The 115,343-nt window shown below is 50.9% G+C and carries 98 protein-coding genes, 1 tRNA gene and 1 other RNA gene (2 of these 100 only partly in view); 52 read left to right on the forward strand and 48 right to left on the reverse strand.

From position 1 onward, the window contains the following. From ACYVH9_RS07465 to ACYVH9_RS07480, 4 genes are all read left to right on the forward strand, one after another. On the forward strand, positions 1 to 307 hold the 3' portion of the coding sequence (locus ACYVH9_RS07465) for a hypothetical protein (RefSeq protein ID WP_460635673.1). 269 nt of this gene lie to the left of the window's left edge; 307 of the gene's 576 nt are visible here — the last part of the coding sequence; its start codon lies beyond the left edge, outside the window; the stop codon is at positions 305 to 307. A gap of 7 nt (positions 308 to 314) precedes the next feature. Beyond that, positions 315 to 2,438, forward strand: a complete 2,124-nt coding sequence (locus ACYVH9_RS07470) for a cation:proton antiporter domain-containing protein (protein ID WP_460635674.1) — start codon at positions 315 to 317, stop codon at positions 2,436 to 2,438. A 94-nt stretch (positions 2,439 to 2,532) separates the two neighbouring features. Then, positions 2,533 to 2,916 (forward strand): putative quinol monooxygenase, encoded by a 384-nt coding sequence (locus ACYVH9_RS07475; RefSeq protein ID WP_460635675.1) that lies wholly within the window; start codon positions 2,533 to 2,535, stop codon positions 2,914 to 2,916. Positions 2,917 to 3,096: 180 nt separating this feature from the next. Continuing rightward, a complete protein-coding gene (locus ACYVH9_RS07480; RefSeq protein ID WP_460635676.1) occupies positions 3,097 to 4,206 on the forward strand; it encodes an acyltransferase family protein in 1,110 nt (369 codons plus the stop codon). Between the two features lie 256 nt (positions 4,207 to 4,462). Here ACYVH9_RS07480 and ACYVH9_RS07485 read toward each other — a convergent pair. After that, positions 4,463 to 4,536, reverse strand: a tRNA-Asp gene (locus ACYVH9_RS07485). 97 nt (positions 4,537 to 4,633) lie between these two features. Here ACYVH9_RS07485 and ACYVH9_RS07490 point away from each other — a divergent pair. The 4 genes from ACYVH9_RS07490 (at position 4,634) to ACYVH9_RS07505 (ending at position 8,601) form a co-directional block, all read left to right on the forward strand. Next, positions 4,634 to 5,155: a DinB family protein gene (locus ACYVH9_RS07490; RefSeq protein WP_460635677.1), complete on the forward strand. Its 522-nt coding sequence runs from the start codon at positions 4,634 to 4,636 to the stop codon at positions 5,153 to 5,155. Continuing rightward, positions 5,152 to 6,249, forward strand: a complete 1,098-nt coding sequence (locus tag ACYVH9_RS07495; protein ID WP_460635678.1) for a Nif3-like dinuclear metal center hexameric protein — start codon at positions 5,152 to 5,154, stop codon at positions 6,247 to 6,249. Before ACYVH9_RS07490 ends, ACYVH9_RS07495 begins: the two co-directional genes overlap by 4 nt. Before the next feature lie 18 nt (positions 6,250 to 6,267). Next, positions 6,268 to 7,017: a zinc ribbon domain-containing protein gene (locus ACYVH9_RS07500; protein ID WP_460635679.1), complete on the forward strand. Its 750-nt coding sequence runs from the start codon at positions 6,268 to 6,270 to the stop codon at positions 7,015 to 7,017. 96 nt (positions 7,018 to 7,113) lie between these two features. After that, the gene (locus tag ACYVH9_RS07505) at positions 7,114 to 8,601 is read left to right on the forward strand and encodes a tetratricopeptide repeat protein (protein WP_460635680.1); all 1,488 of its coding nucleotides are present in this window, start codon (positions 7,114 to 7,116) and stop codon (positions 8,599 to 8,601) included. Here the strand turns inward: ACYVH9_RS07505 and ACYVH9_RS07510 are convergent. The 3 genes from ACYVH9_RS07510 to ACYVH9_RS07520 all read right to left on the reverse strand — a co-directional run bounded on the left by ACYVH9_RS07510 (position 8,579) and on the right by ACYVH9_RS07520 (position 11,276). Continuing rightward, positions 8,579 to 9,310 carry a LytR/AlgR family response regulator transcription factor gene (locus ACYVH9_RS07510; protein ID WP_460635681.1) on the reverse strand — a complete coding sequence of 244 codons (732 nt, stop codon included), beginning with the start codon at positions 9,308 to 9,310 and terminating at the stop codon, positions 8,579 to 8,581. The two genes, ACYVH9_RS07505 and ACYVH9_RS07510, sit on opposite strands and share 23 nt — an antisense overlap. A 90-nt stretch (positions 9,311 to 9,400) precedes the next feature. Beyond that, on the reverse strand, positions 9,401 to 10,468 hold the full coding sequence (locus ACYVH9_RS07515; RefSeq protein ID WP_460635682.1) for a sensor histidine kinase: 1,068 nt from the start codon (positions 10,466 to 10,468) through the stop codon (positions 9,401 to 9,403). Positions 10,469 to 10,637: 169 nt separating this feature from the next. Then, positions 10,638 to 11,276 (reverse strand): histidine phosphatase family protein, encoded by a 639-nt coding sequence (locus ACYVH9_RS07520; RefSeq protein ID WP_460635683.1) that lies wholly within the window; start codon positions 11,274 to 11,276, stop codon positions 10,638 to 10,640. A 149-nt stretch (positions 11,277 to 11,425) separates the two neighbouring features. Between ACYVH9_RS07520 and ACYVH9_RS07525 the strand changes: the two genes are divergently transcribed. Beyond that, positions 11,426 to 11,851 carry a hotdog fold thioesterase gene (locus tag ACYVH9_RS07525; RefSeq protein ID WP_460635684.1) on the forward strand — a complete coding sequence of 142 codons (426 nt, stop codon included), beginning with the start codon at positions 11,426 to 11,428 and terminating at the stop codon, positions 11,849 to 11,851. 242 nt (positions 11,852 to 12,093) lie between these two features. Further along, the gene (locus tag ACYVH9_RS07530) at positions 12,094 to 12,501 is read left to right on the forward strand and encodes a response regulator (RefSeq protein ID WP_460635685.1); all 408 of its coding nucleotides are present in this window, start codon (positions 12,094 to 12,096) and stop codon (positions 12,499 to 12,501) included. 34 nt (positions 12,502 to 12,535) lie between these two features. On the opposite strand, the gene ACYVH9_RS07535 is transcribed toward ACYVH9_RS07530, so the two are convergent. Together ACYVH9_RS07535 and ACYVH9_RS07540 are read right to left on the reverse strand one after the other, a co-directional pair. Then, positions 12,536 to 13,579 carry a sensor histidine kinase gene (locus ACYVH9_RS07535; RefSeq protein ID WP_460635686.1) on the reverse strand — a complete coding sequence of 348 codons (1,044 nt, stop codon included), beginning with the start codon at positions 13,577 to 13,579 and terminating at the stop codon, positions 12,536 to 12,538. Between the two features lies 1 nt (position 13,580). After that, positions 13,581 to 14,348 (reverse strand): LytR/AlgR family response regulator transcription factor, encoded by a 768-nt coding sequence (locus ACYVH9_RS07540; RefSeq protein WP_460635687.1) that lies wholly within the window; start codon positions 14,346 to 14,348, stop codon positions 13,581 to 13,583. Positions 14,349 to 14,596: 248 nt separating this feature from the next. Here ACYVH9_RS07540 and ACYVH9_RS07545 point away from each other — a divergent pair, with 248 nt between their 5' ends. Next, positions 14,597 to 15,811 carry an isochorismate synthase gene (locus ACYVH9_RS07545; protein ID WP_460635688.1) on the forward strand — a complete coding sequence of 405 codons (1,215 nt, stop codon included), beginning with the start codon at positions 14,597 to 14,599 and terminating at the stop codon, positions 15,809 to 15,811. A 78-nt stretch (positions 15,812 to 15,889) separates the two neighbouring features. On the opposite strand, the gene ACYVH9_RS07550 is transcribed toward ACYVH9_RS07545, so the two are convergent. The 4 genes from ACYVH9_RS07550 to ACYVH9_RS07565 form a co-directional block, all read right to left on the reverse strand. After that, positions 15,890 to 16,036 carry a hypothetical protein gene (locus ACYVH9_RS07550; protein WP_460635689.1) on the reverse strand — a complete coding sequence of 49 codons (147 nt, stop codon included), beginning with the start codon at positions 16,034 to 16,036 and terminating at the stop codon, positions 15,890 to 15,892. Positions 16,037 to 16,098: 62 nt separating this feature from the next. Then, complete coding sequence (locus tag ACYVH9_RS07555) at positions 16,099 to 16,419, reverse strand: hypothetical protein (protein ID WP_460635690.1); 321 nt, start codon at positions 16,417 to 16,419, stop codon at positions 16,099 to 16,101. A gap of 269 nt (positions 16,420 to 16,688) precedes the next feature. Beyond that, a complete protein-coding gene (locus tag ACYVH9_RS07560) occupies positions 16,689 to 18,086 on the reverse strand; it encodes an efflux transporter outer membrane subunit (protein ID WP_460635691.1) in 1,398 nt (465 codons plus the stop codon). A 230-nt stretch (positions 18,087 to 18,316) separates the two neighbouring features. Next, complete coding sequence (locus tag ACYVH9_RS07565; protein ID WP_460635692.1) at positions 18,317 to 22,966, reverse strand: translocation/assembly module TamB domain-containing protein; 4,650 nt, start codon at positions 22,964 to 22,966, stop codon at positions 18,317 to 18,319. 136 nt (positions 22,967 to 23,102) lie between these two features. Between ACYVH9_RS07565 and tsaD the strand changes: the two genes are divergently transcribed. From tsaD to ACYVH9_RS07595, 6 genes are all read left to right on the forward strand, one after another. Further along, positions 23,103 to 24,098 (forward strand): tRNA (adenosine(37)-N6)-threonylcarbamoyltransferase complex transferase subunit TsaD, encoded by a 996-nt coding sequence (gene tsaD / locus ACYVH9_RS07570; RefSeq protein ID WP_460635693.1) that lies wholly within the window; start codon positions 23,103 to 23,105, stop codon positions 24,096 to 24,098. A gap of 44 nt (positions 24,099 to 24,142) precedes the next feature. After that, positions 24,143 to 24,979, forward strand: a complete 837-nt coding sequence (locus ACYVH9_RS07575) for an MOSC domain-containing protein (protein WP_460635694.1) — start codon at positions 24,143 to 24,145, stop codon at positions 24,977 to 24,979. 46 nt (positions 24,980 to 25,025) lie between these two features. Continuing rightward, positions 25,026 to 25,880, forward strand: a complete 855-nt coding sequence (locus ACYVH9_RS07580) for a hypothetical protein (protein ID WP_460635695.1) — start codon at positions 25,026 to 25,028, stop codon at positions 25,878 to 25,880. 102 nt (positions 25,881 to 25,982) lie between these two features. After that, positions 25,983 to 27,755, forward strand: coding sequence for a phospho-sugar mutase (locus tag ACYVH9_RS07585; RefSeq protein WP_460635696.1), 1,773 nt, complete (start codon positions 25,983 to 25,985; stop codon positions 27,753 to 27,755). A gap of 206 nt (positions 27,756 to 27,961) precedes the next feature. Continuing rightward, entirely contained in the window at positions 27,962 to 31,195 is a 3,234-nt protein-coding gene (locus ACYVH9_RS07590) for a SusC/RagA family TonB-linked outer membrane protein (RefSeq protein ID WP_460635697.1), read from the forward strand. 65 nt (positions 31,196 to 31,260) lie between these two features. Continuing rightward, positions 31,261 to 32,985, forward strand: a complete 1,725-nt coding sequence (locus tag ACYVH9_RS07595) for a RagB/SusD family nutrient uptake outer membrane protein (protein WP_460635698.1) — start codon at positions 31,261 to 31,263, stop codon at positions 32,983 to 32,985. Between the two features lie 79 nt (positions 32,986 to 33,064). Here ACYVH9_RS07595 and ACYVH9_RS07600 read toward each other — a convergent pair whose 3' ends face one another. After that, on the reverse strand, positions 33,065 to 34,099 hold the full coding sequence (locus ACYVH9_RS07600; RefSeq protein WP_460635699.1) for an oxidoreductase: 1,035 nt from the start codon (positions 34,097 to 34,099) through the stop codon (positions 33,065 to 33,067). A gap of 125 nt (positions 34,100 to 34,224) precedes the next feature. Here ACYVH9_RS07600 and tsaE point away from each other — a divergent pair, with 125 nt between their 5' ends. The 3 genes from tsaE to ACYVH9_RS07615 all read left to right on the forward strand — a co-directional run bounded on the left by tsaE (position 34,225) and on the right by ACYVH9_RS07615 (position 36,467). After that, positions 34,225 to 34,635: a tRNA (adenosine(37)-N6)-threonylcarbamoyltransferase complex ATPase subunit type 1 TsaE gene (gene tsaE / locus ACYVH9_RS07605; protein WP_460635700.1), complete on the forward strand. Its 411-nt coding sequence runs from the start codon at positions 34,225 to 34,227 to the stop codon at positions 34,633 to 34,635. Between the two features lie 112 nt (positions 34,636 to 34,747). After that, positions 34,748 to 35,959, forward strand: a complete 1,212-nt coding sequence (locus tag ACYVH9_RS07610; protein ID WP_460635701.1) for an alanine dehydrogenase — start codon at positions 34,748 to 34,750, stop codon at positions 35,957 to 35,959. A 100-nt stretch (positions 35,960 to 36,059) separates the two neighbouring features. Then, complete coding sequence (locus tag ACYVH9_RS07615; protein ID WP_460635702.1) at positions 36,060 to 36,467, forward strand: hypothetical protein; 408 nt, start codon at positions 36,060 to 36,062, stop codon at positions 36,465 to 36,467. Positions 36,468 to 36,523: 56 nt separating this feature from the next. Here ACYVH9_RS07615 and ACYVH9_RS07620 read toward each other — a convergent pair whose 3' ends face one another. The 3 genes from ACYVH9_RS07620 to thrA form a co-directional block, all read right to left on the reverse strand. Next, positions 36,524 to 38,038, reverse strand: coding sequence for a capsule assembly Wzi family protein (locus tag ACYVH9_RS07620; RefSeq protein ID WP_460635703.1), 1,515 nt, complete (start codon positions 38,036 to 38,038; stop codon positions 36,524 to 36,526). A gap of 114 nt (positions 38,039 to 38,152) precedes the next feature. Beyond that, positions 38,153 to 39,082 carry a homoserine kinase gene (locus ACYVH9_RS07625; RefSeq protein ID WP_460635704.1) on the reverse strand — a complete coding sequence of 310 codons (930 nt, stop codon included), beginning with the start codon at positions 39,080 to 39,082 and terminating at the stop codon, positions 38,153 to 38,155. 46 nt (positions 39,083 to 39,128) lie between these two features. Further along, positions 39,129 to 41,591 (reverse strand): bifunctional aspartate kinase/homoserine dehydrogenase I, encoded by a 2,463-nt coding sequence (gene thrA / locus ACYVH9_RS07630; protein WP_460635705.1) that lies wholly within the window; start codon positions 41,589 to 41,591, stop codon positions 39,129 to 39,131. Positions 41,592 to 41,993: 402 nt separating this feature from the next. Between thrA and ACYVH9_RS07635 the strand changes: the two genes are divergently transcribed. From ACYVH9_RS07635 to ACYVH9_RS07645, 3 genes are all read left to right on the forward strand, one after another. Beyond that, entirely contained in the window at positions 41,994 to 43,097 is a 1,104-nt protein-coding gene (locus ACYVH9_RS07635; RefSeq protein ID WP_460635706.1) for a vWA domain-containing protein, read from the forward strand. An 85-nt stretch (positions 43,098 to 43,182) separates the two neighbouring features. Then, a complete protein-coding gene (locus ACYVH9_RS07640) occupies positions 43,183 to 44,715 on the forward strand; it encodes a magnesium chelatase (protein WP_460635707.1) in 1,533 nt (510 codons plus the stop codon). Positions 44,716 to 44,973: 258 nt separating this feature from the next. Continuing rightward, positions 44,974 to 46,050, forward strand: coding sequence for a porin family protein (locus ACYVH9_RS07645; protein WP_460635708.1), 1,077 nt, complete (start codon positions 44,974 to 44,976; stop codon positions 46,048 to 46,050). A gap of 53 nt (positions 46,051 to 46,103) precedes the next feature. On the opposite strand, the gene ACYVH9_RS07650 is transcribed toward ACYVH9_RS07645, so the two are convergent. Next, complete coding sequence (locus ACYVH9_RS07650) at positions 46,104 to 46,424, reverse strand: heavy metal-binding domain-containing protein (RefSeq protein ID WP_460635709.1); 321 nt, start codon at positions 46,422 to 46,424, stop codon at positions 46,104 to 46,106. A gap of 369 nt (positions 46,425 to 46,793) precedes the next feature. On the opposite strand from ACYVH9_RS07650, the gene ACYVH9_RS07655 reads away from it, so the two are divergent. After that, positions 46,794 to 47,342, forward strand: a complete 549-nt coding sequence (locus ACYVH9_RS07655) for a lipocalin-like domain-containing protein (protein WP_460635710.1) — start codon at positions 46,794 to 46,796, stop codon at positions 47,340 to 47,342. Between the two features lie 123 nt (positions 47,343 to 47,465). After that, on the forward strand, positions 47,466 to 48,350 hold the full coding sequence (locus ACYVH9_RS07660) for a hypothetical protein (RefSeq protein ID WP_460635711.1): 885 nt from the start codon (positions 47,466 to 47,468) through the stop codon (positions 48,348 to 48,350). A gap of 45 nt (positions 48,351 to 48,395) precedes the next feature. On the opposite strand, the gene ACYVH9_RS07665 is transcribed toward ACYVH9_RS07660, so the two are convergent. The 3 genes from ACYVH9_RS07665 to ACYVH9_RS07675 are packed head-to-tail and all read right to left on the reverse strand — an operon-like array spanning position 48,396 to position 50,834. After that, entirely contained in the window at positions 48,396 to 49,076 is a 681-nt protein-coding gene (locus ACYVH9_RS07665) for a uracil-DNA glycosylase family protein (RefSeq protein ID WP_460635712.1), read from the reverse strand. A 1-nt stretch (position 49,077) separates the two neighbouring features. Beyond that, positions 49,078 to 49,896: a serine hydrolase gene (locus tag ACYVH9_RS07670; RefSeq protein WP_460635713.1), complete on the reverse strand. Its 819-nt coding sequence runs from the start codon at positions 49,894 to 49,896 to the stop codon at positions 49,078 to 49,080. After that, on the reverse strand, positions 49,893 to 50,834 hold the full coding sequence (locus tag ACYVH9_RS07675) for an NAD(P)-dependent oxidoreductase (protein WP_460635714.1): 942 nt from the start codon (positions 50,832 to 50,834) through the stop codon (positions 49,893 to 49,895). The genes ACYVH9_RS07670 and ACYVH9_RS07675 overlap by 4 nt, the downstream gene beginning before the upstream one ends. Positions 50,835 to 50,987: 153 nt before the next feature. Here ACYVH9_RS07675 and pdxA point away from each other — a divergent pair, with 153 nt between their 5' ends. Further along, on the forward strand, positions 50,988 to 52,127 hold the full coding sequence (gene pdxA / locus ACYVH9_RS07680) for a 4-hydroxythreonine-4-phosphate dehydrogenase PdxA (RefSeq protein WP_460635715.1): 1,140 nt from the start codon (positions 50,988 to 50,990) through the stop codon (positions 52,125 to 52,127). 5 nt (positions 52,128 to 52,132) lie between these two features. Then, complete coding sequence (locus ACYVH9_RS07685) at positions 52,133 to 53,023, forward strand: YicC/YloC family endoribonuclease (RefSeq protein WP_460635716.1); 891 nt, start codon at positions 52,133 to 52,135, stop codon at positions 53,021 to 53,023. A 10-nt stretch (positions 53,024 to 53,033) separates the two neighbouring features. Here ACYVH9_RS07685 and ACYVH9_RS07690 read toward each other — a convergent pair whose 3' ends face one another. Next, positions 53,034 to 54,089: a saccharopine dehydrogenase family protein gene (locus tag ACYVH9_RS07690; RefSeq protein WP_460635717.1), complete on the reverse strand. Its 1,056-nt coding sequence runs from the start codon at positions 54,087 to 54,089 to the stop codon at positions 53,034 to 53,036. 65 nt (positions 54,090 to 54,154) lie between these two features. On the opposite strand from ACYVH9_RS07690, the gene ACYVH9_RS07695 reads away from it, so the two are divergent. The 3 genes from ACYVH9_RS07695 (at position 54,155) to ACYVH9_RS07705 (ending at position 58,597) form a co-directional block, all read left to right on the forward strand. Further along, positions 54,155 to 54,748, forward strand: coding sequence for a DNA-3-methyladenine glycosylase (locus ACYVH9_RS07695; protein ID WP_460635718.1), 594 nt, complete (start codon positions 54,155 to 54,157; stop codon positions 54,746 to 54,748). A gap of 374 nt (positions 54,749 to 55,122) precedes the next feature. Beyond that, entirely contained in the window at positions 55,123 to 57,423 is a 2,301-nt protein-coding gene (locus tag ACYVH9_RS07700; protein WP_460635719.1) for a TonB-dependent siderophore receptor, read from the forward strand. Positions 57,424 to 57,433: 10 nt separating this feature from the next. Continuing rightward, positions 57,434 to 58,597, forward strand: a complete 1,164-nt coding sequence (locus ACYVH9_RS07705) for a PepSY-associated TM helix domain-containing protein (RefSeq protein WP_460635720.1) — start codon at positions 57,434 to 57,436, stop codon at positions 58,595 to 58,597. A 70-nt stretch (positions 58,598 to 58,667) separates the two neighbouring features. Here ACYVH9_RS07705 and ACYVH9_RS07710 read toward each other — a convergent pair whose 3' ends face one another. Together ACYVH9_RS07710 and ACYVH9_RS07715 are read right to left on the reverse strand one after the other, a co-directional pair. Further along, a complete protein-coding gene (locus tag ACYVH9_RS07710) occupies positions 58,668 to 60,290 on the reverse strand; it encodes a hypothetical protein (protein ID WP_460635721.1) in 1,623 nt (540 codons plus the stop codon). A 78-nt stretch (positions 60,291 to 60,368) separates the two neighbouring features. After that, the gene (locus tag ACYVH9_RS07715) at positions 60,369 to 61,070 is read right to left on the reverse strand and encodes a hypothetical protein (protein WP_460635722.1); all 702 of its coding nucleotides are present in this window, start codon (positions 61,068 to 61,070) and stop codon (positions 60,369 to 60,371) included. 245 nt (positions 61,071 to 61,315) lie between these two features. On the opposite strand from ACYVH9_RS07715, the gene amaB reads away from it, so the two are divergent. Beyond that, positions 61,316 to 62,821 carry an L-piperidine-6-carboxylate dehydrogenase gene (gene amaB / locus ACYVH9_RS07720; protein WP_460635723.1) on the forward strand — a complete coding sequence of 502 codons (1,506 nt, stop codon included), beginning with the start codon at positions 61,316 to 61,318 and terminating at the stop codon, positions 62,819 to 62,821. A gap of 45 nt (positions 62,822 to 62,866) precedes the next feature. On the opposite strand, the gene ACYVH9_RS07725 is transcribed toward amaB, so the two are convergent. Next, the gene (locus ACYVH9_RS07725; protein WP_460635724.1) at positions 62,867 to 63,832 is read right to left on the reverse strand and encodes an aldose epimerase family protein; all 966 of its coding nucleotides are present in this window, start codon (positions 63,830 to 63,832) and stop codon (positions 62,867 to 62,869) included. 325 nt (positions 63,833 to 64,157) lie between these two features. Between ACYVH9_RS07725 and ACYVH9_RS07730 the strand changes: the two genes are divergently transcribed. Together ACYVH9_RS07730 and ACYVH9_RS07735 are read left to right on the forward strand one after the other, a co-directional pair. Further along, positions 64,158 to 65,258: an acyloxyacyl hydrolase gene (locus ACYVH9_RS07730; RefSeq protein ID WP_460635725.1), complete on the forward strand. Its 1,101-nt coding sequence runs from the start codon at positions 64,158 to 64,160 to the stop codon at positions 65,256 to 65,258. A gap of 141 nt (positions 65,259 to 65,399) precedes the next feature. Further along, entirely contained in the window at positions 65,400 to 66,233 is an 834-nt protein-coding gene (locus tag ACYVH9_RS07735; RefSeq protein WP_460635726.1) for a hypothetical protein, read from the forward strand. Between the two features lie 10 nt (positions 66,234 to 66,243). Here ACYVH9_RS07735 and ACYVH9_RS07740 read toward each other — a convergent pair whose 3' ends face one another. The 4 genes from ACYVH9_RS07740 to ACYVH9_RS07755 all read right to left on the reverse strand — a co-directional run bounded on the left by ACYVH9_RS07740 (position 66,244) and on the right by ACYVH9_RS07755 (position 69,287). Further along, a complete protein-coding gene (locus ACYVH9_RS07740) occupies positions 66,244 to 67,011 on the reverse strand; it encodes a TIGR02757 family protein (protein ID WP_460635727.1) in 768 nt (255 codons plus the stop codon). A 60-nt stretch (positions 67,012 to 67,071) separates the two neighbouring features. Further along, on the reverse strand, positions 67,072 to 67,293 hold the full coding sequence (locus ACYVH9_RS07745) for a hypothetical protein (protein ID WP_460635728.1): 222 nt from the start codon (positions 67,291 to 67,293) through the stop codon (positions 67,072 to 67,074). A gap of 93 nt (positions 67,294 to 67,386) precedes the next feature. Next, complete coding sequence (locus ACYVH9_RS07750; RefSeq protein WP_460635729.1) at positions 67,387 to 68,436, reverse strand: septal ring lytic transglycosylase RlpA family protein; 1,050 nt, start codon at positions 68,434 to 68,436, stop codon at positions 67,387 to 67,389. Continuing rightward, entirely contained in the window at positions 68,433 to 69,287 is an 855-nt protein-coding gene (locus tag ACYVH9_RS07755) for a hypothetical protein (protein ID WP_460635730.1), read from the reverse strand. Before ACYVH9_RS07755 ends, ACYVH9_RS07750 begins: the two co-directional genes overlap by 4 nt. Positions 69,288 to 69,390: 103 nt before the next feature. Between ACYVH9_RS07755 and kdsB the strand changes: the two genes are divergently transcribed. Both kdsB and porX read left to right on the forward strand, forming a co-directional pair. Further along, entirely contained in the window at positions 69,391 to 70,122 is a 732-nt protein-coding gene (gene kdsB / locus ACYVH9_RS07760) for a 3-deoxy-manno-octulosonate cytidylyltransferase (RefSeq protein ID WP_460635731.1), read from the forward strand. A 132-nt stretch (positions 70,123 to 70,254) separates the two neighbouring features. Next, positions 70,255 to 71,811: a T9SS response regulator signal transducer PorX gene (porX, locus tag ACYVH9_RS07765; protein ID WP_460635732.1), complete on the forward strand. Its 1,557-nt coding sequence runs from the start codon at positions 70,255 to 70,257 to the stop codon at positions 71,809 to 71,811. Positions 71,812 to 71,876: 65 nt separating this feature from the next. Here porX and ACYVH9_RS07770 read toward each other — a convergent pair whose 3' ends face one another. Beyond that, the gene (locus ACYVH9_RS07770) at positions 71,877 to 72,557 is read right to left on the reverse strand and encodes a cell division ATP-binding protein FtsE (RefSeq protein ID WP_460635733.1); all 681 of its coding nucleotides are present in this window, start codon (positions 72,555 to 72,557) and stop codon (positions 71,877 to 71,879) included. A gap of 103 nt (positions 72,558 to 72,660) precedes the next feature. Next, on the reverse strand, positions 72,661 to 73,323 hold the full coding sequence (fsa, locus tag ACYVH9_RS07775; protein WP_460635734.1) for a fructose-6-phosphate aldolase: 663 nt from the start codon (positions 73,321 to 73,323) through the stop codon (positions 72,661 to 72,663). Positions 73,324 to 73,635: 312 nt separating this feature from the next. Here fsa and ACYVH9_RS07780 point away from each other — a divergent pair, with 312 nt between their 5' ends. Together ACYVH9_RS07780 and ACYVH9_RS07785 are read left to right on the forward strand one after the other, a co-directional pair. Then, entirely contained in the window at positions 73,636 to 74,400 is a 765-nt protein-coding gene (locus ACYVH9_RS07780; RefSeq protein ID WP_460635735.1) for a tetratricopeptide repeat protein, read from the forward strand. A gap of 110 nt (positions 74,401 to 74,510) precedes the next feature. Next, complete coding sequence (locus ACYVH9_RS07785; RefSeq protein ID WP_460635736.1) at positions 74,511 to 74,849, forward strand: transmembrane 220 family protein; 339 nt, start codon at positions 74,511 to 74,513, stop codon at positions 74,847 to 74,849. A 216-nt stretch (positions 74,850 to 75,065) separates the two neighbouring features. Here the strand turns inward: ACYVH9_RS07785 and ACYVH9_RS07790 are convergent, their stop codons facing one another. From ACYVH9_RS07790 to ACYVH9_RS07820, 7 genes are all read right to left on the reverse strand, one after another. Beyond that, positions 75,066 to 76,727 (reverse strand): FAD-dependent oxidoreductase, encoded by a 1,662-nt coding sequence (locus ACYVH9_RS07790; RefSeq protein WP_460635737.1) that lies wholly within the window; start codon positions 76,725 to 76,727, stop codon positions 75,066 to 75,068. Between the two features lie 71 nt (positions 76,728 to 76,798). Beyond that, positions 76,799 to 77,518: an SGNH/GDSL hydrolase family protein gene (locus tag ACYVH9_RS07795; RefSeq protein WP_460635738.1), complete on the reverse strand. Its 720-nt coding sequence runs from the start codon at positions 77,516 to 77,518 to the stop codon at positions 76,799 to 76,801. A gap of 80 nt (positions 77,519 to 77,598) precedes the next feature. Beyond that, positions 77,599 to 79,032, reverse strand: a complete 1,434-nt coding sequence (locus tag ACYVH9_RS07800; RefSeq protein ID WP_460635739.1) for a RagB/SusD family nutrient uptake outer membrane protein — start codon at positions 79,030 to 79,032, stop codon at positions 77,599 to 77,601. A gap of 19 nt (positions 79,033 to 79,051) precedes the next feature. After that, positions 79,052 to 82,504: a SusC/RagA family TonB-linked outer membrane protein gene (locus tag ACYVH9_RS07805; protein WP_460635740.1), complete on the reverse strand. Its 3,453-nt coding sequence runs from the start codon at positions 82,502 to 82,504 to the stop codon at positions 79,052 to 79,054. A gap of 27 nt (positions 82,505 to 82,531) precedes the next feature. Next, positions 82,532 to 83,539: a FecR family protein gene (locus ACYVH9_RS07810; protein WP_460635741.1), complete on the reverse strand. Its 1,008-nt coding sequence runs from the start codon at positions 83,537 to 83,539 to the stop codon at positions 82,532 to 82,534. After that, the gene (locus ACYVH9_RS07815) at positions 83,536 to 84,276 is read right to left on the reverse strand and encodes an RNA polymerase sigma-70 factor (protein ID WP_460635742.1); all 741 of its coding nucleotides are present in this window, start codon (positions 84,274 to 84,276) and stop codon (positions 83,536 to 83,538) included. The genes ACYVH9_RS07810 and ACYVH9_RS07815 overlap by 4 nt, the downstream gene beginning before the upstream one ends. A 298-nt stretch (positions 84,277 to 84,574) precedes the next feature. Continuing rightward, positions 84,575 to 87,931 carry a ThuA domain-containing protein gene (locus ACYVH9_RS07820; protein WP_460636457.1) on the reverse strand — a complete coding sequence of 1,119 codons (3,357 nt, stop codon included), beginning with the start codon at positions 87,929 to 87,931 and terminating at the stop codon, positions 84,575 to 84,577. Between the two features lie 196 nt (positions 87,932 to 88,127). On the opposite strand from ACYVH9_RS07820, the gene ACYVH9_RS07825 reads away from it, so the two are divergent. Next, positions 88,128 to 88,760, forward strand: coding sequence for a hypothetical protein (locus ACYVH9_RS07825; protein ID WP_460635743.1), 633 nt, complete (start codon positions 88,128 to 88,130; stop codon positions 88,758 to 88,760). Between the two features lie 39 nt (positions 88,761 to 88,799). Then, positions 88,800 to 89,171: a transfer-messenger RNA gene (gene ssrA / locus ACYVH9_RS07830) on the forward strand. A 173-nt stretch (positions 89,172 to 89,344) separates the two neighbouring features. On the opposite strand, the gene ACYVH9_RS07835 is transcribed toward ssrA, so the two are convergent. From ACYVH9_RS07835 to ACYVH9_RS07875, 9 genes are all read right to left on the reverse strand, one after another. Further along, complete coding sequence (locus tag ACYVH9_RS07835; RefSeq protein WP_460635744.1) at positions 89,345 to 89,953, reverse strand: 4'-phosphopantetheinyl transferase family protein; 609 nt, start codon at positions 89,951 to 89,953, stop codon at positions 89,345 to 89,347. Then, positions 89,940 to 90,206, reverse strand: coding sequence for an acyl carrier protein (locus ACYVH9_RS07840; protein ID WP_460635745.1), 267 nt, complete (start codon positions 90,204 to 90,206; stop codon positions 89,940 to 89,942). The genes ACYVH9_RS07835 and ACYVH9_RS07840 overlap by 14 nt, the downstream gene beginning before the upstream one ends. 12 nt (positions 90,207 to 90,218) lie before the next feature. Further along, positions 90,219 to 91,490, reverse strand: coding sequence for a beta-ketoacyl-[acyl-carrier-protein] synthase family protein (locus tag ACYVH9_RS07845; protein WP_460635746.1), 1,272 nt, complete (start codon positions 91,488 to 91,490; stop codon positions 90,219 to 90,221). Then, a complete protein-coding gene (locus ACYVH9_RS07850; RefSeq protein WP_460635747.1) occupies positions 91,483 to 91,929 on the reverse strand; it encodes a 3-hydroxyacyl-ACP dehydratase FabZ family protein in 447 nt (148 codons plus the stop codon). The genes ACYVH9_RS07845 and ACYVH9_RS07850 overlap by 8 nt, the downstream gene beginning before the upstream one ends. 14 nt (positions 91,930 to 91,943) lie before the next feature. After that, a complete protein-coding gene (locus tag ACYVH9_RS07855; RefSeq protein WP_460635748.1) occupies positions 91,944 to 92,741 on the reverse strand; it encodes an SDR family oxidoreductase in 798 nt (265 codons plus the stop codon). Continuing rightward, complete coding sequence (locus ACYVH9_RS07860) at positions 92,735 to 93,787, reverse strand: type III polyketide synthase (RefSeq protein ID WP_460635749.1); 1,053 nt, start codon at positions 93,785 to 93,787, stop codon at positions 92,735 to 92,737. The genes ACYVH9_RS07855 and ACYVH9_RS07860 overlap by 7 nt, the downstream gene beginning before the upstream one ends. Continuing rightward, complete coding sequence (locus ACYVH9_RS07865; RefSeq protein ID WP_460635750.1) at positions 93,778 to 94,494, reverse strand: methyltransferase domain-containing protein; 717 nt, start codon at positions 94,492 to 94,494, stop codon at positions 93,778 to 93,780. The genes ACYVH9_RS07860 and ACYVH9_RS07865 overlap by 10 nt, the downstream gene beginning before the upstream one ends. A 41-nt stretch (positions 94,495 to 94,535) precedes the next feature. Then, a complete protein-coding gene (locus ACYVH9_RS07870; RefSeq protein ID WP_460635751.1) occupies positions 94,536 to 95,666 on the reverse strand; it encodes an NAD(P)/FAD-dependent oxidoreductase in 1,131 nt (376 codons plus the stop codon). Positions 95,667 to 95,867: 201 nt separating this feature from the next. Then, positions 95,868 to 96,449: a DUF2911 domain-containing protein gene (locus tag ACYVH9_RS07875; RefSeq protein ID WP_460635752.1), complete on the reverse strand. Its 582-nt coding sequence runs from the start codon at positions 96,447 to 96,449 to the stop codon at positions 95,868 to 95,870. 291 nt (positions 96,450 to 96,740) lie between these two features. Between ACYVH9_RS07875 and ACYVH9_RS07880 the strand changes: the two genes are divergently transcribed. Then, on the forward strand, positions 96,741 to 97,625 hold the full coding sequence (locus tag ACYVH9_RS07880; protein WP_460635753.1) for an oxidoreductase: 885 nt from the start codon (positions 96,741 to 96,743) through the stop codon (positions 97,623 to 97,625). A 120-nt stretch (positions 97,626 to 97,745) separates the two neighbouring features. After that, positions 97,746 to 98,558, forward strand: a complete 813-nt coding sequence (locus tag ACYVH9_RS07885; protein ID WP_460635754.1) for a helix-turn-helix domain-containing protein — start codon at positions 97,746 to 97,748, stop codon at positions 98,556 to 98,558. Between the two features lie 9 nt (positions 98,559 to 98,567). On the opposite strand, the gene ACYVH9_RS07890 is transcribed toward ACYVH9_RS07885, so the two are convergent. Together ACYVH9_RS07890 and ACYVH9_RS07895 are read right to left on the reverse strand one after the other, a co-directional pair. Then, complete coding sequence (locus tag ACYVH9_RS07890; RefSeq protein ID WP_460635755.1) at positions 98,568 to 99,338, reverse strand: MBL fold metallo-hydrolase; 771 nt, start codon at positions 99,336 to 99,338, stop codon at positions 98,568 to 98,570. Positions 99,339 to 99,609: 271 nt separating this feature from the next. Beyond that, positions 99,610 to 100,014: a hypothetical protein gene (locus tag ACYVH9_RS07895; protein ID WP_460635756.1), complete on the reverse strand. Its 405-nt coding sequence runs from the start codon at positions 100,012 to 100,014 to the stop codon at positions 99,610 to 99,612. 288 nt (positions 100,015 to 100,302) lie between these two features. Here ACYVH9_RS07895 and ACYVH9_RS07900 point away from each other — a divergent pair, with 288 nt between their 5' ends. The 4 genes from ACYVH9_RS07900 (at position 100,303) to ACYVH9_RS07915 (ending at position 103,075) form a co-directional block, all read left to right on the forward strand. Continuing rightward, positions 100,303 to 100,929, forward strand: a complete 627-nt coding sequence (locus tag ACYVH9_RS07900; protein ID WP_460635757.1) for an AlbA family DNA-binding domain-containing protein — start codon at positions 100,303 to 100,305, stop codon at positions 100,927 to 100,929. Positions 100,930 to 101,041: 112 nt separating this feature from the next. Beyond that, entirely contained in the window at positions 101,042 to 101,941 is a 900-nt protein-coding gene (gene hemF, locus ACYVH9_RS07905) for an oxygen-dependent coproporphyrinogen oxidase (RefSeq protein ID WP_460635758.1), read from the forward strand. Positions 101,942 to 101,950: 9 nt separating this feature from the next. Further along, complete coding sequence (locus tag ACYVH9_RS07910; protein WP_460635759.1) at positions 101,951 to 102,535, forward strand: Crp/Fnr family transcriptional regulator; 585 nt, start codon at positions 101,951 to 101,953, stop codon at positions 102,533 to 102,535. Between the two features lie 69 nt (positions 102,536 to 102,604). Then, positions 102,605 to 103,075, forward strand: a complete 471-nt coding sequence (locus tag ACYVH9_RS07915; protein ID WP_460635760.1) for a DoxX family protein — start codon at positions 102,605 to 102,607, stop codon at positions 103,073 to 103,075. A gap of 8 nt (positions 103,076 to 103,083) precedes the next feature. Here ACYVH9_RS07915 and menC read toward each other — a convergent pair whose 3' ends face one another. After that, positions 103,084 to 104,220: an o-succinylbenzoate synthase gene (gene menC / locus ACYVH9_RS07920; protein ID WP_460635761.1), complete on the reverse strand. Its 1,137-nt coding sequence runs from the start codon at positions 104,218 to 104,220 to the stop codon at positions 103,084 to 103,086. A 105-nt stretch (positions 104,221 to 104,325) separates the two neighbouring features. Here menC and lpxK point away from each other — a divergent pair, with 105 nt between their 5' ends. The 5 genes from lpxK (at position 104,326) to ACYVH9_RS07945 (ending at position 112,049) form a co-directional block, all read left to right on the forward strand. After that, on the forward strand, positions 104,326 to 105,369 hold the full coding sequence (lpxK, locus tag ACYVH9_RS07925) for a tetraacyldisaccharide 4'-kinase (RefSeq protein ID WP_460635762.1): 1,044 nt from the start codon (positions 104,326 to 104,328) through the stop codon (positions 105,367 to 105,369). Between the two features lie 91 nt (positions 105,370 to 105,460). Beyond that, on the forward strand, positions 105,461 to 107,452 hold the full coding sequence (locus ACYVH9_RS07930; protein ID WP_460635763.1) for a putative porin: 1,992 nt from the start codon (positions 105,461 to 105,463) through the stop codon (positions 107,450 to 107,452). A 9-nt stretch (positions 107,453 to 107,461) separates the two neighbouring features. Further along, entirely contained in the window at positions 107,462 to 108,406 is a 945-nt protein-coding gene (locus tag ACYVH9_RS07935; RefSeq protein WP_460635764.1) for a DUF1835 domain-containing protein, read from the forward strand. Next, the gene (locus ACYVH9_RS07940; protein ID WP_460636458.1) at positions 108,406 to 108,993 is read left to right on the forward strand and encodes a MiaE family protein; all 588 of its coding nucleotides are present in this window, start codon (positions 108,406 to 108,408) and stop codon (positions 108,991 to 108,993) included. The genes ACYVH9_RS07935 and ACYVH9_RS07940 overlap by 1 nt, the downstream gene beginning before the upstream one ends. A gap of 104 nt (positions 108,994 to 109,097) precedes the next feature. Next, positions 109,098 to 112,049 (forward strand): PD-(D/E)XK nuclease family protein, encoded by a 2,952-nt coding sequence (locus tag ACYVH9_RS07945; RefSeq protein WP_460635765.1) that lies wholly within the window; start codon positions 109,098 to 109,100, stop codon positions 112,047 to 112,049. A 19-nt stretch (positions 112,050 to 112,068) separates the two neighbouring features. Here ACYVH9_RS07945 and ACYVH9_RS07950 read toward each other — a convergent pair whose 3' ends face one another. After that, a complete protein-coding gene (locus tag ACYVH9_RS07950; protein ID WP_460635766.1) occupies positions 112,069 to 112,455 on the reverse strand; it encodes a DUF1801 domain-containing protein in 387 nt (128 codons plus the stop codon). Positions 112,456 to 112,592: 137 nt separating this feature from the next. Between ACYVH9_RS07950 and ACYVH9_RS07955 the strand changes: the two genes are divergently transcribed. After that, entirely contained in the window at positions 112,593 to 113,744 is a 1,152-nt protein-coding gene (locus ACYVH9_RS07955; protein ID WP_460635767.1) for an efflux RND transporter periplasmic adaptor subunit, read from the forward strand. A 12-nt stretch (positions 113,745 to 113,756) separates the two neighbouring features. Next, on the forward strand, positions 113,757 to 115,343 hold the 5' portion of the coding sequence (locus ACYVH9_RS07960; RefSeq protein ID WP_460635768.1) for an efflux RND transporter permease subunit. 1,569 nt of this gene lie beyond the right edge of the window; 1,587 of the gene's 3,156 nt are visible here — the first part of the coding sequence; the start codon lies at positions 113,757 to 113,759; its stop codon lies off the right edge, out of view.

Consider the following 115,343-nt stretch of genomic DNA (forward strand, 5'->3'; position numbering starts at 1 on the left):
CTGTTCAGATTATGTCGTGGGCGATCAGCGCTCGGATGTCTGGGAGTTTAGCAGTGATTCTACGCAAATGGTTACCAAGGTTATTAACAACAACACCCTGGTGCGGGTTTACGCGGCCCGGTATGCCAATAATGAGATTACGCTGAGTTTCAAAACCGACTCTACCGCCAGTAAGAAGGTAGAAATGAGCGTGGTACTGAACGAAATCAGTCCAAACAAGTTGAAAGGTGTACGCACATTGACGATTGACGATAAATGCAACGCCAGATTTACGGTAGACCTAACTCGCATCCCAAATAAAGAGTAACCCCACCATGATTTTACTGAGTCTCCAAAACCTGTCACTACCCATTGAAGATCCTGTATTGAAGTTTCTGGTTGTGCTGGTCATTATTTTGGGTGCCCCAATCCTGCTAAACAAAATAAAAGTACCCCATTTATTAGGACTCATCATTGCCGGAGCGATCGTTGGTCCCAATGGCCTGAATGTGCTGGCCCGCGATAGCAGTATCGTGGTCATTGGAACTACAGGACTGCTGTACATTATGTTTCTGGCGGGGCTGGAGATTGACATGGGCGATTTCAAAAGAAACAAATGGAAAAGCCTAACCTTTGGCCTGTATACGTTTACAATTCCTCTGGTATTGGGGTACTTAGGAGGATATTACCTGCTTGGTTTTTCGCCGTTGACATCCATTCTATTTGCCAGCTTGTTTTCGTCGCACACGTTGATTGCCTATCCGCTGGTGAGCAAGATGGGAATTGCCAAGAATCTGGCCGTTAACATAACCGTAGGAGGGACGATGATCACGGACATTCTCGCCCTGTTGGTCCTGGCGGTTTCGGTGGGTATGGCCAAAGGTGAAGTAGGGAGTGAGTTCTGGATCCGATTATCGGTGTCCATTGTGGTGTTCGGTTTAGTTGTGTTATTGCTTTTTCCGATCATTGGCCGCTGGTTTTTCAAGAAAGTAAGCGATAAAATCTCCCAGTACATTTTTGTGCTGGTCATGATTTACCTGGCTGCGCTTTTGGCTGAATTGGCCGGCGTAGAAGCCATTATTGGTGGTTTTCTTGCCGGGTTGGCCCTGAACCGGCTGATACCGCATACATCTTCGCTCATGAACCGGGTAGAATTTGTGGGAAATGCGCTGTTTATCCCCTTTTTTCTGATCAGTGTCGGAATGATCATTGACTTTACGGTTTTTTTCAAAAGTCTGGAAACCATCAAGGTAGCCGCTGTAATGACGGTTTTGGCAATTGGTACCAAGTATCTGGCCGCTGTTGCCACCCAGAAGACATTCCGTTTACGAAAAGAGGAGGGTGGGTTAATATTTGGTCTTAGCTCGGCCTCGGCTGCGGCCACGCTGGCGGCAGTGCTGGTCGGGTACAACATTATCATTTCGGAAAATGAAGCGGGCGAGCCCGTACGGCTTTTGAACGAACATATTCTGAACGGTAGCGTCCTGATGATTCTGGTGTCCTGTACGGTATCTTCGTTTGTGTCGATGGCAAATGCCAAAAAGATCGCCGATACCGATCACGAAGATACCGTAGCTGGTAAAAGCTGGGAAGAGGAAAATATCCTGCTGGCCGTCAATTACGCGGAAACCGTCGAAAGAATGGTTAACCTTTCGCTGATTATCAAGGCCAAAACCAATACCGATCGGCTTATTGCCTTGAATGTCATTAACGAGGAAAAAAAGGAGTCCTCGATGAAAAACGCCGAAAAGATTCTGCACAACGCCGTCCATACGGCATCAGCGGCCGATGTAACCCTGACTCCGCTGACCCGTTACGACAACGATGTGATTAACGGAATCAACAATGTGATTAAGGAAAAAAAAGTGACTGACTTGCTCATTGGGCTGGAGAGTAGCAAAGGCTTTTCGCCTTCGTTTGTTTATAATCTCTACAATGGTTATTTGCAGAATCAGAGCACAAATGTGTTGGTTTATCATGCGGTTCAGCCCATCTCAACCATCAAACGGCATATTGTGGTGCTGCCTCCTAAGTCCCACAACGAACCTGGTTTTTTCCACGCTCTGCTCCGGATATGGAATATTGCCCGCAATTCTGGAGCAACCCTGAGCTTTTTTGCCGAGCCAGCCACCATGGAGGTGCTACAAAAAATTATCCGAAAAGTAGCTATTGAAGCCGATTTTACGCCCATCAGGAAGTGGAGCGAAATGGAGCGGGCGACCAAATCACTGACCAAAGATGAGGGGCTGATTTTGCTCATGGCAAAACGCGATATGCTCTCTTATTTACCGGAAATGCGAATTTTACCGGATATGTTGAACACCCAGTTTTCGGATAAAAATTACCTGCTGGTCTTTCCGCACACCACTACCAATGAGGACTTTGCTGAAGAAAGATCCGTCAATAATCACGGCGATTTTGTGGAAATCGGGAACATTATCGGGAAAATATTTCGATAAATGATGGTTTCTGTGGGCTATAAATCCTATTAAAACCGATGAGGGTGCCCTTATATACATCACTTATTCGGGGTTCATTCAATCGAATAGACCAATGAGAACCAGTTTTTTTAGTTCAATTACAGCATTTCTGTTGTTTATTATTAGCCCTGCCCTTGCCCAGCAAAGCCAACAAATGGTGCGTTTGGCTAAACTCAAAATTGATTCCGCCCAGTTAGAAAAGTACAAAGCAGCACTGAAAGAAGAAATTGAAACGTCGATTCGGGTTGAACCGGGTGTGCTGACGTTGTACGCGGTTATTGAAAAAGAAAATCCGACCCACATTACTATTCTGGAGATTTATGCCGATTCGAGTGCATACAAAGCGCATTTACAAACCCCTCATTTCTTAAAATACAAGGCCACAACACAATCGATGGTCAAGTCCCTTGAATTGGTGGAAACTGTTCCGCTGCTGCCAGGAATGAAGATAAAATAAGGTGTTTGCATCCTTACTTGACGTCTGTACCGCTATAGCCCGCTTGTGCGCTTCTTCAACCGGCCTTGTCGTTCACCAAGAAGGAAACGGAAGAAAACGCCATGTCTCCTGGCAGAGAAGAAATACATTCAATTTATTCCCCGGCCAAGCCATCGTGTTGTACTAAATTACCTGCTGTTAATGAACAACAAATTGGGCACAAAGCCTCATTACAAAATATTAGATGGGCTTCGGGGAGTAGCAGCTATTATCGTGGTCTTCTTTCACCTGGCCGAACCGCTGGCCAGCAGCCGCTTTGACAATGTGGTAAATCACGGGTATTTGGCCGTTGATTTTTTCTTCCTCCTATCCGGCTTTGTCATTGGTTATGCCTACGATGACCGATGGAGCCAATTAACCATCAGCGGTTTTCTTCGGCGCCGGTTCGAGCGGCTGCAACCACTCATTGTGTGGGGCATGACGCTGGGTGCCATCGGCTTTTACTTTACCGACTCACCAATATGGCCCCTTATTCATACCGTTCCTGTATGGAAACTGCTGGTTGTTATGCTGATCGGTTACACGCTTCTACCCATCCCACTTTCGATGGATATACGCGGCTGGCAGGAAATGCACCCGCTCAATAGTGTGGCCTGGTCATTATTCTTCGAGTATGTAGCCAATATCCTTTACGCGCTGGGTCTAAGGAAATTGTCTAATAAAGCACTGGTTTGTTTTGCCGCATTGGCAGGTGCCGTGCTTTTGCATTTTGCGGTTACTAGCCCGAACGGAGACGTTACCGGTGGCTGGACACTCAATGCTGAACACATGCGCATCGGGATCACGCGCACGATATTTCCATTTTTTGCCGGTTTGCTTTTATCGCGGGTAGCACGGCCGACCTATATCAAAAATGCGTTCATATGGTGTAGCTTCCTGATTGCGGCCGTGCTGCTGATGCCAAGAATAGGTGGTGCAGAACACCTTTGGATGAATGGTTTGTACGAAGCTTTTTGCATTATCGTTGTCTTTCCGCTCATTGTCTATATCGGTGCCAGTGGGGTGGTGCATACGCCAATGGAAGGTAAAATTTGTCAGTTCCTCGGCGATCTTTCTTACCCTTTATACATGACCCATTATGTACTGGTTTATTTTTACGTGGCCTGGGTAAGCAACCACCGCGGTATCACTTTGTGGCAGGCCTGGCCCTATGCCCTGCTCACCTTTGCTGGGGCTATCGGGTTGGCTTATGCCAGTCTAAGATGGTATGATGAACCGGTAAGAGCCTGGTTGCGAAAAAAGCTGAAATAACGCAACGTCTATTATACTGAATCAGAAACCGTAGTCGTAGGGGCCAGAGTTACGCTATCCAATAACTCAAACGCTCGCTGAGCTGCGATAGCTGGAAAAACAGTAGTCTAATCAAGGAACGCTAATCAAAGGTGTCCAGCGCTTTCCGAGTCAAGGTGTCAAAAAAAGGACCAACTTGGAATAAATGAGGAAGAGAAAAGCCGGGAAAAGAAAAAAGCCCGTTATTTTCGGGCTTTAAATCTTTCATCAATGTTTGCGGTCTGGACGGGACTCGAACCCGCGACCCCCTGCGTGACAGGCAGGTATTCTAACCAACTGAACTACCAGACCGTTTTGTTTTCAGTTTGTTTCCCTGAAAACGTGGTGCAAAGGTAGACGGTTTTTGAAAGAACGCAATAGCTTTGCGAAAAAAAAACGATAAAAAATGATGAGAAAACCTTCGATAAGCGAGTTTCCGGCCGATAGTCCGTTCGCCAGATACATTGATCTGGTTGATTCCGAGAATGTTATTGTTGCCTTGCGGCAGCAGGCAGCTATCATCGAAAGTTTATATAAAAATTTAACCGTCGTGCAGCAGGACTATCGGTATGCCGAGGGAAAGTGGTCTCCCAAAGAAATGTTGGGCCACATGATCGATACCGAGCGTATCTTTGCGTACCGGGCATTGTGCATTGCACGGGGCGAACAGCAGCCGTTGCCGGGCTTTGACGAAAATGCATACGCCGATGCGGGTAATTTTGGTCTGCAATCGCGGCAGCAGTTGCTGAATCACTATAGCTTGGTTCGACAATCGACCCTGGCACTGGCCGAAAGCCTGCCTGAGCAGGCCCAGGAACGGCTCGGTACGGCTAATGGAAGCACGCTCTCGGCCCGGGCATTCTTTTCAATTTTAGCCGGCCACGAACGGCACCACCTGAACATATTGGCCGAACGATACGGAATAAAATGAAAATACGCGATCTGACGAATTACCTGGAAGCCTGGGCGCCGTTGGCATACCAGGAGAGTTACGACAATGCCGGATTGATTGTTGGCGATGCCGAAACCACCGTGACGGGCGTACTGATTACGCTCGACGTTACGGAGGATGTGGTTGATGAAGCGATCCGGAAAAACTGCAACCTGATTGTGGCTCACCACCCGATTGTGTTTCGGGGGCTGAAAAAACTGAACGGACGGAATTACGTAGAACGGGTCGTTATCAAGGCGATTAAGCAGGATGTTGCCCTGTACGCTGCCCACACGAATCTGGATAATATTGCCGGTGGTGTGAGCTTCCGGATTGCCGAACAACTGAAGCTGCAGTCTATAAACATCCTGGCTCCCAAGCATCAATTGTTGACCAAATTGGCGGTTTTTACACCGGATAAGGAGGTGAAAACCGTGTTGCAGGCCTTGTACGAAGCCGGAGCCGGGAAAATCGGTGCGTACGAGCATTGCTCTTTTCGGGTCGGTGGTACGGGGACCTTTAAACCGCTGGCTGGAGCGAACCCGACCGTTGGGCAGATTGGGGAGGAGGAAGAAGTACAGGAACAGCGGATTGAGGTCATTTTTCCGGCTTTTCTGGAAAAACGAATGGTGGCCGCCCTGAAAAAGGCGCACTCGTATGAAGTGCCCGCGTACGATTTGTACCCGCTGAATAATGAAAACCAGGAGGTGGGTTCCGGGGCGGTGGGCGAACTGCCAACGGCGCTTGATGAGCCGGATTTTTTGGCTTATTTAAAAACACAAATGAACCTGTCCATTGTTCGTCATACGGCTTTACGCGGGCAGCCGGTACGCCGGATTGCAGTGTGTGGAGGGGCGGGTGGCTTCCTGTTACCGGATGCAATTCGGGCCGGTGCCGATGTGTTTATAACTGCGGATTACAAGTATCACGAATTTTTTGATGCCGACGGACGCATCATTATCGCCGATATTGGGCATTATGAAAGCGAAGTCTTCACTAAAGACTTGATTCTGCAGTATTTGTTGAAAAAAAGGTTTACCTTTGCGGTAATTTTGTCCGAAATAGATACCAACCCGGTATCATATTATTTTTAGGCAGCAAAAACCGCACGAATGGAACTGACGATTGCGCAAAAACTTGAAGCACTTCTTAAACTTCAATCAATTGATTCCCAACTTGATGAATTAAAAAAGATACGCGGTGACCTACCTGAAGAGGTGCGCGATCTGGAAGACGATATCGCCGGTTTTGAAACCCGCATCGGAAAATTCAACGCCGACATCCAGGCACTAGAAGAGGAAATCGACCGAAACAAGGCCGTTAAGAAGGATGCTGAGCGGCTGATTACCCGCTACAAAGACCAGCAGATGAACGTTCGCAACAACCGCGAATTTGACGCCATCTCCAAAGAGGTTGAACTGCAGACGCTGGAAATTGAACTCGCTGACAAGAAAATCAACGAAGCTTCTTTCAAAATCCGTAACAAGCAGGAAGAAATTAAAGCGACGCAGGGGGCGCTGGAAGAGCGTAAGGAAGACCTGAAAGCGAAAATGCAGGAGCTCAACCAGATCACGTCGGAAAGCAGGGACGAAGAAAAAGCCTTGCTGGGAGATCGTGATGAGCAGATGACGCACATTGAAGATCGTCTCCTGAAATCGTACACCAAAATTCGGGAGAATGCGCTGAACGGCCTGGCCGTCGTGATCGTAAAACGGGGTGCCTGCGGTGGCTGCTTCAACGTGGTTCCTCCGCAGCGGCAAGCCGATATCCGGGATAAAAAGAAGATTATTGTTTGTGAGCATTGTGGCCGGATCTTCGCTGACGTTGAAGGGGTTCCTGAACCCGTTACATCGCGCCGGTAAGAAATTTCTTTTCCATTAAGAGGCTACCCCCGGGTGGCCTTTTTTTGGTTTCGGGAAGGTTTGATAACCTTAGGGACAAATGCGTAAATTCGCGCCATGTGGTTTCTACGGTTTTTGTTGATGTGGATGCTGGTCGGCCCTGTGTGGGCGGCTGACTTTGAATTTACCCCCAACCTGCAGCGGGCGTATGGGGAGGTTCTGAAACTGAAGGTGCCGGAAGGACGTCGGTTGCTGGCCAGTGAAGCCACCCGCGAAAATGGAATAGCCATTTACGTAAGTGATGTGACCGACATGGTCACGTTGCTGGTATCGGATGACCAGAAGCTCTTTGGGGAGTGGGCGAAGCGGGAAGATCAGCGCCTGGATCAGCTTCGGGATCTGGACGCCAATTCGCCCTGGCAGCGGTTTGCTCAGGCAGAAGTACGGCTGCACTGGGCGTTTGTCAAACTGAAATTCGGGAAAGAAGTCAGCGCTTGCTGGGATGTGATCCGGGCGTACAAAATGCTGGAGGAAAACCGTAAGAAATTTCCCGGCTTTCTGCCAACTTACAAGTCGCTTGGGCTGTTGCACGTGATGATTGGTGCCGTACCCGACAATTATACCTGGGTGACCCGAATGCTGGGCCTGCACGGTAATATTCGGCAAGGGTTGCAGGAAATACGGACGGTAGCCCGAAAAGATGCGATTTTTCAGGATGAAGCCGCCCTGATCGATTTGCTGATTCGGGCCTATGTGCTCAAATTTACGCCGGAGGACGTGGCCAGTCTGAAGAAAACCGTCCGGGAAAATCCGGATAATCTGCTGCTGCATTTTTTGGCAACCTCGGTTTTGATGAAAGAAGGTCAGAGTGAGCAAGCACTCAACTTGCTGACAACGCGCCCCACGGGTCCTGCTTATCTGCCCTTTCCGATTCTGGAAAACTTGAAAGCCGATATCCTGCTTCAAAAAGGTGATTACCCGCAGGCAGCGAGTACCTACCGCACCTTCCTGAGTCAGTACAAGGGATCAAACTTTGTGAAAGACACCTATTACAAGCAATTTTTGTGTTACTGGCTCAGTGGTGATGATGCAAAGGCTATTCCGCTACTCCGGCAGGTAACGCAGGTGGGGGCAACTGTGGTGGAATCGGACAAAGTGGCGCAGAAATTTGCGGAGCAGTATTTCAAAAAAGGCATTTCGCCCCGTCAGAAAATTCTGATGAAAGCCCGGCTGGCTACCGACGGCGGGTATTACGATACGGCTTTGCAAACATTGCGTCCTTATGGAGAGTCGGCTTTTCCGTTGGTGGATGAAAAAGCCGAATATAACTACCGCAAAGGCCGTATTTACCAGCGTCGGGGCGATGCCGATGAGGCCGTGCCGTACTTTGAAAAAGCAATTCGTTTAAGCGAAACGGATCAGCTTTCGTACGGTGCCACGGCCGCTTTGCAACTGGGCTATATTTACCAGTCACGTAATGTGCCTAAAGCTGAACAGTACTTTCAGAAAGCGCTGAGCTACAAAAAACACGAGTATAAAAACAGCATTGATAACAAAGCCCGCGCGGCCCTAAACGAGCTCTCTACAGGCTCATCAGCTCCTTAAAGCGGATGGCCTGGCGACGGCTGATTTCAATTTTGTCGCCCCCTTTCAGGGTCACCAGCAAACCACCGCTGAACCACGGCTCAATTTTATCGATCCAGGGCAGGTTGATGATGTGTTTGCGGTTGGCCCGAAAAAACGTATTGGGGTCCAGCCGATCTTCCAGGCTGTTCAGGGATTTCAGCACCAACGGTTTTTGGTCGTCAAAGTGCAGCCGGACGTAGTTGCCCATCGATTCAAACAGGCGAACTTTGCCTAGTTTGACAAACCAGCATTTCTCGCCATCCTTTACAAAGACCTGGTCGTTTTCGCCCAGAATTTTATTCGCATCCCGCCGTGGCGCTTCCGTTTCCGGATGAAGCGTATTTTCTTCGATGCGGTTAATGGCTTCCGACAGACGGTTTAATTCGATCGGTTTCAGCAGGTAATCCAGCGCATTGTATTCAAAAGCCGTGATGGCGTATTCGTCGTAGGCCGTCGTAAAAATAACCTCCGGGCTTTTGCCATCGATGGCAGAAAGTAATTCAAAACCGTTTTTGCCCGGCATCTGAATATCCAGAAACAACAGTTCAGGCTGGAGGTCGTCAATGAGTTTTAGAGCCTCGTCGGCGTTGGCGGCTTCACCAATCACTTCAATTTTGGGGAAATTGTCTAACAGCCGGCGGAGTTCATTACGGGCCAGTCGCTCATCGTCAACAATCAGTGTCTTCATTGCATCGTTTGCGGTTTACAGGTCATGGATTCCGGTTTAGGGTTCACGGTTTTAATGCGTCAGCCAGCCGTCAATCCTAAACCGGAATCTTTAAACTTTTTTCAATTCTTCGGTTCGTTTGAAGACCCCCATCGATTGCATGGGAATCATCACATCGGCACAAACCACGTCGGCGGTTTCCTGCTGGATCCTGAAGCTCGCTTCGGGGCCGTACAGCAATTCGAGCCGTTGGGCCGTATTCTTCAGGCCAAAACCACCGGAGGCTTCGGTATTGCCCAGAACGCCCGTATTGCGGATGCGGATAAACAATAGGCGATCTTCCAGCCAGGTGGTCAGTTCAACAAAACCCCCGTTGATGGCTTTCTGAACCCCGTGTTTGATGGCGTTTTCAACCAGGGTTTGGAGCATCATGGGCGGGACCTGCAAATACTGCGTTTTGGGGTCAATTTCCAGCCGGCAATTCAACCGGTCTTCGTAGCGAACTTTCTCGAGGGCGAGGTAATCTTCAACGGTTTTGATTTCTTCGCGAAGTTCGACGGTTTTTCGCCGATCGGCCAGCAGGGAGTTGCGGAGAATGTTGGAAAGCTGGGTGATGCTTTGCTGGGCTTTGGTCGGATTTTCGAGAACCAGCGCCCGAATGCTGTTCAGGGCGTTGAAAACAAAATGGGGGTTGAGTTGTGACCGGAGCACTTTGGCTTCGGATTCGCGAATGGATGTTTTCAACAGAATTTTTTCAATTTCGGCATCGCGCGACCGTTCGACGTAGTGGTAGGCGGTGTAGCTCAGCACCCAAGCCAGCATGCATTTCCCCCAATTGAGCAGATAGCCTAAAACGATAGAAGGTTCGTCGGCTAAGTACTGCGGCAGAACCTGTTTGTCGATGGGTAAATTGATGATCGTCATGATCACCGCCAAAACGAAAACCGATAAAACAACCCGCGGAACTAATTGAAAGAAAGGAAGTTGAACCCATCGCCATCGTTTGATCATCAGGCGGTAAAGGTGGGTTAATAGCACACAGAGAATAATGGTAGCGATTGCTTCGTAAAAGAAATCGGCTTTATATCCTTCCGCAAACGTAAAAATGGCGAACTCGGCCATGATGAGCATCGTCCACCCGGCAATCTGACAAAACCAATATATTCTATTCTTAGACATTGCTTACTCCAGGAATCAACTCCAAAGACGCGGTACATATAGAGCGAATATAACGGTTTGCTGACGAAGTGCGGTGTTTATTACAGGAGTGGTAATATAGAATTTTCAGTAGCCTGATTTGATATGTGTAGGCTAACGTGGTAGAGCGGCAATACAGAACAGGTACAGGTTAGTGGTGCATCACCAGCGCCAGCAGGTGCGTACTGTCATTAGAAACTTCGATTGTAAACTGCTTCGTGTCATAATCGTAGTTTAACTTATACAGGCACAGGTTGCTGTGTTCATACAGGTCCATGGTTGCCAGCGACTCGTTCATCATCCATGACAACAGAATACGTATAGCCCGACCGTGCATGCAGATCAGGATGGGGTTCTCGTCTGGACGGGAGAGAATGAGATCAATGACCGGTTTTTGACGCTGGGCCACCTGGTTGGGACTTTCGCCGTCTTCGGTCGGATAATCGGTATGCCCGGCAGCCCAGTTTTCAATCAGGGTGCGGTAATATTCGTTATCGAAATTATTGGGTGTTTTGCCTTCGCGGGCGCCCCAGCTAATTTCGTTAAGCCCCTCGTAGCTCTCGTGAGCAATACCGGCGTCAATGAAAAATTGCACCGATTGCATCGTCCGGCGGAGTTTCGAGGTATAAACCTTCGAGAAGGGAATATGCTGGTAGGCTTGGTAAAAAGCCAGCGCCTGAGCCTGGCCCATTGCATTTAAATCCGAATCAACTCCGCTTCCCTGGACAATGCCCTGCCGGTTATAATCTGTTTCGCCGTGGCGAATGAGATATATCGTTTTTTGTTTCAATCTCGCTTTTATAATATTGAGGTGAATAACGAACAGCGAATAAAAAACAAGCAGGTACTGTGCCGACTAGTTCGCTACTCCATTAATACTAATTTCATCAATAGGTTGCACTGAAAACGCCTGCAAAATTACGAAAAAATCTTCATACAATGAAGCCGGATTGGACTTTAGAATCATTGCAACAATTTCATGCTAATTCCATCGTGAACCACCTGGGCATTGAACTGACGGAGCTGGGCGACGGGTTTCTGGCAGCCCGGATGCCGGTTGATCACCGCACCCAACAACCGTTCGGAATTTTGCACGGCGGAGCATCGGTTGTGCTGGCCGAAACGCTAGGAAGTATTGCGTCGGTGATGCACCTGGATGACCCCACTAAGCAACGGGCTGTTGGTCTGGAAATTAACGCCAATCACGTTCGCTCCGTGAAGGCAGGGTGGGTGCATGGGAAGGTAACGCCCATTCATATCGGCCGGACCACCCATATCTGGGATATCAGGATTACAGATGAGTTGGGTAAGTTGGTATGTATTAGCCGGTTAACTGTTGCTGTTATAGCTAGCCAAGCGGGTTGATTACGTGAGAAGTGGGCCCGTCTGACCGGGTTTTAGGTCGCTGATTTACCCCATAGGTCCCGGTATGGAATTATTTTGTACCGGAAAATAACTAAGTATTTATTTGTTAAAAAAATGTCCGATAATTGCTTGCTCTATTGCTACTATAAGTAATTACATATAAGCGATTCAACGGAGACGTTATGGAAAATAAAATGTTGGGTAATTCTTTATCCACATCGGTGTATTCATTAATGGGAGAAATGAATCCCCTGCTCTATATTATAGAGGATAATGATGATAACCTTTTGTTGTATGAGTGGATCTTTACCCGGTACCTGCCCAGCTACACATTTCATCTTTTCTCCGACGGGCTTTTTCTGCAGCAAAAAATGGAGTCGGTCCGGTCAAAGCCGGATTTGATTCTATTGGATCTTAAGATGCCTTACATGGATGGGCTCGAACTGCTGATTCAACTAAAGGAAGACGATCAGTGGAAGGATATTCCGGTGGTTATTTTTACCCATTCAACGTCACCCAAAGAACGAGAAGCCTGCCTGAAGGCCGGGGCCAGCGGCTACATCATTAAAGATATTTCGGTCAATGGCATTAAGGAACAACTACAGGATATGTGTCGGCGCTGGCTGAAAAGCAACCGGCTGGCCATCTGAATACAGCGATTACGAAAACCGATCGTTTGAGCAATCACTTCATCAACACCTCCGCGGTCGGTGTCAGTAGCGGTACGCCCACCAGGAACATTTGTTCATCATTGTGGATCGTGACGGGTGAATTAGCGAGTAATTTGTACTTAGTTAGGATGTTTTGCAGTCCAATCTGGTTGGAAGGAACGGCCATCTTTTTCTTCTGAATGTTATTTTCCACAAATAGCCGATCGTTGCGTGTATACAGTCGGATTGTCAGAGGGCGGCTGACCGCAATGATGTTGTGTTTGATGGCGTTTTCGAGCAGAATCTGTAGTGTCAGGGGAGGAATGAGGTAGGTCAGGTAATCTGGTCCGATCTGGGTTTCCATAAAAATACCGTCGCCGTACCGGGTTTTGAGCAGGTGAAAATACGCTTTGATAAACTGGATTTCGTCGCTGAGCGGGCACAAATCGCGGTTATTTTGCTGAAGTAGGTAGCGGTAAACCGACGAAAGTTCGTCCACAAACAATTCGGCCTGTTCTGTATCGCTCGTGATGAGCGACGACAGCGAGTTGAGGTTGTTGAACAGAAAATGGGGATTGATCTGGGTTTTCAGCGAATCAAGCTGGCTTTGCAGGTTTACTTTCTTTAGTTCCTGCGCTTCTGTATAGGTTACTTTCCAGCGCTGATAGAGGTAAACGCCTTCGTAATAAGCCGCAATCTGCACGGTACCAACCACCGAGACGAGGGTGTTGAAAAAGTACGGTTTAAATTGCAGGTGATCGGCAACGGGCCAAAGACCAATGAGTTCGTAGAAGTACGTTTGTGTAATACGGATCAGGCTCGCAAAGAACATAAACCAACTGAGCTGATATAGAATGCGGTGCGAGGTTTGGGTGAGTTCCGGGTACTTACGGCGCGATAAAATGATGCCCCAGCGATTGCTTTCCCAAACGGCTATACTGCCCAGAATAAAGAAAAACGGAATTCGCCAGTCGTCCGGGTAGGGCACATTGGTATACCCGTACATCGCCCATTGACCCGTGAGCGCCAGGAGCGGGACGCCAATCAGACGCATCCATTTGTCATTCAATTTTTGCATTTTACCGGCCAATCCATGCTTTGAACTCCTTCGCGCGGTCGTGGCTGACAACAATGTCCTGTACCAAACCTCCCGATTTCAGATTCAACGTAAGTTGTCCATTAAGGTAAGCATGAATTTGCGAAACGGCTCGGTATTCCACAATAAACTGGTCGTTGATGCGAAAAAATCGATTCGGTTCGAGGAGATACTCCAGCGTATCGAGGGAATAGTCAACTACAAACCGTTTGTTGTCCCGGCTATACAAATAGGTCGTTTCGTCTTTAGTGTAAAAGAAACTGACTTCAGAGGCTTCGACCGATACCAACTGCTGTTGGATTTTGGCCAGAAACTGATTCCGAAATTCTGGTTTGCGGGATTGTCTCCGTAAATCATCGACCAACTCGCCGATACCAACTGGTGTAACCTTGGGAACGGTTTTTTCCTGGTGTTTGCGAAGAACCTGCTCCAGTTCTTCTTTCTTGATGGGTTTCAGGAGGTAATCGAAACGGTTAATCTGAAACGACTTTACGGCGGACTCATCGTAGGAAGTTGTGAAAACAACGGGGCATTCCACAGAGACGAGGTTAAATATTTCAAAGCTCTGCCCGTCGGACAGTTCAATATCCATCAGAATCAAATCAGGCAAGGAGTTCGCCGTCAGCCAATCGACGGTTGATTCGATGCCGTCTGTAACGCCAGCGATTTGGAGGTTGGAATCAATCTGGTTCAATAATTTAACGAGTTTCTGAACGGCCAGCGGCTCGTCCTCAACGATCAGCAAATTCATAGATTTCCGTACCGGTTAAAAAAACAGATTAAATACGGTGCAAATGAGAGGATTGCCAACCGGAGAAGAGATGAATTGGGCAAAAGATAGCGTGAATTGTGCATCTGATGACCTGAATTGTAGGGGCTGGACGGAAGATATTTTTCGATAACTAGCGAATGTCGCGCACAAAAAATAAGAACAAACTGTTACCTAAATAGAACTAAATTTGCAGCGACTCTATTTCGATAATGCAATTTTCAACGCACTTGTCATCAACTGTACAAACGAAGCAAACCAGCCGGGATCTCTGGCGGGCTGCTGTTCAGGCTGGCTACCCGGCGGCCCTCTGGCGGTTGCCGAATCAAACCGAACGAGAATTAATCATCGACACGTCCGGAACGGTTTCGTCCGTGGTGATGGATTTAGAGGAGCTGCCGATGGGCTTTGCCGTTGGCCCTTTTATGAATCCGGACACGGAAAATACCCTGTTCTTAAAGGCTGATTTTTACTGGCGTTTCGATGAAGAAGGCAATGTGCTGGACACACAGAACAAGCTTTCGATGGATAGTGTGGCCGCGCAGACGCTTTTGAAAGAGGCTGCGTCTGGTAAACCGCAGCAAACCGTTCCTAAGGTGACGGCCATTGAACCGGCGGGCAATCAGCAGAGCCGTTTTGAAGAAACCGTGGCCAGAGCGACGCGGCAGATCGAACGCGGGAAGTTTCGCAAGGTTGTCTTATCGCGGACCAAAACCGTCACGTTTGACGAACAGCCTGATATTCCGGCGTTGTTTAACCGCATGTGCCATGCCTACCCGAGTGCCTTTATCTCGGCGGTTTATTTGCCCGACCGGAATCAGGTCTGGATTGGTGCTACGCCCGAGCGGCTGGTAAGCGTTGATGCGCGCGGTATTTTCCAGACTGTTGCCCTGGCCGGTACACAGTCGGCGTTTGATTCTGAAGGCAAGCCCAAGCGGACGGCGGATGCTCCCTGGACGCAGAAAGAAATTGAAGAACAGGCCCTGGTTGGCCGGTATATTATTGGCTGTTTCAAAAAAATCCGGATTCGGGAATACCTGGAAGAAGGCCCACGAACGGTTGTGGCAGGCAACTTGATGCACCTGCGGTCGGATTATTCCGTGGATACCCAGGCCGTTAATTTTCCGCAACTGGGTACGGTGATGCTGCGCTTGCTACACCCAACCTCGGCGGTTTGTGGTATGCCCCGGGAAGAAGCGCTAGACTTTATTTTGCAACACGAAACGCACCCGCGTGAACTTTATAGCGGTTTTCTCGGTCCCGTCAATCTCTTTCGCAACGATGGACCCGAAACGCATTTGTTTGTCAACCTGCGTTGCATGAAACTGGAAGGGGTAACCGGTACGCTCTATGCCGGTGCCGGACTTACGGAAGATTCGGTGCCCGCCAAAGAATGGCGTGAAACGGAGTTGAAGTGTGATACGATGTTGTCTCTTTTGAAATGATGAGTTAAGGATGATGAACGATGAAGATTTGCGCTGCGTCAGCCCTTGATTGTTCATCATCCCTAATTCATCATTCAGTCAATTCCCTTCTGCCGGGTCGTTTGGCGCCCGATGTTCATCGGTTTCGCGATTTCCCTGCGCACTGCTGGCCGATGACTGTGTGTCGCTCTCGGGAGCAGTTTCTTCCGACTCCTGATCGGTTTTTTCGATTTCTTTCGGTTCCATTCGTTCGTTGATTATAGCGTTCGAGGGATGGTTTACTGATTCGTCAGGCAAGTTTTTTGCAATCAGAAACCATGTCCGTTCTGTTCCTCTTCGTCGATCAGGTCCTCTTCGTCATCTTCCTCTCCATCGACGATAGTTAGTTCCTCCTCATCGTATTCTTCCTCATCTTCCAGTTGGGCATCTTCATCTTCCGGGGCCGTTGGTATGCTATCCATGCCGCCGTAGCCGCTTGTCGCCATTTTACCGGGATAATGCGCTCCTCCCGTGTCCGGATCGTCCAGATCACGGGCAGTAGCCGTAGTGGACAAATCGAGGTCGGTTGCGGTAGTGCCCGTTGAATCTGTATCGGCGTTGCTTTGCATGATGTTGCTTTGAGATTCCATAGCGTTTATAATTAGTTGAGTGTTCTTGATAACTAAATACCTCTACAACCCGGCATATCTAAGAAGGTTTGAAAGAACCAGGGGGATTGATGGAATGGGATTACAAACAGAAAGCTCTACGAAATTCCATTGGTTTCGTAGAGCAGAACCTGGGTAGTTAGCCGCCTGATTATAAAGGAGCAATCCTGCCCAAGCGGGGCGGACTGTTTGATTTTTTGTCGAACCTACAGGTTGGAATGCGGTAGTTTTCGGGCTGCAACCGTACGCTTTTAGAAGCTACCGCCCAGTGCTTTCAGCAAGGCTACCGTGTACGACGCCTGCTGACCCTGCAAAATAACCAGCTGCCGTTCTGAGTCGAGCACGGTTCGCTGCGCATCCAGTACTTCCAGAAACGTTGTCAGGCCTTTTACAAACAGTTCGCGGTTCAGCCGTTCGGTGTAGCGGGCCGATTCGAGGGCGATGTTTTGTGCAGTGACCTGCTGACGGGTATTTTGCAGGTTATCCAGTGCCGTCTCGGCTTCGCGCTGGGCATTCAGAACCCGCTGCTGGTAGGAGGCATCAGCGGTACGGTATTGCTGTTGCGCCAGCCCAATATTCTGCTGGTTGCGTTTCCCTTCAAAAATCGGAACGCTGGCGTTGACGCCGAGCAGATAGGTCATGCTGGCCGGAAAGAATAAACCGCCGATCCGCCCGGTCAGGGTGCCGCCCGAGCCTTGCAGGTTGACGCGGGGATAGAGGTACGAACGGTTGACCTGAACCTGAACGTTGGCGACCTGCGTTTGCTGCTCCGCCTGGCGAATGTCGGGCCGACGGCGGAGTTGGTCGGAGCTGATAGAGGCAAACGGCAAGTCAGGAAAGCTGGTTGCCAGCCGCCCGGCCGACAGACTGAATAGGGCGGGATTTTGACCGCAAAGATTCGCTAAACCGTTTACCAGTTCCGTCCGGCTCCGCTCCAATCCCAGCAACAGAACCCGCACATTGGCAATATCCGTTTCGGCACGCTTGGCGTCAATTTCGTTGGTCAGTCCGGCCGTAAAACGCGCCCGGATAATGGAAATGGTGGAATCACGCAGGCTGATGTTGCGTCGGACGACGGTTTGCTCACTTTCATTGGCCCGAATGAGGTAGTACAGCCGGGCAATTTCCGATGCTACGACCAGTTGCGTTATCTGAACATCTGATTCCGAAACCTGCCGTTGCAGGTCGGTCATTCGAACCGTGTTGCGAATGCGCCGGAATAAGTCGACCTCGTAACTGGCATCGATGGGCAGAATCTGGAGCGTGTTGAGCTGAATCCGGGGCAGCTTTTCGCTCGTAACCGGAACGGCCACGGGGCGGTATTCCGATAAACTCTGGGTGTTGAAATTGATGCTGCTTCGAATGGAAGGAGACAGGTACGATTCGGCCACCCGAACCCGAATGCGAGCTTCTTCAACCCGGTTGATGGCCACCCGAATGTCGGGATTGTTGAGCAATCCAACGTCGATCAGGGAATCGAGGGTAGGATCGTGAAAAACCGCCCAGCCATCACGTACCGAGCCGGACTGAGCAGCCGCAGAAACTCCGGCCCCTCCCGATGACCCGCCCGAAGAGGCTGTGGTTTGCGCCAATAACGTAGTGGCACTGAGTAATAAAACGGTAAAACTGGCAAGAATTGACTTCCTCATACTTTTTATCTGGTGGCCGAAGCAGCCTTGCAATTTTATTCGAAAACCGTCTGCTTAAATCGGGAAAACGATCATTCAACAGAAGGAATAAAGACGAAAGGAGAGATGGTGTGAAAGGGCATTACACCCAGAACGTCTGCCGACTTTTAAAAGGTTTCGGTGCCCGGATAGATTTATGTAAGTTCTTCTAATTTTTCAACTAACCCGATCCTTAATCGGCCGCGGTTTGGTTAGAAATGACTCTCTTCCCGATCCTGCAAAGCCGATGTGGCAGCTGGCACAGGCGGTAGGGTATGGGAGGGCCGCTCGATGGGGGTTGGCCGGGGCCGGACACCGGGGCGGGGGGGCTCCGGTTGGGGGCCAAATAGCCGGTTGAACGAGCGGGTATACTGAATACTCATCCCCCCCCCGGTTGTGATTGTGCCGTATGTTGTGGCGTTGAACGCCCCCAGTTGGTTCTGGTTCCGGTTGTACATTTTCAGCCGAAGCTGCCCGTCGGGGGAGAGCCAGTATTCGAGCGTCCATTCGCCCAGCAAACTGGCCACGTTGGTCTGGTTTTGACCATACGTAAAGCCACCATCCCGGCTGATGCGGAAACGGTCGTTGAAACGGTAAGAAAGACGCACCTGGAGGTTATTCACCAGGTTTTGATCCAGACCATTTAGAGAAACCCCCACATCCAGGTTTTTGTCCAGCGTAGAGGCCAGTCGGCTGATTTGGTTGGAAAGCAACTCGCTCAAACTGTTGGTTAAGCCCGAACTCACCATCCCGTTGTTGGCGGATGCGGGATCGATCAGACCCATGCCTTCGCCGGGGGCGAGCTGGCTGAACAATAAAATACTGCTGACCTGACGACCCAATTCCTGGTCGTTGCTTTTCAACCGGGATTCGAAGGCAGCAACGGCTTGCCGGAAATCCGGTTGTTGCGGGTACTCCTTAACTTTCAGATCGTAGGAAATTTCCGGTTGCAGGAGCCGGCCGTTTAGGTTGATGAGCAGATCAACGGGATACCGGCGGTTTCGGTCGGGATTATTGGCTGAATTGGCCGAATAAAACTGCAAAATGGGGGATAACGATGCATACTGCGTATAGGCCGTTTTAACATCCACCATGGCTTCGTACGGATCGCCGGTCCAGGTAATGCGGCTGTTGGGTAGCATTTGAAACCGTTTGTTGATCACATTTTCGAAGGTGAACGTGTATTCGCCCTTCTCAATTTCGTACGAACCAGTCATCGTAAAATCGCCTTTCGTATCAACCCGCATGGCAAGTTGCCCGGTTCCGTACGCTTTAATGATGTCGCCGGTCTGGCGGTCAAGCTGAATTTCGCAATAGGCTTCCGGCGTGATCGACAGGTTGAAGTCCATCCGAATCCCCGACAGATCGACCTGGGGTTCATTGACCTTGTTAAGGCTGTCGCGGTGAGCCGGGCTGACGTTGATAAAGCGTATCACTTCTTCCTGCGAAACCGTGGCGGCCTGATCGAGCGGAATGAAAATACGGGTACCCCGGTTGCTGGTTACGTTGGCTCGGATCACCAGATTGTCGAAAGGGCCTTCGATACTGGCTCGTCCACTGGCGACGGCGGTGCCGTAAAAATCATCGTTATCTTTCAAGGTCGTATTCATGATCTTGAAATTCTTCATGTCTACGATGTTCAGATCCACGGTGAAATACTTGAAACCATCGTGAAAAATACCACCCCGTAAGGTGGCCCGACCACCGTTCAGATCCGTCAGCACCATATTGCGCGCGACGATTTCATTGGGGCCAAAGTAGATTTTATCGGAAAAGCCAACGTCGGCTTTCAGGTAATCGAGGGTTAGTCTGCCGTTTGTGATGTCAACGGTGCCGCCCAGAACCGGATTGCTGACTTGTCCTTTAACCGTTACAACGCCCGTGGCTGTTCCGCCCATATTGGTCGCCATTCCTTTCAGGAAAGGTTCCAGAATACGCAAATCTGTTCCTTCCATGACGGCCCGCAGATCCAGGGGTTCTTTGACCGATTTGCCGGAACTATAGACGCCTGTGATTGCCAGCACTTCACGGTCAAACCGGCGGATGCGTGTATCCAGTTTGATCCGGTTGGCCTGGTCAAGCATACTGCGATTTACGACCGTTCCAATCAGAAAATCGTTGTATTTGAGCGAATCAATCGTGATGTTTCCGTCGAGCAGCGGTAAACCGTATAGCCCCCGCACGGCCACTTTGCCGTTGGCAACTCCCGAAATATGAGTGTTGAATACCGGATTAAGTGTAGCCAGCAGGAAGTTTTTCGTCTCAATTTGCAGGGCTTCGAGTGAATCCTGCGATGCCTTGCCGCTGATCGAAATCAGTTGGTTCTGGTTGGAAACGGATAGATTCCGGATGCTTATTTCGGGACCCACGATCCGGACCAGGTTGTCGGGCGAAATAGTCCAGGTACTATCCAGCAAACGAAAGCGGGATTGTTTTAATTCGATATCAATGGCATCGCCTTTGAAGGTGAGCGCCCCGTTCAGATCGGCGCGATTGGTGCTTTTCTGCTGTTGCAGGCTGGTGGTGAAATCGATGTGATTAACGTCCCAGGAGGCTTCTGCCTGTAAATTCTCGGTGGCTGCCAACGAGCCGAATTGCTGCTGGGCCGAATTGATAATCAACGACGCCAATACATCCGGGGAAGTAACGTACTTGGAAGTATTGAGGTCAATCGTGCTTTTGTAAAAGTTGTATTCGTCAAATTTCAGGGTATCGATAACGCCATTGACGGTGAGCAGCGATGACTGATCAACGCCAAAGCGCCCTTCCAGCCGGGCGTTGGGCGACACATATAGCGACGGGTAAAGCAACGCCAGCAGCGGTTGTGAATTTTTCAGCAAGAAAGAATAGTCAATGTTGTACGGCGTAACCGGCACCGGTTTACGGAGCTTCTGCTGGTAGTAAGCGGCCATTCCGGCGGCATTTCCCGCAAAATTCAGGCGGTATTCTTTTGCAATACGGTTCAAATCATCGGCCACCTGAGTCAGCTGGAAGTTGCCTTTCAGATTGGCGTCCAGGTAATCCGAATTGACAGCAATTGACCGTTCATCGTTCTCGACCGACGAGGCTAGAAACAGCGTATCCAGCACCAGACTCCGCTTGCGGTAGGTCATCGACGTATTGAGCAGCCGGGCGTTGCCAACAATTTCGTTGAGGGTATTGCCCACCAGCTGGACATTGAGATCGCTCCGAATCGTCAGACTGTCGTCCAGAAGTTTGGTAGCCAGAAAATCGGCCTTTTGAACGGTTCCTCGAACATCGAACTGGTTTTTAGGGCCTCGAAGGTCAAACTCACCGTTCAGGCTGAAAGTCAGATTTGTATCCTGAACGCTGACCTGTCCGTTGAAGAAAGACTTTTGCAAATTGCCATTGATGGCCATGTTGCGGTAGTCGTACTGTTGAAAGCCAACGCGGCTGAATCGGGCATTCAGGTTCAGTGAGCCGTCTTTGATCGTTAGTCCCTTGCCCTCAAACTGCCCTTGTCCGTCGACTTTCTGAAGCAGCTGCGGCTGGTTGATCAGTGCTCCCACGTCCACGCTGGATAGTTTGAGATTCCCCCGGTACGTGGTAGCCCGGTCGCCGTTCAGGTGCAGGGCCAGATCGCCCGAAACCGTACCGATGGCGGTCTGAAACGTGCCAACGGTTTTGAAATCGATGAACCGTCCGGTGTAGGTAGCCGCAAAATCAACGGTGCCCAGCTTCCGGGCGATCTGATTGAACGCCGAATCGGAATAATAAGGCCGCAAATCCTGCATGTTTACCTGCGAGGGCTTGAATCGAAAATCTACTTCCGTGTTAACATCGGTATCTGGTAAGCCCTTGAAGGACAGGTTGCCGACGAGCCGGCTGCGGTAGTGTTGGCCAAACCGTATATCGGCATTGGAAACTTTAAAGTTCCGGATATACCCGACGTAATCGCCGGACGCCTGGGCAACATCAAAATTTCGGTCAAAATACGACGTAAAAGGAGCCAGGTCTTGCGCCCGCACCACGGCATTCCGCAGATTGGCGCGCATGATCACTTCGTCATTGAATTCATTGAAGGCGGAAAAGCTATCGTAGGAAAAGACCAGCCGGTTGCGTACCGTCGAGCCATTAATGCGCGCCAGGAGGTTATCCAGCCGCATTTCTTTGGCGCAGTAAAGAAATTTTGTGTCTAGCCGGTGAATACGCAGATCAGCTTGCTTCTCAAGGCCTTTCATGCGCTTAATGTCCACCGCAATGGTATCGCCGAGGAGCAGGAAGTCTTTTAAGCTGGCACTCAAGCCGTTGACGATGAAATGATTGTAGTCGAACCGCCGGCCGCTCATGGTTGGCTTTCGCTGGTCGTGGTACGTAAATTTGCCGTCGATCAGCGTAGCTTTGCCGATGGTAAACGGGATATTCTGGTTGGCAACCGACGGTTTGGTCGTGTCGCGGGTCATTTCGTTGATCCGTTCCAGAAAATCATCCATGTTCAGATTGCCGGTTTGGGCATCCTTCACCAGCACTACATCGGGTTTGTAGAGCAGCACTTCATCCAGATGAATGGCATTTTTGGAGTTGCTGATGAGGGTTTCGAGTTCGAGCGACACCTCCAGCCGTCCGACATTGATCATAGGTTGCTGGTCGCGGTTCCGAATCGAAACCTCCTCCAGCGTAACGGAATTGACCCAAACGTTCGGGAACGAAAAGTTGATGGCAATGCGTTGAATATCAACTGGAAATAGTAATTCCTGGGATACCCGTTTGGCTGCATAGCGCACCAGCTTTGTTTGCACCGCTGGTATTTGAAGACTAACCACCACAATCCCGACGACGAGCAGTACCACCAGAACGGTGTAAAGCAGGGTCTTGAGGAGTATGGTGAAAAAAGAACGCATCTAGTGTTTAGTGAGCCGTGAACAATGAAAGTTGAAAAATGGGTGTCTGATGGGAGGGCGACCAACCAACCCAGCGCAGAAATTCATTATTCATTGGTCATTATTCATTAATTTCGAGATTCATTACGGTTGAAAAATGATAATTCTGGCAATTGAATCTTCTTGCGACGAGACGTCGGCTGCTGTTTGTGTTAACGGAAAAATACAATCCAATGTTGTAGCCACACAGTTAATTCATGAACAATATGGTGGCGTTGTCCCTGAGCTGGCTTCGCGCGTTCATCAGCAACGAATTGTACCGGTTGTCGAACGCGCTTTACAAGAGGCAAATATACAAAAAAACGCGCTAAGTGCCGTTGCTTTTACCCGCGGTCCGGGCTTATTGGGCTCACTTTTAGTCGGAACCTCTTTTGCGAAAGCCCTGGCGCTGGCGCTGGGGATTCCGCTGATCGAAGTGCATCACATGCAGGCGCATGTTCTGGCGCATTTCATTGAGGAACACAAAACCCCCACGTTCCCGTTTTTGTGCCTGACCGTTAGCGGAGGCCATACCCAGATTGTACGGGTTCGGGATCACCTGGACATGGAAATTATTGGACAGACGCAGGATGATGCCGTCGGCGAAGCGTTTGACAAAACCGCTAAATTGCTGAACCTGCCGTATCCGGGCGGGCCGCTGATTGACCGCTACGCGACACAGGGAAATCCGACGGCGTTCCTGTTCCCGGAAGTTGAAATGCCGGGGCTGGATTATTCATTTAGCGGAATCAAAACGGCCTTTTTGTATTTCCTGCAAAAGCAAACCAAAGCAAATCCGGATTTCATTGCGGAGAATCTGCCGGACATTTGTGCCAGTATTCAACAGACGCTCATCAAGATTCTGCTCACCAAATTGCGGAAAGCGGCCCGGCAGACCGGCATTCGGGAAATCGCGCTGGCGGGTGGGGTGTCGGCCAATTCAGGATTACGGACAGCCCTGGCCGAGATGGGTCAGCAGGAAGGCTGGGACGTTTATATTCCTAAGTTTGAATACTGCACAGACAACGCGGCCATGATCGCAATGGCGGCTCACTTCAAGTATTTAAAAGGAGAATTTACATCACAGGAAGTCAGTCCACTGCCGCGCTGGTAAAATAGTTCGCTCTACCGTCGAAACCAATTGCGTACATTTGCGACATGAACGCACCGGTTTTAAAAGAAATCTGGATTTACCCCATCAAATCCCTGGGGGGCATTTCGCTGACTGAAGCGGTTGTTGAGCAGAAAGGCTTCCAGTACGACCGTCGGTGGATGCTGGTCAGGCCCGACGGCACCTTTCTGACCCAGCGCGAAAATCCCATTATGGCGCTGGTAAACGTGGCCCTGACGGACCAATCGTTACAGGTCTGTTACCGCCATCGCCCGGAGGAGGTACTCCAGATTCCGCTCGGGCAAACTGCTGGAGAAGCGATGACGGTGTACGTCTGGAATGATCAGGCAGTTGATGCGCGGGTGGTAGGGCCGGAGGCTGACGACTGGTTCAGCCGGTTGCTGGGTTTTGCGTGCCGGTTGGTCTACATGCCCGAAAGTTCGCTGCGTCCGGTCGATCCGCGCTACGCCCAGCCCGACGATGTTGTCAGTTTTGCCGATGGTTTTCCGTATTTGGTCATTAGCTGCGATTCGCTGGACGAACTCAACCGCCGGGTCGACCAACCACTGGAAATGATTCGGTTTCGGCCTAATCTGGTGATAGAAGGCGTCCGTCCGCACGATGAAGATACCTGGTACCGGTTTCAGATTGGCGATCTGACGTTCTCTGGCGTGAAGCCCTGCGCCCGGTGCGTACTGACGACGATTGACCCGGAAACGGCGCAGAAAGGAAAAGAGCCGCTCAAAACGCTGGCGACCTACCGGCGGCTGGATAAAAAGATTTTGTTTGGGCAAAATGTGCTGGCCGAGACTACGGGCGTTCTGCGCGTTGGCCAGGCGGTAACCATTCAGGAACGGCGTCCGGCCCAATTGCCATTTTCTTAACTACTCACTTTCTGTTTCGCTGGATGAGGGAGGCAGATGAAGTTGTATGACCTTTATTAAGTCGATTACGAAGTTTTTAAAAACCGCCCATTACCTCAGCCTGGATGTGGTCGTTGGTGCGGTGATTTCCCATATCCTGGTGGCCCGTTTGCCAGACGGACACCGCCCCGTTGACTGGGCTACGACGGTTTTGCTGGGTATTTGTGTTTTTGTTATTTACGCGGCTGACCGGCTCTACGATGCCCGCAAGAATTTGAATGCCCGCATGCAGCTAACGGCCCGGCACCGGTTTCACGCCGAAAACCGCCGGGTTCTGATTTTGACGCTCATGGGGCTGGTGGCGGTTTGTGCCATCCTGTTGTTTTGGCTGCCTAGAAGCGTGATCTGGTTTGGAACAGCGTTGGGACTGATTTCGGGAGTGTATGTTTGGGTGGTTTCACGGTTACCGGCATCCAACCGGAAGCTGATCTGGAAAGAACCGGCGGTGACTCTGGTGTACACCGTGGGGGTCTGGGGGAGTTCGTGGGCGCAAAAACCGACAATCGGGTGGTCCGAAATCGGGTTGGGTGTCTTGTTTCTGCTGATTGTCTTCCAGAATCTGCTGTTGTTTTCGGTCATGGAAGCTTATGAATTTCCAGACAGCTCATTCTCCCTGGCAACCACCTGGGGCTTTGATCGGAGTGATGTGGTGCTGCGCACCCTCACGATGGTGGTAACGGTTTTGTCGCTGGTCATTTTTTTTCTGGCCGACGACCGGTTTGCGCAACGAACCGCCGTCATTGAAGGAGCGATGAGCGCGGTTTTGTATGCCATTCAGCGCTATCCGAACCGGTTTTTAACCAACGAACGTTATCGTTGGATTGGCGATGGCGTGTTTTGGCTGCCCGGTTTGATTCTGTAAGTCATTTTCTAATCTATTTGCGGGTAGAAAAGCTTTTACCGAAAGGATTTGGTTCCTTGCGTTAGAACCGTAAATTGGCAGCCGATTCTAACACTCATTCCCATGACAACTGCAATTGATTCCGCAACCCAGGCTACCATCGACCAATGGCTAAACGGAAATTACGACGCTGAAACAAAAGCCGCCATCCAGAAATTACTGGACAACGGCGAAACCACAGAACTGACAGACTCCTTCTATAAAAGCTTAGAATTTGGCACGGGCGGACTGCGCGGAGTGATTGGGGTAGGCTCCAATCGCATGAACCGCTACACCGTTGGAGCGGCCACGCAAGGGCTGGCCAATTACCTGAATGCTGCTTTTCCGGACACCGACATTAAAGTGGCGATTGCGCACGACAGCCGCCGGATGAGCCCGGAATTTGCGCGGATAGTGGCTGATATTTTCTCCGCCAACGGGATTGAGGTGTATCTGTTCAGCGCGCTGCGCCCGACGCCCGAGTTGTCGTTTGCCATTCGGCAACTGGGTTGTCAGAGTGGAATTGTAGTGACGGCTTCGCACAACCCGCCGGAATACAACGGTTATAAAGCCTACTGGAGCGACGGCGGACAGGTTGTAGCCCCCCACGACAAAAATATCATTGCGGAAGTCAACAAAATCACGTCCATTGACGACGTAAAGTTTGAGGGTGTACCCGGCGATTCGTCGACCGGAAAGATTCACCTGATTGATGAGGAGATTGACCGTGTGTACGTGGAACGCATCAAGTCGAACTCCATCAATCCCGACGTCATTGCGCGGCAGAAAGACCTGAAAATTGTCTTTACGCCCATTCACGGCACCGGCATTACCCTGGTTCCGCGCGTGCTGGAAGCCCTCGGTTTTACCAACGTCAATATTGTGGAAGAACAAGCGCAGCCAGATGGTAATTTCCCGACCGTAAAATCGCCGAACCCCGAGGAGCGCGATGCCATGAAACTGGCCTTGGATAAAGCTGAAGCCCTCAACGCGGATTTAATCATGGCCACCGACCCCGATGCCGACCGGGTCGGATCGGGTGCCCGCAACCACCACGGAGAATTTGAGCTGCTGAATGGGAATCAGATGGCCAGTCTGATTATTTACTACCTGTTGCAGGCCTGGCAGGATGCCGGAAAATTGACGGGCAAAGAGTTTGTAGCCAAAACTATCGTAACAACCGACCTGATCGACAAAATGTGCGAACAGTACGGGGTGTCGTGCTACAACACGCTGACGGGTTTTAAATACATTGCCCAGATTATTCGCGAACTGGAAGGCCAACAGCAGTTTATCGGCGGGGGCGAGGAAAGTTACGGGTATTTGATTGGAGATTTTGTGCGGGATAAGGATGCCATTGCGTCCTGCGCCATGATTGCCGAGCTGACGGCCTACGCCAAAGACAACGGGTTGAGCCTGTTCGATCTGCTGATGGAAATGTATCAGAAGTTCGGGTTTTATTACGAGGGACTGATTTCGCTGACGAAAAAAGGAAAGACCGGAGCCGAAGAGATTCAGCAGATGATGGCCGATTTCCGGGCAAACCCGCCGAAAGAAATCGCTGGTTCGCCGGTTATTCGGGTGGACGATTACAAAGCGCTGGAGCGGACCGACCTGAAAACCGGGGAGAAAACCGCGATCGAATCCGGAAAAATGGGGATTGAAGCATCGAACGTGTTGCAATTCTTCACCGCCGATGGCAGCAAGGTCTCGGCCCGTCCGTCAGGTACCGAACCAAAGATCAAGTTTTACGTCAGTGTGAATGAGCCCTTGGCCAACAAAGCCGACTTTGACGCGGTATATGCGAAACTGAAGCAGAAAGTTCAATCGGTTATGACCGACTTGAACCTTTCTTAAAAGGGCTGGATTTCAGTACCAGAAAAAGCCGAAACGCAGTTTCGGCTTTTTTATTGCGCATTTCTTGGTGGGTGGAAAATATTTTTTTTGTGGAAAGGTTGTAAAATTTGATTTTTGCTAATAAAAAATTTTACTTTGAGACGCTTGCACCATATTAAGTACAAGCATATTGCCCTTTTATACAAACCATCTACCATCTCTATTTTATGAAAAATTATTACCTGAGACCGACTCCGTCGGTTGCAGCCCTGGCATTGCTATGCCTGTTGACGTTTACTGCCTGGGCGCAGGAACGGAAAGTCAGCGGTAGTGTCATCGACGGAACAGACAAAAGCCCACTACCCGGTGTCAATGTTCTCGTAAAAGGCACCACCATCGGAATGTCGACCGATGCCAACGGACGCTTCACACTCAATGTCCCAGCCAACAGCAATGTACTGACCATTTCGGCCATTGGCTACGAAGCGCAGGATGTTACGCTTGGCAACCGTTCTGACATTACGGTTTCGTTGCTGGCGGACACCAAAACCCTGACGGAAGTGGTTGTGACCGGCTACGGTTCGCAGCGCAAAAAAGACATTACGGGTGCCGTTACGGTTGTAAAAGGAACGGACCTGACGGCTGTTCCGGCCGCCAGCCTGACGCAACAGTTGCAGGGCCGGGCTGCCGGGGTAACGGTCGGGAACGACAACTCACCCGGCGGGGGAACCATGGTGCGGATTCGCGGTTTCGGAACCATCAACAATAACTCGCCCCTTTACATCGTCGACGGAGTACCGACGACCGGTTCGCTCAACAACATTAACCCCAACGACATCGAAAGTTTACAGGTCCTGAAAGATGCCTCGGCTGCATCAATCTACGGTGCCCGGGCGGCCAATGGCGTAGTGATTATTACCACCAAAAAAGGCAAAGCCGGTGAGCCGAAAATTACGTTTGACATGTATGCGGGGGTGCAGCGGAACGGGAAGCTGCTGGACCTGACCAACTCGCAGGAATTGGGGCAGTTGCTTTGGGAGCAGGCTAAAAATGTTGGCCAGACGCCCAGCCACGGCCAGTATGGCAACGGAGAGCAACCCCGGATTCCGGATTACATTTATCCGTCGGGCGCGATGGAAGGGGATCCGCGGCTGGCGCGTGATGCCAACGGTAATTACCTGAATTACACGTACGATTTAACCGATCCGGCGCTGGGAAGTACGAAATTCATGATTACCAAAGCGAATAAGGAAGGTACCAACTGGCAGGATGTCATCTTTAATCCGGCCCCGATTCAAAACTACCAGGTGGGCGCCAGCGGTGGAACCGAAAAAGGCTCTTATTCGATCTCGTTCAACCACTTCAACCAGAAAGGAATTCTGGAACACACCAACTACAAACGGTATTCGATCCGGGCCAACACGGAATTTAAGGTGAAAAACCGGCTCAAAATAGGGGAGAACCTGACGGTTTCGTACGATGAACGGGTCGGTTTTACGAACAACGACGAATCCAACCCGATTGCCTTCGCCGTCCGGTCGCACCCGTTGATTCCGGTGTACGATGTAGCGGGAAATTTTGCCGGTGCCAAAGGGCTGAACCTGGGAAATGCGCGAACTCCTTTGCAGGAATTGTACCGGGCTAAGGATAACAAAACCAAAGGAGTTCACCTGTTTGGGAACGCTTTTGGCGAACTCGACCTGTTCAAAGGACTAACGTTCCGGACCAGTTTCGGTGTGGAATATAACCTGTACAACTTCGACCAGTACACGCCCCGCGATCCGGAATCGCCCGAAGCCCGGAACGCCAACAGCTTCCGGTCAGAAAACCGGTATGATAACTCCTGGACGTGGTACAATACTTTAACGTATAACCGTACGTTTGGTCATCACGGTTTTAACATTCTGGCCGGAACCGAGTCGATTGCTACCTACGATTTTATCTTCGATGCGACCCGCAGCAATTACGCTTACGATGATCTGGATTACCGCTACCTCAACGCGGGTAGCCCGCTCGGCCTCCAGAACAGCGGTCGGGGAGCCAACCGCACGCGCCTGTTCTCGCTGTTTGGTAAGGTGAATTATTCGTACAAGGATTTCTTCCTGGCCGATTTTACGCTGCGTCGTGATGGTTCATCCCGGTTTAGTCCGGCCAATCGCTACGCCATTTTTCCAGCGGCCAGTGTGGGTTTTCGCCTTTCCGAGTTGAATTTCATGAAGAGTGTTGATCTGGTTTCCGACTTGAAACTGCGGGTGGGCTGGGGTAAAACCGGTAACCAAAACATCCCGAATATCTACAATGCCTTCACGCTGTACGAATCGCGGCCCGTCGAAAACCATTACGACATCAATGGTGCCAAAACGTCGATTGTGCCGGGTTTCGACCTGGTTCAGTTTGGTAATCCGAACGGAAAGTGGGAAACGACCACATCGACAAACATTGGATTGGATGCCAGTTTGCTGAACAACAAGATTGAAGTGGTCTTCGACTGGTACGTCAAGAAAACGACGGATATGTTGTCCCAGATTGACATTCCGTACACGCAGGGGATCGCCACAGTACCGTTTACCAACATTGGTGATATGCAGAACAAAGGGGTTGATTTGAGCATCAACTACAATGGCAAGGCAATGGGGGGCGCTCTGCGCTATTCGGTTGGCGGTAATTTCTCAACCTACCGGAACGAAGTGCTGAAAATCAACAATGACCCCAACTCGATCAAATTCGGGTTTGCTACCCGTCTGCCTGCCATGAGTGCCACGAAGGTAGGTTACCCGGTGGCATCATTCTACGGGTATTTCGTCGACGGGATTTTCCAGACCGCCGAAGCCGCCAAAAACGCTCCGCAATTTGGTACGTATAACCGGGCGGGTTCCTTTATGTTCCGGGATTTCAATGGCGATGGTGTCGTGACTACCGCCGATCGTGATATTATCGGGAATCCGCACCCGGATTTCACCTACGGATTAAACGTTAGCGTGGGATACAAGGCGTTTGATCTGACGGTATTTGGACAGGGCGTATATGGCAACGACATTTTCAATTACATGAAGTACTGGACGGACTTCAACACCTTCCAGGGAAACCGCAGCAAACGGATGCTGTACGACTCCTGGCGGCCGGGAAAAACGGATGCGATTCTGCCTGAACTCCGCTCGACGGATGCCACCAGTGCTCAGATTTCGACCTATTTCCTCGAAAAAGGCTCGTACCTCCGGATGAAAAACGTCCAGCTGTCGTATACCCTGCCAACGCGTCTGCAACAAAAACTCGGTCTGGGCGCTACGCAAATTTACGTTCAGGGCCAGAACCTGCTGACGTTTACCAAGTATTCGGGGCTGGACCCGGAGATCAACCTGCGCCGGTCGGGAGACAACAACCAGGACACGCACCTGGGTGTCGATGAGGGCGCCTATCCGGTGGCAAAAACAATGCTGGTGGGCTTAAGACTAGGTTTCTAACCGGAATCTGCCCCTGAATTTTAAGCTCATCCGAAACATTGAATCACTAATTCCGAACATTTCCAATGAAAAAGATATTTATGCTTACCTCGCTGCTCACGGCCGGACTGGTAACGTCGTGTAGCGAGTCCTTTCTGGATGTACGCCCACAGGGTGTAGCGTCGCTGCAACAGCTTTCCAATAAAAACGGCGTGAATGCGTTGCTGATCGGAGCGTATTCGCTGCTTGATGGCATTGGCTCCGGAACAACGGACTGGCACGCAGCGGTTTCAAACTGGGTATACGGTGGCGTGGCGTCTGATGATGCTTATAAAGGTACCGATGCCAGTGATCAGCCCGAAATTACGGGGATCGAGCGCTACGAAGTGCAGCCGGGGTTTGTGCACATGCGCGGAAAATGGCGTCATGTTTACGATGCCATTTCGCGTTGCAACGAGGTGATCCAGACCGTGGCGCTGGCCAATGACATGACCGATGCCGAAAAAACACTGGTGATTGCGCAGGCTCGGTTCCTGCGGGGCCATTATCACTTTGAGGCTAAGAAAATGTGGAACATGGTGCCGTATATCGACGACAAAATCTACAAGGCTACCGACCCCAACTCGACGAAAGTACCCAATGACAAAGACATCTGGCCGAATATTGAAGCTGATTTTAAGTTTGCCGTGGACAATTTGCCGGAAACCCAGTCGCAAAAAGGCCGGGCGACCAAATTTGCAGCTACGGCCTTTTTGGCCAAGTCGTATCTGTTTCAGCGGAAATACGCCGAAGCCAAACCGTTGCTGGAAAGTATTGTGAGCAGTGGCAAATACCGGCTGGTCGATTACCTGGATAATTTCCGGGCCGCAACCAACAACAACGCCGAATCCATTTTTGAGGTGCAATTTTCGGTGAATGACGGCACGAACGGTAACAACGGAAATGCCGGAGAAACATTGAACTGGCCGTATTTTTCGGGCGCGCCGGGTGGGGGCTGCTGCGGTTTTTACCAACCGTCGCTGAATCTGGTCAATGCCTACAAAACCGATGCAAACGGCCTTCCGCTGCTGGATTCCTTCAATGAAGCTGACCTGAAAAACGATCAGGGACTGAAAATTACCGATCCGTATACGCCGGATATGCAAACACCGCTCGATCCCCGGCTGGATCATACCGTCGGACGGCGGGGCATTCCGTTTCTGGATTGGGGCGCCATGCCGGGTGTGACCTGGGTGCGTGATCAGGTTTACGCTGGCCCGTATACGGGCAAAAAATGGATGTATTTCAAAGGAGAGGAGGGAACCAACACGCACTCAACGAACAAACGCCGGGTGGCCAACAACTACCGCATGATTCGGTATTCACACGTTCTGCTGTGGCTGGCCGAAATAGAAACGGAAGTTGGGAGCCTCGACAAGGCGCGTGAGTATGTGAACATGATCCGGAAGCGGGCTAAAAACAGCGTGCCGGTTTCGTCGGCAGACGGCAAACCCGCGGCCAATTACGTAGTCAACGAATACCCGGCGGGTTCTCCGGCTTTTGCCAGTAAAACTGAAGCCTGGAAAGCCGTGCGGCACGAGCAGCGGCTGGAGTTTGCGATGGAAGGGCACCGGTTTTTTGACCTGGTTCGCTGGGGCATTGCCGCCGAAACCCTCACCAAATACCTTTCCGTTGAATCGAAAAAACGAGCGTATCTGAATGGAGCCGCTTTTACCAAGGGCAAGCACGAATATTTTCCGCTGCCGGTTGACGAAATCAATAATAGTTACCTGGATGGCAAACCGACGCTAAAGCAGAATCCGGGCTATTGATGTAGCGATGTAAATGAAAAGACAAGAGAGGTGAGACTACCAACGGTTTTCTCATTTCTCTTGTCTTTTTCTTTCGGCGCTATTGAAACGCCAGTACTTTTTTCGACTGGCTGCTTTCGTTGGCCAGCTCGATGATTCGGATCACGGCAATGGCCTGTTCCGGTGTTACTTCCTGCGGAATTTCACCGATAATGGCGCGGTAGAGATTATCGTAAAAATAGTGGTAATTACCGGGTTGACTGGGGAAGGTAAAGTGGCCTTCGGGCGTGGTCAGCGTACCGTACTGGCTTTCGGGTTCGGCCCCCCAATCCAGCGTGTTGGGCAGAATATTTTTACGCTGGGTTTCTTCCTGAATGTCCAGACCGTGTTTGACAAACGAAGCTTTTGTGCCGTGAATGATGTAACGCAGGCTGTTGTCGATCGTCAGCATCGATGATTTCAGGATGACCCGTTTGTCCGCGTAGAATAACTTCACATCAAAGTAATCGTCGAGCACACCACCTTTGCGAATGATGCGAATGTCGCCCGAAACCGCTTCCGGCACCCCAAACAGCGTCACGGCCTGGTCGATCAGGTGAGAACCCAGGTTGAACAGGTTGCCGCCCCCTTCGGGGTCCTGCTCCTTCCAACTATTGACAATATCGGGGCGGTAACGATCATACCGGCATTCATACTCGACAACATCGCCCAGTTGATCTTCCCGCAGCAATTGCTGGATGGTCAGAAAATCGGCATCGTACCGACGGTTTTGGTACGGAATAACTACCAGGCCTTTCTGACGGGCCAGGTCGAACAGCTGGCGAGCCTGGTCTGACGTGTTGGCAAACGGTTTTTCGATCAGGACGTGTTTTCCGGCTTCGAGTGCCGCTTTGGCGTATGAAAAGTGGGTATCGTTGGGCGAGCTGACAATGACCAAATCAATGGCCGGATCGTTCAGAAGTGCTTCGTGGCTGCGGACCGTCTGGATGGACGAATCGAACGCTTCCGCTTCGTTGCGGTGCCGCTCGACTACTTTTGTAATGGTAAAATGCGGGTTGACCGTTAGGAATGGGGCGTGGAAATACCGACCCGATAGTCCGAAACCGATCAATCCAACCTGAATGACACGAGACATAGGAATAGGCAATGGAATGTTGAGGGCCGAAGATGGTTAATTTTGATCAGAAGGGCAACAATAAACCGTAACCTGTTGGAGACCAAGAAAAGTGTTATCTTTGGAATTGGAACTAGAATGACAGGATGACCATACGCTTTCGAAACCTTGATGAGCTGGATGCTGTTGCCGGACAAGTGATTGCTGCCGGGCATCCGTATTCGGTCTGGCGGTTTGAGGGCGCGATGGGAGCGGGCAAAACTACGTTGATTAAGGCGATTTGTCGTCGGCTGGGCGTTGTTACTACCGTTCAAAGTCCAACCTTTTCGATTGTAAATGAATATGTTACCGATTCCGGAGAGCCCGTCTATCACTTTGACTGCTACCGGCTTCGAAATGAAGCTGAAGCGTTGGATAGCGGGCTGGAAGAGTACATTGACTCGGGCGACCGCTGTTTGATCGAATGGCCGGAGCGGATTGCCGGACTATTGCCACCGGATGCCTGGACAATTTATCTCCGGGTTGAAGATGGCGAGCGTATCCTTGAAATCAATTGACATCATGGCGGATTACGAACGACGGATTATCGCAGGGCTTTTCAATAGGTTTTCGGATTCCTGCCAAAAAGATTCGTAATTCGCAGTTCGTAACTCATAAATCCCGTTTATAGTGACTGGGTTTGAACAACTAGCCAAACAATCGGCACTTTATCCGCAGGAATCTCCTGCTGCTGTTAAAAAGCTCAAAGGTAGTCTGATGATTGGACTGCCGAAAGAGGTTTCCTTGCAGGAAAACCGGATTGCGCTCACGCCCGAAGCTGTGGCCATTCTGGTGCGAAACGGCCACGAGGTGCTGGTCGAAACGGGCGCCGGTGCCGGTGCCAAGTTTTCGGATAACGACTACAGCGAAGCCGGAGCCCTGATTGCACCTTCACCAAAGGAAGTATATACCGCCGACCTGATTTTGAAGGTTGAGCCACTGGTTGAGCAGGAGTTTGAATACATCAAAACCGGAAGCACGCTGATTTCGGCGGTTAACCTGCCTAATCTGGAGAAAAAGTACTTCGAACGGCTGAACAGCAAGAAAATCACGGCACTCGGCTACGAATACATCGAGGATAAAGTGGGCGGAATGCCGGTGATCCGGGCCATGAGCGAAATTGCGGGAAGTACGGTGATGCTGATTGCCGGAGAGTACCTGAGCAGCGCGAACAATGGCCGGGGCGTTATTTTGGGCGGCATTACGGGCGTTCCGCCAACCAAGGTGGTAATTCTGGGAGCCGGAACCGTGGCCGAGTATGCCGCCCGGACGGCCTTGGGCCTGGGAGCCGACATCAAGATTTTTGACAAGCATATCTACAAACTCCAGCGGCTGAAATACGCTATCGGACAGCACGTTTATACCTCCATCATTGAAACCGATACCTTGTCGGAAGCTATCCAGCGGGCTGATGTGGTGATCGGGGCTATGCGGGCCGAAGACGGTTTGAGTCCAATTGTGGTGACGCAGGAGATGGTATCGAAAATGAAACTCGATGCCGTCATCATCGACGTGTCTATTGATCAGGGTGGGAATATTGCAACCTCCAGAATGACGACGCACAACGCGCCAGTTTATAAAGTCGAAAACGTCATTCATTACTGCGTTCCGAACATTGCTTCGCGGGTGGCACACACGGCCAGCCTGGCGCTGAGTAACATTTTCCTGCCTTTTCTTCTAAAAACAGGCACCATCGGCGGAATCGAAGAAATGATGTTTGCCAACCGTTGGTTTATGAAAGGCGTGTATAGTCACAACGGGTTGCTTACCAACGCTTATATCGCCAAAAAATTTAATATGCGATACAAAGATTTGAGCCTTTTGCTAGCCGCACGAATTTAGTTAGCCAGTTTATGGTTTACGGTTTATAGTTTTCAGTTTCGGTGAAGATCCGCACCGTAAACCATAGACTGAAAGCCGTAAACTGAAAACCGTAAACAACATGATCCATCATAGTAACGAGAACACCATTCTGGACGATGCCAATTCGCCGGAAATCAATCGGAAATTGATGAGCGCGGTTTCGTCGGATTTTATCAAAGTGGCCGATACATTGCGCGAAGCCTCGTACCAGATTCGAAAGCGTGGTTTTTCGGAGAATCCCGTCTTTGTCGCTTCCCGACGGGCGGTTGATATTGGCCAACTCCTGCTCGGTCCAAACGAACTGGCGGGAAATGCGTGGAGCTACCGGGCATCGTTGCTCGACGAGTTCGTCCAACGGAGGCTGGTGGGGGAGGAGTCGATTGAGTTATTTAAGGAAAATTATAAAAACCCCGACGAGTACTGCTGCCTGTTTGTTGTTGAAGGGGAATTTGCGGGGTTTATCTTCATTCCCTTTCCTGAGGATTAAATGCAGTTTATGGCGCCGATTTCCGCACCATAAACTGAAAACCGCAAACCGATCTCCTATTTCCCGATCCGGTACTTGTAATAGTCCCAGGTTTTCCGAATGCCCGCGTAGATGGCGCTGCTATTCGGAAACAGATCGCCCTGGTCGGCGGCTGCCGAAAACGTAACCAGCAATCCGCGCTGGTTCAACGGTAACTCCAACGCCATACTGGCCGAAAACTGCCGTGCGGTTTCGGAAAACGGCATTTCGTACGTTCCGTAATTTTCACTGTAGGAGAATTTGAACAGGAAGCCGCAGTTTTTGGAAAAAAGGCCCTGAATACCTGTATGGTAGGCCCGAACGCGGTTGTTGTTGAAAAAACCGTACTGAGCCAAATTCAGACGGGTATCTGTCACGGGCGTGATGAAGGGAGTGCCGATGGTCCGCCCGAAATACGACCAGCCGTCGCGGTACTGGGCGTGGTTGAAGTAATTGTCTCGCCCGCGAATGTTGCTATAGTCATCAAATACGCTGCCGCCCTGACTTTTGGTGTACAAGAATTCAGCAACTGCACCCGTAACGCGTAAGCCGGTGGGGGCGGGGTTTAGGTTTCGAAACCGTAAGCCGGTCAAACCGTCTTCGACATTGGCGAGGTAGTATAATGACCCGTCTTCGTAAACAAATTGATGATACAGCAGCAGCGATATTTCCCGATTGCTGTATTCAATGCCTACGTCAATGCTCCCCAGGTGATTCCCGATCCGGTTTTCGCGATCAAACCGGCTGTAGCGTACGGTATCGAGTTTGACCAGTCGGCTTAGGCTATTGCCCATTGTCACAAAAAGGTAATCCTGAAATTTGGCCGGCAGCTTCCCATCCTTGGCCAGCGATTCGGGGAGCTCGTCCGTTACTCCGCCCCACTGCACCTGGTGGTTGAATCCCGCGTAGAGCTTGACGGGCCAGCGGGGTTTTCCCAGCCTGCCGTATAAGGATTTCTGGTGGAGATACGAATGGTCGACTTTGCGATTATGGTTGCCAAACCAGCCGTGGGCGAAGTTTCCCCGTAGCGCAATCAATCCTTTTGTAAACCCAATGGGGGTGTAAGTGGGTAAGCTAATCTGGATTTTGGGCATCGGCAGCGCATTGCCCGACCAACTGTACGAGCCCGAACTGAGGGTTGAGTCGACCAGGCCCGTGATTTCACGTCGGCGACCAGCCTGAATCTCGAATGCGCCCACTCGCGCCTTTACATAGGCTTCTGGAACCAAAACGGCTATTTTTTGTTGTGCACCCAAATTTGAAGCTAATTCAAAACCGTACCCAATGCCAAAAAAATCCTGACGTTTAGAAGTGCTGATGTCGGAGAGTGGGTAATAGCAATAATCCTGATGAACACCGGCCCGAATGGTCGCGTACGGCAGCGTGTTGGGTACAATACCGTATTGATTCGTGCGCATCCAGAACGGTGTTTGTTTACCGGGAGCGTAAAAACTTCCTACTTCCGCAAAAAAACGAGTGGGTCTGGTTTCGATGATGGGTTGCCCAACTGTAAAAAGCGGAATAAATACCAGAAATAGGAGTACTCTCACCATTGCGCAAGGGTTCACGTTTCGTTAGAACACTTCAGGTGACAGTTTCCCGTTGTTGGAGGCTATTATTGACCTGGAATGTTTTTTTGTATGCACAAAAACTGTTCCAGTTCGCGATTACCCGATGACGCGCGGTCCTTCCTGGTTGATACCGGATACGTACACTTCACTGCCAATGCCAACGGTATTGAACGCAGCCTGCATGCTGGCACCAACGCGGTCAGCGGTTTCCTGATCGCGACTAAGGGCAAACATTGACGGCCCAGAGCCCGAAATGCTGCAACCAAGGGCACCGGCGTCCAGGGCAGCCTGTTTCACTTCGCTGAATTCAGGAATCAGAATGGCGCGGATCGGCTCGATAATGACATCGACCATGGAACGGCCAATCAACTCATAATCAGGTTTCATGAGGCCCGCAATCAGTCCGGCCACATTTCCCATCTGAATGATGGTGTTCTTCATCGAAACCTCATTTTTCAGAATATGGCGCGCGTCTTTGGTGTTCACCTCAATCTCGGGATGAACAATGGTTGCGTAGAGTTGTGCGGGGGTATTTACCGTGATGATATCCAGTGGGTTGTAGCTGCGAATGACCACAAAACCACCCATCAGCGAAGGGGCAACGTTGTCGGCGTGGGCCGAACCGCAAGCCAGTCGTTCGCCTTCCATCGCAAACGGCAGCAGGTCGATCTGCTTCAGTGGGCGGCCCAGCAATTCGTTGATGGCGAAAACGCCCGCAACGGCACTGGCCGCGCTGGAGCCCAGCCCGCTTCCGAGGGGCATTTTTTTGTGGAGAATGACCTCCACCCCCTGATCCGACCCAATATGCTTTAGGTAGGTTTGAATGGCAATGCCGGCGGTGTTGCGCTCGGCCTGCTTGGGCAGGCGACCTTCATCGCCTACGATGGCCTTAATCCGAACGCCCGGTTCGGCGCTTTTGCGGAGAATGACTTCATCACCCGGGCTGTCGACCGCAAAACCGAAGATATCAAAACCGCAGGCAACGTTTGCAACGGTGGCGGGGGCAAAAACTTTTATCGAATCCACTGCTTCATTCTTTTGTCAATGATACAAAATTGGCGCTTTGTTTAGTTCACGCCAGGTAACTTCCGATGCTCACCACATCCGCAAAAACGCCCGTAGCCGTTACCTCCGCGCCCGCGCCGGGTCCCTTGATGACCAGCGGCCGTTCTTTGTACCGCTCTGTTGTAAAGGAAATGATGTTGTCGGCACCCGATAGCGCATAAAAGGGATGCTCAAAGCCGACGGGCCGGAGTTCGATGGTCACTTTTCCGTTCTCGAAGGTGGCAATGTACCGCAATTTTTCATGACGGCTTTCAGCTTCCTGCAGGAGACTTTCGAAATAGGCATTTTGCCGATCCAGTTCTTCGAAAAACGCCGGAATGCTCGGGGCCGTAATGCAGCTTTCGGGCAGCAGGTTATTGATGGTTACGTCGGATGGTTCGAGTTCAAAACCAGCTTCGCGGGCCAGAATGAGGATTTTACGGGCCACATCCATGCCACTGAGGTCTTCGCGTGGATCGGGTTCGGTGAAACCTTTTTCTTTTGCTTCCCGCACAACGGACGCAAACGATACCCCCGGTTTGAACGTATTGAAAATGTACGACAACGTTCCCGACAGGATGGCTTCGATTTTCAAAAACCGGTCACCGGATGTCATCAGCCCCTGAACGGTATTGATAATGGGCAGCCCGGCTCCCACATTGGTCTCGTACAAAAACTTAACCCCGCGCCGAACCGTGGCCCGCTGCAGCCGTTTGTAGTCGGCGTAGGAACCCGAATTGGCCACCTTGTTCGGAGTGACAATCGAAACGTTAGCGTTCAGCAGCGGTTCGTAAAACAGCGGAATGTCCTTATCGGCGGTGCAGTCGATGAACACGCTGTTGGGCAGGTTGTAATCTTTTAATTTGTCGACAAAAGCCGGTAAGGACGTGGTTACGCCTTCGCTCGTCAGCCGATCCTGCCAGGTAGTGAGATCGATGCCTTTGGGATCGAGCAGCATTTTCCTGGTATTTGAGACACCCACCAGACAGATTCGCAGGGATTTTTCGTTGCGGAGGTATTCGTATTGTGCCTGAATCTGTTGCAGCAACGTGCGCCCAATCAGTCCGGCTCCCACTAGATACAGGTTCAGAATGCGGGCTTCGGACTGGAAAAAGACGTTGTGCATCGCATTGAGCGCTTTCGAAAGGTTATTTTTGTTGATAACCACCGAAATGTTGATCTCGGACGACCCCTGCGCAATGGCGATGATATTGACCCCGTTTTTGCCCAGTACCGAAAACAGTTTTCCGGCAATCCCCGAGCTTTTCTTCATTCCTTCGCCGACTGTGGCAATAATCGACAAATCCCGCTCGATACCAATGTGGTCGATGTGGCCGTGGGCAATTTCGGTTTCAAACTCAGCTTCCAGAATTTCGCGAACCCGTTCGGCGTTCCGGGGTTCGATGGCAAAACAGATGGAATGTTCCGACGAGGCCTGGGAAATCAGAATAACGCTGATTTTGTAGTTGGCCAGTGTACTGAACAGTTTGGCCGAAACCCCAGCCACCCCGATCATACCGCTGCCCTGGATATTAACCAGCACAATATCATCAATGGAAGAAATTCCCGTGATGGTAAAGTCGCGCCGATCGGCGGTCCGGCTGATGACCGTACCCTGGTGGTCGGCGTTGAACGTGTTCAGAATCCGGATCGGAATATTTTTGGCAAACGCGGGCTGCAATGTGGGTGGGTAGATCACTTTTGCACCAAAGTGACTCAGCTCCATTGCTTCGGCGTAGGTAATTGTCGGGATGTTGAACGCATTGGGAACCTTGCGCGGGTCGGCCGTCATCATGCCGTCTACATCCGTCCAGATGTCGATATAAGTAGCGTTCAGGGCCGCGCCCAGAATGGATGCCGTATAATCCGAACCACCCCGGCCCAGGGTTGTGGTATCGTTGTTGGCCGTGGAGCCGATAAAACCCGTCACAATCGGCAGGTCTGCGCCAATGGTCGAAAAGTAATCGCGAATGAGCTGGTTGGTAGCGGTTTCATCCACTTCGGCCATTGTAAACTGTGCATCGGTTTTGATCAGCTGGCGGGCGTCGCAAAACCGGGCCGGAACGCCCTGGCTTTTCAGGCACTCGCTGATGACCAGGCACGAAAGCCGCTCTCCGAAGCTCATGACCAGGTCCATCGTCCGGTCAGACAATTCCCGGATGAGCGACACACCCCGCAGCAGGTCTTCCAGCTCATTGACGGTTCCGCGTACCTTACCGAAAACCTTGCTTTGTTCTTTGATCGGAATTAAACCCTTAATGACATTGAAATGGCGGTCTTCGATTCCCCGGATCAATTCCAGGTAATCGGGGTTGTTGATCGCGGCCATGCGACCAATTTCAATCAACTGATTGGTAACACCACTCATGGCCGACAGCACGACAGCTCCCAGCGTATCGCCGTTCTGGCGGTGATTCAAAATGATGGCAATGACTTTCTTGATATTCTCAACTGACTTTACGGAGGTCCCGCCAAATTTCAATACGTTCATACAGTGGGGTATTATGGAATGATTGACTGCGCGATGAACTGGTATCGGCAATCCGGCTTTTGTGTTGGTGATGAAGGGAAAAGGAGCGCAAATATAGCTAAAAAGCGGCTTCTATATTGCAAAGTGTTTGAACGAAAAAGTAGGGAATAAGCCTGAAAAGGGCGTGAGTAAAAAATGCGGAGGGAAGCAGCCCAGCAGCATCAGCCGAAACGGTTTTCGGAAAGCAGGCGGCAGGATTCGGGCAACAATGCTGAACGGTTAAAATACGTTAGAGAACGGACGGCAGCCTGTTAACGCCGGAAAACCAGCATGGCGGGAAATTTCGTATTTTCACCAGGCGAACAAATCCGTTTGGCGTGATGTTCTTTCCTCAACGGCCCGGGCTGATTAACGACTTACTACATGAAAGGTTTTCAATTCTCCAATTATACACCGCCCGAAAAAAAGGAGGGCAGCAAATTCGATCAATTGCTCAATATTTTTCAGCAATTGCTGCTGATGACCTCGGGCAACGTCGAACAGGCGCTGGCCTATCTGAATGACCTCGACCGGCGCTACGGCCTGACCGATGATAAATACGGTATTGGCAATTTTGTCGAGGAGATGAAGGAGAAGGGGTATCTGACCGAGCAAAATGAAGAAGGAACGCTCGCGATGACCGCCAAGAGTGAACAAGCCATTCGGCGCTCGGCCCTGGAAGAAATTTTCGGCAAACTCAAACGCTCGAAATCCGGCGGCAATCATCATACGCCGTATTCTGGCGTGGGCGATGAACTAAGCAGCGATCTGCGTGATTTTCAGTTTGGCGATACGCTGGAGCAGATTTCCATGACCGAGTCAATCCGCAATGCCCAAATTAACAGCGGAGTGGAGGAGTTTCGGTTGATGGAACGTGATCTGGAAGTGGTGGAAAAAGAGCAGAAAACCCAGACCTCAACGGTGCTGATGATCGATGTGAGCCACTCCATGATTCTGTACGGTGAAGACCGCATCACGCCCGCCAAGAAGGTGGGTATGGCGCTGGTGGAACTCATCAAGCAGAAGTATCCGAAAGACACGCTGGACATCATCGTGTTTGGAAATGATGCCTGGCAGATTCAGGTGAAGGATTTGCCGTACCTGGAAGTGGGGCCGTATCACACCAATACCGTGGCCGGTCTCGAACTGGCGATGGATCTGCTGCGTCGTCGGAAAAACAAGAACAAGCAGATTTTTATGATTACCGACGGCAAGCCGACCTGCCTGAAAGAAGGCATCAAGTATTACAAAAACAGTTTCGGACTGGACCGTAAGATTGTTTCCAAAACCCTGACGCTGGCCGCTCAGTGCCGCCGGCTCGATATTCCGATCACTACATTTATGATTGCTTCGGACCCGTACCTGAAACAGTTTGTCCACGAGTTTACCAAAGTCAACAACGGTCGGGCGTATTACAGCAGTTTGCAGGGGCTAGGCAATATGATGTTTGAAGACTTCCAGCGAAACCGCCGGAAGAACATGAAATAACCGGGCGACAAGGTCGGAAAACTAATTCCGACCAATCCCCGTTATCCAACCATACCCCCATTTTTCGACGCTACACAACGATTTCATGAGCTATTCATCCCTGAAAAGTAAAGAGTTAATAAAAATTAAAACCCTCGGCGAGCTCAAAGCCGCCGGTTATAAACCAAAATCCATCAAACAGGAACTTCGTGATAACCTGATTGAGAAAATCCGGGCGAAGGAGGTGGTTTTTCCGGGCATCTGGGGCTACGAAGATACCGTGATTCCGGACGTGGAACGGGCCATCCTGTCAATGCACCACATCAACCTGCTGGGTCTGCGCGGACAGGCCAAAACCCGGATCGCCCGGTTAATGATCAACCTGCTCGACGAGTACATTCCGGTGCTCGAAGGCTCCGAACTGAACGATGATCCGATGCAGCCCCTATCACGGTTTGCCCACGACCTGATTGCGGAGAAAGGCGATGCCGCGCCCGTGGCCTGGCTCCACCGCAATGATCGGTATACCGAAAAACTGGCCACGCCGGATGTATCGGTGGCCGACCTGATCGGTGATGTTGATCCGATCAAAGCCGCAACCCTGAAATTGCCTTATTCCGATGAGCGAACAATTCACTTTGGGTTGATTCCGCGGTCGCACCGCTGCATCTTTGTTATCAACGAATTGCCGGATTTGCAGGCTCGGATTCAGGTTTCGCTGTTCAATATTTTGCAGGAGGGCGATATTCAGATTCGCGGTTTCAAACTGCGGTTACCGCTCGATCTTCAGTTCGTGTTCACGGCGAACCCGGAAGACTATACCAACCGGGGCAGCATTGTCACGCCCTTGAAAGACCGGATCGATAGCCAGATTGTGACGCACTATCCGAAATCGCTGGAGATTGGGAAGAAGATTACGCAGCAGGAAGCCATCGTTAAAACCGAGCAGAAAGGAATGGTCAAAACCAATGACCTGGTGGCCGACCTGATTGAGCAAATTGCCCTGGAAGCCCGCGAAAGCGAATATGTAGATGCCAAAAGTGGGGTGTCGGCCCGTTTGACCATTGCGGCTTACGAAAACCTGCTGTCGGCGGCCGAACGCCGGGCGCTGCTGAATGGTGAAAAAGAAACTTACATCCGGATTTCCGATTTGTACGGCGTGGTTCCAGCCATTTGCGGAAAGGTCGAGCTGGTTTACGAAGGTGAGGTAGAAGGCCCGGTGATCGTGGCCCAGAACCTAATCGGCAAAGCCATTCGAACTCAGTTTCTGAACTATTTCCCGAATCCGGAAAAGGCCAAAAAACAGAAAGGCGGCAACCCGTATAAAAAAATAACGGACTGGTTTGGCGATGGAAACGTTATGGACGTGCTGAACGACTTGCCCAACCGCGATTACGAAAACCGGTTGCGGACGATTGACGGGCTGGATGACGTAGTTGATTCGTTGCACGCGCGATTGAGCAAGCAGGAGAAGCTGTTCATGATGGAATTTGCGCTGCACGGTTTGGCCGAACACTCGCTGGTGGGCAAAAAAGCTTTGGACACCGGGCAACAGTTTAAAGACCTGCTCGGTAGTATGTTCAGCCCCGGCAATGCATTCGGCGACGATGACGACGATGACGAAGAAGACCGGTTTTAAATAATGATGAGTTAAGAAGTATGAATTAGCTGACGCGTTTATAGTCATGCGCCAGGCGGCCAACTCGTAACTTTTAATCCATCATTCATAATTCTAAAAAAGGCGACCTGGAGCACGGGTTGCCTTTTTTAGTGTCGTAAAATGCTACAGGGAAACTACGCAGTTATAAAATCGCGTAGTTCTTCTCTACCCAGCGGATGATTAACGATATACTTTTGTAGCATCAGTAACAACAAATACAAGACATTTAACACCCAAATGAAAACATCCCTGTTAACCGTTTGCCTGGTAGCAATCAGCCTGCTGGCCGAAGCCCAGACAACGAAGCCCAAAACAACGGCTCCGGCCAGGAAACCGACCGCTACTGCCCAAGCGAAACCGGGCACTTCGAGCCAACAAAAATCGGGTGCAACCGCCCCCAAAAAAACAACGACGGCTTATAAGCCGAAACCCGCGGCTAAAAAGCCGACTCCCAAACCCGTCGTGGCTTCTGTTCCCGCATCCGCTACAACGGCTTCCGTTTCAACGACGGCGGTGGCAGAAACCGAGCCGGTACTGGCCCAACAAACTGTGGTAGAAGCCAAACCGCAGGCTGAGATGGCTGAAAAGGAAACCGCCAAGCGATCGAAAAAAGAGAAAGCCGAAAAGCCGGAAAAACAAAAAGCCACCAAGGCCGAAAAAGTAGCGAAGGTGAAAGCAGAGCAGCCCGCTCGGGTAAAAGCGGGAAAAGAATACTCGGCCAAAGGCTTATCGGTGGGTATTCGCGGGGGAGCGAACCTGTGGATGAACGAATTTGCGCCGGATGAATTATCTGGTGCTGCTGGGGAACAGGCCATCGCGCCGGGCTTCACGGGTGGCGTTATCATTAACTACGGTATTGGAGAGGTATTTTCGATTCAGCCGGAGATTTTGTACACCCGCCGGTCGCTGAAAATAGCGGGTGAAGAAAGCGGGCAGAAGTACTCATTTCAGATATCAACTAATGCCGTTGAAGTCCCACTTCTTCTGAAACTGTCGTTCGGTCGGAAAACCCGGTTTTTTGTAAATGCCGGTCCATATGTTACTTATGGGCTGGATGCCAGCGCCAAGTTCGTTGTCGATGGTGAAACGCTAGTTGATGAGAAACAGAAACTAACCAACGACGACGACCGGCTTGAGTACGGCGTAACGGGCGGTCTGGGAGTTTCGATTCCGGCGGGGCCGGGCCGGTTGCTCGTCGAAGGGCGGTATCATTACAGCCTCGGAACGGATGCTAACCCGAAACCGACGGATTACGTGAGTATGCAGGTCGCTACGTTCTCGGTGGGTTATTTGTTCCCGCTGGGCAGGCGGTAAGAACGACGCCGGGCCGTTTAAAAGAGCGTACAAAACAGCCCGGCGCCTACCGGTTAGTCGACAACGACTGCCGTTCCGTTGGCGCTCACCATCAGCAGCCCACCGTTACTGCCGATGGTTTGATAATCCAGATCGACGCCAATGACGGCATTGGCACCCAGCCGCATGGCCTGCTCGATCATCTCTTTCATCGCAATGCTTTTGGCTTCGCGTAACGCCTGTTCGTAGGCGGCTGACCGCCCACCCGCAACATCGCGCACAGTAGCGAAGAAATCTTTGATAAGGTTGGAACCAATAATGGCTTCACCGTTGGCAAGGCCGAGGTATTGGATGATTCGTTTGCCTTCGATGTTTGACGTAGTTGTTACCAGCATAGAGTTTATCTGAATGGAGCCGCCTGACGGTTTCCGATGTTGAAGTGCACAATAAGGCAAAATTAAATATCGGAAGATTACGGTTTTACAGAGTTACACAGAAGATTATTTTTTAAGTATAGGCTATTTGTTTTGACTTACGGGCGGTAGCCAGTAGCCTTTCAACGGATGAGCGCGGCTCTGACTCTCGAAATCAGAGTTACATGAAATGAATGCTGATCCCAAACCGTATACACTTCAGCCCGCAGATATGACTGTTTAAACATAAAGATACGCATTTCACAAGAAAGCCATTGGGCATCCGCGTCGATTTGACCCATTTTTGAAGCACAATCTACTTTTTTCCAAACAAATCAATCCAAAACAACAATGAAAACGACAACAGTACTACTGAACCGCATTAATTTCCGTTATGGCTGGACGCTGATCATGTTACTGGCCTTGCCGCTATGGTTTGCCAGCTGTAGCAAAGACAAAGACGCCGATGGAAATCCGGATGTAAAGCCGAGTGCCGTTGAAGGAAGCTGGAAAATTTCGGGCATGAAGACGAATGTCGATATGGAACTTCCAGATGGCTCAAAAACAAAAGATTTTTTTGTCGTTCTAAAATTGGTTCCGGGTGGAGACGCCTTGATTGCCTGTTTGACCGACACCAAAATCACATTTAACGGTAATGGCTCCATCACCGGTACTGCGTCTCCAAACTGTCAGGCGGAAGGTTCTGATGACCTCAACCCAATCGAAGATAAATCAACGTGGAAAGTGGACGGGAATAAATTGACAATTACGAGTGGTGGTTCGGCTGAGGTTTATGACATGAATATCAGCGGTAACACGATGACATTGACAATGCCGGGTGAAGACATGAACGACGATGGGAAAGCCGATCTCATGATTCTTGAATTCAAGAAGGCGTAGTTGCTATTAATATACAATGCAGACAGCCCGCCGACTCATCGGTGGGCTTTTTTTATGGGAAAAGCACAAGTAAGTTGCTTGGATAGACAATAATAGATAAACTTGTATTCTATCATTTTCCTGATGAAAAATTCATTACAATTAAAAGTGCTCGTAGTTGGTCTATTCGCTATCATTATTGGTTGTGAACGGAATAAAAATAATGACATTTTACCGCACCCTTATGTAAAATGTCGGATTGTGAAAACTATTTATAAAACGCCTACAATTGGTAGAAAAAGAGAGTTGATAATAGAGCCTGAAATTATCACCTTATCCGATGGGTCAAAGGTTGAAGTTAGTTTAGTTAGTACTACAATATATACTTATGATACCGAAGGTCGTATAACAGAGGAGTATGAGAAATTACTTTCAAATAATTACACCCTTACAAAGTTTAAATATAATTCTAGAGAAGTTTATAGATATAAAGAATGGACATTCAATGATGACCAGAAAGTTAGTTCAAAGTCTGACACGATCTCGCTGAATGAACTAGGGTTAGTTACCAAATACTATAACAATAGCTATTCTGTTCGTTACGACACAGAGGGTTATCCAACTAATTGGGGAGCAAATACAACGCAAGGATATTATGTTTACAAAGATGAAAACGTAGTAAAATTAGTACAAGAGTCTTTTACGAAGCGAAACGGGGAATATGTAAAAACAGGAGAAGTTTATAATAAATACATAGAATACAATCTAAACCATTTGAACTTACCTGCAACGCAGTCCTTGATTGGAAAAGTTAGCTTTAACTTGCCAATCAGGGAAAAGGTAGAAGTTTTTGGATTTGGATATATTGAAGATGGGATAATTTATGAGAAAAACTATAACTATTTTTTTGATAACAAAAATCGAGTTAAACGACGAATTGCTCATGGAAAAGCTATAAATTCAAAATGGGGGTTGGAAGAGGATTTATATGGAATAGGAGTAACTAATTTTGAATATGAATGTAAATAGATGTTTTTAAGTATTTGTCAGTTAAGGTCTTATTTATTTTGCAAATTACAATGCCACACAATCCGCCAGCGTCGTGACATACTTGTCAACATACGATTCAATGTCCCGGCTGCGGTATTGCAAAATGTAGCGCGGGTGATCGAGGGTGACAATTCGCCCGAAAAATCCGTGCTCCTGGTTGAGTTTTTTCAAAAAAGCTTCGTTTTTACGGCCCAGACAAACCGCTACATTCCGGTTGCAGCCAAACGTGAGCTGCTGGTGAAGGGAGGCAACCATGTCCGGCCAGAGCGTAGCGGTAGTGGCTTTATCGTCGTAAAAGTTATAGTTTTTGCCCCCTTTCACCAGCGCCAGCGGGTAGAGCGAACTGAGAAAAAACCGTCCGTAAAAGTCCCTGGCTCCCCCAAATGCCTCGACAATCTGATAGATAAACCGGCTTGAGAGCTCCGGTGTGGGCGGCAGGTCGTTGTCGATGCCGCAATACTGTTTCAGGTTCTGGGGCGTTGTAAAGGAAATGCCCGTAACGCCCGCTCCGAAACGCCCCGGGTTAATGCCCAGCACATACACCCGCGGTTTCTCGTCGCTGAAAAAGGTGCCGTAAAACGCCCGGACGATCCGGGCCACGTCCGGCTGACGGTAGGGGTTCAGGGCGCCCACGCCGGTGGGCAACTGACTGGGTTCTGTCAGGTTGAGGTAATACGGAATGGCGCGGTCGGCAAAAGTGGCCATGTTATTGAAAGTGATTGTAACTCATGCGGGCAATCTCACCAATGATTTTTTCGGCTTCTTCGGTGGTGGTTCCCTGCACAAAAACCGATAACAGGAACGGTTTGTTGACGTAAAAGAAACCCACATCGCCCCGCACGTACGACAACTCGCCGGTTTTGTGAGCAATTACGGCTGATTGCGGTAAAAACCGTCGAAACGTGTTTTTGTCGCGGTTGGCTTTCAAAATCTCAATCATCTGATCGCAGAGCGCCGGAGTAGCCACTTCCTTCCGGTAAATTTTCTTTAGCAAGGCGTTCATTTCGCGGGCTGTCACCCGGTTTTCGCGTCCTTGTTTGGCCGCCAGCGTGTCCATCATAACGCGATTCAACTGGCTTTGGGGCAGGTTCAGCGAACGCATCCGCTGATTGATGTTGTCCATGCCCAGGGCACGAATCAGAATATTGGTAGCGGTATTGTCGCTGTGCGTCATCATCAGCGTCAGCACCTCAAGGTTGGTGAGCTGGCTTTGGTCGGGATAGCTTTTCAGAATACCCGAGCCCCCCGTTTTTTCGGACGCCTGAAGAACGTGCGTTTGCTCCAGGTCAAATTTTCCGACCTTCACCTGCTCCATCGTTTCGACCATAATGGGTACCTTGATTACGCTGGCTGCCGGTGCCAGTTCGTCGGCCTGGTGGTAAAACTGGGTGCTGCCCGCCAGTTCTTCCAGCGCTACGTTTACCCGGACGGTCGTGGGGAGTTTTTGCAGGTAAGTGGTCAATTGATCGGGCAGGGATTGGGCACTGACTATCAACGGTGCGAAAAGAATGAAGAGGAGTTTCATGCAAATTGGGTTAACTGACGGACTAAAACTTCGTTGATCCGGACGTAACTCTCGTGTGTCCAGCCGCCAACATGAGGGGTTAGCAGCACCTTATCCGAATTCCGAAGATAGTCAAAAGCGGTTTGTTGTTCGGGACTTAGTTGGGTGAGTTTTTCATTTTCCAGCACGTCCAGACAGGCTCCGCGCACTTTTCCGCTTTCCAGCCCCCGCACCAGTGCCGCCAATGACACAATTTCTCCGCGGGCGATGTTGACCAGATAAAACGGTTTTTCAAACCGTTCAATAAAAAGGTCCCCCACCATCGTCCGGGTTTCGGAGGTCAGCGGAATGTGCAGACTCAGCACATCGGCTTCCTGCATAATCTGCTCCAGTTCGGCCTCCTGCGCGTAGGCTCCCCCGTAGTGAGTCAGGTATTTGTCGTAGCACAACACCCGGCATCCAAAACCGCTCAGTCGCCGGGCCGTAGCGCGGCCGTTGTTACCAAATCCAATAATTCCGACGGTCATACTGCCCAGTTCGTAGCCCCGATTGCCTTCGCGATCCCAGATTCCCTGCCGTACTTCGCGGTCGCCTTTGGCGATATTGGCCAGCAAACCGAGCAACATACCGACGGTATGCTCGGCTACGGCATCGCGGTTGCCTTCGCCCGCGTGAAAAACCTGCACATTCCGTTGTTCGGCCACGGCCAGGTCGATCAGGTCCAGACCGGCCCCGGCTCGTCCGATAAACCGCAATTGTTGAGCCGCTGCCAGCATTTCGGCGTCAACTTTCGTTTTGCTGCGGATGATGAGTCCATGGTAGGAACCGATCTGTTCGAGCAGTTCCGAACGGGTTATGTTGGGTTCGTATTGATAATCAAAACCTGCCTGTTCGAGCATGTCAAACAGCGAAGAATGCATTTCGTCGGCAATCAGGATTATGGAGCGATTCTGGGACATCCGTACGGTTTTTGTAACTTGCAAAGAAAATGAAGAGTGAACAATGAATAATGAACCCTAAAAATGGTTTTTTCGCTTTTGGAGCCATCTTTGTTTCTCATTGTTCATTATTGATTAGTCATTCGAAACACAAAGGCGAAACTACTAACTTAAATGGAACCGCGCCAATCGGAGAAAAATAACGAACGTCAATCGGAACCCCAAGCCCGTCGTCCTGTCATTGGAATCACGCTCGGCGATTACAACGGGGTTGGGCCGGAAATTATCCTGAAAGCCTTGCAGCATAATCGGTTGCAGAAAATTTGCACGCCGGTTATTTATGGCTCGATGAAAGTACTGAATCGGTACCGAAATATGCTGCAACAAGGTGGTTTGTCGTTGAAAGACTGGAATTTAAACGGTATTCAGCACATCGGTCAGGCCAATCCGAAGTTTACCAATGTCATCACCTGCTGGAACGAACAAGGGCAGGGGCTGGATGTGCAGCCGGGAAAAGTAACGCCCGAAGCTGGCCAAGCGGCACTGGCCTGCCTGCAACGGGCTACCGAAGACCTGAAAGCCGGACAGTTGGATGCCATTGTAACGGCCCCGATCAACAAGTACAACATTCAGACCGAAACGTTCAAGTTTCCGGGCCATACCGAGTATTTTGCCGAAGCGTTTGAGGTCAAAGACAATCTGATGTTTCTGGTGAGCGATGTGTTGCGGGTGGGTGTTGTGACGGGGCACATTCCGCTGGGACGGGTTCGGTCCAGCATTACCAAAGAAAAAGTCCTGCAAAAGCTGAATCTCATGCACCAGTCGTTGCAGGGTGATTTCGGCATCCGGAAACCACGGATTGCGGTATTAGGGCTGAATCCGCACGCGGGTGAGGAAGGGCTGCTGGGCAACGAAGAACAGGAAGTGCTGAACCCGTTGATTCAGGAATTGCGCAACAAAGGGCAGCTGATTTATGGGCCGTTTGCGTCCGACGGTTTTTTCGGAACCCGGGCTTATCGCAAGTACGACGCTGTGCTGGCCATGTACCACGATCAGGGTTTGATTCCGTTCAAGACGATTGCGTTTGACGAAGGTGTTAATTTTACCGCCGGAATGCCGGTTGTGCGCACTTCACCCGATCATGGTACGGCGTACGATATTGCCGGAAAAAACCAGGCGGACGAAACGTCCATGCTTCAGGCTATCTACCTGGCTTGCGATGTTTCGCGGTACCGGAAAGAAATGGCAGAAATAGAGCAGAACGCCTTGAATAAAAAAACAATTAGTGGGAAAATAAGCGAGCAATCTGCTTAACAATTATGCTAAAATCGATGACGGGGTTTGGGAGTGCAACCCAGGAAGCCAACGGCCTGACGGTTACTGCCGAAGTAAAAACATTGAACTCCAAGTTTCTGGACATCTATTGCCGAATTCCGCGGGCGTTTTCTGATAAAGAAGTTGAACTACGGAACCTGCTAACCCAGCGGCTCGAACGCGGCAAGGTTGAATTGTCGCTGAATATCAGCCGTCTGGCGGATGTGCGGCCCGGTGTGACGATCAACCGTCCGCTGGTGGAAGCCTACCTCAACGACCTGCGGGCAACGTCGCAGGGATTGTTGCTGGATGTGGCCGATGGCGACCTGTTCAAGCTGGCGCTGCAACAACCCAATGCATTTAACTCCGAAGTGTCGACGGCTTCTGAAACGGGGGCGAGTGACTGGGAATTGATCCAGTTGACGGCTTTGGAAGCCATCCGCAAGTGCGACGAATTCCGGCAGCAGGAAGGCGACGGACTGGAAGGCAAGTTTCGCGAATACATCCAGGTCATTACGGACCGGCTGACGCTCGTTGAAGTACAGGATGTGAAGCGCATTCCGGCCGTTCGCGAACGGATTCGCGGCATGATAACCGAATTGCTGGGCAATGAAGAATTTGACCAGAACCGGTTTGAGCAGGAGCTGATTTATTACATCGAAAAATTCGACATTTCGGAGGAAAAAGTTCGGCTGAAAAACCACCTGAGCTACTTCCTGGAAGTGCTGGCGGCTGAAGAAGCCAACGGCAAAAAACTCAATTTTATCGCTCAGGAAATCGGGCGCGAAATCAATACTATTGGTTCGAAAGCCAACGATGCGTCCATTCAACGGCTGGTTGTACAGATGAAGGACGAACTCGAAAAAATCAAGGAGCAGACCCTGAATGTGATTTAAGACCACCGGGCTAGCCGCCAAAAAAAGCCCCATTCTGCGTTTGCAGCAGCAACGCAAACGGAATTTCTTCCTGCTTGATGAAGCCTTTTTGCGCAATCAAACCGTCGGCAACCAGTTCGACCACCGCGGCCACTGACCCCGCGGTGGTCCAGGAAATGGCCCGCCAGGATTGACCGTCGATTTCGCGCGGATGATAAGCCCGGAAAAACTCCTCTCGTTCAAGCAATGAGCCCTTCCACCCCTCGACCACGGCGTAAACGTACACAACGTCGTCCTGGACGGGCGGTTTGGCTTCCGTCAGAATCTGCTCCACCAGGACACGCTTGTCTTTCAGAATCAGCTCGTAGAGCAGAAACCGCATGAGTTTGGCGTGGCCGGGGTAGCGGATGGTTTTGTAGTTGAGGGTATCGACCTGCCCGGCGTAGGTTTCGCACATGGTTCCCAAACCGCCGGAGGTACTGAAGGCTTCAAATTCCTGTCCTTCAATGTTGATAACTTCGATGCCATCAAGCGCCGGAACGGTTTTGAAAACGCCGTTGGAAATGACTTCACAATCGTTCAGGTATTCGTTGATGACCCCCGCTGGCGACCAGGTAAAGGAATATCCCAGCAAACCGTTCGGGTAGCGCGGCAGCGCTCCTACGCGCAGTTCGATATCCCGGAGCTTCGTGAAGCGCTTGGCCAGATTGGCGCCGACAATTCCGATCAGGCCGGGGGCCAGACCACATTGCGGAGCCATAACGGCTTTGGCAGTTTCGGCCATTTGGCGGATGGCGGTGGTTGTCGGTACATCTTCGGTCAGATCAAAATAATGGAGGCCCAGCTCCCAGGCCGTTCGGGCGATGGGTAGGTTGAGGTTATACGGCAGGCACGAGACAACACCGTCGTAGTCAGCCAGTGTTTGGCGAAGCACGGCTTCGTCGGTTACATCGCCCAGTACGATGGAAAAAGGAAGATCATGGGCGGGTTGGTTTTTATCAAATCCCGTTACGGCGAAGCGTTTGTTGAGAAGGATTCCGACGAGCGAACCCACTTTTCCCATCCCAACTACTAGTATTTTATTCATAGATAGGTTGATGTGTTGTGTACTGAACGTTAGCAAGGTACTAAGTTTTTGCAGAAATTGGACCCATGAAACTTCCGATTGACTTTTATCAAGGATACGATACCATAACGATTGCGCAACAACTACTCGGCTGCGAACTGGTTCACGAAAGTCCGGAAGGCACTACGGCGGGCATTATTGTGGAAACCGAAGCGTATCTGACTGGCGACCCGGCCTGCCATGCATACCGGCGCAAAACCGCCCGTAATGCGGCCATGTTTGGCCCCGCCGGAACACTGTATGTGTATCTGATTTACGGTTTTTACTACTGCATAAACGTGGTTACGGGTCCGGAGGACGTGGGCGAAGCGGTGCTGATCCGGGCGGTAGAGCCAACCGAAGGCGTCGATCTGATGGGGGCGCGTCGTGGCCTGGACCCAGCTACCCGAACCGGTTTGCGTGGCCTGACCAGTGGGCCGGGCAAGCTTGTGATTGCAATGGGCATTTCGCGGCATCATAATTTTACGGAGCTGACAGCTCCGGTTTCACCCATTTACATCCGGTCTCGTCAATGGAACGATATTGACATGGTAACCACCACCCGCATCGGGATTACGCAGGGAGTTGATTTACCGTACCGGTTTTACGTTAAAGGGAATCCGTTCGTAAGCAAACCATAACGGGTCAATGGTTTTACGCTAGGTTTGCTACTCTTCTAAGCCTTACAAAAAGACAAACTTATTCAAACGCACTCTTCACTCTCCAGCAATGGACAGCTGGAGCGCAGCGCTCCGTTGGTCGTCTCTGCTAATTACTATTACTCGTGACTAATTGTAAGAAGGCATTGCGCAATAGGATTAAAGCAGGTTTTTGAAGCTCCGAATTAATTTTCCGGTAAAAAAGTTGGAAGGCAATTTTACCTGGCTATACCTTTGTAATTATAATTAGTCTAAATAATTGTTTTGTATAAACAAAAATGACCACTTCTACCCAAGCGCGCCGATTATTACGCAGTTTATTTTTTTGTTGGATAAGTTTGCTGAACCTATCAGCAATGGCCCAGACGACCGGAAGTGTGGCCGGGAAGATGGTTTCGTCGGATGCTACCCCGTTAACGGAGGTGAACGTCCGTGTGGCCGGAACACGATTGGGAACGATCACAAACGACGCCGGAGAATTTGTGCTCAACAATGTACCCGCTGGTCAGCACGTATTGGTTATTACGCGGGTTGGGCATCAGCGGATTCGGCACGCCATTACAGTGACCGCCGGACAGGTTACGCAGGTTTCGGATCTGACAATGATTGAAAATGCCGAGCAACTGGCCGAAGTAACGGTTGAAGGAAAAAATTCGTACAAGGCTGATGTGCCATCGGCTAGCCTGCGGTTGAAGACGCCCCTGATCGAAGTGCCACAGAATATTCAGGTGGTTAACCGGCAGTTGCTGGCCGACCAGCAAATCTTCGACATGTTGGAAGGTGTTTCACGAAACGTCAGCGGGGTAACCCGTCAGGAACACTGGGACAACTACGCCCGGCTAAACATGCGGGGGTCGCGGGTGGCGCCATTCCGCAACGGGATGAACATCCAATCGACCTGGGGTCCGGTTGCCGAAGATATGTCAATGGTGGAACGGATTGAATTTGTGAAAGGCCCTGCCGGATTTATGATGGCCAATGGCGAACCGAGCGGTTTTTACAATGTCGTTACCAAAAAACCAACCGGTGTTACGAAAGGAGAAGCCGCTTTTGCGGTCGGAAGCTTCGATACATACCGGGCTACGCTTGATCTGGATGGCAAACTGAGCAAAGACAATCGCTTGTTGTACCGTCTGAATGTGATGGGGCAAACCAAAGGTACCCACCGCGACTTTGAGTTTAACAACCGGTACTCCATTGCCCCGGTGTTGAAATACAAAATCAGCGAGCAAACGTCCGTAACCGCCGAATATACGTATCAGTACCAGCAAATGTCGGCGGTTGGGGCCGCTTATGTATTCGATGCCCGCGGTCTTGGCGTGCAGCCCGTTAATGCGACCATCGCATCTGCCAACCTTAACCCAACGAATATTCACGATCACAGCGCGTTTCTGATTCTGGAGCACCAGATCAGTGACAACTGGAAACTGACCGGCCAACTCGCGTATTTTAACTACAGCCAGGTCGGGAGCTCGCTCTGGGCCGATTCTGCCAAAGCCGACGGCCGGATTTACCGGAACGTAGGAATCTGGGATGCTGCCAACCAAAATACCTTCGGCCAGATTTTTGTCAATGGCGAAGTAACAACGGGGCCGGTTGTGCACCGGATTCTGGGGGGGCTTGACCTGGGGACGAAAAAGTACATGGCCGACTGGGGCCAGAGCTTCCCGATGTACGACAGCAGCTTTGTCTTCAACTCCAATTCGCCCAATTATTACTTGCCGGCGCATTTGCAGCCGCAGTTTGATCGGTCACGGAGTTTGCGCTACCGGGCGGGCGTCAACATCATGACCCAGTCGTTTACCGGATTGTATGTGCAGGACGAGCTGCGTTTTTGGCAGGATCGCATCCGGCTGACGCTGGCCGGTCGGTTGACCTCGGCGAAAGACAGCCAGTACGGAGCCGCTACCAACGAAACCGTATTCACACCGCGCGTGGGCATCAGCGGCTCGATTAACAAGCAAACGTCAGTGTACGCGCTTTATGATCAGGCATTTGTGCCGCAGTCGGGGCTTGATCGGCAGGGGCGTGCCTTTGAACCAATCCGGGGAAATAACCTCGAAGCTGGTCTGAAAAAAGACTGGGCCGAAGGGCGCTGGAACTCTACGGTTTCGGTGTATCAGATTACAAAGAACAACGTGCTGACGACCGATCCGACCAACCCGAATTACTCCATCCAGTTGGGTCAAACCAAAACGAGTGGGGTAGAGGTTGACGTGCGGGGCGAACTTCTGCCGGGCCTGAATCTGGTTGTCAACTACGCCTATACCGATGGCAAGATTACGGAAGATACCCAATCTGAAAACGTGGGCATGCCGATTCCTGGGTTTAGCAAGCATATTACCAACGCCTGGTTGTCGTATCGGCTGCGGAACGGCGCGTTGCAGGGGTTGGGTGTTTCGCTCGGTTATCAGTGGCAACTCGATCGCTACGGCTGGTTCTCGGATGCAACCAGCAAGGAACCGAACATGCCGAACACCTTCCGGACTGACGGGGCTATTTCCTGGCAGAACAATCGGGTAAGCATTGCCCTCAACGTCAATAATATTCTAAATGCCTATTTGTATTCAGGCGCTTATTATCCGTGGAGCCAGGCCTACTATTGGCAAACCGAACCTCCCCGGAATTTCCGCCTGAGCATGGCGTACCGATTTTAACAACAAGTAAATGACAGCAAAAAAACTGGTTGGAAAAATCCACCTTTGGCTCGGACTAACGTCCGGGCTTTTGGTGTTTGTAGTGGCTATCACTGGCTGCATCCTGGCTTTTGAGCACGAAATCAAAAGCGTTATACGCCCGTTTCAGTACGTCGAGCCGGTGGCTACGGCTACGGTTTTGCCGCCTTCCCGGCTGAAAGCCATTGCCGAACAGCAGGTGCCCGGAAAACCCGCCAAAGGAGTCAACTACGGGGAGATCGGGCGGAGCGTTAACGTGCCGTTTTACGGAGCTGCCCCGGATTACTACTACCAGGTTTATCTGAATCCGTATACCGGAGAGGTACTAAAGGTGGTAGACGAGGAATCGGATTTCTTCCATTTTATTCTCCACGGGCATTATTACCTCTGGTTACCCGAAGAAATCGGACAGCCGGTAGTTGCCTACGGAACGCTGGTTTTTACGATGTTGCTGATTACCGGGATGGTGTTGTGGTGGCCGAAAAATCTGAAGAAAGCCAACCGCGATAAGAGCTTTAAAGTCAAGTGGAAGGCCCAGTGGCGCCGGGTCAATTACGACCTGCACAACGTTCCCGGCTTTTACGTCTTGTCGATTTCATTGATCCTGGCTATTACGGGCATGATTTTCGGCATTGAGTGGTTGTCTGACTCGATTTATTGGAGTACGTCGGGCGGCAAAACCCTGCCCGAATACCGGCAACCCCTGTCGGATACGACCGCGACCCGCCAGTTTTCGGACCCGATGGACCGGCTCTGGCAACGGTTTTATCCGCTGAAAACCGAAACGGCTAGCCTGTATATTTCCTCCCCTGAACTGGCTGCCGAGTCGTTTAGTGTGTCGATAAATCACCGTCCGGGCACGTATTACAAAACGGACTACTACAATTTTGACCAATACACGCTGAAGGAATTGTCGGGCGAAGGACCGTACTTTGGGGCTTACAACAAGGCCGCTTTTGGCGATAAACTCCGCCGGATGAACTACGACATTCATGTGGGTGCCATCTTGAGTTTACCGGGTAAAATTCTGGCGTTTGGGGCCAGCCTGATTTGTGCCAGTTTGCCCGTGACGGGGTTTGTTATCTGGTGGGGGCGCCGGAAGAAGAAGAAGTCGGCCAAACCGCAACGCCGTGTTGCCAAACCACAGGTAGTTTAGAAACAATGGCGATAAAAAACCGCTGGCAGTGCTGCCAGCGGTTTTTTTATGGACCAGGTTGAACGGCTCATCAATTGCAATACTGCTTGCTTTCTTCGGCCGTCAGCTTGATGGGCCAGGTAGTGCTTTTGACGGTATAATTCTTAATTTCAATATCCAGGCGATCAGGAATGGAACCGGCTCTCATCTCATACGCTTTGTTTAGCTCGATGAATACCTTGGTACTGAGGTCTGGCCAGCGCATCACCGGCAGATCCTTCCATTCGTCCTGGCTGCCAGCCGCCCGAAACTGCGAGTAGAGAACTTTAAACGGCAGTTTTTCCGGATTGATGCCCTTGTTGCCGCAATTAAATACGAGCGAGATTGTGACTTCCTTGCGGTTGTCGGGGGCCGATGGTGCAACGGGTTTATAAACCACGTCGTTGAGATTGAATGGCACTTCGGTGTTCGAACAGGCATCTACCTCGGGCGAAGTATAGGCTTTATTGGAATTGTATTGATCGTACAGCCGGAGCCGGATTTTGAGCCCTTTTCGGAGGTTCGTCACGCGAAGCGACGTGCCGCTGTTGATGGATCGCCAGAAGCTAAGGGCACCCGTGGCACGGCTGATGACGTTGCCATTCTGATCAATTACGTCACATTTATATTCCGGGCTTCGGTCGGGATACTTGCTGATAAATTTGAACGTTGGCCCGTCGGCGCAGACCTCCTCTGTGAAGGCGGCTACCCAAAGCGAAAGGTGCGGGATGTCCGCGACGTATTCGAGCGATCCATTGGCGTTGCGCTGAACCTTACCGGCTTTTTCCTGCGTCCAGTGGTTGGATACTTCATCGAAGCTAAACAACGGAATGGGGTCGCCCGACTGAACGGTTTTTCCGGTATTCGGATTGATTAGTTGCGGATTGATGGCGAAAGCGATCCGAATGGGTTGCGAGAAGGTTTTGGCTAACTGGTAGGCATCATTGTAAACCGTGATGTGCGCACCGCCCGCAACGGCCAGGATTTGCTGGTTGCCCAGGTAAGTGCCGGTGGGTGTCGATGCGTTGATAATACCGTTTCCGGGCAATTCGGAAGCCGCTTTACCGGTAGAGCTGTTGTTGATGGGATCGGCAGTGATGGTTAGGGTACCACCGACCGGGTGTCCGGCAACGTCTTTAACCTCGCTGCCCTGCGGAACCGTCAGGGTTGCCTGGGTGACGTTGGCCTGGGTCTTGGTCTGAACCGTAGCCGCTGCCTGAACCGTTCCATTATCGGAGCTTTTAAACGATTGATGGGCGGGTGCATTGTTGTCTTTGTTACTGTGTAGCGTAACATTCAGGTTGCGCGGATTCGTATTGACGAGTTGAATCGGCTGAAGATGATCCACCGATTGCTCCGAGATCGCTGCCACATTAAACCGGATTGGGTCGGAAGCTGTAGGAGTCACCTCAGGGTCCAGACAAAGAAATAATTTTCCGTCCGAGGTGAGTTTATACTTTTTGGTGTTGAGGGTCGTAACCACTTTATCGGCATCCGGGCCGCCAATCTTAATCGTTAGCTTATCGGGCGTCAAACCGGCGGGTAGGGCGTATTTGAGCTGCACGGCAACCGCCAACGGTTCCTTAAATTTTAATTCAACATTTTCAACCGGGTTCTGACAGGCATCAAGCAGTCCCACGATCAGTACACCGATGATTGAAAGCAAGCGTTTCATGTTAATTTCAGGTTATAATACAAGTAGAAGTAGCAATAGAATTCTAATAATAGCTGATTGGTACCTTTTTATGCGTATTTATTTTTTTCGGAACAGGCCGTACGTTACCAAGAATTGCAGGGAAGGTAAAAAACGATAGTTTCGGAGGTTGTTTTGAATAACCGGTATCTGCTCATCAATAGTAGTAGTTTCCAGAAAGCCGGTATACTGTAAATCGACGGTGGGCGTACCCAGATAATAACAACCCAACTCCACGGCAAAACCCAGGCGTCGGATGGGGGTGGAGCGACCATAGCCCAGGCCAGCATAACCCAGTGCACTGTTCCAGCGTAGTGCGGCATTGACAACGCCGACATTTTCTTCCGAAATTTGCAGCCCGCCAAACGTAACATTTCCTTCTGCTGTGACGTTGGCTTTAACATCGGGCCGCCACGTGTATCCGGCTCCGCCCGTCAGAAAAAATTGGTTCCGTTTAAAGGGATGCCATTTCACGGAAGCCAGGGCAATCCCCAATACCAGATCTGGTGTAATGTTGAGCTTGCCTTCGCCCGCTTTTACCCGGAAAACCCGGTCGTAGGCGAAATAACTGACACCAATCCGACCAACAAGCCGGGAATCGGCGTTTAGGCCCCGGGCCAGCTGAACACCAACACCGGTTGTGCCTAGTTGAAGGCCAACCGAATACGGAGCAGGGGTGGCTGGCGTGTCCTGAGCCGACACCGAGCTCCAGGCGGAACCGATCAAAAGAAAAAATAGAGTTGGTAGGACGTATATTCTCATATGATAAGAAGGTTAGTTAATAGATTAACAGGATAAATTTAATTAATTATCAGACGATTGGAGAGCGCCCACCCAATAAATGTTTGTAAGTGGCGAGCCAAAAACGGTAATTATAATGTTAGCGAGTTTATATATAATAATTTTGGAGTTAGGCGGAGCCGCAGGGAGTAGACAAGTACGAACGGATCGAATTTTGAAAAGTTAACGGTATGCAACAATTCCTTCAGAAATTAAAGACACAGCCTATGCTGTCTGGCACAAGCACCGGACAGGCATTCTGGCATTCGTCGGTCGAAGAAGGCCCCAGTGGATTATTGGAGTCGTATTCACCGGTTGATGGGCAGTTGATGGCCCGTGTGTATCCGACAACGCAAGACGATTATGACAATGTCGTTGAAACCGCCCAGGCCGCCTTTCTGAAATGGCGGTCGATTCCGGCCCCCAGGCGAGGGGAAATTATCCGACAGATGGGTGATCAGTTCCGATTGTATAAAAAAGAGTTAGGAACCCTCGTAAGCTACGAAATGGGCAAGTCGCTCCAGGAGGGGTTGGGCGAGGTTCAGGAAATTATCGATATCTGCGATTTTGCCGTTGGCCTGTCGCGGCAACTCTATGGCTTTACGATGCATAGCGAGCGGGCCGATCACCGAATGTATGAACAGTGGCATCCGTTGGGGGTTGTGGGTATTATTTCGGCTTTTAATTTTCCGGTAGCGGTCTGGTCCTGGAATGCCATGCTGGCCTGGGTGTGCGGCAATGTCTGCATCTGGAAGCCGTCGGAAAAAACGCCGTTAACCGCGCTGACGTGCCAGCAAATTATCCGGGAAGTGCTGGAGCGGAATGAGGTTCCGGAAGGCGTGTCTTGCCTGATCACTGGCGGACGGGAAGCGGGTGAATGGCTGGCCAAGGACCCGCGAATTGCGCTTTTATCGGCAACCGGCTCGACCCGGATGGGAAAGAGCGTTGCCCAAGCCGTAGCTGGGCGATTGGGTCGTTACCTCCTCGAACTGGGCGGAAACAATGCCATTATCGTTTCCCAGCACGCTGATCTGAACGTGGCTATTCCGGCCATTGTGTTTGGTGCCGTTGGCACGGCCGGGCAGCGTTGTACCTCAACGCGCCGGTTACTTATTCAGGAGTCGATTTATGACGATGTAAAAAACCGTCTGCTAAAAGCGTACGGCCAGCTTCGCATTGGAAATCCGCTGGACGAAAAAAATCATGTCGGACCGCTGATCGATCGGGAAGCCGTTGCCGGGTATCAGGCTGCGCTTTTTCAGATTAAGGAACAGGGAGGACGGTTGCTCGTTGATGGCGAAGTACTGGAAGGTCCCGGTTTTGAATCGGGCTGTTATGTCCGGCCGGCCATTGCCGAAATGCCCGCCCAAACCGACATTGTTCAGCATGAAACGTTTGCACCCATCTTGTATTTGTTGAAATACCAGCGTCTGGAAGAAGCCATTGCGTTGCAGAATGGGGTTCCGCAGGGATTGTCATCGGCGGTTTTTACCCTCAATCTGCGCGAAGCCGAACGGTTTCTGTCGGCTGCTGGCTCAGACTGCGGGATCGCGAATGTCAATATTGGTACGTCGGGGGCCGAGATTGGGGGGGCTTTTGGCGGAGAAAAAGAAACCGGGGGGGGGCGCGAATCCGGTTCGGATGCCTGGAAAGCCTACATGCGCCGTCAAACCAACACCATCAACTACGGAACCTCGCTACCGCTGGCGCAGGGAATCAAGTTTGAGTTATGAGTTAAGAGTTATGAATGAGGAGTTATGAACTAACTCCTCATTCAATTAACTGAGGCTGATCCGGATTGTGCCTTGGGTGACCTCCTGGGGGGGCAACGTAATCAGTCCCTCGCCGTTGTTCAGGGCGTTGACATTGCTGGTCAGCGGTTCAATGGCAATGTTGTCGCGGGCGACCGGAGTAAAAACGACCAGATACTTGAATTTGCCCGCACCGGTTTCCTGCCAGATATTCAGTTGCAGACCCTGCCGGGCCGATCGTAAAACGGTTGTGATGCCTTCCCCGTTGTTTTCGTTGACGATAAAAACCGCATCCAGCTTCTTCTCATGCAGGGCCAGTTCTCCTTTCTGAATAAAGAGCTCTTCGCCAACGGGCAAAAGTTTTTCGTCCAGCTGAACCTGTCTCACGGCCGGGATTTCGATGGTCAGCTGATCGACGGGTTCCTCGTTGAGGGTGAAGTACGGATGCCAGCCGAAACTGACCGGGGCCGATTGCGTTCCGGTATTTTTCGCTTCGTACGTGACCGCTAATCCCGATGCCGACAAAGTATAACGCACGCTGAATTCAAACGGAAAAGGATAGCCCGGATAGGAGCCATCATGTACGTACTGCAAGGTCAGCGATGCCTCCGTAGACGAAATATCCTGTCCCGTTAATTCGAAAGCCTGTTTTGCGACAAAACCGTGGATGGCGTTGTCCTGATTGGCTTCGTTCATAGGCAGGGTATACATGGTGCCCTCGTGGGCATAAATACCGTGGCGAATCCGACTCGGAAATGGAAACAGGAGTGCATTGGAGTAGGCTTCGTCGGCCAACAAGGCTTGCTGTGATTTAGGAGCCTTGATAAGCGACACGAGCTTTGAATCCTCGCCTGATCGGGCCGACCGCAGGACGAGCTGCCGCACAACAGCCCCGTATGCCGGCAAAACGCTTACATATTCGCCGGTTTCGGTGTTTTCAATGAAATATTCGGTCAGCGCATCAAAAGGATGATGTGAAATTGCAAATGACATTTTTACAGTAATTAAGGTGTTTACAAGGAGTTTCAGTCTACAAAGAACAACGTGCAGAATGAGGCAACTGTTTGCATTATGATGGAAAGTAAAGGTACTCTTCGGATGGATTGCAAGGAAATTAAAACTGACAAGCTGTTTTAACAACGGGTAGCAGCTGGAAAAACAACGGTTCTTTATTGGTGAAACTAGGATAAAAAAAATGAAAAACTGAACTTAATCGATACGTATTTATTTTTGTTACCAATTTGTAATAAACGGATGCAAATGATGCATAAAATTGTGAAAAACAGTTTGAAAGGTCTTATTTGTAAGACACGAAGCCATGCTGAAATTTTATGCATTCGCACTACTACTATGCTTTTTTCTCACCACGGCACGGGGTCAAAATCCGGTCGATACCTTGAAAGCACAGCACCAGTTTGGTGTGGCCTGGCAGCAGGGAATCTCAAAATCAAACCAGGTTGTACCTGCATCGAGGCAAACACCTTTGGGCGTTGAGGTAACCTATAGTCAGGTGAGCTTGCGCCGGAAGGCCTGGGAAAACTGCCAGTGTTTCGCACAGATTGGAGGTTACATCAACTATTTTACTTTCCGGAATCCGGTTGCATTGGGGCGTACGGCGGGTGCCGGTTTGTTTTTTGAGCCCCTTATTCGTCCGTACGGCAGATGGTATTTTTCCGTTCGTGCGTTGGCGGGCCTTACCTATTTAACCCGCGTTTATGACCCCATCACCAATCCCACCAATGATCACTTCAGCATGCCGCTTAGCGCATTGATCGGGGCGCGGTTTACAACGTACTACCGATTGACCCGCCACTGGAACCTGACACTTGGGGCGGTTTATAACCATATTTCCAACGCTGGAACGCGGTTGCCCAATCAGGGAATGAACATTCCAACCATTGCGTTGGGTGCGCAATACCTGTTGCAACCTACGGTTTTTCCGGATACGCGGCAATGGAAACCTAAACCATTGAACAAACGCTGGATGACTCGGGCGCTGTTGATGGGGTCAATACGGGTCTTGCCCGAAACCGACAAAAAGCCGGAAATGGCCCTGCCGGTGTATGGTCTCTATGTGGTAGGAGGTTACCGCCTTACGCGGACTCACGCTTTTTCAGCCGGGTTTGAGCTGGTTGATGACCAGTATTTTGAGGAGCAAGTCAAAACCTGGACGCGGGGCCGGGTAACCGATGCCCGGCAGGGAACGCTTTTGGCAGGGTATGAGTTCTGGCAGGGGCGTTTCATTTTTACCGCTCACCACGGATGGAATATCATTCGTCCTCAGTGGTATAAGCCCGCATCGTATCAACGCTACAACCTGCTTTATCAGTTTCGCAACGGAATTACCGCGGGAATGAGCGTGAAGGCATACGGGGAAAATACGAAAGGCTTCAGCGTGTTGGCGGGTTACACCTTATGATACCACCCAAAAGTGATTGGTGAGCGGTACGGTTTGAAATTGCATTTTGGTAATAAAATAGCTGGCAATAATGTGACTTCTGAACCCGTTCAACGTATACTATTTAATACTCATTGATTCTCACTAAAACTAACCTTCGCCGTGTTTGCATCACAGGAAATCCTATCACTTGATGAACTTTATAAAGCCTATAATGAACTTACCACGATCAAGCAAACGCTGGAGCGGGAAGCCCTTTTCGGAGAAGGGCATTTATCACAAGACAAGGTAGAGATTCGGGAACGGGCGCATAATTCGATTTATTACCAGCTTTCCAAAGCAGCTCCGATGATCAAGGTTTATGATTTTATCGGGAAACCACACTGGGTTTCTGCATCCCTTTTATCGGATCGGAAAATAACGCAGGAAGTAGATCGGCTGCTGCTGGTCATGGCCCAGCATGGTATCGAAATCAAAGTGTCGGAACCGCACGCCAATGCCGACGATCGGCAATTGTATACGTTCATTACCGAAGTGGTTTTTCCCAAGGAGATCAGGGACATTCGATTGCCTGGAATCTGTTACAGCATTGACTATAATTACTACAAGCCAGATCCGGTTTATACCTGCATTTTTATTACGGATATGCTGCTGGACGGGCTGTTTCGCGAGAATTACGACTACCTGGATGGCTGTTTGGCAGAACATTTTTTCATCAACAACGACCCGCGTGAAGAGCTATACAGCCGCGTTGTTGACAAATTGGATGCTTATCATCAATACCTGAATGGCTGCTTTCTGATTGACTGGAGTATCGAAGACATTGAGCTGGATGCCCATCAGTCCAAAGGCATCGTACATCTACTTCTTCACTACGGTTTGGAAAAACATCAGAAACCGTCCTTTACTGATCGGGGCCGCCTTGTCTGTTATAAAAACGACGAAAAGTGGTGGTTTATTTACCAAATTGACTTCCCCGGTTTGTGCCTGGACTAAGGGTGGATGCTTACATTTCACCTTCTACCCCAAGACCAAACAGGGCAAAATCATACTTCACCGGATCGGTGGGATCAAAGACTTTCAGTGCATCGGTTAGTTCAAGAGCCGCTTTCCAATCGGTTTGGGGGCGGTTCAACAATTCCAGTTTTCGGGCCACCCGATTGACGTGCACGTCAATCGGTATCACCAGCTGGGCGGGATTCAGGCGGGTCCAGATTCCAAAATCAACGCCCTGATGATCGCGTCGGACCATCCAGCGCAGAAACATATTCAGCCGTTTGCAGGACGAATTTCGGCTCGGGGTTGAAACGTGCTTTCGGGTACGCTCCGGAAAAAATGGATCGTCGCAAAACCGGGTATGAAACAGTTCCAGGTGCTTGCCGGTAGTCAGAGGGGTAGTTCCGCTGATGAACGCATCTTCGAGTGTTTCGTGCTGTTGGTAGTAAGAATGAAAAAAATGCAGAAAATAAAGCGTATCTGTCGCGTTGAACGTCCGGTGTTTGAAGTTTAAAAACCGTTTAAGGTCCGTTTCCTGATGATTGCGGATGAAATCATAGGGGGCGCCATCCATCAACTCCACCAATTCATTGGCTTTTTTGAGAATAACCGGACGTTGTCCCCAAGCGAGAACAGCCGCCCAAAAACCCATAATCTCAATATCCTGCCGCCGACTAAACCGGTGTGGAATACTGATGGGGTCTTTTTCGATGAAGGAACGCTGATTATACTGCTCAACTTTCTGGTCGAGCAATTCTTTTACAGAGTCAATGGACATTGGATTGGAATGCTACCGCTGCGGAATGGATTTGGGGTAGAAGTGGCTGTCAAACAGCTATTAATGGCTTTTTCCTCCGCTCAGTACCCAGACTACGCCTTGTGAAATCTTTGAGCAGATTGACACAAGAACCGAAAAAAGGGCGGTAAAGACGGCAATAAATGGGTAAGAAACCGTAAAAAGCACACTCCATACTTTATAACCCGTAGTGGCCTTCATTTTCTCGTCCCGCTCTTTGTGCCGACGGGCGATCCGTTCTGCTTTTTGTTCTGGAGTTAACATAGGTAATCGTACAATCGGATAGAAAAAATAGACGGTTTTAAGTGGCCAGTGTTTCCAATACCGTTCCGTTATCTACCTGATCAGGGTTCTTGTTTAGGGAGCTAAATAACTGACCTCAGCACGAAAACGTCGATCGGCGGGGGAAAGTTTCTCAAAAGCCCGGGCAGAAATTTTAACGATGACTTTGTCGTTGACGCTGGTTGCCGGCAGACGACCAATAATCTTAACCCAAATGGATTGCTGGTTTCGATCGTTCCGAACCAGAACGAGGGTTCCGATGGGTGCGGTACGGTGTAACCCAAGGTATTTATTCGAGTTGCCGGACTGGTCGATCACCTCGGCTAGCCCAACTTCTGAAATCCGGCGCGCATTGCCGCTGGGGTCAGGTAGAGGGCCGGAATCGCCCGGGCGGATGATGCGGGGCTCCGCCGGTGCGGAGCTAGTCGGCTCGGCGGCTGGTCGTTCGGTTTCGGTTGGTCGGGGCGCTTCGTCAGCCGGTGCGGGCAGGGCGCGTGGGGGAGCCGGACGCTCGGTTTTGGGCGAGTCATTGCGTGACGTACGTGAAACTTCGGTCGCCGAATCAGAACGGTGGGGAATGTCGGGCTTTGGCGCGGGTTCGCGCACCCGCCACGCTTTCTCGGAAACTATCAAAGCCTGACCACTCACAATATGGTCGGACGACAGGTTGTTCCATTTGCGGACCTCATCCATCGAAACACCGTAACGGGCCGCCAGACTATACAGGGTTTGCCCCGGTTCGACCTGGTGTATACCGCTGTTGGCTTCTTTTACCGTTTGCTCTTTAACTTCCCGTTCCTCGCGTTTTTGTTCCTTTTCCTCTTTTTTGAGGGCCTTGTTAACGGCTTTTTCCTCTTTTCTCGACAAGTTGCTGGCGGGAATGCGCACAACCTGATCGTAGCGCACGTTATCCGGTAGCCCCGGATTGGCGTCTTTGATGGATTGGATGGAAGCGTTGTATTTTCGGACGAGCGAATACAGGGTCTGTCCGGGTTCAACGCGGTGCAGTACGTACAATTTGCCGTCTTTCTTTTCCATACCGAGTGAATCCGGCAGGATAGGGGCGGCCTGGGTAGCGAAGCTGGTCAGCCAGCCAGCTAGTAACAGCGGCATCAGTCGCTTCATGGCATTGGTGTCAAATAAAAACTGGTAATACACGTTGGGCTTGATGGAAAAATGAGCTGGTTTTGCCAGACGCAGAAGGAGCCGTTTCCGAATAACGGCAGGGCGTTTGATTCGGAGGTAGCGCCAGTCGTTGCAATAGCCTGGTCGGTGTGCTGATGTAGCCAGATACCTTGTCGACGGTCAGTGATCAACAGAAAGGAGCGGATCTGATCGTTTGTTTCACGATAATAATACGAAAAAATAAGTTTATCACCAACTTCTAAATAATCGACCGAATCGATGGGCTGGTGATTGGTTGTTTTTTTTATGAATCGGTCAACGACCGGCCACCAGGGGCTCGACGTTGTGTAGGAAACGGGAAATTGCAGCGCCGGATTGTGAACAAAAGACGGTTTTTTCGCGGATTCGACGGGTTCGCCGTCGGCCAATTGGAAGGCAATCAAAGGCAGCAATGCCGTATCGGTCAGGGAAACCCGCTGAGCCCAAACGTGTTCCGAATCAGCTCCCTTGAAAACGTGTTGCGGCCATTCCCAGCGGGTTCGGCCGGTTTTCAGGTCCACACCGCCCAGGGCGGTAGGAACGGGCAGCCGGTTGTTATCGAAGCGGTGGTATAGGGCAAAACCGTTCCAAACTCCAATCAATGCGCAGTGAAAGGGCAGATCCGGCTGAATTTCAGCAATAAGGATTCCTTCCGGCAGGGTTGCTGTTGCCAGCGTCAGCGTCTGGGTTTGCCGGTTTCGTAATTCGGCAACCAACAATCCCGGAGCGGTCTCGATCTCCTCAAAAATCAGCCGCCAGATTGGTTCAGCAAACGTTCGTTGGAAGGCAATGGGCAGTTGATTTGGATTCACGGTCGCAATGCTGGATGGTCATCGTTGGAATAATCGAAGCTCCGGTGCAGCGGTGTAAACCGAGTTCGGAGTATCTTGCGCCAAAATTACCGAAAATCAACCAATGAATATCCTCGGAATTATCCCGGCCCGTTACGCATCCACCCGTTTCCCGGCCAAGGCGCTGGCCGAAATTGATGGCAAAACCATGATTCAGCGCGTGGTGGAGCAGTCCTGGAAGGCCGAATCGCTCAGTCGGGTGGTGGTAGCAACCGATCACGAAGCCATTGCCGGACACGTTCGCTCGTTTGGCGGGGAGGTAATGATGACTTCCGAAAATCACCAAAGTGGCACCGACCGCTGTTTTGAAGTGATGCAGGCCGTCGGTGGCGATGTCGATTATGTGATTAATATTCAGGGCGATGAACCGTTTATCAAACCGGAACAGATTAATCTGCTGGCTTCGGTGCTGGACGGGCAGACCGAATTGGCAACCTTGGTAAAGAAAATTGACGATCTGCACGTGTTGACCAATCCGAGTACGCCAAAAGTAGTGTTGAACAGCCGGAGTGAAGCCCTGTATTTTAGCCGTCAGACGCTGCCCTATCTGCGGGAACGAAAACCGGAAGAGTGGTTGCAGTTTCACACGTTTTACAAACACATTGGTATTTATGCCTACCGGGCGGATATTCTGGGGCAAATCACGCAGTTGCCACCATCATCGCTGGAAACAGCCGAAGCCCTCGAACAGCTGCGCTGGTTGGAAAACGGCTACCGGATTCGCTGCGTGGTAACAGAACTAGACAGTTACGGCATTGATACTCCTGACGATTTGGGGCGATTGTTGAGCCGATAAAGTCATTGTAACTTGCCAACGGTCATTTGTTAATAGATGTTAAAAGTGAACCGGTCAAACAGTTTCGGGCGTTACCAAGTTGAATAAAGACAAGCTATTCAGTCAAACCACACAGAATTTAACTCCCATATCATGCAAAACTATTCCATCCTCTGGGCTGATGACGAGATTGATTTATTGAAACCCCATATTCTTTTTCTGAACAATAAAGGGTATACCATCACACCCGTGAATAGCGGTGCGGATGCGCTTGAAAAAGTGGATCAGGAAAATTTTGATCTGGTTTTTCTGGACGAAATGATGCCCGGGATGACGGGTTTGGAAACGTTGCAGCAAATCAAACAGATGCGCCCCAACCTGCCGGTGGTGATGATCACCAAGAGCGAGGAAGAGCACATCATGGAAGGGGCCATCGGCGCTAAAATTGCGGATTATCTGATCAAACCATTGAATCCGAATCAGATCCTGCTGTCGGTTAAGAAGATTCTGGATAACAAACGGCTGGTGACCGAGCGAACCAACCAGAGTTATCAGCAGGACTTCCGGAATTTATCAATGCTTTACAACGACCGGATCGATTTTGACGATTGGGTGGATATTTACAAGAAATTGATTTTCTGGGAACTGGAGTTGGATGGTACGCAGGATCGCAGCATGGCGGAAGTGTTCAACATGCAGAAAAGCGAAGCTAATTCGACCTTCTGCAAATTCGTGATGGACAATTACGAAGACTGGCTGAACGAACCGAAAATGGATAAGCCGATCATGTCGCACCAACTGATGCGGAAGAAAGTATTTCCGCTGCTGGAGCAGAATAATCCGCTTTTCTTCGTGTTGATCGACAACCTGCGGTACGATCAGTGGAAAGTCATTGAGCCCATCATGGCCGAATACTTTACGGTGGAAGAAGAGTCTTCGTACTATTCAATCCTGCCAACCACAACGGCGTTTGCGCGTAATTCCATTTTCTCCGGAATGTTACCGAGTGAGATGGAAAAGAAACACCCCGATCTTTGGGTAAACGACGACAACGAAGAAGCGGGTTTGAACAACAATGAGGACCAGTTTCTAAAACGCCAGATCGACAGCAGCCGGCTGAACATCAAGTTTTCATACAACAAGATATTGAATATCAATCAGGGCAAATCGCTGGTCGATAACTTCAACAACCTGATGCAGAACGATCTGAATGTGATCGTTTACAATTTTGTGGATATGCTTTCGCATGCCCGGACCGACATGGCCATGATCAAGGAACTGGCTCCCGATGAAGCGGCCTACCGTTCGATTACCCGTTCCTGGTTTAATCACTCACCCTTGCTGGAATTAGTGCGGAAGATTTCGGAGAAGGGCGGTCGCTTGATCGTCACTACGGATCACGGAATGATTCGGGTTCAGAAACCCGCCAAAATTGTTGGTTATCGGGATACCAACACAAACTTGCGTTATAAACAGGGTAAAAATCTGGGCTTCGACGACAACCACCTTTTTGTGTGCCGCAAGCCTGAAAACTTCTTCCTGCCCCGGATTCACGTTTCTACGGCTTACGTTTTCACGCTGGAGGATTATTTCTTTGCGTATCCCAACAACTATAACTATTACGTCAATTATTACCGGGATACTTTCCAGCACGGGGGCGTCTCGCTGGAAGAAATGATTATACCATTTGCCTACCTAAAGGCAAAATGAGTATAGCGTGAAGAATGATGAGTTAAGGGTTTGACCCTCTTCAACTCATCATTCTTCACGCTATACTATAAGCCTTGTTCGATCACTTTCCCATCTTCAACACGCAGGATGCGGGCGGGGTATTTGCGAAGAAAATCGTAGTTGTGGGTAGCCATCAAAATAGCGGTGCCGGAATTATTGATGGTCTGGAAAACCTGCATGATTTGTTCGCCAACGGTCGGGTCCAGGTTTCCGGTCGGTTCATCTGCAATCAGAATTTTGGGTTCGTTCAGCATGGCGCGGGCTACCACAACGCGTTGTTGTTCGCCACCCGACAACTGGTGAGGCATCTTTTTATGCAATGTTCCCAGTCCAACCTGCATCAAAACCTCCGAAATACGGTTTTTCATCTTGGTCTGATCAGTCCAACCCGTCGCTTTCAGGACAAACCGCAAATTGTCTTCGACGTTGCGATCCATAAAAAGCTGGAAATCCTGGAAAACAATCCCGATTTTTCGGCGCAGATACGGCACGTCTTTCGGTTTCAACTTTTCCAGGGCAAAACCGGCCACTAGGCCCGAACCAGCCTGTAACCACAGGTCGGCATACAGCGTTTTGAGCAGTGAGCTTTTTCCACTACCCGTTCGGCCAATCAAAAACACAAAATCTCCTTTGTTGATGTCAAAGGTCACACCGGCCAGCACAATGCGCCCACCTTGGTAAATATCAGCCTGACTCAGCGACAGAACGGGTTCGGTAGAAAACATTTTATTCAGTGAAGAGTGATGAGTTAAGAGCTAAGAGTTAAAGCAGAACAATTACTTTTCGAATGCGTCAGCCAACTCTTCACTCTTCACTCTTAATTCATAACTATTTTTTTGTTCCTGCTTTCTGGTGATCGGCCAGGAATTTAGCGAGACCACTGTCGGTCAGCGGGTGGTTGAATAAGGCAGAAATAGCGCTCAGCGGCCCGGTCATTACGTCGGCTCCTACTTCAGCGCACTGGATGATGTGCATCGGATGACGGACGGAAGCGGCCAGAATTTGCGTCCCGTAGCTGTAATTCCGGTAGATCAGGGCAATTTGCTCGATCAGTGCAACCCCGTCAAACGAAATGTCGTCCAGCCGACCGATAAAAGGGGAAACGTACGTAGCCCCGGCTTTAGCAGCCAGCAAGGCTTGCCCGGCCGAAAATACGAGCGTACAGTTTGTTTTGATGCCTTTTTCGAAAAAGTAATTAATGGCCTTAATCCCGTCTTTAATCATCGGGACTTTCACCACAATTTTATCGTCAATCTCGGCAAGTTCTTCGCCTTCAGCAATAATTTCCTGAAATGTTGTGGCAATCACTTCGGCACTCACATCGCCATCCACAATGTCACAAATGGCTTTGTAATGTTGCATGACGCTATTTTTGCCGGTAATGCCCTCCTTCGCCATCAGGGAAGGGTTGGTCGTTACGCCGTCCAAAATACCCAAATCCTGTGCTTCGCGAATTTCGTGCAAATTGGCCGTATCAATGAAAAACTTCATGGTATTAAAACTGGGATAACAAGGTATGAAGGAATATGATCTGTTCGAATCGACCCAAAAGTAAGGATAATCCGGAGATTTTTGTTTACCGATTACCGGTTTGTGAACGACCGTGTAGAAGCAACTGAATTTCGGAAAACAAAAAAAGGCAAACCGACATCTCACCGCTACGACCGCCTACCCTTGCTTCTGTCAAGACCTGGGGGATTCAGCAGGAGCTGGTAGTGCCTGTTTGCCGGGTGCAAAATTAAGAAATTATGCAGGAAATAAAAGTGTACCCGCTAATTTTGTGAGATTTTTGAGCCTTACCATATGATAAATACTCTTTTTAAAACCGTTTCAACGCATCGAATTGGGCGCAAAAAAACCGGTCGGCACATTGGCTGGTGCGTTATAGTCTTCACGATTATTGGGTTACAGGCCTGTACGTCGTCGGAAGAAAAACTGGCAGAAGGCCGTAGCCTGATGCAGCAGGGCAAGTTTCGGGAGGCAATCCAGCCGTTGAATGCAGCCATTGACGCCGACACCAAAAATTACGAAGCGTTCAACAGCCGGGCGGTGGCCTATTTTGAGTTAAAAGACTACGAAAATGCGCTACTGGATTACGAGCAGGCTATTCAGCTGAACGCGGAGTTTTACAAACCGTATTATAACCGGGCGAAGCTGAAAACGGCGCGGGGCGAAACCGATGCGGCTTTGAAGGATTTCTCGGAAGCGATCCGCCGGGCTCCCGACCTTTCGGATATCTACCTGGATCGGGGGCAGTTGTTTGCCAATTCCGGAAACCTGACCTCTGCTTTGTCGGATTTCAACCAAGCCATTCAGCTTGAACCGAAAAATTCGCTGGCGTATTTCAACCGGGGCAATATCCGTTTTCAGCAGGATCAGTTCGCCGAAGCGCTGGAAGATTTCACCAAAACCGTCCAACTGGATGCTAAATTTGGGAAAGCCTTTAACGCATTGGGGGTTACCCAAGCCATGCTGAACCAGCGGGAAAAAGCCTGCCTGAGCCTGAAGCAGGCTCAACAACTTGGCTACACGGAAGCTCAGGCGTATATTACCGAATACTGTCAATGAATAGAAGCAAGAGGCAGGACTCATGAATGGGGAGTGCTCGCTGCCCTCAACCGTCTGGTGGGCCTTGTATTCAATGATTCTTACCGCTTGCTTCATAACTCTTACCTCTTATGCGCAAAGCGATCGCGATTGCCTTCGGGCTGCTTTTTCTACTTTTTGCGGTTTTTCAGTATAACGACCCAGATCCGCAAGTGTGGGTACCGATTTACGGTTGTGCTACAGTGGCCAGTTTCATGGCGTTGGGCAATACCATCCGTCCCTGGTTTTACGTTGTCGCTGGCCTGGCTTATCTGGTGGGAGCCATTTCCCAGTGGCCCTCGGCTTTCGAAGGGTTTTTGCTCGACGAAATGGGGATGAAAACCATCAACATTGAACTGGCCCGCGAATCCGGCGGTTTGGCAATCTGTGCCATTGCCATGTTCATTCTGGCGGCAATAACGCGCAAATAATCGTGAGGAAGCGGAGTTTGTTGCGCCGTTTTTGGTCAAAAAATAACTTCATGGTCCCGGCGGTCGATGCATTATTCCTATAAACGGAATCTTCGGCTATTGGGAGTGGATGCAACATACCGCTCCTTCTCCCGAAAACTTAAAAAAAGAAACCTGCCGGTTCGGGCGCAGAGCCTTCACCGACAGGTTCACGCTAAAAGAGTTAGAACACGCTGATTACAACGTCAGGCGCTGTTTATCTTTGAGCAGTACTTCCTTCAACTTTTGATACGGAAGCTGTTGCGGTGAAACCTTGTTGTTGATCGCGAGCACTGCTGCCGTAGCCGCCGACTGGCCAAGAATCATAAACACGGGTTCCATCCGAATCGACCCGTACGCAATGTGCGAACTCGACACGCAAACGGGCACCAACAGGTTGCGACATTCTTCCTCTTTAGGCAGAATCGATCCGTAGGCAATGGAGTACGGTTTGTCGGGGTGCACGCCAATATCGCCTTCATTCTGCACAAAACCGTCGGCTTTCACGTACCGCTGCGAGTTGTGCGCATCAAGCGCATACGACCCCATCCCGATTGGGTCAGGCACCACCGTTTTACCCAGCGCATCGGCTTCCTTCATCACGAAGACTCCTTTCATCCGCCGAGCTTCCCGGATGTAGAGCTGGTGGGGCCAGTTGCCATTATCCGTAAATTCATCCTTTGCCAAGCCCCATTCTTTCACCTGGTCCTGTACATCTTTGGGCATTCGCGCATCGTTGGCCATGAAATACAGCAGCCCCTTTTGGTAGCGTTCGTGGTCTTTGATGATCTGCTTCCGGCGCTCGTAGGTGGCTTCGGGATAGTCATAGTTTTTGCCGATGTAGTCCGAACTGAACGGGCCGTGGTTGTTGGTGTCGGTTTTGCGGTTGGGGATGGGGTCAAACTTCTGGAAAGTTTCGCGCCAACCTGCTTCGAACACTCGCGCCAGCAGCTCGTACCGGGCTGGATCGTAGCCTTCCGGTTTGGGGAAGGGCACACGGTTGTCGGGGTGGTTGCTCATGCACATCCGGAAGCAGTACGCCTGAATTTTGTGGTCGCCCGAACCTTTTTCGCCGGGTTTATCCGCCGAAATCTCGGGCAGCAGGCCACTGGCCGGATCGTTCGGTACTTTGTAGGGACTGACGTTAGTTTTGAAATGGTGGCCGTGTTGAAAAACTTCCGGCTGCACGCCGTTCCAGGTTTCGCCATAGACCTGATTAGCTTCCCGACCCACGTGGTAGCTGACGCCCGCAGCCGCCATTAGGTCGCCCTCGTAGGTGGCATCGATGAACATGGCTCCTTCGTAAACCGTACCGCTCAGGGTTCGGATGGACTGAATCTTGCCCCCTTTTTTGGTGATACCTTTGGCCGAACGGTCGAGCCATTCGTCGCGGTAAATAGGCAGCTTGTATTCTTTGACGAAATCCTCAAAAACCTGTTCGGCGGCATGAGGCTCAAAGATCCACATGGTGCGGTTGGAGCCATCCAGGGCGGGAGTTCCCTGACCTTTATTACCGTATTCATTCTGTTTCTGCCACTTCCAGGAGTCGGGTTTCTGGTAGTGCTGGTAGAGTCGGTGGTAGAACTCGCGGGAAAGCCCGCCGATGACTTCTTTATTGCCTGTATCAGTGAAGCCCAGGCCACCCGATGACAGTCCACCCAGGTGTTTATCGGGCGAGACAACAATGACGGTTTTTCCCATTTTTTTGACTTGCACGGCGGCCGTGACCGCAGCCGAGGTGCCGCCATAGACAATCACATCGGCTTTGCGAACGACCAGCGGTTGTTTCTCCAGTGCAGTGAAACTGGTTAAAAAGGCCGTCAACCCGCCCAATAAGGCTATCGCGTATCTTCTTTTCATGTTAAAATCAATAGTCTGTTTTATAAAGTAGGTAGCTCGTAAAAATTACCGAAAGGCGGTTTACTACCGGATTAGGTATTTATCAATTGTTGCAGGTAAGTCGGGTAATTTTTTCCTTGCCCATCCCCAATCGTGATGCTATCGCCGAAGCAGACGATGCGGTTACGCAATAGCTGATTCTGCGTCAGGAAGGTATAGATTGCCACCGCCATCGTGCGGTAACCATCCGGCGTTGGGTGAATACCGTCTGTTTTCTGGCTGTTGGATTCGTTTTTAATCAAACTACTGGCATCCAGTCCAATATTACCCACTTTCTCAAAAATGTGGTGCATGTCGAGCAGCGGCAGTTTGTGGTCAGCAGCAACTTTTCGGATGGTATCGTTCACCCGGGTTTTGCGAGCGGCATGGCCCTCGGGCTGGTAAAACGCCGGATCGTGGCGGGTCATCAGATACGGTTCATAAACCGGCAAAATGGTCATCAGCATCACCTGACTCCGGGACGCCAGCAAAGCCGAAACGAGCTGCCGAAGGTTCTTTTCGTATTCCGGCAGCGGAACGTGCTTTTTGCTGTTCATGTCGTTAGTCCCCGCCATCAGAATGGTGAGCTCGGGCTGGTGGACCAGGCAATCTTTCTGAATGCGGGCCAGCAAATCGACGGTATTGTTCCCACCGACACCCGCGTTGATAACCGTTATTGGCTCTTGCGGCTTGAAAGGCGCAGGAAGCGTATCCAGTTGGCCGACCAGCGGAGCAGCCACCAGGGCCTGTTGCAGAAAAGTCCGGCGTTGCATGTTGAGGATTGATTAGAAAACAAGCCGGAAGATGGGATTGCCCACGTCCGGCTTGTCGATAACTAGGTTTATGTCAAAAATCAATAGCCTGGATTCTGCGTGAGCAGCGGATTGACATCCCGCTCGGTCTGCGGAATCGGGAACAAATAGTGATACTCGTTCACCACAATGCTCGGATTCTGGGCTTTCATGGCGCTAATGAGTCGCTTGGTGCGGGCCAGATCATACCAGCGGTGTCCCTCGAAAGCCAGCTCCAGACGCCGTTCCAGCAGCAGGCTGTCGCGGAACTGCGCCTGGCTCAGGTTGGGCGTCAGGTTGGGCAGCCCCGCCCGGTTACGAATCCGGTTGATGGTCGAGTAGGCAGCCGCATTATTCGCTGTCTGTTCGTTGAGGGCTTCCGCGTACATCAGCAGCACATCGGGGTAGCGAATAATGGGATAATTGTTCCCGCCATCACTGTTACTGGTCGCCGTGGGGTCCAAGTATTTATAAACGTAACAGGGAAACAGCACGCTGGCCGGAGCCGCCGGGGTTCCCGTGGTGCTGTAGAGTCGCAACGTTACGTTTCGGCGCTTATCGTCCGGGCGATAGGTGCGGTACAGGTTTTCGGTCGGGGGATCATCACCAAAGCCAGCCACCCCATTCAGGCGGTCAAAATTGGGCCGCATGTAGCCCTGCATCCAGCTTCCTTCACCAAATCCGCCATTGAGTGCCTGGATTTCAAATACGGCCTCCTTGCCATTTTTGTTGGCGATCACAAAAGCGTCGGCAAAGTTGGCCCACAGGTCATAGACGCCGAGGTCAATCACTTCTTTGGCTTTGGCGGATGCCTTGGGCCAGTCTTGGCGGGTCAGATACACCTTCGCAAGAAATGCTTTAGCCGCTCCTTTGGTGGCCCGGCCTCGGTCGGCGGCCGTGTAAGAAACCGGCAATACGCTTTCGGCTTCGGTGAAATCCTGAATGATCTGGGCATAAACCTCATCGACGGACGCCCGCGCTACATTCAGGTTATTGAGAGAGGTGGTTTCCGTTATGACCAAAGGAACTCCGCCGAACAGTCGTACGAGTGTGAAATAATAGAAACCCCGCATAAATTTGGCTTCGGCCAAATAGCGGTTTTTCAACTCGTTATCCATGTCGATGGCCGGAACGCGAGCCAGTACGGTATTGGCCCGGTTGATAGCCGCATACGTGGTTGACCAGAGCGACTGAAACGTGACGGTGGCGGGGGTAAAAGTATACCGATCGAGGTCATTTTTAGGCTGATTGGCCGTTGATCGTCCGTTGCCCCATTCGGAGTCATCGGTGGCCTGGTCCTGCAAAATCCACATGACCTGACTGTATAAGTTCTGAGAACTCAAAGGGTCATAGACCGAACTGACGGCTGCTTTGGCGTCGTCCGCATTCTTATAAAAATTAGCCGGAGTAAAGCTGGCTTCGGGTCTTTGTTCCAGTACTTCACAGGCCGACAACAGCCCCAGAAGTAGCAGAAAAACAGGAATATTCTTTTTCATGACAGTGCGAAGTTAGGGGTTAAAAACCAACGTTTAGGCCGAACAGCAACGTCTTGGCCGCCGGATAACTGGCGTAGTCGAAGCCCTGGCTGCGGCTGTCCTGACCAAAGCGGTTGACCTCCGGATCATAGCCCGAATAGTTGGTCCAGGTCAGAAAGTTCTGGGCCGTTACATACGCCCGAACCGACTGGATTTTCAGGCTTTGAATCACCGAATTGGGCAGGTTGTAGGCTAGTTGCAGGTTCTTCAGACGGAGGTAGGATCCATCCTCAATCTGCCGGGTTGAGATCCGGTTGGCCGGGCGTGTTGTGGAAGCTCGTGGAATGTCCGTATTAGTATTGGTCGGCGTCCAGCGGTTGAGCATGTCCCGGGTCTGGTTGGTGGTTGCGTTCAGGTATTCAAGCTCAAACCGGTTGGCGTTCAGGATATCATTTCCGTAAACGCCCTGAAAAAAGGCGGTGAGTTCAAAACCTTTGTAAGAGAACGTGTTGCTAATACCGCCTATAAATTTGGGTTGCGCCCGGCCAATGATGGTGCGGTCGTTATCGTCGATCTTTCTGTCTCCGTTCAAATCCAGGTATTTGCGGTCACCCGGTTTTCGGGCCTGGGGATCGCTCAAAGCCGCCAGTTCGTCGGTGGTCTGGTACAGGCCGTCCGTAACGTAGCCGTAAAACGAACCCAGTGGTTCGCCCACGCGGATGATACCGGAGTTCAGGTTTTGGCCGATATTGGCTACCCCGCCGGCAAAAATCTGCGAAACCCCGCCAATGTCCAGCACTTTGTTGCGATTGAGCGCAAAGTTGACATCGGTATTCCAGCGAAAAGCCCCGTCGATGTTGCGCGATGACACGCTGATTTCCACCCCTTTGTTCTGAACTTTTCCGAGGTTCTTGATGGCGCTGGCATACCCCGACGTACTCGGAATGGTGATGTCCAGCAACAAATCCCGGGTACGCTTCAGGTAAGCGTCGGCGGTCAGGGTGATGCGGTTGTTCAGCAATCCAACATCGACGCCAATATCGGCCTGGGTGGTTGTTTCCCACGACAAGTCGGGGTTGGCAATCTGGTTCGGTCCCAAACCGGTCGAAACCGTCCCGCCAAATACGTAGTTCTGCGTTCCGAGCAGCGAATAAGCGGGGTAGTTACCAATGCCATCCTGATTCCCGGTCATCCCATAGGTGGCCCGCAATTTCAGATCGCTCAGGACTCGAACGTCTTTCATAAACGATTCTTCGGAAATCCGCCAGGCGAGGGCACCCGAGGGGAAATAACCGTAGCGATTGTTGGAACCGAAGCGCGAAGAACCATCCGCCCGGAACGATGCCGTTAAGAGGTATTTGTCTTTGTAGCCGTAATTGACACGGGCCAGATACGATTGCAGTCCCCAGGTGCCAATGCCCGATTCGGGCGTCAGCGGCACCGATCCTGAAGCCAGATTCCCCGAACCCAGGTTATCGTTGACAAAATTACGGGAGCTAGCGCGGCTGCTTTCAAACCGGCTGGCCTGTTGCGTAAAACCGAGCAGCGTCGTTACGTTATGAACTGATCCAAAGGTACGGGTGTAGGTCAGCAGGTTCTCGTTCAGCCAGGTCAGCGCCTGCGAGTTGTAGATGGAAGCGCTGCCGCCCTGCGCCAAACCGCTGGAAACGGAGCGGGGTAGGTACGAATCCTGTTTTTGCAGTACCCCGTCAATGCCGAGTGAAACGCGCAGGTCCAGTCCATCCATAATTTGATAATCGCCAAAAACGGTACCGAAAATCCGGTAGGCCGTATTGCGGTTTTTGCTGTCCAGGGCCAGCGCGACCGGATTATCCGCCGTAAAAGCAAAGGCTGGATCGGTGATCAGGTAAGCACCGCTGGCCGTGCGGACGGGCAGAATGGGCGGAAATTGCAGGGCAGCCATCGTCACCAGACCCGCGCTCCCCAGACTACCGTCCGTTCGCGACTGGTTGGTTAGGGTCCGGTTGACGGTCAGGCTATTGCCGATTTTAATCTTGCTGGTCAGCTTCCGGTCCAGGTTAACCCGCATGGAGTATCGATCAAAATCCGAGTTGGCTACGATACCATCCTGTTTGAAATAGCCCCCGCTGATGGCGTATTGGGTTTTTTCATCCCCACCGCTGATCGACAACTGATAATTTTGGATGGGTGCCTGCCGAAAGATTTCGTCCTGCCAGTCGGTTCCTTCGCCAAACGCATCGACCTGAGCCGGGGTATAAACCGCCGGTCGGCCTTCGTTGGTATTGGCTTCGTTAACCAGCTGGGCATACTCCCGCGCGTTCAGCACGGGATACTTCCGGCGAACGCTTTGCACACCGTAGTAGGTTTCCAGGCTGATGGTCGATTTGCCGGCTTTTCCGCGTTTGGTTGTAATGATTACGACGCCATTGGCTCCCCGCGACCCATAAATAGCCGTTGAAGAAGCATCTTTCAAGACCGAAATGGACTCGATGTCGCTGGGATTCAGGGTGCTCAACACGTTAAAGCTGGAACCGCTGCCCACTCCGTCATTTTTAAACGGAATGCCGTCAATCACGTAAAGGGGTTCGTTATCGCCCTGAATGGAGTTGCCGCCCCGGATGCGAATACTCGTGCTGCCGCCCGGGGCGCCGGAGTTCTGGGTAATCTGAACGCCCGCGGCCCGACCCTGCAACGCCTGATCAAGCGAGGTCACGGCTACTTTGCGAATTTCTTCTACGGGTACCGTGGAGACGGCACCGGTCAGGTCACTCTTTTTTACCTGACCATACCCAACCACCACCACTTCGCTTAGGGCCTTGGTATCGGGCACCAGTTGAACGTTGATTACCGAACGGCTTTTGACAATTTGCTCCTGGCTGACGTAGCCCACAAAACTGAAAATAAGCGTTGTTTCGTCGTTGGAGACATCGAGTCGGTAGCTTCCTTCTGCGTCGGTGGTGGTACCACGGGTGGTTCCCTGAATAACGACGCTAACCCCCGGTAAGCCCTCGCCCGTTTCGCTGGTCACCTTCCCCGTAATGGTTTTATCCAGGGATTGCTGGGCGAAGGTATTCGAACTCTGTATGGGAGTTGCAAAAGGAAGTTCCAGGCGGTTTTCACCCGTGGGATTGGGCGTGCCGTCGAAACCGTTTTTAGCATCACGTTTTGCCGGAAAAATAACGTAAGCATCCCGGTTGACTTTTTTAAACCGTAGCCCCACCGGTTGCAGAATCCGGGTCAGATTGCGTTCGAGGGAGTTTTTTGAATTCAGCTGGTCGGCGGGTACACTGAGGCCTTCCAGCAGTTTTTCCTCAAAAAGCAGATCAATATGGTGGTGGTGTTTAAGCTCCATCAAGGCGTCCCGCAAACTGATGGTCTTCGGCTGGCGTATTTCTTCGGTTCGCTGTGATAAGGGATGGTGGGCCAGCAATTGCGCCGACAAAGGACTGGGAATCGATAAACCCCAGGCGATTCCGGCCACCAGAACAGGTAACTGTAAGGGTCGAATCATAATAAATAGAATAAGGAAATAAGCGATTTAGTGGGAAGAAACGAGTTCGTAGGTGTCCGGCGGACCTTCCCGGTGTTTCACCTTCATGTTCAGCATATCGCACAGGATGGGCAGAATCTCGTCGGCGGAGCGGGCTTTGAACGTGCCCCCCAGGGTTCGTCGGGCCAGGGTGCTGTCCTGAATGACAAACCGAACGCCAAACCGTTCGGTGAGTTGGTCGGCAATTTCTGACATGGCGGTATTTTGGAAAATAAACCGGTGTTCTTTCCAGGCACTGTGCTGACTAACCAGTTGCCGGTGGTGCAGGGTGAGCTGCCCTTGTCGGGATAACTTGACGATATCCCCCGGTTTGATAATGAGCGGGGTCATAGCCTGGTCTTTTAAACGGACCTGTACTTTACCTTTGTTGAGAACCACCTTACTGCCCCGGCTGCGGCTGTAAACGATAAACTCCGTGCCCAATACCTGAACTTCCAGGTTGTCGGGGGTATGAACAACAAAGCGTCGATGATCTTTGGTGTGTTTTACCGCGAATTCGGCCTCGCCGGTTAACCAGGCTTGCCGATCTTTCTGGCCCAGGTTGAAGCGGGGAATTTTCAGGCTGGTATTCGCATTCAGGGTCACCCGGCTTTCATCCGGAAGCGTAAATGAGCGAATTTCACCGTAAGCGGTTTGGTAGTGGCGGTACAGCAGGTCGTCCTTGAAAAATAAGGCGCTTCCGGCGCTGGCCAGCAGCAGTACCGAAGCCGCCAGTCCCCAGAAAAACCGCCTGAATGGGGTGGAGTTCAGCGCCTGATCGGGCAGGGGTGAAGACGGTTCCGCAGAGACCTGACGTTGCTGCAATGACTTGCGGTAAGCCACATCGGCATCGGGCAAAAATTGTGGGTTTTCCCGTTCCCATTCTTCGAGCCATTGAAAATACAACTCCTGATTTTCGGGTGCTTCGAGCCATTCTTCAACCAGACTTTTCTGCAGCGGAGAGGCTTTCCCTTCGAATACATTCAGGATCGTCTGTTTGGATAAGGTAGGTTTCATACGTTGAAAAATGTAGCCATGAGAACGAGTTGAAAAAAGGGCTTTAACCCTTGCTCGGCCGCCCAAACACCAAGTCCTAACAGACCCGACAACAACCCATAATGACGCAAAGACTGCCGCAGAATGGTCAGTACTTTGGTAATGTGACCTTCAACGGTTTTAATGGATAGCTGTAGTTCCTGGGCAATAGCGCCATTCTTTTTCCCTTCAAACCGGCTCATGATGAATACTTTCTGGCTCTGGGGAGGTAAAGAGCGGATCGTTTCTTCAATCCGGATGGATAACTCGTTGTATTGCAAAAGATGCTGTGGCGTATTGACGGTATCCAGTTCGAGCCGGTCGTCGGTGATGAATTCGTGCCGAAGCTCGGACCGCAGGTGGGCAAAGGCCGCATGGCGGACGGAGGTGAACAAGTAAGCCCGGTACGAAGTGGTTACAGAACGATGCAACTGCTTTTGCCAGAACTGAGCGAAAACATCAACTACCAGATCTTCGGCCACTTCCTTGGAGTACACAAACCGAGCTGCATGGCTGCACAGTGGACCATAATACCGCTTGAAAAGAAGCTGGTAACCGCTTTCGGGATTCTCCTCAAAGGCTTTGCGGATGAATACTTCCGAATCCACCAACGCGGACCCGGATTGGCCCTCGCCCGGTTCCTCGCTGGCCGAATTGACCGGTACTCCTTTAGGGCTGGAAAATTGGAACGTATCTTCCGGGTTGGCCGAACGATTCATAAGCAGCTTCAGAACAGTCTTTTTGTATAAGAGTATTTTTCGCGGGAATACCCTTGGTCATTTCAATAAATTTTCACAATTCATTCTGGAAATAATACCGAAGGGCGGGTAAAAGCGGGTTTGGAGGGCAATGGGCCGGCCACCGCAACGCAGCGAATTAGATGGATGGGGTGGAGCAGCAATGGCGCAAACAAATTGGAAAGGTCAATAAGCACAAAGCGGTGTCAACGCGCGTTGACACCGCTTTAGGGACTTTTACAAACATCAAGATGGCCCCGGTTTAGGGCCCTTTCTCGGTTTACATGCTTGCGGCATTAAACTGGATACCATCCAGCGCAAATAGCGGCTTGCTGCCTGCGTTCGGATTAACAAACACAAAAAACAGTTTGTGCAAACCGCTAACCGGCGTTTTGATGGCGATATCAACGGCTTCCATCTTGTTACTTTTCACGTCGCCGGAACCCAGCAGCGTGCCCGTCGGAGAGTCGAGCCGGATTTCGAGCTTACCACCAGCCATGTATTGCGACGAAGCCGATCCCATCACGGTCAGGCCGCTGATCCCGGACAGATCAATGTCGTTGAAGGCAATATAACCGTTGTTGGCGGTTCCAAAAACGACTTCATTGCCGGTAGGCAGTTTGTATCTGGACGCATCTTTGCTATTGTCGAAAGAAGCCGCTTTCATTTTCGCACTACGGAGAGCCACGGTTGAGGTGCCCGTCAGCGGACCAATCACGTTGCTGCCTTTGTCGGTGTAGCTGGCCGAGAACAAATACGAACCGTCTTTTTCTTTGGCCGATGTGGTATACGAGCCTTTCAACGGTTTCCGATCGGCGGCTTTCTTGTCACCCAACGACATAATGTAGCTGACCATTTCTTTGGCTTCATCTTCTTTCACCTGCGGGTGGGCGCTCATGGCCTGCTCACCCCAGACACCGCCACCGCCTTCGATGACCTTCCGGGCGAGTTTATTGACGATCTCTGTCCGGCGTTCTTTCGCGTATTTCTTGGCTACATCCTGATAGGCAGGTCCAATCGATTTTTTTTCGATGCTGTGGCAGGCTTTACAGTCACTGAGTTCAATCAGGCGTTTGCCGGTTGCAAAACCGACGTTGGCCTGGTGGCCCTGCGCCAGCAGTGTTTTGTCGAAGCCTTCCAGGTAGTTTATCGTCATCGTCACATCTTCCGGACTGATCTTACCCGTTGCCAGGCTGCCGTCTTCCTTGTCGGCCACCTTTACTTCGTATTCAACGGGTTTGTTGTCAAAGTAGAATGTTTTGTTGCCCTTCACGGCAACTTCCACTTTTGGCGTTTCGTTACCGACCCGAACCTCGAGTTGCTTGATCGATACGTTTCCGGCTGCGTCGGTTACCTTCAGCGTCGGCTGGTAAACGCCCGGTTTGGCGTAAGTAAAGGTCGGATTGGGCTGGGTACTTTTCGGTAAACCTTTGCCAAACGTCCACTCGTATTTGATGGCGTCGCCGTCGTAATCCTGCGACCCTTTCGAGGAGAATCGTACGGCCAGCGGAGCAGCACCTACCAGTTGATTGGCACTGGCCAGGGCCACCGGTTTGCGGTTTCCGGCGTTGTAGGTAATGTGCGTCAACCGGGCGTCGTCGTTCTGGGCAAACCAGTTCTGGCCGTATTCCAGTACGTACAGCGAACCGTCTTTGTGGAATTGCATATCGATGGGGTGACTGAATTTCGTGTTGGGCATAAAAGTTTCCATCTTCACGAAATCGCCTTCTTTGGTCATCGTTACCGGGTGAATCCAGTCGCGAATCCAGTCGTAGGCAAAGAATTTACCGTCGTAATGGCGCGGAAACTTCACCGCGCTATTTTCGTAATCATCATAATAATACACCGGGCCACCCATCGCGTTCCGGCCGCCTTTGCCTACTATCGCACCAAATTCCGGTGAGTCGGCGTACGGGTAGTAAATAAACGCTTTCTGAGCGGGGGGCAATTCCCGCAGACCCTGAATCCGCTGCGAGGGGTTAATCGGTTTTGCCGGGTCGTACAACGGACCGGAGGTGCTGTCGGCAAAATTGAACTGGCGGTAGGGGCGGTTGTCGGCAACAAACAACGGCCAACCGTAATAACCGGCTTTGCGCGCTTGGTTTACTTCATCGTGACCCCGTGGTCCAAAGCGGTCGAGGTCGTTGGCGGCATCCGGGCCAACTTCGCCCCAATACAAATACCCCGTGCGCTGATCAACCGAGATGCGGTACGGGTTGCGGTTTCCCATTACGTAAATTTCGGGCCGGGTGTTGGGGGTTCCTTTCGGAAACAGGTTTCCTTCCGGAATGTCATACGTACCGTTATCGAGCGGTTTGATGCGCAGGATTTTTCCGCGCAAATCCATCGTATTGCTTGAGGTTGTCAGCGCGTTATACCCTTCACGGCCCGGGCGGTCGTCGGATGGGCTGAAGCCTTTGGACTCGAAGGGGTTGGTGTCGTCGCCCGTCGACAGATAGAGGTTCCCCGATTTGTCCCAGGCAATTGAACCGCCAGTGTGGCAGCATTTATCAGCCCGTTTCACCGGTACACGCAACAATACCTGCTCGGTTTCGGATTTCAGCTCATCTTTTTCGGCGTCAAATTTAAACCGGGATAAGTGCTGGGCCGTATCGGCTTTCCACTTGGCCGCGTCGGGCGAGTAATAAAGGTACAACCACTGGTTGTCTTTGAACTTCGGGTCGATGTTCATCCCCATCAAACCGTATTCCTGCTTGGTATATACCGGCAGGTTGGCAACAACCTTCACGGCTTTGGTTTTGGGATCATAGAGTTTCAGAGCACCTTTGCGTTCGGTAAACAACACTTTTCCGTTGTCGAGTACCACCAGTTCGGTCGGTTCGTCCAGTTTTTCGGCCAAGATTTCCCGGTTGAAGCGGTTTTCTTCCGGAAACGGCATCGTTTTAGCCTTGGCATAGTCCAGTTTCGTGGCCGCTACCGACTGAATGCCGCCGAGCAGGTGCTTCAGGTAAACGGGATTGGTAAACGTTTCGTCAGGGTGACCAAAATTGGTGTAAAACACCTTCCCACCGTCGTAATCGTGGTACCACGACATTGGGTGATTGTCACCCATCTTCCCTTCTTTGTACGTTTTCTCATCGATTTTGACGAGTACCTTTACGTCGGGATTGACGTTTTTGAAGTCGTAAAATTCGTCCTTGATTTTCCAGCGATCCGGAAAGCCGAACATCGACGCGTGTTCTTTGTTGGTCACATACGCTTCGCCTTCCTGTACGTTGGGATTGCCGGGGTGGCTGGCAAAATACCCGCCAACCAGCTTGCCATACCAGGGCCAATCGTATTCGGTATCGGCGGCTGCGTGAATCCCGACGTAGCCACCCCCCGCCTGGATGTAGCGTTCAAAAGCAGCCTGTTGCTGATCGTCCAGTACGTCACCGGTGGTGCTGAGGAAAATAATTGCACTGTAGCGTTTCAAATTGTCTTCGGTGAACTTCGCCGAATTTTCGGTGGTGTCGACCGCAAAACCGTTCTCTTTTCCCAGTTTCATGATGGCCACTTTACCGGCCGGAATGGAGCTGTGGCGGAACCCTTTGGTTTTGGAGAATACCAGCAATCGTTTCTGGGGCGTTTGAGCCACGGACCATACGGCCGACAGGGCCAGACAGCATACCAACATCCATGACCGGAATGCCCGCGACCGAAACGAAGATTGATGAAATGAAGAATACATAGAGGTTAGTTAAAAAGGAAAACCGCCTTATAAAAATTCGGATTTCAAATAGACTTTTACAAAGCTTCAAAAGTACAAAAAAAACGGTTCTGATAGCCAAGCTTGTGCTGTATCTTTGCGGGGCAATCATTTAAGTTTTCGAATGGAATTTACACACCTTTTGACTCAAGTCGTGGCCGACGATTCCCTGCACGCCCGTTGGCTGAATACCCTGTCGATGATGGAGAATACCGGCGCCCGGAAAATTTCGGCGGCCGAGCCCAAAACTATGGTCGATTTGCTGATGCTCAAACACGCAGCCGAGGAAGCCCGGCACGCTTATTACCTCAAAAAACAGATTCAGAAACTGTCGAAAAGCGACTGCCCGACCTACGAGTCCGTTTATTTGCTGGCACCAACCGACAGCCATGCGTACCTGAATCGGCTTGACGTACAGGTATGCCGGTATTTAAAATCTACCCTGGGTTTTTCAGGGGCTGAGCTGAAGTACGCGGCTTATCTGCTGGTAACCTACGCCATTGAGGTGCGGGCCGATGAATTGTATCCGGTTTATCAGGATGTGCTGACCGAAGCAGGTAGTAAGGTCAACGTGCGGTCGATCATTGTTGAGGAAGAGGGTCACCTGGCCGAAATGCTGCGGCAAATGGATACCTTTTTTGGCGACAACTGGCGAACGCATGCCGAGCAGGCCGTGGCGATTGAGACGGGGTTGTACAATGCCTGGTTGGTGAGCCTGACAAGGCTGAAAAAAAACGATGCGGTAAAGGAAAACTAATTTTCGTAAGTTTGTGTTTCAATCTTAGTACACGCATCTGGGGACGACCGGAATTGACAGCTTGATGAGGCTGCGTGTAAGCATGTCGGGAGTTGAGGGCATTTCCTGTATAACAAACCTTCGAACAATAACTGGCGAATATAACTACGCCATGGCTGCCTAATCCGGAGGATTAAGCAATAGCCATTGTCTCCCCAGCTTCTGTGCTGCTGGCTGGATCAGGAGGCATCGACTCGCGGCACTGGCTCGGTTTATGGTGTTAACGGCCGAGTGAGACACAAGCACCTACGGATGAGGTTTGGCCTGATGCGAGCCTGACCGATTCCCGACAATCCCAATCGCAGCTAAACATGTAGAAAGCACGACGGTTTCCTTGTCTGGACCAGGGTTCGACTCCCTGCGTCTCCACCAAATGCCCCTCTGAGACACTTTTAGAGGGGTATTCTATTTTTTGGGGTCAAGCTTGGGGCGAATAATTTGTATATGGCCCCGCAACCGTCAACAGTTGGTTGACAAAGGTATCGCTGTTGCGGGAACGGTTTACAAAAGGAGGGCCAGCTGGTTTTCTATAGGTATGTTGTCATTTACCGGTTGTCGGTAGCAATAGCAAATGCCCCAAAATAGCCGTGATGGCTTAGGCTGATCGGAAAGGTTGTTGTACTCCCGGTCGAGCTACAAAGCTGGACGGAAGGGACGCCAACCTCATCTTTCAATAACTGAAACGCGGAGTGATTTAGCGCAAAATGGCTTGTGCAAAATTGCTTTACAGCCTGCCGAAGATGTTCGTGCTGGTGAGAGTAAGCAGCACAATTAAACGGAATGATTTGGTGACTGAAAGCGGGAGGGTAATCAGCTGGTAATGCCACACTCGCAATGTAATGTGGTGTTCGTCGTGACCAGGTCAGGTACTCGTTTTGGTAAAAAACGCATCCCTCAATCGTCTCGTCCGAAACGCTAATTGAATGGCAGGCTAATTTCTGAGGGGCAAAAAAGGGTTGACCGGTCTGGCGAACGATTAGCTTATACGCACTTTCTTTCATGCTCCAAAGCGTCCAAACCATCTGCTCCGGGTGACTGGCCGAACGAATAAGACGCTGTTCGTCAGCCGTGAAGATTTTTTGTAGGAATCCCCGGCGTTTCCAGTTACTTTCCTGTTGCGCGCGTGCCAGATCGACAATATCATTCCCGACCATTTTCCGCTACTTTCTGCTGAATGATTTCGATCGCAGCGCCGACCGTTAGCATCCGCTCCATGGACTCGTTGTCAATTTCGATGCCGTATTTTTCTTCAACATCCAGCGCCACATCAATCAGGTTCGCCGAATTAATTTTCAAGTCATTAATAAAGTGGGTCTGTTCGGTCAACTGCTCAAAGGCCGACTCATCTTGAACATACGGTTTAATGATGGTTTTTAGAGCGGTAACTAATTCGTCATTCGTCTGCATAGAGGGATGGTGCTAAAACTGATATTTCTTTAAAATAACACATGCATTGACATCGCCGAACCCAAAATTGGCCTTCGCGATTATATTAACCGGTTTTTGAATGTACTGTTGCGGAATTTTATTCGAATCAATCAGGGCAGTGATGGTCGGATGCGGATCGTCGCAATTGATGGAAGGATAAATAAAACCCTCATGCAACTCCAGCACGGCTGCAACGCATTCAATGCTGCCGGCTGCGCTTAGACAATGCCCAACCATTGACTTCAACGAATTGATAAAGGGAAAGTTCGAACCACGACGCCCTAAAGCTGTTGCCCAGCCGTTTACTTCGTCAGGATCTTTGCTCGTAGCCGTCAGGTGACCATCGATCAGATCAATTGCTTCGGGTTGGATGCCGGCCTGTTGGAGCGCCTGCTGGATGCAGCGCTGGATGGCGTTTGCATTGGGGGCTGTCATTGATCCACCATTCCGTTGTCCGCCCGAATTGACATGTCCGCCCAAAACTTCGGCGTAAATGGTTGCCTGGCGTTCCAGCGCGCTTTCCAGCGATTCCAACACCAACGCCCCGGCTCCGCTTCCCGGAACAAAACCGCTGGCCGTCGCGCTCATGGGCCGGGAAGCGCGCTCGGGCGACGAATTGTATTGATACGGTAATACCCGCATCGCGTCAAATCCGCCCCAGATATAAGGGCCATGATCACTTCCACTGCCCGCCAGCATGCGTTTTGCCGCTCCGGATGCAATGCGTTCGTAAGCCATCAATAAGGCTTCGGTGCCGGTGGCACAGGCCGAAGAATTGGCCGTCAACTGATTTCCACATCCCAGCATTCCTCCCAGATACGCGCTGATTCCGCTCGCCATCGTCTGCACGACGGCGGTACTCCCCAGCCTCCGGACTTGCCCCTGATCAATTTTATAAACCGATTCGCGAATCTTATCGATGCCGAGCAATCCCGTTCCAAACACCATACCGCTGTCCCAATCCGGTTCGTCGGTGGCCACTGGCAGACCGGCATGCTGCCAGGCCTCCATGCCCGCGATCACCCCATAAACAATACCGCTGCTGTTGAGATGTTGAAGCTGTAACTCCGTGAAATATTGCCGCCTGATGGTTTCCGTCACCGCCGGAACTCCCCCAATCTGGCAGGAAAATTTCAAATCAGCTAAGGTTTGCTGAAAGGCAATCCCGCTTCGGCCCTGCTGGATGGCTTCCAGAAAGGCGGATATACCGACAGCATTTGGGGCTACAACGCCTAAACCCGTAACAACGACTCGATTACGCATTCGATTTCTTTTTCATCATACCCGAAATAGCACCCCGGCAAACCAACTCGCCCTGGCTGTTTTCCATGACCACCTTACATCTCAACTTATGAAACCGGAAGTAGTCCTTTTCAGACCGTACCGTGACGGTTTCGCCCGGAAAAACGGGGCGGAAAAAATCAATTTGGGTCGAGGTCATGGCAATTTCCAGGTCATTCGCCGGGGAATTGGCCAGGAGGAAAATGCCCAGACACACTACGCCGATCTGCGCCATCACTTCCGTCAGAATAACGCCGGGCGTGACGGGATTTCCGGCAAAATGGCCTTCGTAAAACGAAGAGTGAGGGGGAAATGTATACCTTCCGGTTACCCCGTTTTCATCCACGCTGACCAACGCATCGACAAACAAAAACGGGTGACGATACGGTAGTTTGGCAAGAATATCGGCGTAGTTCGGCATGGTTATAAACGGTTTTATTGCAGATGTTCTCCGCCATTGACGGGAATAACGGCGCCATTAATCCAGGCGGCTTCGTCTTTGCAAAGCAAATAAACCACATTCGCGATGTCGGCTGGTGTCGTCAGCCGGGCAAAGGGGTTACGCTGCAAACTATGGGCTACCAATTTCTCTGCTCCCGGAATGGCCCGCATCGAAGCCGTGTCGGTGACCCCGGCCATCAGGCAGTTGCTGCGAATACCAAATGGGGCAAATTCCAGCGCCATACTCCGGGAAATGGCTTCGAGCGCAGCTTTAGCCGCCGAAACAGCCGCGTAACTTTGCCAGGCTCTTGTGCTCCCTTCGCTGGTAAAACTGATGACCCGGGCATCTGGGGCAAACAAAGAACCGGCCAATAGCTCCTGTACCCAATCGTATAAGCTGATGGCCATCGCATCAATGGTAAGCTGAAAATCATCGTGCTTCAGGTGAGTAGGCGGGTGGATTCCCAACGGTTTCAAATTGCCCTTGGCCACACTATGAATCACGGCTCTGATTTTGCCGGACGGTTTTACGGTTTCCTGTAACGCGTGGATGACCAGCGCGCGTTTTTCGGCATTGGTGACATCAACGTTGTAATGTTGAAGCTGAACTCCTTCGCGTTGGATGTGCACAAAAGCCTGCTCAACGTCCGGGAGATCGGTTTTACGGGTTCGGTGGACGATGCAGAGGTTCATGCCGTGTTGCGCCAGCTTCCGGGCTGTGGCAAGTCCCAGCCCCCGGCTTCCGCCCAGGATGAGTGCCCAGTAGTTTTTGTCTTGAAATTCGGTTACCACTTTAGTAAAATACGTTGCGCTGAAAAACCGGGACCAAAGCTGAGCATGAGACCGTACGTGTCTTTTTCCGGTTGCCGGTCCATAAATCGTTCCAGAACGTAAAGCACCGTAGCGCTCGACATATTTCCGTATTGGCGCAGAATTTCTTTTGTGTCGTCGATGTTCTTTCCCAATTTACCAAAAAGCTCCTGAACAACCTCCACAATTTTTCGCCCCCCAGGATGGAAAATCAAGTGAGAGATGTCCTTGATAGCCAGACGGTTTTTTTCCAGAAAAGGATGGATGATTGCCGGGAAATGCGTGGCGATGGTCTCGGTTACGTCCTTGTCCAGTATCATCTGCAAACCGCTGTTTCTCAAGTCAAAACCCATCATGTGAATCGCGTCGTAAAAATGGTACATTTCTTCAGCCAGTACTTCCGGGCCTTCATCCTCTTCGTGTGACGACAGCAAAACGCAGGCGGCTCCATCGCCAAAAATAGCCGCGCTCACCACGTTTGCCATGGAATAATCGTCCAGCTGAAACGTCGCTGTGGGTGACTCAACGGCCAGTAAAGCCGCCCGTTTGCCGGGGTTCGCCTTTAGGAAATTTTTGGCGTAAATAATCCCCGAAATACCCGCAACACACCCCATTTCGGTCACGGGCAGCCGAACAATGTCCTGCTTCATCTGCATCCGATTGATTAGGTACGCATCCAGTGAAGGAATCATAATGCCCGTGCAACTGACCGTAATGAGGTAGTCCAGATCGGCGGGTAGCCAGCCAACTTTATTGAGTGCATTCGTCAAGGCGGTTTCGCCCAGCTTGATAGCTTCCCGGGCGTAAATAGCGTTTTTCTCTTCGAATGATGTTTGGGTAAACACTTCAAGGGGCGTCATGACCGAATAGCGCTTATCAACGGCCGCGTTTTCAAAAATCTTCCGCACTTTCCGCCGAAAGCGATCATCCTGATCCGCCAGCCAGGTATCCAGAAATGGAATAATGTCTTTGGTTTCACGCCAGTGAGCGGGCAACGCTTTCGCAACAGTCGCTATTTTTACACACATAGGTTTTGGATAATCCATTGATAACGAAAAGCCCAGCGCCAGTTGATCTGGTAAGAAGTCAACTGGAGTTGCCGGGAGAAGGCTTCCAGATCCTGTTTTTTAAAACCCCGAAGGATCGAAATCAAGCCATCTTCTTTCGAGAGCTTGTTCAGGCGAAAAACAAAACAAAGAAGTTCGAAGAGCCGGTACGCAAAAGCACTGCGGTGTAGGTCATTGATCACCACACCGAGTTTAGCCTGCCTGGTCAGCAACCCCATCAGGGCCAGTATCTGCTCATCCGTAAAGTGATGCAAGGTTAGGGTGCACAGGGCAATATCGTAATTCAGCCGGGCAAAATCCGCCCCAAACACATTCATAACAGCGTACGAAACGGTTGGATAAGCGGTCGATAATTTTCGGGCGTGCTGAATCGTGTACTCATTGGCGTCAATGCCCAGAACATGAACGGAAATGCCCCGTTGCCGACCAAAGTCGACGACGGCCCGGCACATATCGCCATTGCCGCAACCAATATCCACGATGGAGAGCGGTTTTTGGGCGGGAGCGTTTTTTAGCAGCTTTTCGATACCGTCCAGCGTAACCTGATTGCCCCCCAGCCAGCGATTAATAGCTGCGATTTTATCCAGCGCGTCGCGCAGCTCATCGCCCTCTAACGAAAAATCGTCCAAAAATTCTTCCTGCGATGATCGCTGTTTGGTGTTCAACATCATGGGTGTTTTTGGGTACATGGCCTCCTTGGTGCGCCGGTTCAGCGAATCACCAGCGGGCTTCCGTGCGTCTGTTTGATGATCAGCGGCAGGGCACCGGGAATTCGTCGTAAACTTTCCAGTAAAACTGAGGAAATCCGGGCATTCAACAGCATCGATTGGATGAGACGTCCAGTAGTCAACCGGGTTTTGAACGCATTGTTCCAGAATGTTAGATACTGCTTCTCCAGTTGCGCCCGGCTCGTTATCGTGCCCTGGAAGAATTGACTAACCACTTCGGATACCAGCTTGGCGCTATGAATAGCCATAGCCATGCCGTTGCCGCACAAGGGATAAATCATGCCCGCCGTATCGCCACACATCAGCATATGCCGTTCGACCGGTTTTTTTCGAGCGAAGGAAATCTGGCTGATGGTGAGCGGTTTTTCAAACAACGGCACTGCCTGCGAGAAAAAATCCTTTAGAAAAGGATTCTTTGCCAGTACCTCTTGCTGAAAAGCCGTAATGTTTTTGTGGTTTTTAAAACTATTGTAATTGACTAGATAACAGGCGTTCACTACGTTGTTTTCAACCTGACACAAGCCACAATACCCCCCTTCGAAGTTATGCAAAGCCACCAGGTCATCGGGAAAACGGGCCTGGTAATGCGCCTTAACACCAATCCAGGGTGAGTTTTTCTGGATAAAGTTTCGCTGAAGCTGCTTATCCAGGCTGGATCGTTTGCCGTAAGCTCCGACGGCTATTCTCGACGAATAGGTACGGCCCGCCGACGTAATTGCGTGAAAAGAATCATCCGTAAACCGGACGTCCATTACCTGATCCTGCTCAATCCGGACACCAGCGTCGAGTGCTTTTCGGTACAGGATGGAGTCAAAAGAATACCGGCTGAGGCCAAAACCACCCAAAGGAAGGGCGCTTTCGAGGGTCTTTCCAGAAACGGTACTAAGCAAAAACCGATGAATACGCGACGGTTTCACCTCGTCGAAAACCACTCCCAATTGCTGAAGGTAGGGAACGACCTCATTGGATACGTATTCCCCACAAACTTTGTGCTGGGGATAAGGCTGTTTTTCGATAAGGATAACGTGCAAACCGCTCTGGGCCAGATTGATACCGGCTGTCAATCCTGCCAGGCCACCACCAATAATCAGGACATCAGCATCATAAGTCATTGGTGGGGATCTTATAGGTCGTAACTAGCTCAAGGAAGATTGGTAGCAACACAACCACCATTTTCGTCAACATGTTCGAGCTGTAGTCAGGAAACGGGACTACGGTCCCGCTTGATGGAGCGGCAAGCAGCGCCCAAAATCAGTGCCCTCGCAATTAGAGATACGCTAATTGCGGTTGGGCACTGATCGGGTGCAAGAGCCTTAGAACGAAATCGGAAGTGCTACAATAGCCGTATCCCATCCCATATACAGGATAGCGGTTTTGGGGTCTTTCTTGGCAAACTGAATCGAAAAATTCTCAATGACACTGTCTGATTTCTGCACGGGGGCGGTCAAGCGGGCTACGTCGAGGGCCGGGTTGTAACTGTAGGCACCCCATTGGTCTACATCCGAACTGAGGATAATGGTCCACTCCGTTTCATTCGGGATCGCCAGCAGGGCGTACGTACCAGCCTTGACTTTTTTGCCGCCAATCGTAACATCCTGATAAAATTTGATTTCGGGAGCTTCGTTGGCACCTACCCGCCAGACTTTGCCGTAGGGGGCCAATTTCGTTCCGAAAATTTCCCGACCGTTTTTAGCCGGACGGCTGTACGTAATCCGGACCATCGCCTTGTCCGAGCCAATCTTAGCGGGCGCAAATTTGCGGTCGTGGGCGTAATCGTCGGGGTAGTAGGCCATGTCCATTGGGGATTTGTCAGTCCCACGGAAGGTAAACGATTGGGCCTGTGCGCCGAGCATAGAAAGAAATAGTAAGCCAAAGAGGAATGCGGTTTTTTGCATACAGAGTTGAGCGTTGAAGAGCGAAGAATGCCTGGGTTGGCCGGAGCAAGATACGAAAGAAGTCTATCATTCTTAAGGAAGGTGAAAACCGTTCGAGTTATGCGCACACGGTTTTTTCAAACGAATCCTTTCAATTGTCAAAACGCAGCACTGAAACCCTGCTTCTAGCTAAATGGAATGACAGACTCTCCCGGACAGCGGTGAGCGTTTTAACAAACCAATATTGAGCTTTTTAACAAAGTTGCCAGCCGGTTTCTGACCGAACTTTGTCAAAAATTAAAAGCAAATACCATGACAAAAGTTTGGTTTATTACCGGCAGCTCGCGTGGGTTGGGCCGGAGCCTGACAGAAGCCGTACTGGCACACGGCGACCAAGTGGCCGCAACGGCCCGTAACCTGGATCTACTGACTGATCTGGTGGAAAAATACCCTCATCAGCTGTATCCCATACAACTGGATGTTACGGACAGCGCACAGGTTCGATCCGCCGTTGACAACACCATCCAACGTTTCGGACGCATTGATGTGTTGGTAAACAACGCCGGGTTTGGAATTACCGGCGCTGCCGAGGCTTTCACCGACGAGCAGGTTCGCAGCCAGCTGGAAACCAACCTGTTCGCGCCCATTGACGTTACGCGGGCCGTTCTGCCGCACATGCGCAGGCAGCGTTCCGGTCGGATTTTGCAGGTCAGTTCCATCGGCGGACGGGTTGGCAATCCCGGCGTATCCATCTATCAGGCGGCAAAATTTGGTCTGAGCGGTTTTAGCGAAGCCCTGGCGAAAGAGGTTGCTCCGCTGGGCATTCTGGTCACGTCTGTTGAACCCGGCGGCTTTCGCACCGATTGGGCGGGTGCTTCCATGACGTATGCGCCCGCCGTGGAAGGCTATGCAACAACCGTGGATGTGCGGGCCAATTTTTTTAAAAGTGGTCAGTTTGTGCCGGTGGGCGATCCCGACAAAGCCGCGAAAGTGATGCTGGAACTGATAGCGCATCCCGAGCCGCCGGTGCACCTTGTCTTGGGAAGCGAAGCCATTGGTATTTTAAAAAGTGCCGATGCCGCCCGAACCGCTGAATTGGAAAAATGGCTGCCCGTCAGCGTGTCCACCGATCACAATGAAGCGGAGAGTTTTCTGGAAACGGAACAAGGGCAGTGGTACACGCGTCAGAAAAAGTAGAGGATCGTAGCATCTACCGTTAATTTCCGGGCTGATTCAAACGGTTTTGTTGATTCGTTGAAGGGAGAAGAACCGGAATTGTTTAGCACCAATTCCGGTTCTGTAGCCAGATACGGTTTTATGGATGAGCTTTTTGAATTGAAAAAACTGCCACAAATTCTGTATTCCTGTTATCTGTCGCGAAATCGGGAGGGGGAGCAGTTTGTGTCGGAGCACGTCTTTAGCTACCAGATTGCCGGTTCCATCGTCGTTAGCGATGGAACCCGGGAGCAGACGTTCAGGGCGGGCGATTTTCGGTTTCACAAGCGAAATCAGCTCATTAAATTCATCAAACAGCCGCCCGAAAACGGTGAATACAAAGCCCTGTCGATCTACCTGGATCAGGAAACCCTGCGCCGTTTTAGCCTGGAATACGGCTATCATTCCGAAAAGCCATCAGGCGATGAACCGGTTATAAAGCTGAAACCACATCCGTTGTACAAAAGCTACATGGAATCGCTGGCTCCTTACCGGCAACCCGACCCGCCCACCGACGAAAACCTGATTGCGCTGAAGTTGCGGGAAGCGATTCTGGTATTGTTGCAGGCCAATCCCGAACTGAAGGATGTACTATTTGATTTTAGCGAACCGGGTAAAATCGATCTGGAAGCGTTCATGAACAAAAACTTTCAGTTCAATGTAGAGCTGAAACGGTTTGCCTACCTGACCGGGCGTAGTCTGGCGACGTTTAAGCGGGATTTTGAAAAGAAATTCCACCTTTCACCCAGCCGCTGGCTGCAACAACGCCGGTTGCAGGAAGCCTATTACCGCATCACAGAAAAAGGGGAAGCTCCCTCGGAGATTTACCTGGACCTAGGTTTTGAAGACCTGTCGCATTTTTCGTTTGCCTTCAAGAAAAGGTATGGGGTGGCACCCTCCAAAATCGGTTCCTGAAAACCGTACTCAGTTGGCGTTAATCCGAAAAACGGGCGTCTCTTCGCTGCGGGACGTCACGATCAGCTCCGTGTTGTCGATGTAAGGTAAAAACAGATCCCGGGCCAGTTGCGGACAATTGTTGTCTTTCGACAGGTGCGACAGCAGCACGTGGCTCATAAAAGCCGGTTTGTGCGTCCGGAACAGCTCCAGCGCCTGTTGATTGGACAAATGGCCTTTACCACCCCGAATGCGCTGCTTGAGAAAATACGGATACCGTCCCCGGGTCAGCATCTCTTCGTCGTAATTCGCTTCCAGAAAAGCCGCGTGGCATTGACTAAAGTGGTGAATCAGTTGGTCACAGGCGATGCCGATGTCGGTGAATACACCCACTTTGGTGTCCTGATACGAAACCGTAAAACTGTGCGGATCGATCGCGTCGTGGTGTTTGGGAAAAGCCGTTACGCAAAGGTCGCCAATCCAGACCGGCTCGTTGCTGCGAAACGCCCGCACCGGAAAGCTCTGGGAAGTGACCCGTGATCGGGATAAGGTCTTGGTGGTGATAAAAACCGGTAATTTGTACTTCCCGGCCAGCTGAGACAAGCCGCTGATGTGGTCGGAGTGTTCGTGGGAAATGAAAATGGCTTTTATATTCTGGAGCGGTAAGCCCAGACGGCGAAGTCGCGTTTCGGCCTGGCGGCATGAAATACCGGCGTCGATCAGAACAGCTTCCTGCTCATTACCGACATAATAGCAATTTCCGTTGCTGCCCGAATTTAGAGAAGAGATAAACAGTGGCATACTGTTGGTAAAGTTATTAAATAATTCAGACTTCGTCCGGAAAAACAAATCCCGGCCAAAATGGCCGGGATGTTCCACTTACCAATCTCTATTAATATGAAAAGCTACAGGGTAACTCTCAGTATGTAAGAGGGACAGAATGACGATTTATCACCTTTTTTTTGAAATTAAATTTTTCTAATTTTTATAAATAGTGAACAATCAGTTAGTTATAACGTGCCTTTTGTGCCTGTTGTAGCCGGCTTTTACCGGTAATTTACTTAGTAGGCCATCAGTTTTCCGGAGCTGACTCATGGGCGACGGCATCAACAATAGTGACGGTTGCCGATTTGGTACCCGCCAGGGTGGGGCCATCCTGAATTTCGCCGACAGCTAGGGCGGCCCGGGGGCCGATGGCTTTGTCAAGGATTTGTTTGGAGGAGCTGATTTTATGGTATGTACTGTCGAAATAATCGAACCTTACTTCAATTTTCTCGTAGGAATAGGAGTCGGATGAATTCGTGAGGGTAAACCGGTGGACATTCAGCGGTTTTTCTGCGGAGTGGCTGGGTTCACTTTTTTTCCAGACCATCCGGTCAATGAGCAGGTCACGGTAGGCATCAGGCTTGCTGGTTGTAGTATTGGGGGATTGACAGCTGAGCGCTACCAGCAAAAGTAGACTGTACAGAAATTTCATGAAGTGGGCGAATTTTAGAGGAAATATGCACAAGTATGACCAAATTTCGGGGAAACTACAAAGCCCGGTTGCAGGGCAGCCGGGCTTTGCTTGATTTATCTATCGTACTAAATAAAAAAGAACTCATTTTTGCACATACTGAAAAAAGTAAAATAGTAATACGTTGATCAGTATATGACCAACAAATTTAATTAAATAGAGCGGATAAAGACAAATCTTGTTAAAATGGGGCATAATATCCTAAATAATTGGGGGGAACGAAACCGCCCATAGCGAGTTTAAGAAGGTATGCATTACAATCTTACAGAATTGATTGCTCAGGGCGAAGGAACGCGTCTGGAATTTAAGTCGACGGTTCACACGGCCTACCGGATTGCACGCACGTTGACTGCACTGTCCAACACGGCGGGGGGCTTGTTACTTATTGGGGTATCAGATGACGGGCGGGTGTCGGGCATTGAGTCGGAATTGCACGAAATGCAGAAAATCGAGAAAGCAACGGATTTCCTGATCGACCCCGTTATTTCAGTCAGCTATCAGGTGATCAATGAAAGAGGGCGGCAGGTAATTGTGGTGGAAGTGCCCGAGAGTGACGAAAAACCGCATTACGCCATTGACGAAAAGGGTAACCGGACCATCTATGTACGGGCCAAAGACAAATCCATTCCGACCAACAAACTGATTCTGCACGGGCCGTTGTCGCCCGATGGGCAGCTTTTGCAAACGTCCAACGTCCGGAATCTCATTCAGGCGCTGCGCAAGACGGATTTCGTTACGGCCAAGCAATATGCCCAGCTCATCAATATTTCAGAATATCGGGCCAGTAAATTACTTCGGCAACTGACCGAACAGGGCCTGCTGATTATGGTCGATAAACCCCGGCCGGCGCGGTTTGCGTTAAAAATTACGGAATAACCCTTCCACGAAGCGCAACGGGTAGATTGCCCCAACCGGTTTAATTTCCATGAGCGCGGAGTAGAAACGGCGGAGGTGCGTTATCTTTGCAGAAAACCGTTTTGAATTGCGAATGGCTGTCGATCAACAACACATCACTCACTTTTTTACCGATTTACAAGACCGCATTTGCCAGGCACTGGAAGAAACCGACGGCCAGGGTACGTTTCGGGAGGACCGCTGGGAGCGTGCCGAAGGGGGCGGAGGGCGAACCCGAATAATCCAGAACGGAGCTGTTATCGAAAAAGGGGGCGTGTTGTTTTCTGCGGTCCACGGTCAGGCATCGGAAGCGGTGTTGAGACAGATGAATACCACAGAACCGGCGCAGTTTTATGCAACCGGCGTGTCTATCGTTCTGCATCCGCATAATCCGATGGTGCCGATCATCCACATGAACGTACGATATTTTGAATTAAGCACGGGCGATTGCTGGTTTGGGGGAGGAATTGACCTGACTCCACATTACGTTGATCACGAGGATGCCCGCTGGTTTCATCAACACTTGAAAACCGCCTGTGACCGGCATGATGCGGATTATTACGCCCGCTACAAAGCCTGGGCCGACGACTATTTTTACATCCGGCACCGAAACGAAACCCGGGGAGTCGGCGGTATTTTTTTCGATTACCTGCGCCCGAAAAACGACGACCATAAGGCATCGCTCTGGGCCTTTGTGCAGGAGATTGGCAATGCTTTCGCGCCGATTTACACACACTTCATGCAGAAAAACCGCGATCTGCCGTTTGGCGAAACGGAGCAGCATTGGCAGATGCTGCGTCGGGGGCGGTATGTTGAGTTCAATCTGGTTTGGGATCGGGGAACCAAATTTGGCCTGGAAACCAACGGACGGACGGAATCGATTCTGATGAGTATGCCCCCGCAAGCCAACTGGGTGTATGATTACCAACCCGAGCCCGGCAGCCGGGAAGCCGAAACGCTGCAATTGCTAAAAAAAGGGGTGAACTGGGTATAGACTGCAGCAATGAAACCGATTCATTCCGAGCAGTTACGGGCTTATATGAACCGGACAATCGGTTCGAAAACCGATCAATGGCAGTCGTTCATTGACGCGTTTGAATACATTGAATACCCCAAAAAAGCGTTTCTATCCCAAGAAGGAACCGTCGAGAATTACCTTTATTTTCTGTTGACTGGCGCGACATCTTCTTTTTTGGTGACCGAAGGGCGCGAAAAATGCCTGGACTTGTGGTTTGGTGATCATTTCGTTTCGTCGTACGTTTCCTTTCTGACGCGCCAGCCCTCCCAGATTTTCATTCAGGCGCTTTTTCCAACGCAGGCTTTGCGGGTGCATTACGATGTGTTGCAGAACTTTTACCAAAGTCATGAGGAGAGCAACAAAGTTGGACGGTTGTTTGCCGAAGGGCTGTACATTGCCCGCACGCAACGCGAAATACGGTTTTTGAGCCAGACCGCCGAAGAACGGTATCGAGATTTGTTGCATCGCCAGCCTAACCTGATCCAACAATTGCCCGTCAAGATTATCGCTTCTTACCTGGGTATTCACCCCGAAAGCCTGAGCCGGATCCGGAAGCAGTTGCTGCCGTGATTTTCTGACATAGGTCATTTTTTACAGATTGGTCGGCCGCGAACTTTGCCGAAAACTTCGTGTACCGACATGGCTTTCTTTTTGTTGTTGCTTTCGGGCTGGGCTGTTCTGTGGCTAACCTCGAAACTTGTCTTCCGGGCAGAGTTAGCCTCTCACGCCCAAAAAGGACGTATTGCCGCGGCCGTGGCGTTTGTCCTGATTGGAACCTCACACCTGGCAACCCCCGAAAAAATGGTGTATATGATCGACGGCTGGTTGCCTGACGCCTACGCACTCGTTGTCATCAGCGGAATTGCCGAAATCGCCGGTGGCCTTGGCCTGTTACTGCCGCGGTTTCGTCGCTGGGCGGCCATCGGGCTGATCCTCCTGCTCGTGGTACTGTTTCCGGCGAATATCAACGTAGCCATCAATCAGTTACCTCCGCCGGGTGGCCTGCCCGCATCGCCCTGGTATGTCTGGTCGCGGTTGTTGTTCCAGCCAGTATATATTGCCTGGATTTGGTGGAGTGCGTTGAGAAAGGAGGGAGAAGGCAGTTCTTGAGAAAACCGTTAGGGGTATTCGATCCGGTTCCGGAGGCTATTTTCGATTCGAATTTCCTTTTGCGCTTCCAAAGGGGCCAGGTTCCAGCTTTTGGTCGCATCGGTTTTTAGAAATCCATTTTCGATGAGCAACGGGCTATCGAGGTTATTGTGGTAAAGCTGACCGGTACCGAGCCCTTGCGGAAGCGAGTTTTTAAACTGGGCCGTATACTGCGCAATGGCGTTCAGGCCGATATTCGATTCGAGTGCGGAGGTGACCCACCAGCCGATGCCCAGCAGGTTGGCAATTTCAATCCACTGGCTGCAATGGATAAAACCACCCAGCAGCGTTGGCTTGAGGATGATAAATTGCGGCTGAATTTTTTTCAATAACCGCGTTTTGTCGACGTACTCCATATGGCCGATCAGTTCTTCGTCGAGGGCGATGGGCACCGGCGATTCGCGGCAAAGAGCGGTCAGCAGCTCGGGCTGGCCTGGCCGAATGGGCTGTTCGATGGAATGAACGTCGTAGGAAGTCAGTTGTTTCAGTTTTGCCAGGGCCTGATCCGGACTAAACGCACCGTTGGCATCGACACGAATCGTAACCTGATTGGCACTGAACCGGGAGCGGATGGATTCGAGCAGCGCACATTCCTGCTGGAAGTCAATGGCCCCGATTTTTAATTTAATGGTAGTATACCCCGCTTCCAGTTTTTCTTCAATTTGCCGACGCATAAAATCCGGCTTGCCCATCCAAACCAAACCGTTGATGGGAATGGACCTGGTTCCCGCGTTGAAGTCGTTTTCGAAAACTGTACGTTTGCCGCCGTTGATGTAATCGCGCATGGCGGTTTCGAAGCCAAAATGAATCGAGGGCAACCGGTCGTTGATCAGTTGCAGAAAAATTGGGATGTTCCAGTGAAAAAGCTGAAGGTCAAGTTGGTTGAATACCTCGCAGGCCTGGCTGAGCTGGTCGGCAAAGTCGGGGCGGTCATCCACACTCAACCCGCGCAGGGGCGCACATTCTCCCCAGCCAACTACCGATGGATCGTCTTCATCGCAGATTCGAACGAAATAACTATCTTTTTGGGTTAAAATGCCACGTGACGTTCCGGCCTCGAACGTAAAGTGCAGTGTGTATTTCAGAAAGCTGGCCTTGAGACTCATGGGATACGGTAAACAGACGGGCATTCACCATTAAAAGTAGTAATTTTGGGTGTTACTGAACAGGTCTATTAATAAAATATTACGTAAATCTTAGTGTTTACCCACTTGCTGAAACCAGTAAACTGGCTGTACGGAGGTATTACTGATATTCGTAACTTTCTGTACGACAGTTCTATTATCTCAGCGTTAAGCCCATCTATCTACACCATTAGTGTAGGGAATATCACCGTTGGCGGAACGGGCAAAACTCCGCACGTAGACTACCTGCTCAAGTTGCTAGCCGACGCTGGCCCCCTGGCAACGCTCAGTCGGGGGTATGGACGCCGGACGAAGGGCTTTCGGATTGCCACCGATGCTGATACCGCCGATACCATTGGGGATGAACCCCTGTTGCTGTACCGAAAACACGGGTCGCCATCGGCAGAAAGACGGATTACCGTCAGCGTGGGTGAAAAACGGGCGGAGGCCATTCCTCAGTTGCTGGCGAGCCGACCCGATCTGAAAATAATCCTATTGGACGATGCATTTCAGCATCGCCCCGTTACTCCCCATCTCAACCTGCTGCTGACCGACTACAACCGACCATTTTACGAAGACGAGCCATTTCCGGGCGGGCGGTTGCGCGAACGGCGCCACGGTGCGCGCCGGGCCGATGCCATCTTGGTGACAAAATGTCCTGATGGACTCAAAGCAGCGGATCAGGATCGAATCCGGCACCGAATCCGGGCCTATAGTCGGGCGGATGTACCGGTTTTTTTTACGGGGTTAAAGTATGGGACACCGGTTTCGTTCAACGAAGCAAGCGGGCGGGAGCGCAGCGCGGCCAACCTCGAAAAGGTGGTGCTGGTATCGGGCATTGCCCAATCCGACCCGTTGGAGCAGTATGTGAAAACTCATTTTTCAATGATTCAACATGTGCGGTTTGCCGATCATTACCGGTATGCGCATACAGATTTGCGACGCATTCAGCGGGTGTTGCCGGAAGACGGCGTAATTTTGACGACGGAAAAGGATTTTGTTAAGCTGGATCCCTTGCTGGGCGAAACTGGCGTGGATGCCTCCAACTATTACTATTTGCCCATTGAGATAAAATTCCTGGGCGACGAAGTGGGTTTTCGGAAGATCATCGCTTCTCCGCCCTCATGCTGACGCTAGCCCGGCCGTGTTGTTAAAAAAAGCTAATTATCGAAAAAAAGGTCTCCACGAATCAATAAATTGCTGGAATCCTAGTTCAGACAATATGAATCGTTTTTATATACTGATTGTAAGTGCATTGGTGTTGTGGATCAGTAACCCGGTTCGGGCTCAATTACCTTCCCGGATGCCGTCGTTTCCGGGGAGTGGCCGGATGGGAGGACAAACGACTACGGGAAGTCCGGGGGCCGGAGCCAACAGTGGAGGGGCCATTCTCGATGACTCCACGAAAATGATCTACGGACCGACCACCACCCGGTATTTTCTGGAAAACGATCTGCTGAACAACCGGAAAACGCTTTACCCCATTGATACGACGCTGGAAGAAGTGCAGCGAACGAATTACCTGAGCCGGTATCATTACCAGTACACGGATTTGGGTAATCTGGGAACAGCCCTACGCCCCATTTTTTACGAAACTCCCTCAATTGGTTCTCAGACGGGCCTGAATGCGTTTGGACTCTACGGGAATCAGACCCAGAACATTCAGTATTTTGATACTCGATCGCCGTACACCAATATGTACCTGGTGCTGGGCGGTTTGGGGCAGAACATGGTGAACTTTGATTTTGCCCGCAACATTACCACGCGTTTGAACGTCGGATTCAAGATCCAGCGGATGACATCGGACGATCAGTACCCGCCGAGAACCAGTACCAATACGGCCCAGCGGCTGATCGAAAACTGGAACTTCGTGACGCATTCCAACTACCGGTCCAAAAACGATAAATACACCCTGCTGGCGCATTATAACAACCTCAACCACCGCTCCAACGACCGGGGCGGGTTGATTGGGGAGGTAACGGGGTCGAACCTGGAGCTGGGGCCTATTGTGGAAACGGCCAACTCGCACGAAAAGCGGAACGAATTGCATGTGTATCAGCAATATGTCGTCGATACGGCGTTTCAGGTATACCACCGGCTCGACTTCCGCGCCCAAAGTTACCGGTTTAACGATACCGATTTGCTGGCTAATTTGGTGCCTGCCGACAGCGGGCTGAGCGCATTTTATCCCCGCGCTTATTTTGATAGTTTGGAGGCTCGGCAAACTACGCTGTTCCGGGCGATCGACAACCAGATTGGCCTGAAAGGACAATTTTCGCTGCGGCAATCGGCGTTCAATTACCGGGCCTGGCTCCGAAACCGGTATTACGGGTTGAGTAACCGCTTTAATGCCGTGCGGCTCCTGCCCGATTCCAGTTACAAAAGCAACCGCTTCGAAACGTACGTTGGTGGGTGGCTTGGCTATTATTTTCCGGACAGTCTGACGCGGGTGACGGCTGAAATGGAATATTTGCTCGGGCGTGATTTTCGGCTTCAGGGGCGGCTGGAAAGCCGCTTTCTAACGGCGGGGTACGAAAGTGTGTTTGCGTCGCCGACGTTGTTGCAGGAGCGGTTTATTAGCAATGTGTACCAGTGGGATCATACCAGTCGCCTGTCGTCGCAGTTTGATCTGCGCGGAACCCAACATGCTTATGGCCAGCTGAATGTGCGGGTGGGCAAGCTGAGAATCAGCCCCGGACTGGATTATTACCTGCTGACCAACTACATCTATTTTGATACGGAAGCGGTGCCGCGTCAGGCTTCCAGCCCATTCAGTATTTTGCGGACGAGCGCGGGGCTGGAGTTTCGGGCGGGCAAGTTCCGGATGACGGGGCAGGGGTATTATACGCTGGTCTCCAACGACGATGTGCTGCGGATACCCCGGCTGTTTGCCAATGCCCAGGTGGAATACGGGTTGTTGTTATTCAAGAAACTGTATGTGCTGGCCGGTATTCATCTGCATTATAAATCTGCCTATTACGCCGACCAATACATGCCGTTGACCCAACAGTACCATTTGCAGAACAAGGTCAGGTTGGACGATTACATCCTGGCCGAACCGTATGCCAATTTCCGGATCAACCGCGTAAGGCTGTTTTTGAAACTGGCGCACGCCAACCAGGGGTTGCTTAATCAGGTGTATTACAGTGCTCCCTATTTCCCCATGGCTAACCGTTCCTTTTCTTTTGGGGTTCATTGGTTATTATTTGATTAAATTCGTATTGTGAAAACGTTGCATATCCTCAATGGCGACGCAATGGCGGGAGCCTTTGCCGAATCGAACATCCTGCGACCCTCCGACGAATCCGTCATCTGGCGGGAAGCGCTGTCGGAAGGGCCGGTGCGGGCGGAAGTGGACACATTGCGCGAACTGTGGGACATCCGGCAGGCGTGGCTCCGTGTGTATGCCAGTAACCCAAATTTGAGCTACGATCAGATGGTGGTCGAAGAGTTTGAACGACTGACGAAACCGACGGATTACGAGACGATTTATCTCTGGTTCGAGCAGGATCTGTTTTGCCAGATCAACCTGGTTTTTCTGTTGGCACAACTGGCTACTTTCCCCCTGGGAACTACCCGAATTAAACAGATATCGGTTGATTCGGTACCCGATGAGCCGTTTTTTAAAGGCATGGGACAATTGACCGGTGCTCAGTTGGCAACCCTGTATTTGCAGGCCGAGGAACTGACGCAGCACGAGCTCAAGCTGGCCGTACGGGTTTGGAATGCCTACGCCAGCATGAAACCGCTGACCATTCAGGGGCTACTGGATGCGGATTTTGGGCGGCTACGGTTTCTGAAAGACGCACTTGTGCTGCATTTGCAACGGTTTCCGTTTACGGAAAATAACCTGAATCTGATGGAACACCTGCTGACGGTTATTCTCATGGAAGGCCCGGTGCCGGAAGCAACGCTGATCGAACGGTTTTTGCGGCAAGACCGCGTTTATGGCATCACGGACCTGAGCGTGGGGGAATGCATTCGGCAGATGAATGGTAAGCTCTGGGTGTACACAGACGAAGGCGTGAGCCTGACCGAAGCCGGAGCCGATGTTATTTCCGGGCGTCGGGTGCTGCCACCGGTTGAACGCTGGCTGGGTGGGTTTTATCAAACCCCTGATTCGCCCTACCGGTGGGATCAGGAAAAAGAAAAACTAACGGAACTGTGATTACAACCTTAGGCTTAGAGCTTCCTTCTGACCCGCGCTGGGTCGATATTGCCAAAATGAATCTGGGCGATATCCTGATCGATCACGCCTTTTGCGAACAGAAGGCAGCTTCGTCGTGTATTTCGCTGATTGTTCAGTACCCGGAGCGGGAAAAACTGGTGGAGGTGTTGACTCCGGTAGTCGCGGAAGAATGGGGGCATTTTCAGCGGGTGCTGAAAGAACTCCGTAAGCGAAATATTCCGTTGGGAAAACCGCGCAAAGATGAGTATGTCAACCAGTTGCAGCAGATCCTGAGGAAACCGAGTGACCGCAACGAGCAATTAATGGAAAAGTTGTTGCTGAATGCGCTCATCGAAGCCCGCAGCGCCGAGCGGTTTAAGTTGCTTTCGGAAAGCCTCACGGACGAATACCTGCAAAAATTCTACCGCGAGCTGATGATTTCGGAGGCCGGGCATTACCGCAACTTTATTGAGCTGGCGGAAGAATACGTACCCAGGGAAACCGTCCGGAAGCGGTGGAAAGAACTGCTGGAAGCCGAAGCGGAAATCATGAAAACGATGGATGTGCGGGCCGACCGGTTCCATTAACCCATTCATCCGATTCGCATTCGGAGAGCACGCTTTGTTGAGCAGGATGACAAATCGTGCTCCTACACCCGCTACCATCCGAATTCTATTTTTAATCATCCCGAATGTCATTTTTAAGTCAGGTTGCTGCCCATATTTTCCAGCGTCACGGTACGCAGATGGATACGGTATGGGTCATTGTACCGACCCGCCGGGCGGTTTCTGTTTTTCAGAATTGCCTCAGCGAACACGCCGATACCCCGTTTTTATCACCCCATGTGCTGGCCGTCGATGACTTCATCACCCAGAGCGCGGGAGTAATGCTGATTGATCCGGTCAGCCTGTTGTTTGAGCTGTATGAAGTGTTCCGGGAAATTGACCCGGCGTTGGAATTCGGGCGGTTTTTGAACTGGGCCAGCGTGCTGTTGACGGACTTCGACCGCATCGATCAATATATGATTTCGCCGTCGGAACTGTTTAGCTACATGACGGCCGCCAAAGCACTGGAGCGCTGGAAACTCGACCTCCCCGACGGGCGAGCGGCCCAGCTTGAAACCGTGGGGACGCAGCGGTATTTCAAATTGTTTGAGAACTTGCAGGCGGCCTACCAGGCTTTGCACGACCGGCTGCTGGCGAAAGGCTGGGCGTACCGGGGCATGGCGTATCGCCTGCTGGCCGAACAGGTCGATGAACGGGTGCGCGACAATCCGGCGTACGATCAACTGTATTTTGTGGGTTTCAACGCCCTGAGTAAATCGGAAGAACAGATCGTCAAAAGCCTGCTGAAAGCGCAAAAAGCCGAAATGTTATGGGATACCGACGCGTATTACATGCAGTCGAAACGGCAGGAAGCGGGCAAAATGCTGCGTACCTACAAAGACGCGGGTTGGAGTAACCCCTGGACGTGGGAGCGAAATGACCTTACCCAGACGCCGAAGCACATTCAGGTGATCGGGGTGCCAAACGCCAGCATGCAGGCGAAGGTGGCCAACCAACTGTACCGGCAATCGGCTGGGGCGAATCAGGAAACAACGGCCCTGGTGCTGGGCGACGAAACCCTTTTGTTGCCCGTATTGTATTCGCTCGGCGGATCGGTTTCGGACCTGAACGTAACGATGGGGCTTTCGCTCCAGAACTCACACCTTTTTACGTTGATCGATGCCTTGTTCGAAATGCAGCGAACGGTGGCAACCTTCCAGAAAAAGGACGGCAGTGGTACGGTTTCGATTCCCAAATACAACCACCGGCACGTTGTCAAAGTGTTGAGCCATCCCTTTATCCGGCAGTATGAACAAACGGTTTTGAAGCAGTCGGGAGAGACGGCTTCCCGGCTGGTACAACAGGCTATCCGAACCATTACCGCCGACAATCTGGTCTACCTGGATGAACGACAGGTTATCAAACTGGGGGCGGGTGATCCGCTTTTTGATGCTTTGTTTCGGCGGTGGCCCGACGATAAACCGCTGGTCATCATTCGCCAGTTCTACGCCCTGATCGACATTCTGAAAGGCGTTTATGCCGAACAGCAGGACGCCATTGAAACGGAATACCTGTATCTGTTTGAAAACCTGCTGCGTCAGCTGGAAACAACCCTCGAACGGGAGGAACGAAACGAACTGGTGACCCTCAAAAGCCTGAAGCAATTTCTGTATGAGCTAATTCGGCAGACGAGTATACCGTTCGAAAGCGAAGGGGGAAGTGCCTTGCAGGTGATGGGGATGCTCGAAACGCGCGCGCTGGATTTTGACCGACTGATTATTTTGTCGGTCAACGAGGGTGTTTTGCCGCAGGCCCGGAAACTGAACTCACTCATTCCGTTTGATGCCTGCGTTGAAGTCGGATTGCCGACCTACCAGGATCAGGAGTCGGTAATGTCGTATCATTTTTACCGGTTGTTGCAACGCGCCAAAGAAGTGACGCTGCTGTATGTAACGTCGGCCGATGCTTACGGAACCAGCAAAGGCGAAAAAAGCCGGTTTATCCGGCAGATTGAACACGAGTTGGTGCCAGCATCGGGGGGAAATATACAAATTAGTTACCCCAGCGTCCGGTTTGGGCACCTGGAAGTGCAAAAACCGCTGGTGTTTTCGTACGATACGCTCGAAATACCGAAAAGCGAGGCTATTCTGACAACCTTGAAAAAAGACCTGATTGCGCAGTTTAATCCGGCCAAAAACCGTTTTTTCGGGGGGCTGTACCCAACTTCGCTCAACAATTTTGTCAGTTGTTCGCTCAAGTATTACTTCAGCCGGGTAATCAGCATGCAGGAAGACGAAGAGGTGAGTGATGAAATGGATGCCGCCGAATTTGGCCAGTGGATTCACAACACGCTGGAAGCGCTCGATCAGGAGCACCGGATGGTAGGCGAGGAGGTTACAGCTCAAACCATTGTTGAAAAGCTACGAACGAAGTACGAAGAGCAGTTTAGAAACCGGGTGACCGAATCGGGTATGAACCGGCTGCTCTACCGGATTGCCGAGGATCTGATGGTGCGTTTTAACACCTTGCAGCTGGAACGGTACGGTCCAAGCCTGGAGGTGTTGCAAACCGAGGAAGAATGGGAAACCGAACTGGAAGTTCAAACCGCGATCGGTTTGCTGCCCATCCGGATTGCCGGGAAAATCGACCGGGTAGAGCGATTACGGCAACCCGACGGGTCGGTCCTGATTCGGGTGGCTGATTATAAAACGGGCCGAGTGGATGCGAAGGATGCCGACGTAAAAACGATGGAACTGCTGCTGACCGATTCCCTGAAAGGCAAAGCGCGCCAGTTGTGGTTGTATCAGTACCTGGTCTATAAAAAAATGCTGCAAAACCAGGGACTACAGTTCGGGAACGAGCGAATTGACGGCACGACGACGAAGGTTGTGGCCGGATTTTACTCGTTCCGGAACCTGGAAGGCGGTTTTATCGAAAACAAACTGTACCTGGGAAGTCCGGATGAGTTTGTTGCCCAGACGGAAGTTCACCTCCGAAAACTCATCACCGACTTGTTTGACCCTGCCCAACCTTTTCAAAAAACCGCAGATAAAAAGATCTGTGAATGGTGTGAATACCGCAAATTGTGCGGTCGCTGAGTGCGGTTTTTCGCCGTCCTTATTCTTTGTTTTTTTGCACACCCCCCGGTTTTTCCCGGGATGTTTCATTGAGAAGAATGGCTTCCCGAAGCAATTCCCGGATCAATTCTTCGTTAAAATCCTGCGCCCGGACCACCAGCGACCGGACTGTTCGACGCCCCCGGTTTTCGAGTACGCCCCGTTCGTCGGATAATTCGTATCCTCTTAAAAAACAGAGGTCAACGGCGGGTTCGGTGGTGCGCAACGGATTGAGATAACACAAATGGCCTTTGTGCGAAAAAAAAGGCACTCCCCAGTTGATTTTCTCCTGAACACGGGGGGAAGCATCCTGGATTAAGCGACGTATTTGGGCTAATAGGCGATGAATTTCGGGCGTTTGTCGATTAATGTATTCGTCAACTGTCATAGCTTATTATAATGGAGTAATTTCGGTGCTAAGTTAGCTGAAAAATCAGATTCCGATAGTACTCGGTAAATTGACGCGCCGTCGGAGGTTACTTTCTCAACGGGTGCAATGCTGCACTCGCTTCAACATTTATTTCTGTGAAAAGGTGGATTGCAATTGGCTTGGTGCTGCTGGTTTTGGGTGGTACCATTTATTACAACAAGTTTTACAAGCAACAACCGGGTGGCCCCGGGGGCGCTGGTAACAAGGGCGGAGCTGCTGCCGGAGGGCCTGGAGGACGGTCGGGGGGACCTACCGCCATCAATGCCTATGTTGTGATTTCGCAGAATTTGAAGGATGAAGTAGTCGCTACAGGCTCGTTGATAGCCGCCGAGCAGGTGGATATTTACCCCGAAATTTCGGGGCGGATCGTTCAGTTAAACATTCAGGAGGGCCGGGCAGTTAGTCAGGGGACTTTACTGGTTAAACTCTACGACGGTGATTTACAGGCGCAATTGCAGAAGCTGAAAGTAGTGGAAGAAAATAACCGCCGGATTGAAGAACGGAACAAACAATTGCTCGAGCGGGGGGGGATCAGCCAACAGGAATATGACATTATTGTGACGAACCTGAAAGGCGCACTGGCCGACATTGAAGTGACCAAAGCGGCCCTGCGCCGGACCGAAATCCGGGCCCCTTTTTCGGGGACCATTGGGTTGCGGAATGTGAGTTTGGGAGCGGTGGTAACGCCCAATACCCTGATTGCCCGGTTGCAGCAGACGAGTTCGATGAAGCTGGATTTTTCGGTCCCTGAAAAATACGGCCCGTCGGTGAAAATCGGTAGTACGATTTCGTTTCAGATTGACGGATCGGATAAAGTATTCAATGGATCGGTGTATGCGGTCGAACCCGGTGTGGAAGAAGCCACCCGGAATTTACGCATTCGGGCGCGGGTGGCCAATGGTTCGGCCAATTTGCGCCCTGGTACGTTTGCCAAGGTGAATTTGGTGATCAATACGTCAAACGCGCTGGTAGTGCCGACTCAATCAGTGATTCCGCAAACCCGGGGAAGTCAGGTGGTGGTGATTGAAAATGGGAAAGCGGTTTTTAAGGATGTGAAAATCGGATTACGGAACGCCAATGTGGTGGAAGTAACGCAGGGGTTGCAACCCGGCGATACTGTGGCGACGAGCGGACTGATTTTTTTGCGGCCCGACTCGCCGGTTAAAGTGACCAAGATAGACAAGTTGACGGGTCAGAACCAGCCCGCAACCGGATCAGGGGCGGGAGTGAGTGCAAGCATGAGATAACAAACTAAATCAATGAGTTTACCTTCTTTAAGTCTCCGACGACCGGTTTTCGCCATGGTTATGTCGATCGTTATCATCCTGTTTGGGGTGATCGGTTTTACATTTCTGGGCGTTCGGGAATATCCGGCCATTGACCCGCCGATTATTTCGGTGCGGACCAGCTACGTTGGCGCTAACCCCGATATCATCGAATCGCAGATTACGGAGCCAATTGAAAAATCGCTCAACAGCATTGAAGGCATTCGGACGATCTCTTCCAATAGTGCCCTGGGAAGTAGTAACATCACCATTGAATTTGATCTGGGCGCTGATTTGGAGCGCGCTGCTAATGACGTTCGGGATAAAGTAGCACAGGCCCAGCGGCAGTTACCACAGGATATCGACGCACCACCGGTGGTGAGTAAGGCCGATGCCAACTCCGACCCAATCATTTTTATGCCCATTCAGAGCACAACCCGCAATCCTATGGAGTTGTCGGATTATGCTGAGAACGTGTTGCAAGAGCGCTTGCAGACGATTCCGGGCGTTAGTCAGGTGATGATTTATGGTCTGAAACGTCCTGCCATGCGGCTTTGGATTGACCCCCATAAGTTATCGGCTTACCGCTTGACGGCGCAGGATATTCAGGATGCTTTAACCCGCCAAAATGTGGAGCTGCCCGGGGGGAAAATTTACGGAAATAATACCGAACTAACCGTGAAAGCCGCTGGTCGGTTGACGACGGAAGAGGATTTCAATAACCTGATTCTTCGGCAGACGGCCAACCAGATTATTCGTTTCAAAGATGTTGGATACGCGGTATTGGGGCCGGAAAACGAAGAGTCGGCGGCCAAGCAGAACAATGCGTCGGGGGCTATTCTGGTGATGATTCCGCAGCCGGGTGCCAACTACGTGGCTATCGCGGATGAATTCAACAAACGGCTGGAGGATATCAAGCGGGAGTTGCCGCCCGATATCAAAATTCGTAACGGAATTGACCGGACGATTTTTATTCGGAAGTCGATTGAAGAAGTGGGGGAGACGATCCTCATTGCGTTCGTGCTGGTCGTTATCGTTATTTATCTTTTCTTCCGCGATTGGCTGATTTCCATCCGCCCGCTGATCGATATTCCGGTATCCCTGATTGGCGCTTTTTTCGTCATGTATGTCTCCGGTTTTAGTATCAACGTACTAACCCTGCTCGGAATCGTGTTGGCTACGGGGCTTGTTGTTGATGACGGGATTGTGGTCACCGAGAATATTTTCAAGAAAATTGAGCAGGGAATGGACTTGAAACGGGCCGCCAAGGAAGGGTCCGAAGAGATTTTCTTTGCCGTTATTTCTACGTCGGCTACGCTCGCCATTGTGTTCCTGCCTGTGATTTTTCTCCAGGGTTTTACGGGGCGGCTGTTCCGCGAATTTGGGGTGGTAGTGGCCAGTTCAGTGTTGATATCGGCTTTCGTTTCGTTAACCCTGACGCCGGTGCTCAGTGTTAAGCTAGTCAGCAAAGACCACGGGCAAGGGTCGTGGTTTTACAAGAAAACGGAGCCGTTCTACCGCTGGCTGGACGATTCCTACCGTTCGGCATTGACGGATTTCATGAAACGCCGTCGCTGGGCT

This window comes from Larkinella harenae, assembly GCF_054780515.1.

What these genes read in the sequence shown, in the direction of transcription:
- ACYVH9_RS07470 (WP_460635674.1), top strand. Translation starts at nt 315, where the DNA reads ATGATTTTACTGAGTCTCCAAAACCTGTCACTACCCATTGAAGATCCT.
- ACYVH9_RS07475 (WP_460635675.1), top strand. Translation starts at nt 2,533, where the DNA reads ATGAGAACCAGTTTTTTTAGTTCAATTACAGCATTTCTGTTGTTTATT.
- ACYVH9_RS07480 (WP_460635676.1), top strand. Translation starts at nt 3,097, where the DNA reads ATGAACAACAAATTGGGCACAAAGCCTCATTACAAAATATTAGATGGG.
- ACYVH9_RS07490 (WP_460635677.1), top strand. Translation starts at nt 4,634, where the DNA reads ATGAGAAAACCTTCGATAAGCGAGTTTCCGGCCGATAGTCCGTTCGCC.
- ACYVH9_RS07495 (WP_460635678.1), top strand. Translation starts at nt 5,152, where the DNA reads ATGAAAATACGCGATCTGACGAATTACCTGGAAGCCTGGGCGCCGTTG.
- ACYVH9_RS07500 (WP_460635679.1), top strand. Translation starts at nt 6,268, where the DNA reads ATGGAACTGACGATTGCGCAAAAACTTGAAGCACTTCTTAAACTTCAA.
- ACYVH9_RS07505 (WP_460635680.1), top strand. Translation starts at nt 7,114, where the DNA reads ATGTGGTTTCTACGGTTTTTGTTGATGTGGATGCTGGTCGGCCCTGTG.
- ACYVH9_RS07510 (WP_460635681.1), bottom strand. Translation starts at nt 9,310, where the DNA reads ATGAAGACACTGATTGTTGACGATGAGCGACTGGCCCGTAATGAACTC.
- ACYVH9_RS07515 (WP_460635682.1), bottom strand. Translation starts at nt 10,468, where the DNA reads ATGTCTAAGAATAGAATATATTGGTTTTGTCAGATTGCCGGGTGGACG.
- ACYVH9_RS07525 (WP_460635684.1), top strand. Translation starts at nt 11,426, where the DNA reads ATGAAGCCGGATTGGACTTTAGAATCATTGCAACAATTTCATGCTAAT.
- ACYVH9_RS07530 (WP_460635685.1), top strand. Translation starts at nt 12,094, where the DNA reads ATGAATCCCCTGCTCTATATTATAGAGGATAATGATGATAACCTTTTG.
- ACYVH9_RS07535 (WP_460635686.1), bottom strand. Translation starts at nt 13,579, where the DNA reads ATGCAAAAATTGAATGACAAATGGATGCGTCTGATTGGCGTCCCGCTC.
- ACYVH9_RS07540 (WP_460635687.1), bottom strand. Translation starts at nt 14,348, where the DNA reads ATGAATTTGCTGATCGTTGAGGACGAGCCGCTGGCCGTTCAGAAACTC.
- ACYVH9_RS07550 (WP_460635689.1), bottom strand. Translation starts at nt 16,036, where the DNA reads ATGGAACCGAAAGAAATCGAAAAAACCGATCAGGAGTCGGAAGAAACT.
- ACYVH9_RS07555 (WP_460635690.1), bottom strand. Translation starts at nt 16,419, where the DNA reads ATGGAATCTCAAAGCAACATCATGCAAAGCAACGCCGATACAGATTCA.
- ACYVH9_RS07560 (WP_460635691.1), bottom strand. Translation starts at nt 18,086, where the DNA reads ATGAGGAAGTCAATTCTTGCCAGTTTTACCGTTTTATTACTCAGTGCC.
- ACYVH9_RS07565 (WP_460635692.1), bottom strand. Translation starts at nt 22,966, where the DNA reads ATGCGTTCTTTTTTCACCATACTCCTCAAGACCCTGCTTTACACCGTT.
- tsaD (WP_460635693.1), top strand. Translation starts at nt 23,103, where the DNA reads ATGATAATTCTGGCAATTGAATCTTCTTGCGACGAGACGTCGGCTGCT.
- ACYVH9_RS07575 (WP_460635694.1), top strand. Translation starts at nt 24,143, where the DNA reads ATGAACGCACCGGTTTTAAAAGAAATCTGGATTTACCCCATCAAATCC.
- ACYVH9_RS07580 (WP_460635695.1), top strand. Translation starts at nt 25,026, where the DNA reads ATGACCTTTATTAAGTCGATTACGAAGTTTTTAAAAACCGCCCATTAC.
- ACYVH9_RS07585 (WP_460635696.1), top strand. Translation starts at nt 25,983, where the DNA reads ATGACAACTGCAATTGATTCCGCAACCCAGGCTACCATCGACCAATGG.
- ACYVH9_RS07590 (WP_460635697.1), top strand. Translation starts at nt 27,962, where the DNA reads ATGAAAAATTATTACCTGAGACCGACTCCGTCGGTTGCAGCCCTGGCA.
- ACYVH9_RS07595 (WP_460635698.1), top strand. Translation starts at nt 31,261, where the DNA reads ATGAAAAAGATATTTATGCTTACCTCGCTGCTCACGGCCGGACTGGTA.
- ACYVH9_RS07600 (WP_460635699.1), bottom strand. Translation starts at nt 34,099, where the DNA reads ATGTCTCGTGTCATTCAGGTTGGATTGATCGGTTTCGGACTATCGGGT.
- tsaE (WP_460635700.1), top strand. Translation starts at nt 34,225, where the DNA reads ATGACCATACGCTTTCGAAACCTTGATGAGCTGGATGCTGTTGCCGGA.
- ACYVH9_RS07615 (WP_460635702.1), top strand. Translation starts at nt 36,060, where the DNA reads ATGATCCATCATAGTAACGAGAACACCATTCTGGACGATGCCAATTCG.
- ACYVH9_RS07620 (WP_460635703.1), bottom strand. Translation starts at nt 38,038, where the DNA reads ATGGTGAGAGTACTCCTATTTCTGGTATTTATTCCGCTTTTTACAGTT.
- thrA (WP_460635705.1), bottom strand. Translation starts at nt 41,591, where the DNA reads ATGAACGTATTGAAATTTGGCGGGACCTCCGTAAAGTCAGTTGAGAAT.
- ACYVH9_RS07635 (WP_460635706.1), top strand. Translation starts at nt 41,994, where the DNA reads ATGAAAGGTTTTCAATTCTCCAATTATACACCGCCCGAAAAAAAGGAG.
- ACYVH9_RS07640 (WP_460635707.1), top strand. Translation starts at nt 43,183, where the DNA reads ATGAGCTATTCATCCCTGAAAAGTAAAGAGTTAATAAAAATTAAAACC.
- ACYVH9_RS07645 (WP_460635708.1), top strand. Translation starts at nt 44,974, where the DNA reads ATGAAAACATCCCTGTTAACCGTTTGCCTGGTAGCAATCAGCCTGCTG.
- ACYVH9_RS07650 (WP_460635709.1), bottom strand. Translation starts at nt 46,424, where the DNA reads ATGCTGGTAACAACTACGTCAAACATCGAAGGCAAACGAATCATCCAA.
- ACYVH9_RS07655 (WP_460635710.1), top strand. Translation starts at nt 46,794, where the DNA reads ATGAAAACGACAACAGTACTACTGAACCGCATTAATTTCCGTTATGGC.
- ACYVH9_RS07660 (WP_460635711.1), top strand. Translation starts at nt 47,466, where the DNA reads ATGAAAAATTCATTACAATTAAAAGTGCTCGTAGTTGGTCTATTCGCT.
- ACYVH9_RS07665 (WP_460635712.1), bottom strand. Translation starts at nt 49,076, where the DNA reads ATGGCCACTTTTGCCGACCGCGCCATTCCGTATTACCTCAACCTGACA.
- ACYVH9_RS07670 (WP_460635713.1), bottom strand. Translation starts at nt 49,896, where the DNA reads ATGAAACTCCTCTTCATTCTTTTCGCACCGTTGATAGTCAGTGCCCAA.
- ACYVH9_RS07675 (WP_460635714.1), bottom strand. Translation starts at nt 50,834, where the DNA reads ATGTCCCAGAATCGCTCCATAATCCTGATTGCCGACGAAATGCATTCT.
- pdxA (WP_460635715.1), top strand. Translation starts at nt 50,988, where the DNA reads ATGGAACCGCGCCAATCGGAGAAAAATAACGAACGTCAATCGGAACCC.
- ACYVH9_RS07685 (WP_460635716.1), top strand. Translation starts at nt 52,133, where the DNA reads ATGCTAAAATCGATGACGGGGTTTGGGAGTGCAACCCAGGAAGCCAAC.
- ACYVH9_RS07690 (WP_460635717.1), bottom strand. Translation starts at nt 54,089, where the DNA reads ATGAATAAAATACTAGTAGTTGGGATGGGAAAAGTGGGTTCGCTCGTC.
- ACYVH9_RS07695 (WP_460635718.1), top strand. Translation starts at nt 54,155, where the DNA reads ATGAAACTTCCGATTGACTTTTATCAAGGATACGATACCATAACGATT.
- ACYVH9_RS07700 (WP_460635719.1), top strand. Translation starts at nt 55,123, where the DNA reads ATGGCCCAGACGACCGGAAGTGTGGCCGGGAAGATGGTTTCGTCGGAT.
- ACYVH9_RS07705 (WP_460635720.1), top strand. Translation starts at nt 57,434, where the DNA reads ATGACAGCAAAAAAACTGGTTGGAAAAATCCACCTTTGGCTCGGACTA.
- ACYVH9_RS07710 (WP_460635721.1), bottom strand. Translation starts at nt 60,290, where the DNA reads ATGAAACGCTTGCTTTCAATCATCGGTGTACTGATCGTGGGACTGCTT.
- ACYVH9_RS07715 (WP_460635722.1), bottom strand. Translation starts at nt 61,070, where the DNA reads ATGAGAATATACGTCCTACCAACTCTATTTTTTCTTTTGATCGGTTCC.
- amaB (WP_460635723.1), top strand. Translation starts at nt 61,316, where the DNA reads ATGCTGTCTGGCACAAGCACCGGACAGGCATTCTGGCATTCGTCGGTC.
- ACYVH9_RS07725 (WP_460635724.1), bottom strand. Translation starts at nt 63,832, where the DNA reads ATGTCATTTGCAATTTCACATCATCCTTTTGATGCGCTGACCGAATAT.
- ACYVH9_RS07730 (WP_460635725.1), top strand. Translation starts at nt 64,158, where the DNA reads ATGCTGAAATTTTATGCATTCGCACTACTACTATGCTTTTTTCTCACC.
- ACYVH9_RS07740 (WP_460635727.1), bottom strand. Translation starts at nt 67,011, where the DNA reads ATGTCCATTGACTCTGTAAAAGAATTGCTCGACCAGAAAGTTGAGCAG.
- ACYVH9_RS07745 (WP_460635728.1), bottom strand. Translation starts at nt 67,293, where the DNA reads ATGTTAACTCCAGAACAAAAAGCAGAACGGATCGCCCGTCGGCACAAA.
- ACYVH9_RS07750 (WP_460635729.1), bottom strand. Translation starts at nt 68,436, where the DNA reads ATGAAGCGACTGATGCCGCTGTTACTAGCTGGCTGGCTGACCAGCTTC.
- kdsB (WP_460635731.1), top strand. Translation starts at nt 69,391, where the DNA reads ATGAATATCCTCGGAATTATCCCGGCCCGTTACGCATCCACCCGTTTC.
- porX (WP_460635732.1), top strand. Translation starts at nt 70,255, where the DNA reads ATGCAAAACTATTCCATCCTCTGGGCTGATGACGAGATTGATTTATTG.
- ACYVH9_RS07770 (WP_460635733.1), bottom strand. Translation starts at nt 72,557, where the DNA reads ATGTTTTCTACCGAACCCGTTCTGTCGCTGAGTCAGGCTGATATTTAC.
- fsa (WP_460635734.1), bottom strand. Translation starts at nt 73,323, where the DNA reads ATGAAGTTTTTCATTGATACGGCCAATTTGCACGAAATTCGCGAAGCA.
- ACYVH9_RS07780 (WP_460635735.1), top strand. Translation starts at nt 73,636, where the DNA reads ATGATAAATACTCTTTTTAAAACCGTTTCAACGCATCGAATTGGGCGC.
- ACYVH9_RS07785 (WP_460635736.1), top strand. Translation starts at nt 74,511, where the DNA reads ATGCGCAAAGCGATCGCGATTGCCTTCGGGCTGCTTTTTCTACTTTTT.
- ACYVH9_RS07790 (WP_460635737.1), bottom strand. Translation starts at nt 76,727, where the DNA reads ATGAAAAGAAGATACGCGATAGCCTTATTGGGCGGGTTGACGGCCTTT.
- ACYVH9_RS07795 (WP_460635738.1), bottom strand. Translation starts at nt 77,518, where the DNA reads ATGCAACGCCGGACTTTTCTGCAACAGGCCCTGGTGGCTGCTCCGCTG.
- ACYVH9_RS07800 (WP_460635739.1), bottom strand. Translation starts at nt 79,032, where the DNA reads ATGAAAAAGAATATTCCTGTTTTTCTGCTACTTCTGGGGCTGTTGTCG.
- ACYVH9_RS07805 (WP_460635740.1), bottom strand. Translation starts at nt 82,504, where the DNA reads ATGATTCGACCCTTACAGTTACCTGTTCTGGTGGCCGGAATCGCCTGG.
- ACYVH9_RS07810 (WP_460635741.1), bottom strand. Translation starts at nt 83,539, where the DNA reads ATGAAACCTACCTTATCCAAACAGACGATCCTGAATGTATTCGAAGGG.
- ACYVH9_RS07815 (WP_460635742.1), bottom strand. Translation starts at nt 84,276, where the DNA reads ATGAATCGTTCGGCCAACCCGGAAGATACGTTCCAATTTTCCAGCCCT.
- ACYVH9_RS07820 (WP_460636457.1), bottom strand. Translation starts at nt 87,931, where the DNA reads ATGTTGGTATGCTGTCTGGCCCTGTCGGCCGTATGGTCCGTGGCTCAA.
- ACYVH9_RS07825 (WP_460635743.1), top strand. Translation starts at nt 88,128, where the DNA reads ATGGAATTTACACACCTTTTGACTCAAGTCGTGGCCGACGATTCCCTG.
- ACYVH9_RS07835 (WP_460635744.1), bottom strand. Translation starts at nt 89,953, where the DNA reads ATGGTCGGGAATGATATTGTCGATCTGGCACGCGCGCAACAGGAAAGT.
- ACYVH9_RS07840 (WP_460635745.1), bottom strand. Translation starts at nt 90,206, where the DNA reads ATGCAGACGAATGACGAATTAGTTACCGCTCTAAAAACCATCATTAAA.
- ACYVH9_RS07845 (WP_460635746.1), bottom strand. Translation starts at nt 91,490, where the DNA reads ATGCGTAATCGAGTCGTTGTTACGGGTTTAGGCGTTGTAGCCCCAAAT.
- ACYVH9_RS07850 (WP_460635747.1), bottom strand. Translation starts at nt 91,929, where the DNA reads ATGCCGAACTACGCCGATATTCTTGCCAAACTACCGTATCGTCACCCG.
- ACYVH9_RS07860 (WP_460635749.1), bottom strand. Translation starts at nt 93,787, where the DNA reads ATGTGTGTAAAAATAGCGACTGTTGCGAAAGCGTTGCCCGCTCACTGG.
- ACYVH9_RS07865 (WP_460635750.1), bottom strand. Translation starts at nt 94,494, where the DNA reads ATGTTGAACACCAAACAGCGATCATCGCAGGAAGAATTTTTGGACGAT.
- ACYVH9_RS07870 (WP_460635751.1), bottom strand. Translation starts at nt 95,666, where the DNA reads ATGACTTATGATGCTGATGTCCTGATTATTGGTGGTGGCCTGGCAGGA.
- ACYVH9_RS07875 (WP_460635752.1), bottom strand. Translation starts at nt 96,449, where the DNA reads ATGCAAAAAACCGCATTCCTCTTTGGCTTACTATTTCTTTCTATGCTC.
- ACYVH9_RS07880 (WP_460635753.1), top strand. Translation starts at nt 96,741, where the DNA reads ATGACAAAAGTTTGGTTTATTACCGGCAGCTCGCGTGGGTTGGGCCGG.
- ACYVH9_RS07885 (WP_460635754.1), top strand. Translation starts at nt 97,746, where the DNA reads ATGGATGAGCTTTTTGAATTGAAAAAACTGCCACAAATTCTGTATTCC.
- ACYVH9_RS07890 (WP_460635755.1), bottom strand. Translation starts at nt 99,338, where the DNA reads ATGCCACTGTTTATCTCTTCTCTAAATTCGGGCAGCAACGGAAATTGC.
- ACYVH9_RS07895 (WP_460635756.1), bottom strand. Translation starts at nt 100,014, where the DNA reads ATGAAATTTCTGTACAGTCTACTTTTGCTGGTAGCGCTCAGCTGTCAA.
- ACYVH9_RS07900 (WP_460635757.1), top strand. Translation starts at nt 100,303, where the DNA reads ATGCATTACAATCTTACAGAATTGATTGCTCAGGGCGAAGGAACGCGT.
- hemF (WP_460635758.1), top strand. Translation starts at nt 101,042, where the DNA reads ATGGCTGTCGATCAACAACACATCACTCACTTTTTTACCGATTTACAA.
- ACYVH9_RS07910 (WP_460635759.1), top strand. Translation starts at nt 101,951, where the DNA reads ATGAAACCGATTCATTCCGAGCAGTTACGGGCTTATATGAACCGGACA.
- ACYVH9_RS07915 (WP_460635760.1), top strand. Translation starts at nt 102,605, where the DNA reads ATGGCTTTCTTTTTGTTGTTGCTTTCGGGCTGGGCTGTTCTGTGGCTA.
- menC (WP_460635761.1), bottom strand. Translation starts at nt 104,220, where the DNA reads ATGAGTCTCAAGGCCAGCTTTCTGAAATACACACTGCACTTTACGTTC.
- ACYVH9_RS07930 (WP_460635763.1), top strand. Translation starts at nt 105,461, where the DNA reads ATGAATCGTTTTTATATACTGATTGTAAGTGCATTGGTGTTGTGGATC.
- ACYVH9_RS07945 (WP_460635765.1), top strand. Translation starts at nt 109,098, where the DNA reads ATGTCATTTTTAAGTCAGGTTGCTGCCCATATTTTCCAGCGTCACGGT.
- ACYVH9_RS07950 (WP_460635766.1), bottom strand. Translation starts at nt 112,455, where the DNA reads ATGACAGTTGACGAATACATTAATCGACAAACGCCCGAAATTCATCGC.